We start from the raw sequence: 115343 nt of genomic DNA, 5'->3' as shown, positions 1-115343 counted from the left end.
GAAGCAGCGATGGAAATGATTGAAAAATGGACGTCTCCTAAAGAAGCTGAGCGTGAAATGCTGGGCAAACTGGAACGTAAAGAGAAGATCATGGGCTTTGGCCATGCAATTTACAAAGACAATGATCCGCGTAATGGCATCATCAAAATCTGGGCGGAGTGCTTAGCCAAAGATGTGGGTGATACCGTTCTTTATCCAGTTTCGGTACGCTGTGAAGAAGTAATGTGGCGTGAGAAAAAACTCTTTTGTAACGCTGACTTCTTCCATGCATCGGCATACCACTTCATGGACATCGCGACCAAATTATTCACGCCAATTTTTGTGATGTCGCGTGTGACAGGTTGGGCAGCGCATGTGATGGAACAACGCGCAGACAACCGTATTATTCGCCCAAGTGCGGACTATACCGGGCCTGAACTGCGTAAAGTTGTTCCGATTGAAGTTCGTAGCGCTGCTTAATGAAATAATAAAGTTTGACATGAAAGGTCAGTGATGCTTTTTAGTTATAGACGGCTTTGTTGCATAAATATTTATACAGCAAAGCCGAGTAACCCTAAATTATTAATTTTCATATTTTTATATTAGTTAAATTTTATTTAAATACCTAAAACCACAGGGTATGGTTTAAAGCCTTCTAACACAGCATTAGCTACTTGAATCCTTCGCTGATTATAAAATAATTCAATGTACTTCGTCTGAGAATCTAAGAATTAAAAAAGGTTTTTATTACGTCTTACAACTTATTAATACAGTATTTCAAATTAATTAAATAAAGTTCTATTTTGTTATTTCGCCTATTGATCTAAAGCTAAATGATTTTTCTCGTATGGGATGTGATAGATAACGAGTTGCATTTATTGGTTCCAATATAAGGTCTTTTGAGGATATAAGAGCCCTGTTTCATAGTTAATATTTTGTAAGTGTAAATAATATCAATTATCATTTACATCTTATGTTAAGGAGTATATCTTACACATCACACTATTTTTACTTAATAGATAGAGTGATAAAGATGAAATCAATTACAGATAAAATTGCTTTACAACATTTAATTAATTCATATCTACAAGAAACGGGCAATGGTCGTTTTATCCCTATAGCAGAACAATCACAACAGTTGCAAAATCAGAGTCAGGGAAATACGTTATTGTGTATTCCTTTGCATACACTTTTTGGATATTTATATGCTCCACTTGAATATGTGAGCAAGGTTGGAAGACATCGTTTTGCGGATTTACCGTGGGTTGAACAAGAAGGGCAGATTCTAAAAATTAGTCCAGTTAACTTAGCCGCAAATTTATTAGAAAACTTAACAGCGCAAGCAGATGAAAAACAACTAGATACGTCATCATTATTGGAGTGTTGGATTCAAAGCCGTCGGGTATTACAACAATTTTTGACGTACCGAGAAGAGCAAATAGATGAAGTTGTTGCAGTTGGGCAAAATTTTATTCAAAGCGAACAAGCACTTGTACTTGGTCACAGCATGCACCCTTCACCAAAAAGTCGTCAGGGGTTTGTGCAAAATGATTGGCAAGTCTATTCTCCAGAAACAAAAACAGCTTTTAAAATGCATTTTTTATATGTGCATCCAGATCAGGTCGTACATGACAATGCGCATAATCTTCATATCCCTAGCCAATTTAAAGAGGATTTAGAACCATTCTTTAATGCCTATCATCATGCAAAAATAGCTGAATACCCTCATTATGCTTTATTACCTTTACATCCATGGCAGGCCAGATATTTAAAAGATAAAGATTGGTATCAACGGCTTTTACATGAAGGGAAATTAATTGATTTTGGTGCATTGGGGTGGGAAATGAAAGCCACAACATCGGTGCGAACTTTATATAGTGAACAAGCACCTTGGATGTTTAAAGCATCAATGACCGTAGCAGTTACCAATTCAATTCGGGTGAACCTTTATAAAGAATGTCATCGTGGTTTACTCAGTTATAAATTATGGAATGATGACTGCCTTGCAGATTTTAGACAGCGTAATCCGCGTCTACAAACCATCAGCGACCCCGCTTGGATTGCTCTAAAAGTCAATGAACAGGTTTTAGATGAAACCATTTGTATTTTGCGTGAAAACCCATTTAAACAAAGCGATGATGTGACCTGTATTGCATCATTGTGCCAAGATCATCCATTCGAAGCTAAAAATCGTTTTAGCGAAATTTTTGCCAATATTTCACAGCAAACAGGCCAAAGTCAGTCGGATGTTGCTTTACAGTGGTTTGAGCATTTCTTAGAGATTACGATTTTACCGTTGATGGAGTTATACCATGAGTTTGGTATGGCATTTGAAGCACATCAACAAAATACTTTAATTGAACTAGAAGGTGGAATGCCGAAAAATGTTTGGTTTAGAGATAACCAAGGTTTTTACTATATTGAGGAATTAGCCAGCGAAATTTTACAACGTTTTCCTACACTGGCAACAGATGGTCAAGCCGTGTGCCCATTGGCTCTAGTGGATGAACGTTTCCGTTATTACTTTATTGGTAATACTCTATTTGGCTTAATTAATGCTATTGGTATTACAGGTGCGGTCAAAGAACAACAACTGATTGAAATTTTACAATCTTACTTACTTCAAGCCTATCAAAAATATCCAGAAAGCAATTTATTAAAAACTGTTTTACATCAGGATACTTTCCCATATAAAGGCAATTTAATGACGCGTTTATATGAGCTAGATGAATTACAGGCGGATATTGCTCAGCAATCTATTTATATCAACCTAAAAAATCCACTGTATGTTGCACAAACTGTAGTGGAGACTGAATATGCTTGATTTTATTGGTATTGGTTTAGGGCCATTTAATTTAAGTCTAGCGGCATTGCTTAATCAAAATGCTTCACTCAAATATCAGTTTTTTGATAAACGTCAAGATTTTGATTGGCATGCTGGAATACAACTGCCCAATGCCATGATGCAAGTGCCATTTATGGCAGATTTGGTCAGTTTGGTTGAGCCTACAAGTCCTTATAGTTTTTTAAATTATTTAAAAGCACATCAGCGTTTATATAAGTTTTATTTTCGGGAAAATTTATATATCCCACGTAAAGAATACAATCATTATTGTCAGTGGGTAGTCAAACAATTACGTCATTTGCAGTTTGGAAGCCGAGTAGCCGATATAGCGCCTATTCTAGGTGGTTTTCAAGTCATTACGGAGCAAAAAGGTCGTTTGTCTGTCCATCAAACACGAAAATTGGTTTTAGGAACAGGAACTACACCAAAGTTACCACAGCCATTACAAATGGTTGCCGAGCAAAATAAACAGTGTTTGCATTCTTCAAATTATATCCATCAATGTGATGATCATTTATCTGGCAATGTCGTTCTGATTGGCTCGGGCCAATCAGCGGCTGAAATATTTATCGATTTATTTGATAAACAAATAAACCCAGAAACAGGGAAAGAAAAATTTCATTTATATTGGTTAACTCGTTCAGCAGGCTTTTTCCCAATGGAAAATACGCCGTTAGGTTTGGAAAGTTTTAGTCCAGATTATATGTCCTATTTTTATCATTTACCCAAAAATTTAAAAGATACATTACCCACCATACAAGCGAATTTATATAAAGGCATTAGCGCTAAAACCATTCGTGATATTTATGAGAGGCTCTATCATCGAAGTATTGGAGCCATTGATACGCATGTCACCATTGCGGGTCACTATCAACTTGAAAATGCAGATGTGATCAATGGAAAAAATATTCAGCTCAAATTTTTACAAACACAGAAACAGCAGAATTTAAATATACAGGCAAGTACGGTTATTGCTGCGACAGGTTATCAATATCCATCTCTAGATTTTTTAAATAAGTTAAGTCGCAACATTCCTTTAGATGCACAGAATAATTGGCATATCAATGAAAACCACAAGCTGAACTATGAAGGCAATGGTGAAATTTATATCCAGAATACTGACTTGCATCATCATGGGGTTGGTACACCTGACTTGGGTTTGGGGGCTTTTCGTTCTGCAAAAATAGCCAACCAAATTTTAGGTGAAAGCTATTTTGAAGTTGAAGGACGACAGAGTTTTCAAGATTTTCAATCTAAAGATATCGAACGTCCATTTTCTATGAGTGCTATAGCCAAAAATACCTTTCGTTCAGATGGAATGTCATCTCAGATTTCAAGAAAAACGGCTGATTTATATCCTGAATATTTGGCAAAGTAGGATAGAAAATATACATGACTGAAATATCTAAGTCAGACTCTTTCACAGCTTCTGATCCTTTAATGTCACAACGTTGGGTAATGATCTCGGTAATGTTTGGGACAGGTACGGTAAGTATCAATAATAGTAGTTTTAATCCTGCTATTCCCCAGCTTATGCAAGATTTTCATGTCGCTGAAGCTGCCGTAAGTTGGGTCATTGTAATTTTTCTTTTAACTATGAGCCTGAGTTTACTGGTGACTGGTTTTTTAAGTCAGCGGTGGGGTAAACGCCGTGTGTATTTGTCGGCACTAAGCATTTTCATGTTGAGTTCAATCGGTGGAGCATTCGCTTCTCAGTTTGAGAGTGTTTTGGCAATACGTGCATTACAAGGTTTTTCAAGTGGACTGATGATTCCTTTGTCATTAGGCATTATCTTTTCAGTCATACCGAAAGAACAGCGTGGTGCTGCAACAGGATTATGGGGTGCAATGATCATGTTGACATTGGCATGTGGTCCCATGTTAGGTGCGCTCATTTTGGTTTGGTTTAATTGGCAAATTTTATTTTTGCTGAATGTACCATTGGCTTTATTTGCTTTGACGATTGGTTGGTTATATTTGCCCAAACAGTCAGTAGCTACAAGTTTAAAATTTGATTGGCTCGGTTTTGTATTACTGGCGGTTTCAATTGTTTCATTATTGGTGAGCTTAAGCACGATTAAACAATTACAGGATTTACAGCAGCATTCATTCTGGTGGTTGTTCGGTTTAAGTTGTTTAACTGGGATTGGTTTTTTTTGGTCGAGTCGAAAAAGAACCGATGCCATTATTGCTTGGCAATTATTTCAAAGTCGTGAGTTTAATTACAGTCTGATGATATCGGTTGTGCATACTGTCGGCTTATTTATCAGTTTGTTACTCATTCCTTTGCTCATTCAAAATACCTTGCAGTTAAGTCCAATTTGGACAGGGGTATTATTGATGAGTAGTGCATTAACCACCAGTTTATGCAGTAAACATGCTGGTAAATATTTAGATCAGCACGGCGCAAAACAGCTTATTAGTTTCGGTATGGTACTTACGGCCATTTCCTTTATTGGGCTGGGATTGGCCGCCAATATATCCATCATTTTATTAATGTTTTGTATGGTCATTCATGGTCTGGGTTTTGGCTTATCGTATATGCCTGCAACAACGGCAGGATTAAATCATTTACAGAATCCAGAACTGGTCACGCAAGGTGCAGCAGTAAATAACTTATTTCGGCGTCTCTGTTCGGCTGTTGCCGTAGTGATTGCTGCACTTTATCTACAAATTCGCACACAGAATTTTTTATCTAACCATGAATTACCAATTGCACAACTATATGTAATTCGGGAGCTGTTTTTCTTCTGTGCTGGCATGACGATATTGGCATTGCCATATGCATGGAAATTTCCAAACCAAAAACAGCCAAAGCTTCATGTTTAAAATTAATGATTAAGGAAAAAATAATGGGTCATTTACATCCAACATTATCACAAAAAAATAACTTTTCTTCTGCACCGACGTTGGCTTGGCAGCAACCCGATCAAGCTGTCATCAAGAAAGTGGAGCAACGTGTAATTAAACAATTGTTACAAGCACTGATTTATGAAGAGGTTATTGCGACGAAAATAGAAAATGGCATGTTTGTTATAAATGCTAAAGATCAAAATCAGCAAGAAGTTCAGTACTTTGCTACAGGTAAACATTATTTGAGCTTTGGTTTAGTGCGCATGAGCGAGCAAGATGTCATTCGCCAAGACCATACAGGGCAAAGATCTATCGCACAATTAAATAGCGTTGTTGATGAAATTGTCCGTGTTATTCCCAATGCTGCGAAATTAGAAGATTTCATTTATGAGTTAAAACGTACTTTTATCCATGATGTGCAATCCCAACATTGTCAAAATGAATTTCAGCTTCCTGCTGCCCAACATAACTATGATGTTTTAGAAACCTATTTAATGGCTGGACATCCTTATCACCCATGTTACAAGTCGCGCGTGGGCTTTAGCTTACAAGATAATCTGAAATATGGCGTGGAGTATGCACAGCCGATTCATCTAGTCTGGCTAGCAATACATCAGTCATTACTCTCAGAAAATGCATCTGTCTCAATTGATGCAGATCAGTTTTTACAGCAACAACTGACTGAAAAAGATGTAGAAACATTTAATCACATGGTTACAGAGAATCATTTAAATGCAGCTGAATATACTTGGTTGCCTGTTCATCCTTGGCAATGGGAAAGCAGCTTAGTTCATACTTTTTTTGAAGAAATAGCGGCGCAAAAAGTCGTATATTTAGGTCGGGGAAGCGATTCATATATTGCTCAACAGTCTTTAAGAACTTTGACCAATTTACAACATCCTGAAAAGCCATATATCAAGCTTTCAATGAGTTTAACTAATACGTCTAGCTCACGTATTTTGGCTTCCCATGCAGCAATGAATGGGCCTTTAATTACTGACTGGTTGCAACGTCTGATCGAAAATAGCGAGATTGCCCAGTCTTTAGATTTCGCTATATTACGTGAAGTTCACGCGACTGCTGTCGATTTTACCAAACTACCAATATCACATGCGAAACAAGCCTATGGAACAATTGGCAGTTTATGGCGTGAAAGTATTCATAGCTATTTAAAGCCTGAAGAAGATGCTATTCCACTCAATGGAATCAGTCATGTACAGGGTGATGGACAATTGCTCATTCAGCCGTGGTTAGAAGAACATGGAACTGAAGCATGGATAGAACAATTTCTATCGGTGGTGATTCAGCCTATTTTGTTCTTATTGCATGCTGAAGGGATTGGCTCAGAATCACATGGTCAAAACATTATTTTAGTGCATAAAAATGGCTGGCCAACCCGTATTATTTTAAAAGATTTCCATGATGGTGTTCGTTTTAGTCCAGAACATTTAACCCATCCAAATGAATATCCTGACTTGCATGCTTTACCCGCAGAGCATGCCAAAGCAAATCGAATGTCATTTATTTTGACTGATGATTTAAATGCTGTTCGAGATTTTAGTTGTGCATGTTTGTTTTTCGTGGCTCTAAGCGATATTGCAATGACTTTACAGCAAAAAATTAATTTTTCAGAACAGCAATTTTGGCAAAAAGCAGCGAATATTATTCATCTTTTTCAACAGCAACACCCAGAACATCAAAGCAGATACGAACAATTTGATGTATTTGCACCACAATTTTGCATTGAATCTTTAACCAAAAGACGTTTGTTTGGAGACGGTGAAGTACAACTTCGTTTTGTGAATAATCCACTTCATCTATTTCGCCAACAAGCAGTTTAAGAGGTTATAAACGATGAATACCATGTTGTTTTCACCGACTGTTACCGCTCAAGTGGTATTGGTTGATTTAGTGAATAGTTTTTTGGTAGAAGGCTATATTTCTGAGCAATTCATTTTTACTCAGCAGCAGGCTAGAACTCGATTAAAAGTGCGTTTCAAACAGAGTTTTGATTCATTGTTTGAGGCTTATTCAGATCAAGATTATTTTGCGGTTTTATTTAATTCGACTTTATCTGAATTTGTTTTTATACCCGTGCGACAAGCGATTAAACAAGATTGGCAAATTCAAACGACATTGCCCGCTTTTCAAGTATTGGTTCAAACGGATCAAAACTTTCAATCTCATACGTTAAATGTATTAGAGCTTTTTGATGCAATGCAGTATTTAGGGCATTTTACAGATTGTGAAGAAGCGAAGTTAAATGCGTTTAGAGCTGATTTACAACTCAGTTTGCAACAAAACCAACTCAGTACTCATCACCAGATTCAAACAGAGTCATGGCATTTAGATCAATCTGCTCAATTGTTTGTTCAACTTGAGCAATATGCTGGACTTCGGGATCGTCCATATCATCCCTTAGCCAAACTCAAAGATGGTTTTTCTAAAGATGAATATCAGCAATTTAGTCCTGAGTTTTCACAGCCCATAACATTAAATTGGGTTGCGATTAAAAAAGAAAAACTGGTGTATGGACAGGATGTAACACAACCTAAAATCCATCAACCTGCCAAAATTTTCCTTAATAGCAATCAGTATTTACAGTTACAACAAGAGCTAAAGCACAAAGGAGTTAATGACGAATATTTAACTTTACCTGTGCATACTTGGCAATTTGAGCATGTATTCTCAGAAAAATTTGCTCAAGAACTAGCAGATCAAGTTATTGTTCCTTTACAGTTTCAGTCCACTGAAATGTATGCCAGTTCTTCATTAAGAAGTTTATTATCATCGTCTCAACCACAAGACAGTTTGAAACTTCCATTAGCAGTGAAATCTTTAGGGTCACTACGTTTTTTGCCGATTGTCAAAATGATTAATGGGCAGAAAAACCAGAAACTTTTGCAAGTCGCCAAACAAACAGATGATGTTTTGAAAAAGCGCTTATGGCTGTGTGATGAAAACCAGTGGTGGGCGTATTTACCTCATCAACCTGAAAATTTAACTCCAGATAATCTGACTTTATTTGATGAGCGACCAATGCATTTGGCGGCACAACGGCGTCGTATTCCTGCTGAATTGTTGCAGCAACCTTATCAAATTATCCCAATGGCAAGTTTGGGACATTGTATAGACGGAGAAATCTATCCATTTGAATTGATTTTAAAGGCGCAACATCTGGAAGCGAGCAAAGAAAATGTTCTTCAGATATTTGCAGCCTTATGTCGGGATTTTTTTGATGTGAATTTACGTTTATTCCGTTTAGGTTTAATGGGTGAAATTCATGGTCAAAATATGTGTATTGTCTTAAAACACGGGCAGTTTGCAGGATTTATGCTACGTGATCATGATTCTGTACGTATTTATTTACCTTGGCTGCAACAGCATGGTTTAGAAGATCCGCAATACTTAAGCCCACATGATTTTAAAATCACGCTTTATCACGATTCCATTGAAGACTTGGTTTTGTATCTACAAACACTGGGTATACAAGTGAATTTGGCCAGTATTTTAGAATCAATTGCTGAATATTATCAAATTGATGAATTTGAGCTGTGGCAAGTTTTAGCTCAACAGTTACAACTGACCTTAAATGAGGTGCCATTGAATGATGATGCACGCGCTGAGTTACAACATCTTTTATTTGAAAAAGACCAGTGGCCGTATAAACAGTTAATTCACCCATTATTGCAGCAAAATAATCGGGTAGGAAGCATGCCAAGCAGTGTAGGCAAGACCTGTAATATTTTAAAAAAGTATCGCACTTTTTATAACGATTGATAAAACAGGTCACTAAAACGTGCGTTTCCATATCCCTATCGTGAATGTTGAGCCAGAACTGGAATTAGAAAATCTAGAATTGTTCCAAGCAAAACAGATTTTGGCAGATCAGCTCAATATTCAAATTCATTTACATGCTAAAAATGCACTGAGCTTTGCCGATTTATTAGAGCCAAAGCAATGTGCAGCTGTATTGAGTGAATTTCAGACTCGAATTCAGGCAGTTAATTTGACCTGTTCAGGTTCTATGTTTATGAAATATTGGGCAGTTCCACTGTTATTCCCCTATTTATATGCATTACTCATTGAACGGATTCGTTTACCTTGGGAATTATCTGCACTTTCGGTGGAAATGGAAATGACATGGTATTGGGATCGGCATTTAAACTTTAAATCTGCATTTTTGCCTTCAACGTCTGTGAGTACTCAGAATTACGCTTATGAGGATTTTATTTTAAGAGTTTTTCATGATTTAAATCAGCTTTTTGAAGTAATGAGTAAGGTTGGAAAAGTACAGAGATTCTTGCTTTGGGAAAATACCGCACTTCGTATTTTGCAGTTTTACGACATGATGCAACGAAAAAATTCAACACAAATGCGGAAAATTCAAAATCAGCGTCAATTTTTATCTGATTTACCTGCTGAATATTTTGGCTTAAAACAAAATCCATTTTTACTATTGGAACAAAGTCGAAAATCAAACGTTGAAACCTATCAACGTAAAAAATGTTGTTTTTATTTTCAACTACCTGAAGCTCAAAATGAATATTGTAGCAGTTGTCCTTTGGTGAAAAAGGATCAAGAAAGAGATCAAAGCTCATGTCAGATCAATTAAGTATTTTATTAAAACAATATGCCAATGTTGCTAGTTCAACCATTGGTCATGTCTTAGATACAGGCTATTTACCAGAAATTCATGCTGTTAATTCAATTCAGCATGTAGTAGGTATTGTGCGTACTGTGACCTTAAACTCTATCAATGCGATGCAGATCCGTAATGCACTTTTAGAAAGCAAAGCCGGTGATGTATTGGTGATAGATGCGAGGAAGCTGGGATATCGTGCATGTTGGGGAGAACAACGTCATCGAGCAGCTATTTATCATCAGTTGGCTGCAATTGTTGTTATAGGTGCGGTAACAGATATAGACGCTTTACGGACAATGAAAGTGCCTGTATTTGCTCAGACGGTAAGTTGTTTAACCACAAGGTCTGAAGGAGAAAGCTTGGTAGATTTTGATCAGGATATTCAATATTTTGATTCTACTATTTCTACAGGCGATTTAATGATTGCAGATGCAGATGGTGTATTTATTTTAAAACCAGATATTGCTGCACAATATTTGGAAAAATTTCAAAATATGGAATTATTAGAAAAACAAAAACGTGACCAGTTCTTTAAGCAGCATTCACTTGAACAGTATTACCACGCTATTTAATCACTGATATAAGGTATAAAAAGAGTAATAAATTAGATGCAAACATTATCCTCCAAACTTCCAAACGAATTTACTTATCAAGAAAATGGCATTTTATATGCTCTTCGCGCATTAACACTGCCACAAGATTTTCCATTACTCTACAAATGGATGCATGAACCCCATGTGATTCCCCAATGGCAACTGAATAAACCTGAACTAGAATTAGCCGTATATTTTGAGAAAATGCTGATTGATGATCATCAACGGCTTTATATCATCCAAATTGAAGGACAGGATGCTGGATATTTGGAAATATATGAAGCCAAGCGAGATCGGTTGTCATTATATTATCCCGCTTTAGAAAATGATTTAGGTTGGCATATATTATTGGGTGAAAAAAATGTGGTGGGGAAAGGACATTTTAAAGCTGTGATGCGTATGATGAGTTATTTCATTTTTGAACATTCACCTGCTGGAAAAATTGTGGGGGAGCCAGATGAAAATGTGAAATCTTATGAATATGTGGCAGAAGAGATTGCATTTGAAGCACAAAAGACCATTCAAATGTTAGAAAAAACAGCCATTTTATATCATTGTTTTAGAGAAAAATTTTATGAAAAATGTGGAAAACTCACTCCACATTAAAATAACTGATCTTCACTTATATATTTCAAGATCCTGCTGTGTTAGGACATTTTTTAAATTCGCATTATATAAATCGATTTTATTTGTATTAACAGTTTAGTAAATCACTGTTAAAAATCATCAAAATTTAAACAAAAGTTTTACATTAATAACAATAATGATTATTATTTGCACCAACATTAATACTTACGATTCAAGGAATAATAATGCGTCTGTCTCACTTTAGTCTTTGCCTGCTGACCACAGCCATTTGTACACATCTCTATGCGGATGAAGCTACTGCAGCAGAAACAAAAGCAACAGATGTGAAGCTTCCTACAATTATAATGACTGCAACACGTACACCTAAAAGTATTGCAGAAGTTGCGGGAACCGTTCAAACCATTGGTGGTGAGGAAATTGCTCAACAGGCTGGGGCAGGTCGTAAAGTCGCAGATATTTTGGCACAGCTTGTACCCTCTTTAGCACCAAGTAGTGGAACAACCAGTAATTACGGTCAGACCATGCGAGGGCGTAATGTGCTGGTCATGATTGATGGTGTATCGCAAACTGGTTCTCGTGATGTGGCACGTCAGCTCAATAGTATTAGTCCGAATATGATTGATCATATTGAAGTTGTTTCTGGTGCAACCAGTATTTATGGTTCAGGGGCAACAGGTGGGATTATTAATATTATTACTAAACGTGCGGATAAATCAGAACCTGTTGCTTTTCAAACCAAGCTAGGTATGACATCGGCTGATAATTTCCGTGGTGATAGCTTGGCGTATCAGGTTGGACAAACTGCTTCTTTTGCCAATGACAAAGTGGATGGTTTCTTAGGTTTAGACTATACCAGCCGAGGTTCTCAGTTTGATGGCAATGGTAATCGTATTTCATTAAGTCCGTGGCAAGGCAGCACTATGGATACCGATACTATTGATGTAAATAGTCGTCTAAACTTTAATTTAACTGACCATCAAAGCTTAAGTTTTGGCGCTCAATATTATAAAGATGAACAAGATACAGAATATGGGCCTGACTATTCTTATTTAAAAACAAAAACCGAGCCTTCTTATAAAGCGATTAAAGGCTGGAGTTTAGATAATCAGCCATTTACAGAGCGCTATGCGTTTAATACTCAGTATCAAAACCAAAATTTCCTTGGGCAAATTTTGAATGTCGAAGCGTATTACCGCAATGAAAAATCCCGCTTTGTTCCTTATGGTTATTCGGCTGATGGTGTTGATGTAAAACAAAGCCAATCCAATGTGGACTATGCGGGTATTCGTTCTACGGTTCAATCTGATCTTAAAGTTGCAGAACGTGATTTAAAACTGACTTATGGTCTAGATTACGATTGGGAAAAAGACCATCAATGGGCCGAATTCTATAAACCGACTAATAATGGTTTGGTCTATACCGCAACGGGTGAAACACAAGGTTCAGGGCCAGACACACAAATTCAAAATATTGGGACATTTTTACAAGGCGACTATGCTTTAACAGATCGCTTAAATATTCAAACTGGTGTACGTTACCAATATGTTCAGGCAGACACAGACAGTTATTTAACTGCACGTAAACCTTATACTTTAATGGCTGCCGATTCGACAGATTCTGATAAATTCTTATTTAATTTAGGTGCAGTCTATAAACTGACCGATGCTCAACAAATTTATGCGAATTTCTCACAAGGTTATAGCTATCCCGATGTACAGCGTGTGCTACGGGATGTTGCTGCTTATACATTAACAACTTCAGGCATTGCACCGATTACGGTCAATAGCTATGAATTGGGTTGGCGCTTAAATCAAGATGAGGGTTTAAATTTAGGTTTAACAGGTTTCTATAATACATCTGATAAAGTAGTTCAGTTCAACTCAGACCGATCAGTGAATATTGTCGATACCGATCAACGTGTTTATGGTGCCGAAGCAAATGTCAGTTATCCATTTATGGAAAACTATAAAGTGGGTGGTACTTTAGGGTATACGCGCGGGCAATATAAAGATGCAGCAAATAATTGGCATGAATTAAATGCCTTTGCTGTTTCTCCGATGAAAGGCACACTGTTTGCTGAATGGAATAATAATGATGGCTATGGTGTCCGTGCACAAATGCAAGCCATTAAAGGAACAGATAAAGCTTATCAAGATGACCAAGCATTAAAAGCAGCAGGCTTAACAGATAGTAATAGTGCCGCAGAGATTAAAGGTTATACCACAATGGATGTATTGGCACATTTCCCTGTGGCTAAAGGTCGTGTGGATTTTGGTGTCTACAATGTTTGGGGCAATCAATATAAAACGGTATTTGCCCAACAAGCAGCAGTCACCAATGCGAATGCATTGTTAGCTATACCTGCGGAAGGCCGTACTTTTGCATTAAGCTATACAATTAATTATTAATCTTTGCGATCAAAGTATCCGTAAATTCTGCGGATACTTTTTAAATTCCCAAAACCACTTGATAAGGTTTAAATCCTTCCATAACTGCATCAGTAACCAGTTTGAAAAAAGCTTCAGTCTTCCCATAAGCCATCCATTGATCAAGAGCTTCATAGTTAAGCTAAGCGATTTTCAACAGTAATCACACAAGGTGGATAGCCCGCTTTCATTAGTTCTAAATTCATGAGTAGACGAGAGGTGCGACCATTACCATCAATGAAAGGATGAATGCCAACAAAATCAGCATGTACTTTAGCCGCTCGTTCAATAGTGTGAAGCTGATGTGCTTCACTGTTATACCAATCTACTAATTGAGCCATCTTATAATTTAACAAGGTATAGTCAGGTGGGGTAGATGTAGCACCCGCAATTAATACGTTTTGTTGACGATAACGTCCAGCATTATCATCATCAATGTTTTTTAAGATGAGTTGATGAATATTGCGGATTTGCTACTCAGAAAAAGGTTCTTCTTTTCTAATGATGTCTTCAACGTAGTAGATTGCATTACGGTGATTAATTGCCTCGAAGTGTTCTCTTAATGCCTTCCCACCAACAGTAATACCCTCCAGTACTACTTTTGTTTCTAGTAGAGTAAGTGTATTACCTTCAATTGCATTTGAATGATAAGTCCAGCGAAGAATAAGGTCTTCTTATAAATTTTTTACAATTGAATGAGAGAGGGGGCGATGTTGATCTAATTTTTTCTTTAAATCATCGATAGTTTCAAACATTACCTTATCCCTGAATTTGTCTTAGTTGATAATACATGAAAAAGAAATATCAAAAAATATAACGATATATCATTACATTTTGTATTGATTGTAAAAGTGGTAATATTGGTTCACCATTTCAAATCCTGTCTTAGGATTTGAACAAGATTGTTTAGTGATTCAATGCACTAAATCTAATTTGGGTCAAAATTGGGTCAATGAATTTTTTTATTCAATGAAACGGCTTAAGAATTAATGGTTTGGGTTTTGAGTTCAATTGACGCCACCTCCACCAAATACCTTCCAAAACATGGCAAAATATGCCAAGTCTTGGAACTGAAAGGCTTAATCCTAAAGGGGTTAAGCCTTTTTTTATGCCTGAACATAACCAAACATAACTAGCTATAGTGTACACGTGGAAATTAAAATTTTAAAAAAATTATTAAAGGGTTTAGGGGAAAGTGGTTTTAGTAGGAAATATAAACTAATTAGGGCCCTCAACCATGGCGGGAATTCTCATTCCTATAAAGCGTACAGCTATGCTTTAAAAAAAGAAGTTTTTATTAAATTTTTTTTGTTGCCCAGACATGAAATAGAATTTTTAAAATTCAGAAATGAAATCGCTATTCATAAACTTATCGCTAGGCAAGGTTATGTTTATGATGAAAATGCTGTCATCGATTTTATTGAATCTAAACTATTTAAAAATAATCTAGGTGGATATGTAGTTATTGAGTGGTTGGAAGGAAGATCTTTAGATGATGTCATTAATGATTACCAACATAAAGGCTTTGAAGAAAAGGTTCAATTATTTCATAGAGTAGCTAATGCATTGATTCCACTTAGTGGTTGGATTACACATAGAGATTTACACCCTTCCAATATTATGGTGATTGATGAGGATTTTGAATATGCTCGTTTAAAAGATCAAGCATTTAACCCTCAAATTAAAGTGGTTGATTTTGGTGAAAGTTACTCAGAGTATGTTGAAGCTATAAGTGATTTAAATGGTAATGATTTAAAAAAAATTCGTGAAAGTAGTACTAGAAGATTAACAACATCCTTATATTCCACTCCACCTGAATACCTTAGAAACTATAAGTGTAAAGATAATCACATATTTGATAAATCATGGAATTATGATTCATGGGCATTAGGTTTAATTGGATTTAAAATTTTTTTTAATGAAGATTTATTTGATTTTAAGAACATTAAGGATTATGTCACTAGTTTAAGAAGTAATCATTTTCAATTAGATATTTCCTCTAAAATTCACAGTAAGTTTTTTAATATAGATTATAAGCACTCTCAGTTATTAGAAAATATTTTTCAATACTTATTAAGAGTAGATCCTGATCAGCGGACTAGTGATGGGAATGTAGGCTTGTCTTTATATTTAACTTTCTTAAAAGGTTATGAACTCCCTGAAAATTCTGATGATTCAGAGTATCTAAAGTTTATAAGAGGTGGTTGGCATTATTTAGATGCCAAAGGTATGACACGTTTAGGAGATACATTGTCTTATGATTAATTATTCAAATATTAAGTTCTATCGAGCTTTTGCAAGACCTATTCCAAATGGAGCACATCAAAATCCATTTATTGATGGAACTCGTACACCAACTCATATGCCTCTAGATGCCCATATTATCATTGATAATTGGTTCATGGATAAATTTGGTATAAAAGCAAGATCAAGTACTATTTTTGTAGGAACTCAACAACAGAGTGTTATTTCATATGCTCAATCAGAAGATGCTGTCATTAAGATAATTTCCTTTCCAGTAGGTTCAAAATATATTTATAGTTCAAAAAATCACGATTTATATGACGATTATAAATTATTAATCCTGTCGGATGGTTATGCTGATATTCGTAATTTGACTCTTCTATTAGAAGAGTCAAATTATCAATTAATAGATAATCCAGAATTAATATCTCCTGATTTTTTAGGTGAAATTATGGTGTATTGCGATAGTTTTCTTCTGGAGGATTTATGAAAAGAGCAGATATCAAACGCCGTCCTTTGTCAGATACCGTACTTGCTAACCTTGAACCTGAATTAAAAGAATATCGGGAGTTAGACGGCGAGGGTCTATATTTTCGTGTAAAGCCTGATGGCAAGAAGGCATGGCTATTCAGGTATAAAAAGGCAGATGGCAAGTGGTCATGGCTTGGCATTGGTACTTACCCCGAATTATCGGGTAAAGGCGCAAGAAAGAAAGCATCCGAAATAATCTTAGATATATCCCACGGCGATAATCCAATCATTACGAAGCAAGAACGTAAACGCCAAGAACTTGATCATCACAATGCAACCTTTGATGTATTGGCTAGAGAATGGCTAGAAACCAAAGTGAATACTTGGGTGCATGATACTATGACCAGAAATAAGGGGGCATTAGAAAAGCATGTATTTCCTGTTTTTGGCAAACGCTTGTACACCAGCATAAAACCTATTGAATGGATGAATCATTTAAAAGGTATTCAGCAGAAGCAGGGCATATATGAACAGGTAAGCCGTGTTCGGGCCATGTGCCGTGATATTTATGATTATGCAAAGGTCACAGGGCGAATTGATTACAACCCACTAGAGGGCATTCAGAAGCATCTACAGCAGGGCAAAAAAGAGAATATGGCCCATGTGAGTGAGGCAGAATTGCCGACTTTAATCCGAGCTATTAATAATTATCCAACTATGGACGTCCGTATGGGGCTACAGCTTTTGGCTATGCTGTTTTGTCGCCCTACTGAGCTAAGAGGGGCTAAATGGGATGAGTTTGACCTAGAACAGGGTTTATGGAATATCCCAGAGGAACGCATGAAGAAACGCCGTGAGCATGTTGTGCCTTTACCTAAGCAAGCTTTAGCTCACGTTAAGGACGGCGTGGCAGGCGTATATAACAAGGCTCAGTACCTACAGGGCAGGGCAAGCATGATGCAATGGTATGCCGACCATTTAGAAGAGTTAGCGAATATGAAAGTTATTTAATTCAAAAAATTGGGAAATTAATAATGTTTTTGAATTATGAGGAGACTATTAAATACCTCAAAAATGTTACTCGTCAAAATAGCAATCGATTCACACTGATGCATTTGTTATCGAATGGATATTTGAATGCAGACTTAAACTATGACGGTGAACTATGCTCTAAAATATATGATGCAGTTTCGAATGATATTAGTGATTTTATGATCTATTCAACTGAGTTATATACAGGATATTTAATTTTGGATAGCAAGGATATCTCAAAGTTCTAAATCAAGTTCTGATAGATGATAAGACAGCTCATATTGTTAATTTTTATAAACCTTTAGATTGTAAAACTTATTCTCCGTTGGTAGATGGTACTCATGTTAATTATGAGTAAGTCAATATGGAGAATTTAAAAGCTTATATTGCCATGTTGGAAGCTTGTAGTGAAACAGTGCAAAAAATATTACAGGGATGAAGGATAAAGAACTTAACCTTAAAAAATAATTCGTAACTTACGAGCTAATAAAAATGATTACCCTTTAATGTAAAAAACTAAGAGTATTATTATTCTAAAAGTGGATATTTCTACTTGATTTTTAATATCCATACTTCGCATAATGTGTGTTGTGTATAATTGAAAATACTAATGAAATTTTAATCTACTTAAAGTCAATTTTTTTATACATATGTGACATACGTTCCTGTTTTGTTTGTAAATAGTCTTTATTAAAGATATTTAAACCTACTGTTATAGAGACACGGTCAACTACATTAATACCTAAATTTTTCAATGAATTAACTTTAAGAGGGTTATTAGTAATTAGTCTTACTTCTTTAACTTTTAAATAATCAAGCATAATAGTACACATATCATAGTGACGAGCATCTGCTGGTAAATTTAAAAGCAAATTTGCATCAACAGTATCATGTCCTTGATCTTGGAGTGCATATGCACGAATCTTATTAGTCAAACCTATACCACGACCTTCTTGACGTAAGTATAAAATCACTCCTTGACCTTCATCACTGATCATTTTCATTGTGGAATGTAATTGTGGACCACAATCACATTTTAATGAACTAAAGGCATCGCCAGTTAAGCATTCAGAATGTATTCTGACTAATATTGGTTTCATTGGAATAGTATCTAGCCCTTTAGAAAGGGCAACATGTTCTTCGCCAGTACTTAAATCTTGAAATGCTATAATTTCAAAATCGCCAAAAGCAGTCGGTAATTTAGATTTAGCCACGAATTCTATAGTCACTGATACATCCATTTATATTTTAGAAAACATTAAAATTAAATACTTATCATTAATCGTTAAAAATATATAACAATTACAGATATTATTTTTAAATTAATACATCTTTAAATAAATACTTACTCCATTAAATGGAGTAAGTATTGCCGTAATTAATTCAGCTAAGATTGATTGAATAATCTATTTGATATATCAAATTTCATTTATGATAATAGTTATTTGGTAGTGAATTTTTTGTGAAACTACTATGAGTAAAACAGAATAAGTTTTTAATTTATTACAACCAAAGAGTCGTTCCAGTGAGCTTATGCCGTGCGTTGAAATTACTGAAATGAATTTATGCCATTGAATACACTATTTTTATATACAAATAACAGAGTTAAATCCATCTATAAATGACTGCTTTGGTAATCATCAATCATGCAGAAGAAATATGTATGAGCCATATATGGCGCAAGGAATATGGTGGCTGGGGGCGTAGGTTGTGTGGTGACTCCCTAATGGTTTTCAGCCACCTTTTTTCAAGTCAATTTTTTATCCGAGATTCAGATTATCTAAGAAGTTGTTTTGGTATCACACTGTAACCAATTAACAATATTCATAATCTCACTGTTAGCACTATTTTTTCTGACTACCGCGTAAAAATTATAGTCACAATATATGAAGCCAAAAGGAGCCATTATCCTTCCACTCAATATTTCTTTTTCTACTAAAATTTGAGGTGCTATTGCAATACCTAAGCCGGAAACAGCTGCTTCTATCATTAAATTTAGATTATCAAAATAACGTTCACTAGATTTATGTGGAGAATGAAGTCTTGATTTATCAAACCATATATCCCATGCATTTTTATTTGAATGGGTATGGAGTAGTGGATAGTTCAAAATATCATTTATTGTATTTAAGTTATATGTTTTACGATTACAAATAGGTCCCATGTTATCAGGAAATAAAGCGTATTTTTCCAGAGACTCTGAAAGCATGTAATCCATGCCCGAGCTATTGATAAATATATCAATTTTTTCTTTTTCTAATAATTTTAAATCATTGCATATCATTAATTTAATGTGAATATTTGGATAGATTATTTCAATTTTTTCTAATCGTGGAATGAGCCAATTCGCCATAAAACTATGAGATGCTCCAATAACAATTTCAACTTCAGAAGCTTTATTTGTTAATTCAAAAACACATTTTTCTAGATCGTTAAAAAAGTGACTACAAAGGCGAAATAATTCTTCTGCATCTGTTGTTAAAGAGATAGTTGATGAATGTCGAATAAACAATTTTTTATCAAACCATTCTTCCAACTGTTTTATTTGATGGCTAACAGCACTATGGGTTACGCATAGTTCTTCTGCAGCTAAGCTGAAACTTCTATTTCTAGCCACCGCTTCAAATGCTTTCAAAGCATTTAATGGGGGTAATTTTCTACCTTTCATAGTGTGAATTTTTCTAACATCATGATCTAAAAATATATCAATTATAAAAAAAATGGAAATCTTCTAAGATTAAGAAAATTTTGATTCTTCAAGTGATATGCAATGACAACACTGTATACAGGTAATGGTCCTGATAAAGCAGGATTTTTTGGAAGATTTGGCGGGTGCTATATGCCAGAAAGTCTTATGCCTGCTCTTCAAGACCTAGAGCGAGAATTTAATATTATTCGGCATAAAACCGAATTTTGGACTGAATATCGACAAATTTTAACGGATTTCGTTGGTCGCCCCAGCCCTTTGTTTTATGCAAAAAATCTAACAATGTATGCTGGAGGAGCCAAAATATATCTTAAAAGAGAAGATTTGAACCATACAGGTGCCCATAAAATTAATAATTGTGTTGGACAAATTTTGTTGGCTAAATTAATGGGTAAAACAAGAATTATTGCAGAAACAGGTGCTGGGCAACATGGTGTTGCAACAGCAACAGTATGTGCTCTTTTCAAGCTTAAATGCACCATTTACATGGGTGAAACGGATGTTCATCGTCAGCAAATGAATGTTGATCGAATGAAATTACTAGGAGCTGAAGTTAAAAGCGTTAAGAAAGGTCGTGGAACCCTAAAAGATGCTATGAATGAGGCATTACGTGACTGGATCAGTCATGTAGATACGACCTATTATCTATTAGGAACGGGTGCAGGTCCTCATCCTTATCCGACCATAGTGAGAGAGTTCCAGAAAATTATTGGCATAGAAGCTAAAAATCAAATACTGCTGAAAGAAAATAAACTACCTGATGCTTTAGTTGCCTGTGTGGGTGGCGGATCCAACGCATTGGGTCTAATGCACCCATTTCTACAAGATACGAGTATCAAAATGTTTGGGGTTGAAGCTGGTGGAAAAGGAACAAACAGCGGTGAGCACGCTGCATCTATTTCAAAAGGTAGCGTTGGCGTCCTACATGGTAATTTGACTTACTTATTACAAGATTCAGATGGACAGATTCTAGACGGACATTCTATATCGGCAGGATTAGATTATCCTGGGGTTGGTCCTGAGCATGGCATCCTGTTTGAAACAGGGCGCGTTACTTATGTAGCTGTAAATGATGAGGATGCAGTCAATGCATTTCAGATTTTAAGTCAACAGGAGGGAATTATACCTGCACTGGAAAGTGCTCATGCTATCGCATATGCAATTAAATTGGCCAAAGAAATGCGACCTGAACAGACCATTATTGTCAATTTAAGTGGGAGAGGTGACAAAGATTTAAATACAGTCAAAAAATATCTCGCAGGAGTAACAGAATGAACCGTTTAGACCAAAAATTAAAGGAATTAAAACAGGAAAAGCGAAGCGGTCTCGTGTGTTATTTGACTGCTGGAGATCCTGACTTTTCAGAAAGCTGTAATTTATTTAGTCAATTAGGCCAAGCTGGAGCAGATATTATTGAAATTGGCATTCCATTTTCTGATCCTGTTGCTGATGGCGAAATCATTCAGGCCGCTCATATCCGAGCTTTAAGTGCTGGCCAAACTGTGAGTAAAACTATCGAATTGGTCAAAAAAATAAGGTTAAATGATAATAAAACACCTATTGTATTCATGACCTATTTAAATCCGATTATGCAATACGATTTCGAAAAACTTGTATTTGAAACAGAAAGCCTTATTGATGGCATCCTTATTTTAGATGCGCCACATGAATATCAAGATAATTTTAAATTGATATTAAATGCAAAAAATATGCACTTAATTTCTATGACAGCTCCAACTACTCCACTTGATAGATTAGAAAAAATATCAGAGAGTGCTACAGGTTTTTTATATCATGTTGCAGAAAATGGTTTAACTGGAGGAACTTTAAACCTACAAAATCTTGAGAAGAAGATAGCTCAAATAAAACCAATATTTCATATTCCTATAGCAATTGGCTTTGGTATCAAAAATGAAAGTCATGTTAAAGCTTTAGCGAATAAAGTAGATTTAATCGTTATAGGTTCGGCATTCGTTGAAACTTTTTTTAAGGAAGGTTTGAATGCGACAATAGAAAAGGTCAAAAAATTTGCAAAAGTACTTAGAGATAACGAATAGTTTTTGTACTTATTCAAGATATTTTTTTATTAGTATGACTCATATATAAAAACCGCTCATTAGGCGGTTTTTTTCTTAGATTTACTGGTAAACAATAAGGTTAAATTGTGAAGGTTACATAAGCTCTTTGCATATGGGAAACAACCATCATTCCCGAAATTAAAAACGCCAATATTATTATTACAGAGCTATACAATCGCATTCATTTGTTGTCAAACTTACTAAGTCAGCAGATTAACCTTATTTTGTTACAATTACAATGAAAATAGAAACCATTGAAATAACTAAATTTTTTAATAAATCTGACTTTTTATAAGAAAAGTAAATATATATATAAGAAAACTTGATTAATTTTATTTTTAGTGTATAGTTAACTTAACTAGAAAAAAGTCTTGTTTCGGTAAATCTTCTTTAAGTATCGCAGTTTTAGTCATAATCCTTCGTTTTTTCAGATTTTAAGTCTCATTCTTTATTATTTTCAAAGTTATAATCAGTCAATAAGTTGACTAAAAATTATTAAAAAATCAGTAGGATATATTATGTCAAACTCAAATGTTGTTAAAGGTACTGTAAAGTGGTTCAACGAAACTAAAGGTTTCGGTTTTATTCAACAAGAATCAGGTCCAGATGTTTTTGCTCACTTCAGCGAAATCGCTAGTTCAGGTTTCAAAACCTTACTTGAAGGCCAAATGGTTGAATTCAGTGTAGCTCAAGGTCAAAAAGGACCAAATGCTGTAAATATTGTTGCTATCTAAGTAATAATAGGCAGTAATAAAAAAGCACTAATCAGTGCTTTTTTTATAATCCAAAATTTAATTTAAAGTTGTTTTCCAAATCGGAAGAGTCTCCCAGAATAGGATATAAGTTGTTAAAAATAAATGATTTAATTGCAAAATCTAAAAATGGTACTGAAATTATAGTATCGTTAATTCCCCTAAATAAAATGCAAAATACACGTCAAGGTTTAAGAAAAATTGAAGTAGGCAAAAGAGTTCTTCTTCAGTCTGGGATTGTGGTTGATTTAAATTTAGATGGTCGTACATTTTATACTTCTTTACACCAGCTATTTAAGTTAAAGCATAAAATTATTTAGATAATAATTATATATATCAATAATTTAAATCTATATATTTTCTCTACTACAATATTATTAAAGGTATATTAATGCTTAAACAAAGTCTCAGTGTGAAAGATCAATTTGGTATTAAACACGCTATTCAAGCAACAGTTGATAAGCATTTTGCTAATACGCAATCTTCTTCTAATGTAAAACATATCACCGTTGATGGTGAAGATATTCGGCCAAGTTTCGAAATGTTTTTTCAAAGTACCTTAAGCGGAAAAATTTTCAAAATTGTATAGATAAACCAAATTCTGTTTAATTCAATATATCTTCATATAGATTATTCGAACTAAATTTTATAAAAAAATCCCCGACATTCTGTTGGGGATTTTTATTGCTTATTTTTTAGTTATATGCGGATTTTTATACATGCTCAGTAAAGAGCATAAAATATTCTTTTAAAGAAAATTAATAGGCCGAGTAAGACAGCGATGATGCAAGGCAAATCCGTACGATTAAAAATACATATATAGACACGGGTACTACAGGGCAAACGCGGCAATCGATAGGGAAATTGACCTTGAGTGATTCAAAAATTCGGAGTATTTAAGCCAAACGACCATTGCTTTGATTATGTACGTTCCACACGGGGGCTTCATTGCACTAGGTTAATTTTACATAGAACAAAAAAGATTTAAAATTTACGGAGTTTAAAAATTGGCATTTATAAAAAAAATCTAAGATGATAAACATTGATATGAAGATCTCTCAATACTAATTATGCCAAAATGATTGAAGGTTGATTAAAATGACTCGATGTTAGCGATTTATCATTCTTGTGGAAAAACTAATTCAAAGCACACACCCTCTGAGGTATTGTAAGCTTGGTATGTACCGCTATGAAGAGTCATTATGGAAGCAACAATTGATAAGCCTAAGCCTCCTGTTTGGTGATGATTTTGTCTGCTTGGATTACATTGATAAAACCTTTCAAATATAGAATCTAAATGTTCGGTTGGAATTTCAATATCACTGGTGATTACAAATAATCTAATCATATTTATATTATTGAGAACCTTTTTGATGCTGCCAATATAAATTGTACGATTGTTTCCGCCATGCATAAGTGAGTTTGAAATCAGATTATAAAGGGCACGTTGTAATAATTCTGGATCAGCTAATAATTCGGATTCTTTTAGTCTAAAAACAAAATTACATGCTTGGTCTTCAGCTTGGTATTCGAAAATACTGCAAATGTTTTCTATCAGCGTTTTAATTTGAATGATCTGTTTGTTTAATAAAACCTTATGACGATCAGCACGTGCTAAAAACAGCATACTGTTAATCATCCTTTTTAAACGTTGGTAATCCTCTAGGTTTGAGATCAATAATTCCTGATATTGTGCAGAGCTGCGTTCACCCATGAGTAAAATTTCGGTTTGACCTATTAAATTATTTAACGGTGTCCTAAATTCATGAGCAATATCTTCGGAGAAGCGATTGAGTTGGCCATAGCCCACTTCAATACGGTCAAGCATTTTGTTAATATCTGATGAAAGTTGTTCAATTTCTTGTGGAGAGTTTGCAAGGTTTAAGCGTTGTTGAAGTTGGTGAATATTAATTGCATGCGTTTGCTCTCGGAGTTTTCGTAATGAGCTTAATCCTAAGCGACTAGCAATAGCGCAGAGTATAAAAATCCCTAAGATGCCTGTTAATACATAAGTGAGAAGGTTGCTTCGAAAAGGTGAGAGTATCGCTATTCGTTCAGACCATTGCTTTCCTGCGATTAATAAATAAGGTTGATTGTTGATTTGGATGGTTTTCCAAGCAATACGTGTTGGATATTCATCAGCAGGTAAATCGCGAAATTGAATATTTGTCTGACGTGTTAATTCAGGAAGAGGAATATCAAGTGGATTGATATTAATTAAGATACTGTCTTTATGAATTAATAGAAATAAATTATCTAGGTTACCTAGCATGTTCTGATAAAGTTTAGGGCGCGCTATGATCTGTTCTATATTTTCACTGTCTTGAAGTAAAATTTCGAGCCGTTCAATTCTTTCTGCTAAAGCTCGATCCTGTTGGATAATTAAAATCTGGTTAATTCCCAAATATGTCATAAACGCTACAGCGCACAAAACAAGCGCGCTGCAAAATGTTACCAATAGCGTTAAACGTAGTTCTAGAGAGCGAAAAGATTTTAAAATCATAAATTAACCGAAATTTTGTAACCCAATCCCCGAACGGTATGAATTAATTTTAAATCATGTCCTTCATCAATTTTACTGCGTAAGCGCCGAACAGCGACATCTATAAAATTAGTATCAGTATCAAAATTAATATTCCATACTTCTGAACCAATTTGTCTCCGTGTAATAATTTCGTTTTGATGAAGCAACATAAAGCGCAATAAGCTAAATTCTTTTTTACTTAGTTCTATCAATAGGTTATTTCGCCAAACTTTATGTTGAATTAAATCCATTTTTAAATTTCCAATGAATAATTCATTTTCCTGAAAATACTGCTGGCGTCTTAATAAGCTTTTAATTCGTGCCAATAATTCAACATAAGAAAATGGTTTAGCAAGATAGTCATCAGCCCCAAGTTCTAAACCTTTAACTCGATCTAAAATTTGGTCTTTCGCTGTTAGGAAAATCACAGGTATCTTAGAAAACTGACGCAATATCTTTAATATGCTCCAACCATCTATATCTGGCAGCATCACATCTAAAATAAGCAAAGAATATTGATTCATCTTTAATTTTTCCAAGCCTTCTAGCCCTAAATGAACACATTCAGCATCGTAACCAGATTCCTTTAATCCCTTAACGAGGTATGAGGCGATCTTCATTTCATCTTCGATAATCAGAATACACATTTTGCTTAGACTCATTTGTAAGATGACAACTTTGTAATGTGATTGTCATGCTTTAGATCATTCCGTTTGTATAAGATTTTAAAAATGAAGTCAGGACAATCATGATGAACAAACTTAAATGGCTTGTTTTAACAGCAATGTTATTCAGTAATAGTACTTTTGCACAATCTATTCAATTGAATCAAGTTTACTCACTAGATTCTAAGACTGCGCAAATGCTAGTGCAAGAAGCTGAGAGTACATGTAAAAAATTGAATCACAATATAGCAGTTGTAGTAGTCGATCAGGGTGGGAATCCCCTTATAGCTCACAGACATGAATCGGTTGGTCCGCACAACTTAGCTGCTGCAGAGAAGAAAGCTTATACCGCTTTATCGACAAAAACATCAACCATGTTATTAAGCCAAACTGCAAATGAAAATAGTGATGCAAAAAATTTAACAACTTTATCTAATTTACTTTTGTTAGGTGGGGGCTTACCTATTCGTTATGAAAATCAAGTTGTAGGAGCGATTGGTGTCGCTGGAGCTGGTGGTGCAAAAAATGATAATCATTGTGCGGCATCTGCAATTCAGGCTACTTTAAATTACTAAGGATTAAATTATGTTGAAGAAATTATTACCAGTCTTTACTGTATTATTGACATCAATGACATTTGCACAAGATAACCCATTGAGTGTTCATGTTTTAAATTTAGAAAATGGCTTACCATCTGCTAATGTTGAAGTCGTCTTAGAAAAGAATACAGGTCACCAGTGGGTGAAGCTCAATCAGCAATTTACTGGGCCAAATGGTCGTATTAGCGCACTTTATCCTGAAAATAAAAAGTTAGAACAAGGCACATATAAGGTTACTTTTAAAACTGAAGATTGGTTCAGAAAGAACAATCAAAAAACATTCTTTCCTGAAGTACCTGTAATTTTTAAAGTTGATGGAAGTGTAAGTCATTACCACATTCCATTGCTGTTAAGTCCCTATGGATATTCGACATATAGAGGCAATTAATAAATAAAAAAGCGGTCAAAATCCTGAGTAAATTTAATATATTACTTTAAAATGCAACGCAAGGATCTGAAACGTGTGGTATTCGTGCCAGACTCATGAATCGAATACCTACTAAAATTTATTATTAATTTTAGCTTTACGAAGTAGCTATGTTGATCAAGAAGTGACTTATGAAAGAAGCCTCATTAATATTTCAGGCATTAATGTGATTTTCATCTGTTGTATGAAATGATTGGTTTTTTGAATAAGCCTTGGTTTTTAAAAATCTCATTTTTTCCTTCTTTATTCACAGTTTATTCACACTCCTTTGGTGTATTTTGGCAATATGAAATGCATAGAAGGTTATTAAATGAAAACTTTAATCAAAGCTCTTTTTGCTACAGGTTTAATGACCTGCGTCAGTCTAGGTTTTTCTGTGGTAGCTCAAGCAGGAACCATGAAACCGAAGGCTGTCGAAAAAATTGATGTGAATCAGTACGCAGGAAAATGGTATGAAATTGCGCACATTCCCATGTACTTTCAACGGAATTGTGTCAGCGATACGACTGCTCAATATACAGTTAATTTAGATCAGACTATTGCTGTATTAAATAGCTGTCGTACGGAAAGTGGAAAAATAATTGCTTCACAAGGGGTGGCTTATCCTCAAAATGAAGGAATGAGCAAACTCAAAGTGAGTTTTTTACCTGCTGGTTTAAGATGGTTACCTTTTACCAAAGGGGATTACTGGGTGTTAAAAGTAGATACTGAATATCAGGTAGCGCTCATCGGTGGACCATCGCATAAGTACTTATGGATCTTATCTAAAAAGCCTCATTTAGATGAAGCTACATATCAATCTTATTTAGACACTGCACGCCAATATGGCTATGATTTATCAAAGTTGGTTAAAACACCGCAACAGTAATCAGTACTTCCCGCTGAGACCACAGATATACCAACACAAATTAATCAATCCAGCCGAGATAAGTCAGATCGTACAATACAATCAAAAAGTTAACATTAACTTTAATTCAGATGATCAGTTTTATGCGTATTACCGTGATATTGCTCGGCATGTAAAAATAAACAAATTGATATTCTACTTCTGGTGAATATGTTCCTGACAGGGTTTGATTCAAGTATTTTTTCAAACCAATCGTATTTTGAATGGTAATTATGCTTTTTTAGGTTAACAACTTGACCATCTAAATCACCACCGATACAAATATTCAATTTAGTTATTCAGTCATAATCAACTGACCTACTGTAGCACCAAATGCAAAACTTCTGATTAATTGCCAAGTTTTTACTATCAGAATCTAGTTATCTAAAATATAGGTATAAAAAAACCCTAATAAGCATGAAGCAAATCAGGGTATAAACTTTAAATTTTTCTCGTTGGTAGCGGGAGCTGGATTTGAACCAACGACCTTCGGGTTATGAGCCCGACGAGCTACCAGACTGCTCCATCCCGCATCAACGAAGTGACGTTATACATGTTATTAAGACTTAATACAATCTTTATTTTAAATAAACATTTAAGTCTCCAAAAATCCACTAAATAGCGGGACAATTCAACTAAATTTATCGAATTTCTGACTCAGTTATAAATAGAGGGTGAGAGGACTTATATAAAACCAACTTATTTTTTTCATTTTCCAAATAGGATTTAGGCTCTTCCATCCAAGTGACTTTATCACTACCAAAATCTGAATTTTTCAAAGCCCAATCAGAAACTAAACCATACATAAAAGTATTATCAGCAAAAATTAATTTTGACTTATTGCTAGTATTGCTTATAAACACCTTATGCGTTGGTAAAGATCCAAATATACTGATGTGCGTATATAGATATTTATAAGTATCGTTCATATTAGAAGTATCCGAGTAACGGATCACTATACCAACAATAGCTCATGCTAATTCAATTAAAAATTAATAAAATAAGTCCAGTTAGATGACTAAATTTTCTAAGCCCCTATCAAAATAAAAAACCTGTTTACCTCTCCCGGGGTAAACAGGTTTAATTTGCACTTTGATTTTTTCAGTTATTCTTTATTTTCGCTAAATATAGCGTTAATTTATTTCAACATTATGAAAGAAATTAAAAAAGCTCATCAAGTGATGAGCTCTCAAATTTTAAGTCAATTTCTTATCCACGATTCAAGTTATTGAGAGATAAAAAATCACAAATTCTTCATCTTGCGTCTTTTAAAATTGAAAGCTAAACAATATTTTTTAAAGATTAGAAAAGATAGCTTATACGATATAGACCGTTGGTTATTTTTTCATCTTCATGATTTTGATATTTATATTTTCAACAAAATAAGGGCGATGCTGTGGATAATATTATCGAATATATGGGTGCAGATCTATCACGGATTATTGAAATGGCATGGGAGGATAGAACACCTTTTGAAGCCATAGAGCGTGAGTTTGGACTGAATGAATCTGCTGTGATTCGGTTAATGCGGCAAAATTTAAAGTTGGGTAGTTTTAAGTTGTGGCGTGAACGTGTGGCAGGGCGTAAAACCAAGCATTTGCAGTTACGTTCTTCAGAAGTAAGCCGTGGTTATTGTACACGCCAGTATAAGCATCATTAACTATAAAATGTGGCAGGATGGTTGAGTCTCTTATTCCACCATCCTACTTGAACTTGTTGAATTATTAGGGATTTATGTTTTTAAAATGAGTCCTTTTATCTACAAGGAATATTTAATTTAAAGTTGATCAAAACCTGCCATGAAATATGAATTATTCGACTGAAATACAGATGTTTTATTTCCATTTTATTGGGCCGATTTTCTGAGTGGCGACTGGCGTTTGCATCTTTCAGAGCAGTATTTGACCTCATCCCAGCAGCGTTGCCATTTCTTTCGCCATGTAAAGGGACGCAGACAGTAAGCACAGATTTTTTCTGGTAGATGCTGTTTTTTCATCAACTTATAATTCATCTAGTTAGCTGAGTAAGCCTCCATCTGCATGCATCACCATACCTAAGGTATTCGGCAATTCGACCCATTCATAGGCATCGGTATACATCTTCTGAACGGTCTAAATATTTTAGTGTTGCCAGCTGATGATGAAGTTGATCACCTAAAATTAAACCAAAATGCATAAGAGGCTGAACATGAGGTGGATATAAAGTGCAGTTTAAAATTACTTATAGCAATTTTTTGTGAAAATAGATGCCGAGAATACCAATGTATCTATAACATTGTGCTTATTCATATAGATATTTTTAAAAATGATTATTATGAGTGCATCAATTAATAAAAAAGGGATACGAAGAAATCCAATACTGGACGACGTATAGATTTCATCGTCGTATCACCTTTTAAGTTAGCGCATTAATGTTGTACTTTCAATTGCATTCGAATAACAAACTCATAGGACAAAATATCTTCGTGTTACTCTTTAACATATGAGCATCAAGAAGTAGTAATGATTCAAACTCTAAGTTAGATGTAAAAATGAAATGTAGTGTGATTAAAATAAATACAAATTACACAGTATGATGGGTATCTAAACTTTTAGTAATGAAGATTGTGTTGATTGCATCTCAATTGCAATGAATGTGTTAAGTGACTATTTTTGTGTGGTCGAGATATTAAATTATGAGCATATTCAGTTAAATATCATTTAAATTTTTAACGATACAGCCTTACTCGCTTTGTAAGCTATTTTGTTGTAATGATCTTATTTGTTGTGGAATCTGTACATTGTGGTACATCATGTTGACGTAACAATTAAATATGATTAAAAATTAATCTACACAAGAATGGTTATGCTTGATTTTAGTTTTAAGTAGATGACAAAGGTGTTGTTTAACTTTAATTAGATCTCACAAACGTGATTTGTTCTTCGAACAATCGGTGTAAATGCTACAGCACGCGTCCTTATAGTATTTAGTTTAGCCATTTTTGTTGCTGGGTTTAGGCATTCCTGTACCTATTTTCCTGTTTAGCGACAACAGTTCTAGGTGAGTATATAGCCATTGCAGTACATGATTGGGAACGTCAGATCTGATTTTTTCGTAAAGGACATGTGCTTCACACGGGTATTGCATGACAGTGATGCTACGCTGACCTCTAGTATATGCCAGCTTTTTATCGTTCTGTGCTGACAACCATAGAGCAAAAGCGTGTTGCTCGCTCGATTGGTGAGTCTAATCCAGCCGTCTTCTAGGTGTTTTCACTCATGATGCAAGGAGAACGTGCTATGAATTTCCCTAAAGTGTTGATGATGGCTGGATGGATTGCACTGTCTACATCCACAGCTTTCGCCGCCGATCAAATGAGGGGCAAAGGTGGGGCTGACAAGCAAGCCATCGCTAGTGCAATAAGTGCAGCACCGAAAAAAGTGGGCACAGCGGCCACCATTGTGGCCATGGGTGCTGATGGACAGATGCGCACCTTGCGAAAAGGCAACAACGCCTTTACCTGTATGCCCGATAATCCGGCGACTCCTGGCCCCGATCCGATGTGTATGGACAAGGTCGCTCTGGAATGGGCAGAAGCTTGGATTGGCCACAAAACACCGACGGTGGGTAAGGTTGGCTTTATGTACATGCTGGCAGGTGGCACAGATGCCAGTAATATGGATCCTTATGCCAAGAAACCCACTGCGGGCAACCATTGGATCAAGACAGGCCCGCATGTCATGATCGTTGGGGCGGAATCCCGCTTCTACGACATGTACCCCAAGAGTGCTCAGCCAGACACTGCTGCCCCTTACGTGATGTGGCCAGGAACGCCTTACCAACACTTAATGATTCCAGTCAAGTGACACAGATGTGGGTGATCTTCACCTAATTCAACGGTGAGTACACCCAAAGTCTATTTATGGCTGATCGAGTCGCAGTCATGATTTGGTGTGGTTTGATATTTAGCTGCGCCTAAATGACATCATCCTTTATTTCAGCGGATCGCTTTCGGCGACTGCTGAAATTCAAATTCGGCTAGGGATAGAACAAAATTTCGTCTGTAAAATTTTTTAAATCATTGAGTTAAAGTCAGGAAATTAATTTCTAAGTATTAATTTTACCCATTGAACATAATAGGTGTTATACGAAATGAAAAAATAGTATCGAATTTCAAAAAAGTTATACTGTGAAAAAGGGCGAAAAACCTAGAATCTGGCTTGGAAAAAATTCGGCTTTTTTTTATCCAGATTTTATATTTTTTACTAATAAATCATCAGTATAAAACTCTGTTGTACATTGTTAATTCATCCATTGCCCAAACTATCCTCAATTCATGCGGATAAATCTTGGGGGGAAATTAAGCATTTGTGTACGCCTAAGCGCACACAAATTCAGGTCTTTTGCGGCTATGCGACTTCAACTCAATTTACTATCATGAGGACATAGAGAGCAGGATGCTCCAGATAACAATAAAAAAATAAGCGACAAGGAATGTAGGTAAGACAGGAGTCATACCAAAGCACCCAATACGAAAAACCCCGACAGGATGTCGGGGTTTTTTTATTGCTTGTTTTTGGTGATGTTAAATTTTGATGCAAATTAAGTAAAAAATATATGTAGTTCCCATTTATTTAATTTCATATTTTTTATTGTAAATTTTACTCTTCCAAGCAATTTAAAATTTGAGATGCTAATACTTTAGGTTATTCAATCGGAATTATATGACTTATATTTTCTATTGTTTCTAAACGAGCATTTAGAATTTGATTATACAGCTCGTTTGCTCCTTGGTTGAGTGAACCTGATCCTGAGGAGCAGTATAATCAAGCTTGAGTACTTAACTTTACCCATGTCGTCCTTGGGGTTAGAGGAAAATTTGGAAAATTCATGATGGTAAATAAATACTTTTATTGATTTATATAGCCACCAGTTAATAGGAAAGAGACCTTCAATTATGTTTTCAATGAAAAAATCATTATAGGAAAGACACTCTTTTTTTGTATTTAACAGAGTAATGAATCATGTATTTTGGGTTTAGTAAATAAAATCATTGTATAAGGTATGAATAATTAAAAGTTTGTTATAGTGTGCTTAATTTGGCTTTTTATATAAACTAATGTTAAATAATACTTATATTTTTTTTGGGGTGATTTTAGGTTTAACGATTGCAAATGTAGCGGGGGCTGCAACTACAAGCATGAATAACGATCGGTTGAGCTATTTAATACAGCGGGTAGATTATCAGCGTACAAATGACTCTCTTGAGAAATCTGAAAATCAATTATTAGGGCGTGCAAGCTGGAATATTCAATGCTGGGTAAAAAGCAGTGAAGGCACTAAAATTTGCACAATGCGTAAAAATCATATTACGGTAATGCGTATGAATGATAATTACAGCTTAAGTGTTGGTATAAAGCATGAAAAAAACTCTATTACACTGCTTAAAGTTGATAATAATAGTATTTGGCAGACGCGCGAGGGGCTATACCGCGATGCTCAAACAATTATAGATCAGTTCAAGCGTGGCTTCGAAGTGAAAACAGAGTTTAATGCATTTAATACTGCTAAACCTGTTGTAAATGAAGTTTCATTAATTGGTTTTTCTGACGCATTTAATGATATGCAACAGCAGTATAATAAGCTGGATCATTTGGATCCGCAGCGCAGATTTTAACAGAATTGCTATAGCCTGCTGTCTTTGAATAAAAGGCGTGGGCTAAAGTATGATGATTTATTCAATATGACGCTTGGACTACGACCACTCGCTTAGACAAATTTAGTCCATTCATGGTGTTGTATTTTTTGATCATTAGCTTTTCAGTCTTAAGAATTATTTTATCGAGATAAAATTTATTAAATCAGTAAATATGGATTTACATATATGTGATTATTCGTATATAAGTATATGTAAATGTTTTGTTGAGTTTGAGCAAATGACTGCTACTTCTAAGGTTAAGATGTATCACAATCCTGATTGTGGTACATCACGTAATACACTTGCTTTAATCCGCAATGCCAATATTGAACCTGAAGTGATTGAATATTTAGTTAACCCTCCATCTAAAGCTGAATTGACTCAACTGATTGCTGATGCAGGTTTAATGGTAAGAGAGGCGATTCGTAAGAATGTTGCGCCATATTCGGAACTTGAACTTGATCAAGAACGTTGGTCAGATGAACAACTTCTAGATTTTATGCAGTTGTATCCCATTTTAATTAATCGTCCATTCGTTGTCACTGAACTAGGCACTCGATTAAGTCGTCCATCAGAAGTGGTTTTAGATATTTTACCATTAGCTCAAAAGGATGCTTTTACCAAAGAAGATGGTGAGCAAGTGATTGATGCAAATGGGCAGCGATTGAAATAAAAATTTAATGGATATATGTGAATATCAATATATCCATATGTTTGAGTGAGTGAAAATATGGATCAAATCAATTTTTTTAAATGTTTGGCTGATGAAACTCGATTCAACATTGTCATGTTGGTTGTTGGAAATAATGAGCAGTGTGTCTGCGACTTAACTGAAAAATTACAGCTCAGTCAGCCCAAAATTTCTCGTCATTTAGCATTATTACGTACTTTGGGCTTATTGCAAGACCGACGTCAGGGACAATGGGTTTATTACAGCATTAATCCAAATTTACCTGCTTGGTGCTTAGAAGTACTCAACACCCTTAAGAATGCCGAACTACAACCAAATGTTGAAATACCTTTTCAGCAAATCAATAGTTATTGCGAGTAGAACAATATGAAATTTCTTTTTTTATGTACTGGAAATAGCTGTCGCAGTATTTTATCAGAAGTGCTTTTTAACAGCCGTGCTCCAGAAGGTTGGAAAGCTTATAGTGCAGGCAGTAAACCATCTGGACAAGTGCATCCACTAACCATTGAAACGCTAGAAAACCTAGGTCTTTCAACTGAAGGTTTGTGGAGTAAAACGATTGATGACTGCGAACAATACCAACCTGACGTTGTGATTACCGTCTGTGATTCGGCAGCACAAGAAGCATGTCCACTGTATTTAGGTGGAGCGATCAAGGCACATTGGGGGTTAGCTGATCCTTCACATTTAGATTTACCGAAAGAAGAAAAACTAAAAGCATTTCAAGTCACAGTCAACCATATCAACCGTCGTTTAGCTGCTTTATTTAAACTAAATATAGATGAATTAGCTCGCTCAGAATTGATTGCAGCAATTAATCAAATTTCGAATATTGAGTAAGTGAAATGTCTGAAAAACGCTTGTCTTTTTTAGATCGTAATCTGACACTATGGATTTTTATTGCCATGGCGTTAGGTATTGCAATAGGAAATTTTTTCCCTCAAGCCTCTGATGCACTCAATAAATTAAGTATTGATTCGGTGAATATTCCAATCGCGATTGGTCTTATTCTCATGATGTATCCGCCACTCGCAAAAGTGGACTATGCGACTTTGCCGCAAGTATTTAAGGACAAGAAAACACTGACTCTATCCTTAGTACAAAACTGGTTGATCGCTCCCGTACTTATGTTTGCTCTGGCAATTATATTTTTGCATAGTTATTCAGAATACATGACGGGCGTAATCCTGATTGGTTTAGCGCGATGCATTGCTATGGTTCTTGTTTGGAATGGGTTGGCATGTGGTGATAATCAATACGTCGCAGCGCTGGTCGCTTTTAATAGTATTTTTCAAATTGTGTTCTTTAGTACTTATGCTTGGCTATTCTTGACCTTCTTACCGCCTTATTTTGGGATTGCAGGGCAGGTGATCAATGTTGATTTCTGGACCATTACCCATGCTGTTTTGGTTTATCTCGGTATTCCGTTTTTATTCGGTTTCTTAACGCGCTTAATTTTGGTGAAACAAAAAGGCGTGGAGTGGTATCAAACCAAGTTTATTCCGAAAATCAGTCCTCTAAGTTTGATTGCTTTGCTGTTCACGATTTTGGCTATGTTTAGCCTAAAAGGTGGTGATGTCGTAAGCCTGCCAATGGATGTTTTACGAATTGCGATTCCTTTAACAATTTACTTTGTCTTGATGTTCTTTATTAGCTTCTTTATGAGCAAATGGATGGGCAATGATTATCCGAAGACAGCAGCAATCTCGTTTACTGCGGCTGGAAACAACTTTGAATTAGCACTTGCTGTTGCAATTGCCACATTTGGTTTAGCTTCACCAGTTGCTTTTACCACTGTCATTGGTCCATTGGTTGAAGTTCCTGTGTTGATTGCCTTGGTGAGTGTTTCACTCTGGCTTAGAAAAAAATACTTTAAAGAGGCCTAACGCTATGAATCTTCCAAATGTAGATCTAGATCTTCTTGAGCCACCGACCTTTGAAAAAGTTCAAGCAAAAGAACTTGCTCATCCACCGCGTATTTTGCTGCTATATGGTTCTAACCGTGAGCGTTCATATAGCCGTTTAGCCCTGTTGGAAGCGGGCCGTATCTTGGAGTGTTTTGGTGCTGAAGTAAAAATCTTTCATCCTAAAGGGCTGCCTTTACCTGAAGATGCAGATACTGAACATCCTAAAGTGAAAGAATTGCATGCGTTATTGGCATGGTCAGAGGGCATGGTCTGGTGCTCACCTGAACGTCATGGCTCCATGAGTTCTATTTTCAAATCTCAAATCGATTGGATTCCACTGGCAGGCGGTGCAATCCGTGCAACTCAGGGGAAAACATTGGCTCTGATGCAAGTCAGTGGTGGATCACAGTCTTTTAACAGCCTGAATCAAATGCGTATTTTAGGTCGCTGGATGCGGATGATCACCATTCCAAATCAATCCTCAATTCCCAAAGCTTTTTTAGAGTTTGAAGAAGATGGCAGGATGAAGCCTTCAGCTTTCTATGATCGAATTGTCGATGTGATGGAGGAGCTGTATAAGTTCACTTTATTGACCCGTGGGCAAAGTCAGTACCTCACAGATCGTTATTCAGAGCGAAAAGAGTCTGCCGAAGAACTTTCAAAACGTGTGAATCAACGTCATTTATAAATTTTAGGTGATAATAAATGTAAAAGATATTCTGAATGAATTCCTTTAGATTCAGAATTTTATGGTTATAGCGCTGCGGTTTATGCTGCACGCGCTAACTTAAAGCTTACACTGATTGTGGGTTTACAGCTGGGGGAGTCAATTAATAATGCTCACTGAAGTTGATCACTGATCAGGCGATCCTGAAAGTTTAACAGGTCCAGCACTCATGGAACGTATGCAAGCCCATGCGGAATGCTTTGGTACAGAGATTGTGTACAATTACATCAATGAAGTTGATTTAAACATTCGTTCAGCCGTGCTAAATAAATTTACAGAATTAGGTAGACCACACACCTAAGTTATATCTTAAATTTAGACACCCCAGAGGTTCGCTTAACTTTTAAAGCTTTGTGTAACAAAGCCTATTCATAATAAAAAGATTGTTGTTAGCGTACTGGTTGAATAATATATTTAAGTATGAATAATTATAATATAGCAAGTGATAGTAATTATCATTATTTTTATTTAACAGTGTGTATTAATAATAAATTAAAATTATTTTATTGTTGGGTTTTTAATATATAAATATTTGAAAAATAATAAATTTTTATAATTTTTGTTTTGTGTGTGGTTTTATTATTAAGGAAATTTTAAGTTTGAAATTCTATCTTTTTCTTATTATATTTTTCTGTGAGATGATAATGACTATATTCATCTTTAAACCTGCTTCATCCAATAAGATTAATTATTTAGACTTTAATTTAGATAACTCCAAATATAAAAGAGAACGATTTACTAAAACTGATTTAGACAAAAACTGTGTGGCAATATTGCCTAAAGTGTCGTCCAAAAATACATTCATCAGTTTGGATGTTCAAACTTTAGACCACAGCCGTACATTAGAGCGAGTGAGCGTTGAAAGCTTTATCAGTGATAAATATAAAGAAATCCATAATGCATCACTCTCTGAGTTTTTTTCAACACTGTTTGCCGGTTATACCGAAAATAAGATGCAAGTGGCGATTGGGATAGAAAATTTAAACGGGAAAGATGCCTTTCTTGAACAATATCTGGAAACACCAGTAGAGCTGAGCTTAGAGAAAATCATTCAGAATAAGGTTTCAAGGGACAAGCTGGTTGAAATTGGTAATTTGGCTTCTCTGAATATGGAAAATGCAAAACTGATGGTGGCTTTTCTGGTGTTCCATTTAAGCCGGCAAAAAATTGAGTGGGCGGTGTGTACTGGCACAGTTGCTGTTCGCTATGTCCTACAGCAAATGGGGCTGCATTTTCATGTTATCGATAAAGCCAATCCAAATGCACTAGGTGCTGCCCAGAAGCAATGGGGAAATTACTATCAGCAAAAGCCTCTCGTGTTGGCAATAAATGTGGCCGATGCGCTGGCTGTAACTCAAGAAATATATGATTCCAATTTCTAAATACTCATGAAACTGGTGGAAAGACCAGTTTCAAACTTGGATTTCTGAAGATGATGAAAAAAATATTTGATTCAATTGCTTATTATGCAAAACATAGCCCAGAGCGGGAAGCGCTAGTGACTATACATCAAACAGTTGGCTATGCTGATTTGCAGATGCAAGTTGAGACGTTGGCAGCTGAACTGATGCAGATGAAAAGCCAAAATCTTGCGATTTTTGGGAGTAACAGCATCGAATGGGTTGTGATGGATCTAGCTGCAAAAAAGGCCAATATCACAGTTGTTCCTATTCCGCTATTTTTCAGTAAAGATCAAATAAAACATCTGTTAAATGATAGCTGTACAGATACGATTTTCATGACTGATGCATGCAGTGATGCCAATAAACAGCCTGCCGTACCTGAATGGCTGGAAGAGCTTAAAGCAAATAAGATCGTAAAGCATATTTCAGTTGTAGATGCTGTAAAAGGTCAATTTATTCATTTAGTTAATACAAAAAATAAAATTGAATATAGCCGTGAAAGTTCAGGTTTTGTAAAGCCGTCAAAAATAACTTATACCTCTGGCAGTACTGGTACTCCTAAAGGCGTTTGTCTGGGAGAAGATACGCTTAACTCTATTACAGATTCGCTGAGTAATGCGCTGGAACCACTTCGGCTGGGGCGCCATTTGTGCCTTATTCCTTTTGCGACGCTCTTGGAAAATATAGCGGGAATATACGTGGCGCTGAGCATGGGCAGGTCACTGGTTATAGGAGAGGTCAGCCAATTTGGATTAATCTCAAATCATGAATTTAAAGTCCAAAATTTTGTCAATGCAGTAAAAGAATATCAAATTGAAAGCGTTATTTTGCTGCCGCAAATGCTCAAAGCCATTGTGGAATATATTGCAACGCATAATCCTGAAGGTTTCAGCAGCTTAAAATTCATTGCCGTAGGTGGTGGAAAAGTTTCCCCCGATTTGCTGATGCAGTGTGAAAAGCTTGGGCTTCCTGTTTATGAAGGCTATGGCCTGTCGGAATGCGCTTCTGTGGTGAGTTTAAATTTACCCAATGCAATTAAAATAGGCAGCGTGGGCCAACCACTGCCACATGTGGAAGTCAAAATAAATCCAAATGGGGAGGTGGTGGTAAAGGGCAATGCTATGCAAAGCTATTTAAATGAAATTCCTGTGAGCCAGTATATCCATACTGGTGATGCGGGTTTTTTCGATGAAGAGGGCTACTTATTTATTACTGGACGCATTAAGCAAATTATTGTCAGCAGTTTCGGTCGTAATATCTCTCCAGAATGGGTGGAATCCAATAGCGCAACTGAGCCTGAAATTAATCAGATTGCTGTTTTTGGTGAAGCGCAGCCGCATTTATCTGCGGTGATTTATGCCAAAAATTCGGTATCAAGCAGTATGGTTGATCAAGCAATACAAAAAGCCAATTCCCGTATGCCAGATTATGCGCACATTCAGCATTGGTGCCGTACTGAAGAGCCGTTTTCTTTAAAAAATGAGATGCTGACAGACAATGGAAAATTGCGCAGAAATACCATTCAGCAGCGGTTTAAGGTTGATTTATTACTGGATTAATGCGGTGAAAAAATTCTCGGAAAATCAAAATCATTTCTGCTTCAAGCGAAAGCTGGGCGATAAGCAGTAACAGTGAGATGGAAATATGAATATGAAACAAGTGGTGATGAATGCAGGTGAAAATGAGCCTTTTTTAAAGTCGGCAAGAAAAGAGATTAAAACGGCTTTAATTGAAAATGGCTGGGTTCTGCTGCGGAATGAAAACTATGATGTCAGCAGTTTTAGCCAGTTAATGACATCATTATGCCAAAAGTTAACTTACGATCCAGCACGTGAAAATATCACTCAGCAATCGCAAAAAGTGGATGCGGGCACTCACGCTGTAGGGCTGCATATTGAAAATGGAACCACGCCTTTGCCACCAGATATTATTGCCTTTTTCAGTGCATTAAGTGCTTCACAGGGTTCTCAGACTACGGTATGCGATGGTCATTTGGTCTGGCTAAATTTGCCAGATAAATTAAAGGAAAAATTTTCAGCACCAATGACCATCAGCCGACATTTGCCCAAAAATATTTGGCAAAAATATGTTGCAGCTGCCTTGAATATCAATACACCTGAAGAGGTGACTTGGGATGACTTACAGCGCTTTACAGACATGATTCCTGGTCAAAGCATCAGCCCAGCAGAGAATGACGGAATTGAATACCACTTAAAGATGAAGATGATTCGGCATGATAATTTAAAGGGCATTCCGGCATTTGCCAATACATTATTAGGGCCATCTTATAATTATCAAAAACCGCGTTACCATTTTTCAGATGGTGCGGAAATTAGCTCGGATTTAATTTTAGAACTGGCCGACCTCTGTGAAAAATATACTGCTGAAATTCATTGGCAGGATGGTGATCTGGCGATTATTGACAATAAGCGCTTTATGCACGGCAGGCGTGAAATTCTAGTTCCGCTAGAAAATAGAAAACTCTATATCAGCATGGGGCTGGGAATGAATCATAATTTTTAACTTGGTACGCATGCTGCATAAATATTTTTATATTCAGTGAGAAAAACGATGTCTAATTTAACGGCTGTAATTATTGGGGCAACAGGGGGCATTGGCCAAGCCATTGCAAATACTTTAGCTAAAAAAGGTATTAACCTTGTTTTAGCTGGCAGGAATGAAGGGATGCTCAAAGAGATGCAAGCCAATCTTGCAAAGAGTTATCCCAGCATCAAATTAAACTATTTATGCTGTGACTTATCCAAGCGGGAAAGCCGTCAGCATTTCATAGATGCGCTTGCTATGCTGAATACACCGATCAATTATTATATTAATAATGCTGGAATAAATGATTTTGCTTTATTTTCAGATCAGCATGATGAAATGATTGAAAAAATGATGATGATAAACGTAGCGTACCCGCTGGAACTGATTCAGCAAGTCATTCCATTGATGTCAGTAGTAAATCCCAGCCAAATTATTAATATCGGCTCTACTTTTGGCAGCATTGGCTATCCTGGTTATGTGAGCTACTGCGCGAGTAAATTTGCACTAAGAGGAGCAACTGAAGCTCTTGCGCGGGAATATTGTAAAACAGCGATCAAGTTTAGATATTTTTCTCCCCGTGCCACCAACACGGCAATGAATAGCCCTGCGGTGATTCAGATGAATCAGCAATTGGGAGTGCAAATGGATAGCCCAGAGTCGGTTGCAGAAGAGTTGTATAATTTTCTTCAGAGTGATCAGCAAGCTTATCAGGTCGGTTACCCCGAAAAGATATTTGTAAAAGTGAATCAACTTTTACCTAATGTAGTTTCCAGTTCTATTGAGAAAAATATATATACAATTCAGCATTATGCAAAATCTTGTAATGAGATATGAGGCGGTTGAATTTAAAAATCTCTGTACTGACACCATTGTAAGTACAGCTTATATTTTAGATTGAGTAGAGCTAGCAGATATTTTAGCTTGTATTACAAAAGATAAAGAAAATGTGAAATATATTAAAACTTTGATAATTCTAACCAAATAAAGATACAAGCTAACTTAGCCTATTCTCATCATTCTACTTTAGCTTGTTATATCGAGAGTTGCTGAATGCATAGTATTAATAAATAGCCATTCCACATCAGCATTTTTTTCTGAAGAGTCAGTACTAGATTTTTGTGTGTGATTACATTTTTAGATATTTATCAGGGTATCGTTTATTGTTTATAAATACCCCCATTAATTGGCTATTTTAGCTAACAAAAAGATATCAATAAAATCAGTACTTATTTCCATAAGATAAAAATATAGCCAGAAAATAGAGAATTATTTATTTTAATTTTAACGTCTAATTAAGGTTGATTGTGTTTGATATAAGTATTTAAAACTTAGGAGGAAATTATGAAAAATACTTATCCAAAACCCATGATAATAATCCATTGGCTTACATTTTTTTTAGTTGCAACTGTATATTTGACTGGTGGAAATCCAACAACAACCGGTTTACTTGGACAGATTCATGTCATAGGTGGGATATCAATTTTTATTCTATTTTTCATTAGATTAAGTTTTATTTTTATCTATAACAAAAGTATTCCTAAAAATGAGACAATTAATCAATATCAAAAAAAAATATTTAAAATGGTTAGATTTACGCTTTACTTAAGTTTATGTATTGTTCCAATAGTTGGTTGGCTTGCACTATCAATTTTGACTGATAACTTCAAAGTATTATTTTTAAACTTGCCCCTTTTAAGCAGTGTTAGAGATATTCAATATATTGGTGAATTGCATGAATTTTTAGCTAATACTTTTATTACAATTGTAGGATTACATGCCAGTGCTGCATTAATACACCATTTTATTTTCAAAGATAATGTATTGAAAAGTATGCTCTTTAAAAGAAATAAGTGATTTAGATTTATAACCCGAAAAACAGATATATTTTTTAGCTGAGAACAACATTCTTTATTGAGATAAAGAATGTTAAATATGTATATAGACTGAGTATTTATATGAGTCATTATTTAATATTGTGATGATATAGAAGGTATCTTAGGTCACCACAATATTAATAATGATCCGATCCAAGCACTGAATAACATAGCAATAATTCCCCAGATCATGATACGAGCTGAACCTTCTCCAAATGCTCACACCACCAGCATAGCTTCCAATGCCCCCATAATTCTGAGGCTTAAAACCCCAATCAGTATGACACCTTGATTTAAATATTGTTCAGGCAGAAGCATAATTGAAATTAAAGGAAATAATAAACCTACAGAAAATGCAAGAGCTGAAGAAGATGCAGCGAGGAAAGGTTTGGCAGAAGTATGATCTGAAATACCAATTTCATCACGAGCATGTGCATCTAAAGCATTATGCTGGGTGAGTTATTTAGCAACATCTTCAGCTAAAGTTGGTTCTAAACCACGTTGTATGTAAATATTTTTCAGTTCTTTTCGTTCATTTTTAGGATGGAGTTTTAATTCACGTGCTGCCATTTTTAGATCATTATTTATATATATTTTTTTTATTTAACGGAAATATATTCACCAGTAGCCATTGAAGCAGCCCCATAAATTAATCCCGCAACACATGTTACTAATAATGTTTGAGAAGAAGCGCCACTGGCTACTATTCCGACCACTAGGCTTGTTACAGAAATAATCCCATCATTACCCCTAGCACAGCAGCACGTAGCCAACCTGCACGTGTGGCATAAGAGGGTCTCTTTTAATTGTTGTAAATAATTTGACTCAAATTTTCTGATTAGTGCTGTACTTGATGTTTAAATCAAGAAATCAATATTAGGTTATCAATAAAAAGATACAATTTATAGATGGTTAATGGGGGCTGGATTATTGATTGACGGACATTTTTTAACGAGCAGAAAAGCAGTTCTGTAATTGACCAAAATTGGGGTAAATGTACAGGAGATCCCATCAGGAAATTGTGATGATTGGCAAAAAAATGGGAAAAATGATTTGATGAATGGGCTGATTTAATTATAAAGAGTTAGAAACTTAAATTGATAAATAAAGGAGTAATTATTCAATCAATCATTATTCTACAGTTAGAACAATACTTAGCCCATTAAGCCTTTTTCACGAGGGTAATCAGTATTTATATAAATTTTATGAATAGAGCTTTAATCTATCACAGTAATCCGCTCATTTTTGCATCATCACTTTTCTTTTCTCTAAATGCTTAGTTCTGTTGTAAGCATGACCACACATGTCTTTTACTTGATGAGCCAGTTGTTGCTCAATCAGTTCAATTGGAAAGTCAAAAACTGCCTCTAAAATTGTACGTGCGGAAGTACGGAAACCATAAGAGCGTGAGTAATCAAATTTTCAGCTTTTATCACCAGTCTTAGAGATGATTAAAACGAATACCAGCAGAAAACTTTTGAACTTTTTTCAGGGTCGGCCTTTATCGGTTTATTTAGAATGTGTTAGTTTTTAATTTATTGATTTTAATATTATTTGTTTTTATTGTGGATCTGGAAAGTTAAATGTAAACCATAAAATGGTGCGCCCTGCGGGAGTCGAACCCGCGTCGGTCACTTAGGAGGCAACTGCTCTATCCAGTTAAGCTAAGGGCACAATGCGCAGCTAATTTAGCGCAAATAGACATAAAAAAAAAGTTATTGTCGAAACAATAACTTTTTAAAAGACAGATCTTTATCATTTTTGCTTAAGATTTATTCAGCTTCATTACTTTAAATAAGCCTAACATCACCACAATCCAGATCGGAATCATCAGGACTGACTCTTTAAAGCCTTGCATCCACATAATATAAAGTACGGTTGCAATAAAAATTAGTACTAAATAATTGCTGATAGGTGCCCAAAGTGCAGGGAATTTGGTTTGAATAGATGCTTGTTTAATTACTTGTCTAAATTTCAAGTGAGTCAAGGTAATCATGGCCCAGTTCAGTACTAATGCACCAACCACAACATACATCAAGTGACTTAAGGCATCTTCTGGAACAAAGTAATTTAACAGTACGCAGCCAAAAATTAACAAAGCCGAGAATAAAACAGCAGGAATCGGTACACCTTGTTTATTCACATGACTGAATACTTTCGGTGCATTGCCTTGTTGTGCTAAGCCATAAAGCATACGACTATTGGCATACATCCCACTGTTATAAACAGAAAGTGCAGCAGTTAAAATAATGAAATTCAATAAATGCGCTGCCCAGCCAATACCGAGTTGACTGAAAATCATCACAAATGGACTTTTATCCAGACCACCTAAGTCAAGCTGATCCCATGGCACCAATGCTAAAAGGATCGTTAGTGAACCAATGTAGAACAGTAGAATACGGAAAACCACTTGGTTAATGGCTTTTGGAATGGTTTTTTCAGGGTCTTTGGCTTCCGCAGCCGCCATACCAATCAGCTCAATACCCCCAAAGGCGAACATGAGGAAGGCGAGCATATAGAATAAACCTTCAAAACCATTCGGGAAAAATCCACCATGTGTCCAAAGATTAGAAAATGAAGAGGTTGAACCAGCATCAGCGGTGAGCAGTAAATACAAACCGAAAATGATCATCGATACAATTGCAGTGACCTTAATGATGGAAAGCCAAAACTCTGATTCACCATAAAATTTTACATTGCCGAGATTGACCAAGGTAATGATGATGAAAAAGAACAGTACGGAAGCCCATGCAGGAATAAAAGGCCACCAGTAATTAATATATTTTGCAACAGCCGTCAGCTCGGTCATGGCGACTAAAATATATAAAATCCAGTAATTCCAACCCGCTAGAAAGCCGGGGAATTTCCCCCAATATTTAAAGGCAAAATGGCTAAATGATCCTGCTACAGGCTCATGTACGATCATTTCACCCAGTTGACGCATGATTAAAAACGCAATCAAACCACCAATGGCATAACCCAAAATGATGGAAGGACCTGCAGATTGAATCACCTGTGCGGAACCTAAGAATAAGCCTGTACCAATAGCTCCGCCCATGGCGATGAGTTGGATGTGACGGTTCTTTAAGCCACGCTGAAGTTGAGACGACTCTTTATTCAAGTTATTTCAGCCCGACAATGGATAAGTGTTTCCGATTGTAATAGATCGGGAAGAAATCGCATAGTAGCTCAAAATTCATGAAAAAAAGTTATTATTTGTATAAAAAATAATGTTTGGAAAATAACAAATAAAAAACATATGAATCAATATATTAATTTTATTTAAATTATCGAATTGCAGGCTCTATTTGAAAACTGGACGTTCACAAATGGTGTTTTTTTAGACTTAAGTCCTGTATTTCACGTATAGATATAGAAAAAAGGTATGATGAGCCTTAGTTAAATCAGACTGTTTGACTTAACACAATGATAAATATGAAGGATTCAATAAAAATGAGTTTTGCTCCTCAAATAAAAATTCCAGCAACTTATATGCGTGGTGGTACCAGTAAAGGTGTTTTCTTTAAAGTCGATGACTTACCAGAAGCTGCGCAGCAAGCGGGAAACATCCGTGATCAATTATTGTTACGTGTGATTGGTAGTCCAGATCCATATGGCAAGCAAATTGATGGTATGGGGGGGGCAAGTTCAAGTACCAGTAAAACCGTGATCTTGGCGAAAAGTTCACAACCCAATCATGATGTGGATTATTTGTTTGGTCAGGTGGCTATTGATCAACCTTTTGTGGACTGGAGTGGCAATTGTGGCAATTTAACGGCTGCGGTCGGTTCATTTGCCATTTCCAATGGCTTGGTCAGTGCAGCGCGTATTCCTGAAAATGGCATCTGTACGGTACGCATTTGGCAAGCTAATATTGAAAAAACCATTATTGCGCATGTACCGATTACCCATGGGCAAGTCCAAGAAACTGGTGATTTTGAACTCGATGGTGTGACTTTCCCCGCAGCCGAAGTGCAGATTGAATTTTTAGATCCTGCCGATGATGGTGAAGATGGCAGCGCCATGTTCCCAACAGGAAATGTAGTCGATACTTTTGAAGTACCCAATATCGGGACTTTCCAAGCCACTTTTATTAATGCGGGTATTCCAACCATTTTCTTAAATGCAGAAGATATTGGTTATGAAGGAACCGAATTACAAGAGGCGATCAATGCAGATGCTCAAGCATTGGCACGTTTCGAAACCATTCGTGCTTATGGCGCAAAAAAAATGGGTTTAATTCAAGACATTTCTGAAGCTGAAAAACGTCAACATACGCCTAAAATTGCGTTTGTCTCTCAATCAAAATCTTATACCTCATCGAGTGGTAAAGACATTCAAACGGATGATGTCGATTTACTGGTACGTGCCTTGTCGATGGGTAAATTACACCATGCCATGATGGGAACTGCTGCGGTTGCCATTGGTACGGCTGCGGCCATTCCCGGTACTTTGGTGAATTTAGCTGCCGGTGGTGGAGCACGTGAAGCGGTACGATTTGGTCATCCTTCGGGCACATTGCGTGTTGGCGCACAAGCCGTTCAGGAAAATGGACAATGGCTGGTGAAAAAGGCGGTGATGAGCCGTAGTGCACGAGTTTTGATGGAAGGTTGGGTTCGTATTCCAGAAGATAGTTTGAAGTAGTAAACAAGATAGAGAATCTTGCGATAAAGCAGTATGATGACGCTTTGTGATTGTGAAATTGAGCTGCCAAAGTAGGTGCTTAATACAATGACAAGTTAGCTCTCTTGTGTATGATCAATCGCAAGTTCTCTGTTCGTGATGACAAGAGCGCTGTATATTAGATTAAGCTAGATCTAGCAGATTTCTGTGGGTTTAGATTTACTCACCAAAGCAAAGTATTCGAGGCGAATGTGTCATCTTTAACTGACGTACATGCACATGTACTAACCCAAGCACAGCAACGTATTCAACAAGATTTATTGACGGCATTAGACGCATTTTCTATTCCAGAGCCGCTCAAAGGCGCGGTGCATCATACTGTGATGCTTGGTGGTAAACGCATACGCCCAGCGCTTTGTTATGCAACGGCTGCCATCAAGCCAAATGCTCATTTTGCTGCGGTGCGTCGTGCGGCAGTTGCCATTGAAATGATCCATTGCTATTCACTGGCACACGATGATTTACCCTGCATGGATAATGATTTACTGCGTCGTGGTCAACCGACCTGTCATGTGGCTTTTGGTGAAGATACCGCCTTACTTGCAGGTGATATTTTGCAGTCGATGGCATTTGAAATATTAGGCAGTCGCTTGTTTGATCAAGGTGCTGCGCTGGATGCATCAATTGTGTTAAAACAAATGCAGATTTTGGCAACAGCAAGCTCAAAAATGGTCTGTGGTCAGGTGCTTGATTTACAAGCTGAAGGGCAGTATGTCAATCAACAAGCGTTGGAAAATATTCATCGTAATAAAACTGGCGCACTGATTTCTGCTGCGGTGATGATGGCTGCGGTCACTGTGTTTGAGGGAACAGATCAAGCCATTCCAAAATTGCGCGAATATGCTCAAGCGATTGGACTGGCCTTCCAAGTGCAAGATGATATTTTGGATATTATTTCCGATACAGAAGTTCTTGGAAAAACCGCAGGCAAAGATCAACAAGTTGAAAAATCGACTTATCCTGCATTAATGGGTTTAAACAATGCGCAAACCTATGCCAAAGAATTGCATGATCAAGCATTGAGTGCTTTGGCTATTTTTGGTGATAATGCGGCAGAACTGAATCAAATTTCACAATTTTTATTGTCACGTAAAAGCTAAAAAGCATGTAAGTAGCAAACTAAAGAACAAAAAAGAGGACATCAAGTCCTCTTTTTTATGGACTTATTTTGAGATCAAACTATTGAGCATCTTTGTATAGTCGATCACCTTCGTCGAAACGCGTCGTGATTTCTTCAGATGGTGCTTTACCCAATAAGCTCACCACGACAATCGTAATAACTGAGCAAATAAAGCCCGGAATAATTTCATAAAGACCAGTGTCACTGAACATATTCTTCCATACAATGACCACAACAGCACCGACTAACATGCCTGTCAGTGCACCATTTAACGTCATACGACGCCAGAACAAAGAAAGAATAATCAGTGGACCAAATGCAGCACCAAAACCAGCCCAAGCATAAGAAACCAAGCCCAAAACTTTAGATTCAGGGTTTCCTGCCATCCAAATTGCCAGTAGTGCAATCAGTAACACCATTAAACGACCAATCCAGACCAGTTCTTTTTGAGTTGCATTTTTACGTAAAAATGATTTGTAAAAATCTTCGGTTAAAGTACTTGAGCAGACCAGTAACTGGCAACTAAGGGTACTCATCACCGCGGCTAAAATAGCCGCCAATACAATACCTGCAATCCATGGATTAAACAGAATTTTGGTCAGTTCCATAAATACGGTTTCTGGATTTGCTGTTACTGCTCCTGCAAGTTCAGGGTGTTGTTGGAAGTAAGCGATCCCAAAGAATCCCGCAGCAACCGCGCCACCTAGACACAGGATCATCCACGTCATACCAATACGGCGTGCATTCGGAATCGATTTGACCGAATCTGCCGCCATAAAACGCACCAGAATATGCGGTTGACCGAAGTAGCCCAAACCCCAAGCCAATAATGAAATAATCGCCACAAAGCTTAAATCACCCATGACATTCATGGCTTGTGGGCGAGCCGCTTCAAGTGCCAAAGTCATTTGATTGATATCGGCAAAGCTTAACACCACAACGACAGGGGTGAGTAACAAAGCAAAAATCATGAGACCTGCTTGAATGGTATCCGTCCAACTGACCGCTAAGAAACCGCCAATAAATACATAACTGATGGTGGCAATGGCACTAATCCACAGCGCCGTACTGTAAGAAAGATCAAACATGCTTTCAAATAAACGTGCGCCTGCAACCATGCCTGAAGCACAGTAAATTGCAAAGAAAATTAAAATAATGAAAGCAGAAGCAATACGTAAAATTTTCTTTTGATCGTTAAAACGATTGGAAAAATAATCGGGCAAGGTCAAGGCATTGTGTTGCACTTCGGTATGAACACGCAAACGTCCAGCAACCAGTAGCCAGTTTAGCCATGCACCAATAATCAAGCCAATGGCAATCCATATTTCAGATAAACCTGAAAGATAAATTGCACCCGGCAGTCCCATGAGTAACCAACCACTCATATCTGAAGCACCTGCAGAGAGCGCTGTGACGAAACTACCTAAACGTCGCCCCCCCAAAATGTAATCAGAGAAGTTGCTTGTCGCGCGATAAGCCATGAGGCCAATCACGATCATGGCGACAATATAAAAAAGAAAGGTAATTAAGGTCGGATTTAGGGAGCTCATACGGTATCCATTTACACGGTGGACAGCAGATTGAAATACAGGCTTTTAAATAAAAAGCACAAATAATTTCAAAAAATAACGCGAAATTTAATCATAATTCCACAAGGATTGCAGAGTTTTTCGCAACTGAAATAAAAATAGACAGCAGATGCTGTCTATTGGTTAGAAAAATTGGGAAGTATTATGGATTACGCCCCATCACACCACGAATGGTATTCATGATATCGGCAGGCAATACCACAGTTTTAGCATTGTTGGATTTGGCCATTTCTTGCATGGCTTTTACATATTGTTCACCGAGCAAGTAAGCAACGGGAACTTCTTTATCGCCAACCGCTGAAGTGATCATTTCAATAGCACGTTGCGATGATTCCGCCAAGACCACTTGTGCTTCAGCATCACGACGAGAAGCCTCTAAACGACCATCGGCTTCTAAAATTGCCGCTTGTTTTTCACCATCTGCTTTGGTTACCGTGGCACGGCGCTGACGTTCAGCCGCAGCTTGTGCTTCCATCGCAGATTGCATGGTGCTTGATGGTTGAATATCTTGAATTTCAACGGTTTTGAGTGTAATGCCCCAATCTGAAATATCATCAGAAATAGCCGCTTTTAATTTTGCTTTAATATGATCACGGGATGACAAAGCATCATCTAAATCCATTTCACCGACAATAGAACGCAGTGAAGTTTGTACTAGATTTTGAATGGCCCACGTATAGTTTTCAATGCCGTAAACCGCTTTTTCTGGTGTGGTAATATTGATATACGCCATGGCATTCATCAGTAAAACGGCGTTATCACGGGTGATCACTTCTTGAGAGGGAATATCCATCACAATGTCTTTGGTGGTGACTTTATAAGCCACTTCATCCACATAAGGAATGACAAAATTGAGACCCGGTGTCAAGGTGGTATGGTATTTACCTAGACGTTGTACAATCCATTTATAACCTTGCGGAACAATGCGCACACCTTTAAAAATGGTGACACCTGCAAAAACCAAGATGGCTAAAACAATAATAGATCCACCAGACATGTTATTTCCTCACTTTATATATTTTCATTGTGTGAATTGTGGGGTTTAACCACGAGATCATTGCCGAGAATATCGACCACGCGTACACGATCACCTACCTGAACGGGTGCTAAAGCACGGCAGTTCCATTCGTCAGAGCCTAAAACCGGCATGGGGAAACGTACCGTAATTAAATCGTGTTCCATATGGGTTTGAATGACCATGCCGACTTGACCAATGGTCGCTTCACGCGATAAACCAGCTTTAGTTTTATCGGTTGAAAGGGGCTTAATAAATTTAAACCAAAGTAAAGTACATAGGATGGATAAGATAATCCAAGTGACGAGTTGGGTGGTGAAGCCCATCATCGGGAACATCCAGAATAAAACACCCACCATGATGGCTGCAATGCCAAACCATAGTGCAGCAAAAGCGGGCAGTACTAATTCAGAGAGCATCAGTGCAACACCCAATACAAACCAATGCCAAGGTTCGAAAGCAAATTCCATACATCTACTCGTGTATTGTAAAAATTGATATAGATAACTGAAGTGTCTATATCAATTTAGCAGATGAATAAGTCTTTGAATATTAAAAAAGCATCTTTTTTATATTTTAGCTTTTGGCGCAGGTTTGAATGCGGCGGGAGATTTTTTAAAGTCAGTAATTGCCTTTTCAATGGCACGAATTTTCAGTTGCGCTGCTTTTTCACCTTCAAGGATGGACTGATTGCTGGCTTTTAAGTCCAAAGTACCTAAATGTCCCACTTTCGGTTGAATGACAATATTGGCCTGACTCAGCTCTTCGTTAATGCTTTGTTGACCCATAATATTAATGGTTTGATCCAGTAAGCCCCACATATTCAGTGGCTTATCCCCAACAGGACGTGCAGAAATATCGACTGCAATGACAATATCAGCGCCCATTGCTTTCGCCGTTTTTACTGGAATTGGGCTGACCAAACCGCCATCGACATATTTGGTTCCACCAATCGTGGCAGGGACGAATACATTTGGAATACTGCATGATGCACGAACGGCTTGACCTGCATTGCCTTTAATAAACTCAGCTTTACGCCCATTGTCTAAACGGGTCGCCACCGCTGCAAAGCGAATGGGGAATTGTTCAATGGGTTTGTTGGCAATATGCTTGTTGACATAGTTTTGCAACTTTTGACCTTGTACAATGCCTTGACTGTTTAAGGTTAAATCGCGAATGTCGGATTCTTTTAAGTTCAGGGCAATTTGTTGTAATTGAAACGGTGTTTTACCACTGGCATAAATACTGCCGACAAAACTACCCGCACTGGTGCCCGTGACAATTTTAGGTTTAATGCCATGTGATTCTAAAACTTTCAGTACTCCAATATGGGCAAAACCCTTGGCACCACCGCCACCCAGCGCAATAGCAATCACAGGTTCACGTGCTTTTAAGGTGGTCGTTTGTGGTTGGGTTTTTACAGCTTTATCGCAGCCCATTAGGCTGAGTCCAAGTAGACCAATTAAAGCATAGGACACAAATTTCATAGTTGGGATTGGATATCAAATAGACAAAAAGTTGCGCGTATAAGATCAGATAATGATCATTTTAACTAGCTATTTTTTTATACGATTTTGTAACGGTCTGGCTAACCAATTCGGGTTTTTGGGAGAAAATTTACCAATGTACAGATTTAAGATTTGCTCTAAATCCAGTTCATAGTCTCCTGTAGGCTGAAACACACCTAAGCAATGAATGGTCTTGTGCGCATAATCAAAAGAAAACATCACAATGGGAATATGTGCGCCTACAGCAATACGATAAAAACCACTTTTAATGGTCTCTGCTCGTTTACGTGTTCCTTCAGGTGCCATGCCAACCCAAATTTGCGCTTGAGTATTGATGAAGTCGATAATTTGCTGGGTTAAGCCTTGCTGTGCATTGCGTTGCACTGGAATAACGCCAATCCAGTTTAGTAATGGCTTTAAAGGTGTTTTAAATAAAGTATGCTTGCCAAAAATGGTAATTTTAATGCCCAGCCCAAGCAATGCCGTAAACCCATACCACGCATCAATATTTGAGGTATGCGGAGAAATAATGGCGACTGCTTTAGGCAGGTTTGGAAATTCACCTTTAAAATGCCAGCCTTGGGCAAGAAATAGGTTTTTAAAAATATTTCGGCTTAAGCAGTTACCGCGAGCAGGAACCCGATCGGGTAAGGTTGGAAAATATTTGTCCATAGTCTTTTTCTTCTTCTTGACAAAACTGTATCGCATTTTAAATATGTTAAGCTTTTGTAAAATAAGATTCATTGTCAAAATGTAAACCATATTTCTGCTGGCTTGATAACAATCATCAATCTCGGTTTGATCATAAGGGCAGACTATGCCAACTACACGTCACATTTATTTGTTGTTGTTCTCTTTATATTGGGCACAAGGCTTACCTGTCGGTTTTATGACCCATGCTTTACCTGTGATTTTGCGTGCGCAAGGTGTGTCATTGACACATATTGGTGGCTTTGGTTTATTGATGCTGCCGTGGTCAATTAAAATTTTGTGGGCACCCTTGGTCGATCATTTTGGCTATTCAGCCTTTGGACATTATCGCAGCTGGATTATTCCGACTCAGTTACTGAGTGTGATTGTGCTCATCGGTTTATCCTTTTTACCCATACAGGCTTTAAATCAACCCGCGTATTTGTTGGCTTTTTTTGTGGCTTTGCTCAGTATGAATGTGGTGGGAGCAACACAAGATATAGCCACCGATGGCTTAGCGGTGAATCTGCTTAAAAATGAACAGCAACATTGGGGCAATACCTTTCAGGTGGTGGGTTCACGCTTAGGTTTCATTGTCGGTGGTGGTGCTATTTTATGGGCACTGGATGGGTTGGACTGGCAAAATACTTTTTTAGTTTTGGCAGGACTGGTGCTGTTAAATACTTTGCCCATTTTATGTTTTAAAGAACCGACGCGCTTTAAAATTTCTCAGCCCGTGACCGATCAAGCGCTATTTAGCTGGAGCAAAGTCAAAGATTATGTGTCTTATTTTCATCAAACCCGCCATTTGTTTTTATGGCTGATGGTACTGATGACCTTTAAAATTGCCGATGGTTTGTCTGGCCCTTTACTGAAACCGTTAATGATTGATTTGGGGCTGACATTTTCGCAAATTGGCATTTATGTCACCATGCTTGGTGCGTTGGCTGCATTAATGGGGGCAGGCATTGCAGGAATCAGCCTGAAATATATGTCTCGTGCAAATGCGCTATTGAGTTTTTCTGTACTGAAAATTTTAAGTTTGGCTGCCTACACATGGTTAGCCTTTCAGTATGAAGCAAAACGTCAAATCGAGACGTGGATTATTTATTTGATTAATGCCTTCGAAGATATGATTTCAGCCATGCTCTTGGTCATTATGCTGACTTTAGTGATGCAATATAGCCGTAAGCATGTGGCAGGCACAGATTTTACTTTTCAGGTGGCACTGCTGGCAACGGTCAGTGGGGGACTATATAGCCTGAGTGGTATATTCGGTGATCTATGGGGTTATGCTTATTATTTAACGGGTATCACCTTGTTGGCGCTGATGTGTTTATTGCCTATCCTTCAATGGAAAAAGAGCATTTCATAAGTTGAAGGATTAAATTTTAGTGATGTTATGTCGCTTATTATCTGATTTTTGAAAGATTGAGAAATTGTTAAAATATTTTATTTTTCAATTACTTAAAAATAATTTATTTAAATGGTAAATGGGGTAAAAGTTTTTTAATTCAATTTAATATGCATTAAAAATCTAAGGATTAAATAAGATAAGTTAATAAAATTTAAATCATTTTTTAAAATATTTCTAAACAGTAACATCTGTTACAAAATAGTTTAGGGGTATTGATACATGAAAACCAAAATTGCAGCAGCAATCGCTTTAACGTTATTGGCCGGATCTACATTCGCAGCACCCACTTTGTATGGTGAAATCGATGCAAGTTTAGATTATTTACCTGAAGATAACGCGACCAAGTCAGACCGTGATGTTTGGGAATTAAGCTCAAATAGTTCTTTTATTGGGATTAAAGGGGAAGAAAAGCTCACTGAACGCTTAAATGCAGTTTATGCGATTGAATGGGCGTTTAATGCCGATGGTGAAGGGGCTGACTGGGCCAAGCGTAACCGTTTTGTCGGTTTAAAAGACAGTAAATTGGGGACTTTAAAAGTTGGTGCACATGACACGCCATTAAAACAATTTTCAAGCGTGGTTGATACCTTCAATAACTATGTGGCAAATAAAGCAGATGTCAGTGGTATTTTCACTGGTGAAAACCGTGTCGCAAATGCTGTGGTTTATGAGTCGCCTGCAATTGCCTTGCCTACGGGTGCAATTAAAGTCAATGCATTATTGGCGACGGGTGAAGCCAGTGCAATTAAATCGGACAATGGTGTGGTGAAAACAGCAGGTCGCGGTTTAGGTGATGCATGGTCGGCTTCCGTGGCATATGAAAGTCCTGCTGTAATTGCAGGTATTGCTTATGATAAAGCAATTCCAAGTAACTTCCTTGGTCGTGGTTTTGTCAATGCTTCAGAGCCAGAAGTCACAGGTGGTTCATTATTTGCTGCCGCGAATACCATTCGTGCCATTGGTCGAGTGAATTTACAGGGTGGTTTGGCGCTTAAAGCCTTGTATCAAACGTCAGAAGTAGAACAAGTCGAAGGCAATGCAGTGGGGACAGAATTTATTGATGATGCTCAAGGTTGGTTAGTGGGTGCAGAATATAATCTTCCAACGGCTAAAGCGTGGACAGTAAAAGCCCAATATAGTCAAAATAGCACCAGTTTCAAAAATGCGAGCGCTGATTTAGATGTCGAGCAAATTTTTGCAGGCGTAGATTATGCATTTAATAAACAAGTGAAAGCTTATGGTTATGCAGGTTATTTAACCCTTGAACGTGCTAATGCTGAAACCAAGCAGCCTGTGGTCGGAACAGGCCTAGAATTTAAATTTTAAGTCGTGTTTATTTTATAATATTGATTTTTAAATTAAAAAAGGCAATGTTTACATCGCCTTTTTTTTATTTAAGTGAGTTTTAAGTTTCGCGTTTTAGATTAAAGTATCAGTAAAAAAGATTAGCGATAAAATGATGCTCAATATGTTTGCCCAAATAAGAAATAAAATGAAGCCCATTTCTTTAAGCCATTTTAATTTATGGCTCGCAATTTGGCTGGGCATGGTGCTGAATTTGGCCTTTTTTCAAAAAATTCAGAGTTTGACGCCTTATCAAGGTCCGAAAGCCTATTTGTTTTTAGGGGCGACGGTACTGGTTATTGTGGCGCTGTATTATTTTATTTTTCAGCTCTTGAATTGGAAATGGACAGCGAAGCCGATTACGCTTGCGCTATTGTTTATTGGCGGTTTTGCTTCTTATGCCGTGACTTCTTTGGGCGTGCTGATTACCCCAGATCAAATTCAAAATTTGATGCAAACGGATGCCTCTGAAGCACGGGATACGTGGTCGTGGCATTTGGTATTGTGGACTTTAGGGATGATTGTATTGCCAATGATTGTGGCTTTAATGGTCAAAATTAAGCCAGAACCTATCGTTCGTCAACTCTGGAAAAAAATGCTGGCTTCTGTACTGTCTTTGGTCATGATTGGTGGGCTATTATTTGTTTTTTATGTTGATTACGCTGCAATTTTTCGTGAACATCGTGATTTAAAGGGCATGATTTCACCACAAAATATGATTTCATCATTCGCCTCATACTATAAAAAGAAAACCCCGAAGGAAAATTTACCTTTAGTGACTTATGGTGAAGATGCACATTTGCTTGAGCAAGTGGGCGCACAGCAGAAACCGAAATTAATGGTTTTGGTGGTGGGTGAAACGGCGCGAGCAGAAAGTTTTTCTTTAAATGGTTATGCCAAAAATACCAATCCTGAATTATCTAAATTGGATATTATTAATTTCAACAATGTCAGTTCATGTGGTACAGCAACAGCTGTTTCAGTGCCATGTATGTTTTCAGGCATGCCACGTAAAGACTATGATGAACAGCTTGCCAGTCACCGTGAAGGGCTACTCGATATTGCACAACGTGCAGGCTATAAAGTCACTTGGGTTGATAACAATTCAGGCTGTAAAGGGGCTTGTGATCGTGTTGAACAGTATCAAATTCCACAGCAGATTAAAGACCAATGGTGTAGCAAAGAGGGTGAATGTCATGATGAAATTTTGCTTGATAGTTTAAAAGCTTACCTTGCCAGTATTCCTAAAACCGACAAGACACCGCGCCTGATTGTATTACACCAAATGGGCAGTCATGGCCCTGCTTATTACCAGCGTTCAACAGCCGCTTTTCAGCCCTTTAAACCCACTTGTGACAGCAATGCTATTCAAGGCTGTAGCACTACAGAATTATTAAATAGTTATGATAATTCAATTGTCTATACCGACCATGTTTTAAGTTCACTGATTCAGCAACTCAAAGCCAATACCACGTTTCAAACGGGTTTTTGGTATTTATCCGATCATGGTGAATCGACGGGTGAAAGTGGGATGTATTTACATGGTGCGCCTTATGCGATTGCACCGACACAGCAGACGCATATTCCAATGCTAATGTGGTTTTCAGCAGAGTGGAGCAAACAAAATTCTGCGCAAATGACTTGCTTAGCCCAACAAAAAAGCAAAGAATTGAGTCAAGATAATTTGTTTCCAAGTTTGCTCAGCTTATTGGATGTAAAAACACAAGTCATTGATGAAAAACATAATATGTTGCAGCAATGTCAATTGAAAACAAAGGCGTGAGTTTAAAAGCATGACTAAAATATTAATGATTGAAGATGATTTTATGATTGCTGAATCAAGCATGACGTTATTGAAATATCAGCAATATGATGTGGAGTGGGTGAATAATGGCATTGATGGTTTAAAAAGGCTAAGCCAAGAGAAGTTTAATATTGTTTTACTTGACCTAGGCTTACCCATGATGGATGGTATGCAAGTGTTGAAACAAATTCGACAACAATGGCCTGCGTTACCTGTGTTGATTATTTCTGCCCGTGACCAATTGCAAAACCGCGTCGACGGTTTGAATCAAGGTGCCGATGATTATTTAATTAAACCGTATGAGTTTGATGAATTGTTGGCCCGTATTCATGCTTTGTTACGCCGTAGTGGGGCAGAGTCTGCGCTACACGACAGCCCACAAATTTTACGTTATGCCGATTTGGTTTTGGATGTCGAACAGCATATTGCCAAATATAAGGGGCAATATATTGATCTGTCTAATCGTGAATGGGCGATTCTGATTCCTTTGGTCAGTCATCCGAATAAGATATTTTCCAAAGCGAATTTAGAAGATAAATTATATGACCTAGATAGTGAAATTAGCAGCAATACCATTGAGGTGTATGTTCATCATTTACGTGCCAAACTCGGTAAAGATTTTATTCGAACCATTCGTGGATTAGGCTATCGACTTGGACAACTATAAGGTCAGCAACTGGTGCAATTGCAGTATTCATTAAAAAAACGTCTGATCATTTATATTTCTATTTTTAGTATTGCCTTAGGGTGTCTACTGGTATTTTTTGCGTATCGGATTTCACTCGAAGAAATTAATGAAATTTTAGATGCACAGATGCAAAATTTAGCTGAACGCATCGCCATGCATGATCCTGAACCGACTAAAAGTCACTTTGATCAAGCCAAGCATTATCATGAAGAAGACTTATTTGTCGATGTTTGGTCTTATGCCAACCAAGAGCATAAAAATCATACCTTAAATTTATTGGTACATCCTGTACAAAAAGCAGGATTTTATACCCATCAAACGGCACAAGGTACTTGGCGGACTTATATTTTACCTTTAAAGCATTATCAGATTCAGGTTAGTCAGCAACAATCGACACGGCAGCATTTGGCTTTAGAACTTGCAGGCAGTATGTTTATTCCTTATTTGCTGTTTATGCCTTTTGTGATTTGGGGTTTAAGCTGGATTATTAGTCGTAGTTTACAGCCTTTAGATGATTTTAAAGAGGAAGTCGCACATCGAGATTCAAATGAATTAAGTGCAATCCAATTTAATCATTATCCTATTGAAATTGTGCCAACCATTATTGAAATGAATTATTTGTTTGAGCGTATTTCACAGTCACAACAAGAACAGCGACAATTTATTGCCGATGCAGCGCATGAGCTACGTACGCCCATCACTGCCTTAAATTTACAAATGCAAATTCTACTCAAACAACTTCCCGACAATTCAGATTTACAGAATTTAAGTAAAGGCTTAATCCGCATTCAGCATTTGATCAGTCAGTTACTTAATTTGGCAAAACAAGATGCTTCAATTTTAGAGATCGAGACGAAACAGCAGTTTTTACTGAATCATGTTGCGGCAAATTGTGTCGAGCAATTGATTCATTTGGCGATGCAAAAAGAAATTGATTTAGGTATGGAGCGCCAAGACCATATTGTGCTGCACAGCCAAGAATCAGCCGTGCATTCGATTATCTTTAATTTGATTGATAACGCGATTAAATATACCCCCAATCAAGGGATGATTAACGTATCTGTATTTGAACAAGCAGGTTCTGCCATGATTCAAATTGAAGATAGTGGACCGGGCATTGCACCTGAATTACATGAGAAAATTCTTAAACGTTTTTATCGGGTTCATCATCATTTAGAAATCGGCAGCGGTTTGGGTTTATCCATTGTCGATAAAGCCACCGAACGATTGGGCGGCAGCATTTCTTTTACTCAAAGTGCGAGTTTGGGCGGCTTACAGGTCAATGTACAATTACCACTATAGCGCCATTGCTTCACAAGATGAATGCTTAGGGTTGCTCTTGGATAATGTTAAATTTTTGATTATAAAAGAGATAAAAGATGACATTTATTAACCAAATAATCCATGCTGTCCACAAATTATGGCTGAGAAAATGTGCGCCTCGCATCATCTGTGCCCAACCCATAGCAAAACCAAGAATCAAGCCTGAGAATAGAAAAAAATAAGCACGTTTTTGATTGGATTGGCGAAAGACAAAATATCCGGCCATGAGTGCAAAGCCAGTGGAGGCATGTCCACCGGGGAAGCAATGTCCTTTGGTGGTCGAAAAGTCCCAGAAGAAACCTTGTGGTGTAGGAATGGTGGTATTCCACGGGCAGGCATGGGCAGATTGGGATTTTAACAGCCCAATGATTGAGGTCGAAAGAATGACCATGGCAAAGAAATAGCCGTAGTTCCAACGTAGCGATTTTATGGTTTCAAATTTAAAAGAGCCTAGCCAAAGCACCAAAAAACTGGCATAGACCAAAATCAATAGATCTTTGACATAACGATGATTGAGCTCCGCTAAATACCAGTTATCTCGCAATAAAAATTGTCCTGATTTATTGACCCACGGGTCAATCAAGGCAAGATCGAGTGAACCACCGATAGGAAAGCATACCCAAAGTATGCAGAAGCTCATGACCAAAAAGCAGCCTTGATAAAGAGTGAAGCGTTGCTTGTCGTGCATAGAAAAGATCAATGGATTTTATTTGTGTTATTACAACAACAAAAACTTAATTGAGACTTAAGTGCTGACTGGATGGCTTGGCTAAAGCATGAGGCAAGTACTGCTAAATTTGATTTAGGTTGTATCGAATTGTCATAAGCATATTTAGGAAACAGCATAATCCAAGATATTTTTGGTGCTACATTAGCCCATAAAATTTGCGTAGATTTTTAAAATGACGATTCGTGCAGTTTTGTTTGATCTTGATAATACTTTAACCCATCGCGATCAAAGTATTGCCGCTTATAGTCAGCATTTGGCGGATCACTATCAACACCAATTACAGCAGGATGAGAGTAATCAAATTCAGTCGATTATTCGCCGTATTGATCATGGTGGCTACCCTAAAAAAGAGGACTTAACCCATCCGAGTATTGCTGCTTCTGTGGCGTATGCATTGCAGCAGGAGTTAAGCTGGAACAACTTGCCAGATTTGGATGAATTATCGCAATTTTGGTTTCAGCAATTTGGACTTTCAGCCGTGGCGATGCCGGGTGCGAAAAGTTTATTAACCGAATTAAAGCAGTGTGGTTACAAACTGGCCGTGATTTCGAATGGGGGGCATGCAACACGGTTAAGCATTTTGCAAGGCTTAGGTTTTAGTCATTATTTTGATGCAATTGTCAGTTCTGGTTTACTTGGGATAAGTAAACCGAATCCTGAAATTTTTCTACATACCAGCCGTCAATTAGATATTCCTACGCAGCACTGTCTTTATGTTGGTGATCATCCGATAAATGATATACAAGGTGCAACCCATGCTGGAATGACTGCGATTTGGTTGGAAGGTTTTCATGATGTTGGTGAACATGGCCCGATAAACAGGATTCAAAATTTAGCGCAGATTAAGCAGTTTTTATAGGCTTTATTTTCTGATTTTTATGTGCTTGTTTTGATGTTTGTGGCAATAGGTTGAGAGCTTTGATATAGGCAAAAAAAAGCGACTCTTTCGAGTCGCGCTGAAAATCAAAATAGGGTTTAAAACATGGCATCTTCTGAATTGGCTGAAATTTTATGGATGGATAAGTCCGCACCACGAAATTCATCTTCTTGTGATAAACGAATACCCATGGTGACTTTAAGTGTACCATAAACCAAAAAGCTGCCAACAAGTGCAATGCCGATTGCAAGCAGAGTACCAATGATTTGAGAAATCATGGAAACACCACCCAGTCCACCGAGCCATTTTTGACCAAAAAGTCCAACAGCTAAGCCACCCAATGTACCACATATACCATGTAGTGGCCAAACACCGAGTACATCGTCAACTTTAAGTTTATTTTGAGTGTAGGTAAAGAGTTTCACGAAGATCATGCCTGCAACTGCTCCAATTATAAGCGCCCCAACAGGATGCACCACATCAGAACCTGCACAAATTGCCACTAAACCCGCCAATGGACCATTATGTAAAAAGCCTGGGTCATTTTTACCCATAAAGTTTGCCGCAATGGTGCCACCGACCATCGCCATCAATGAATTGATCGCGACTAAACCTGAAATTGCATCGAGACGCTGTGCGCTCATCACGTTAAAACCGAACCAACCGACAATTAAAATCCATGAACCCAGTGCTAAAAAAGGAATGGAAGACGGTGGGTGCGCACTGACACGACCATCTTTTTTATAGCGACCATGACGCGCACCGAGTAAAATCACAGCGACTAAGGCAATCCATCCCCCCATCGCATGAACCACGATAGAACCTGCAAAATCATGGAAACTGGCACCAAAAGTGGTTTCTAACCATTTTTGTAGCCCAAAATTTCCATTCCAAACAATCCCTTCAAAGAAAGGGTAAATCAATGCCACGAGCAATAAAGTTGCAATCGCTTGCGAGCGCATTTTGGCACGCTCAGCAATACCACCTGAAATAATGGCCGGAATAGCCGCGGCAAAAGTCAGTAGAAAGAAACAGCGCATCAGGTTATAGCCATGATCTGCGGCTAAGGTTGCGCCCATATGGAAAAAATGTTGTCCATAGGCAATATAATAACCCACAAAAAAGTAAGCGATGGCAGACAGGGAAAAATCCGTCAAAATTTTACTGAGCGCATTGACTTGGTTTTTATGGCGCACAGTGCCAAGTTCCAAGAATGCAAAACCTGCATGCATGGCTAAAACTAAAACTGCACCAAGAAGGAGAAAGAGTAAATCTGTATTTTGCATTTTATAGCCCCATTCTAGTGCGTTAATTCACAAAAAGAAGTTTAGTATAACGATGTGATGGTTTTCGTGAAGATGTTCGAGAAAGGGAAATTTTGATTAAGCTGTGCTAAAAAATAACAAGACTCGATATAAAGCAAGGTTGTGCACCATATTGGTGTTTATGCATTTTTTTGGCGCATTTTTAATAGAAGAGTTTTTTTATAAGATATTGAATATTAATAATAAAATTTTAAAACCTAGTTTGGCTCAATCTAATTTATTTTAAAATCTGAATGCTGTCAGTTGAAAGAAATTATTCAAAAGATAAAAATAATTAAAAAATAAGATCTAAAAACGCATTTTGATGAGGCTGTTTTAGCAGTTTTGATCATCCATTATGGTGCATTTTGAAAATTATTTTGATTTCTCAATTTAAATAAAAAAGAGGGAAGCGGTAAAAATCCAGTAATGCACTGTTTGCTCTCGAATAATGAAATCACAATAAAAAAGCAGATCCTTTGATCTAATGCTGATTAGTTAAGAATAATTCAATGATTACTCATTTAAAAATCTCCCCTCTTGCGAAGCAATGCTTCTCATCTTTGAAAAGAGGGCAACTATCAAGAATTTAAAATCATTTTAAATTCTTGAAACTCCCTCCTTTGAAAAAGGAGGGTTGGGGAGGATTTCAAAATGCTTAAGTGAACAGCAGACCCTTTGATCTGCTTTTTTGAATACCTTTTGCTTTAATGCAAAATTTTATTGAGGAATTGCTGCGCACGTTCGCCACGTTGGCTGTTAAAGAACTCATTCTTGGTACAATCTTCGACAATTTTCCCTTGGTCCATAAAGATCACCCGATTGGCAACCTGACGCGCAAAGCCCATTTCATGGGTTACACACATCATGGTCATACCTTCTTTGGCCAGACCCACCATCACATCTAGCACTTCATTGATCATTTCAGGATCAAGTGCAGACGTCGGTTCATCAAACAGCATGGCAATGGGATCCATACTTAAAGCACGGGCAATGGCAACACGCTGCTGTTGTCCGCCTGAAAGTTGGGCAGGGAATTTATCGGCTTGAGCACTCAGCCCAACACGGTCTAAATAGGCTAAGCCTTTTTTCTTGGCTTCTGCTTCAGAACGTCCCAAGACTTTAATTTGGGCAATGGTTAAATTTTCAGTAATGGTTAAATGTGGAAACAGTTCAAAATGTTGAAACACCATACCCACACGGCTGCGTAATTGGTTTAAATTGGTTTTGGGGTCTTTGATGGAAATGCCATCCACCACAATATTGCCTTGCTGAAAGGCTTCTAGACCATTCACTGTTTTAATTAGGGTCGATTTTCCTGAACCAGAAGGACCACAGACCACCACCACTTCACCTTGATGGATTTGCGTATTGCACGCTGTGAGTACCTGAAATTTGTCGTACCATTTACTCACGTTCTGAATGTCGATCATCACTTTGTTATCATTCATACGCGTAACCTTCTTTGTAATTTCTTAACGGCATAGGTTGCCAAAATACTAATGGTGAAATACACCAATCCTGCAAATAAAATGTATTGCGTCAGTAGCGACATAAGATCACCACGGACATAGTTGGTTCTGAAGAAGTCTAATAAGCCGATGGCATACACCATGGTTGAATCTTGGAATAAAATAATGGTTTGTTGTAGCAGTAACGGCGTCATTTTACGAAAAGCTTGAGGTAAGATGATTAAGCGCATGGACTGCCCATAACTCATGCCTAAAGCTGAAGCCGCAGCAGATTGCCCACGTGGAATAGATTGAATGCCAGCACGAACAATTTCAGAAAAGTAAGCTGCTTCAAACAGCATAAATGCCACAATACTCGAAACCAATGCCGTATCTATGGTGAGGTACGTTCCTGTGATTGCAGTATAAATAAAAGGGACTGCAAAATAGAACCACATCAAGACCAAGAGCAAAGGAATGGAACGAAACAGGTTTACATAGCCTTGCGCGATAAAGTTCAGCACTTTATTGGAGGATAAACGCATTAAAGCCAGTAGCGTCCCAATGAAAATACCACCAATGGTCGCAATGACCACAACTTTTAAGGTAATGCTGAAACCATGCCATAGCGCAGGTGCAGAGCTTTGAAAATCATTAAAAAATGCAGTTAGCCATTCCATTATTTAGCTCCTGCAATTAAACCAGGGACATGCAAACGTTTTTCTAGCAAAGTCATTAAGGTAATTAAACAGACATTAATCACAATGAAAATGAGGGTGACGTAAGTATAAATTTCGATGGTATTTTGGGTGTATTCACTGATGGTTTTCATCTGTGAAATAATTTCAGCCACACCAACCAGTGATGCAACCGAGGTATTTTTGACACAGTTGGTTAACTCTGAACTTAGGGGTGGCAAAATGGTGCGAAACGACTGGGGTAAAACAACATAACGATAAAGCTGCGTTGTATTGAATCCCATCGCATAACCTGCATTAATTTGTCCTTGCGGTAAGGCTTCAATCCCTGTGCGTACCTGTTCACAAACTCGTGCAGCGGTAAACAACCCAAGACCGACACTGGCAGAAATTAGTGCTGTAGTATTGGCACTTAAGTCGTTAATCCACCAATCACGAATGCCGCTAGGTAAAAAGTTGGGAACCACATAAAACCAGATAAATAATTGAATCAATAAGGGAACATTACGGAAAATGGTGACATAGGCTGTACCAATGGTACGGGCAGTTTTATTGGGTAAGGTACGCATGATGCCGAGAATGCTTCCAAGCACCATCGCAATGCTCCATGCCACAATAGCAATGAGCAATAACCAACCGAGACCAATTAAAACCCAGCTTAAGTAGGTGCTATCACCGATCCCTGTGGATTGCCACAAAACGCCCCAATTCCAACTATAATTCATAGCAACTCCCGATAAGCATCGAGCAAAGAATCCATTCTGCCCGATGCTACATATTATTTTTTAAGGATTATTGATCGCGATCATGCGGTGTGCTGATCAGTGCTTTCAATTGTTCTGACATTGGGAAGTTTAGGTTAATATTTTTTGGTGGAATCGGTTGCTGGAACCATTTTTCATACATTTTGTTAATTTCACCAGAGCTGTAGGTGGCTTTGATGGCACTATCAACCACCTGTTTAAAGCCAGTATCACCTTTACGTAACATACAGCCATAAATTTCGTGGATAGGCGCAGTCCCAACAATTTCCCATTTGTTTGGCTCAGCGGCTTTCGATTTTTCACCTGCAAGTAAAATATCATCCATCATAAATGCTGCGGCACGACCGTTTTGCAACATCAAGAAAGATTCAGCATGGTCTTTGGCAGAAATAATTTCGCCAATACCTAACTCTTTTTCATGCTGGCGGATATAACGCTCAGATGTTGTTCCTGCTGTGGTAACTAATTTTTTGCCTTTTAAATCTGCAAAATCTTTCACTCCAGAATCTTTAGCCGTGAGTAGACGCGAACCGACTTCAAAATAACCCACAGAGAAATCAACTTGTTGTTGGCGTTCTTTGTTGTTGGTGGTTGAACCACATTCAAGGTCAACCGTTCCGTTTGAAACCAATGGAATTCGATTTTGACTGGTGACGAGGTTATAGCGCACTTTTAAATCTGGCATATTCAGATCTTTTTTCAGTGCTTCAACCACTTTCATTTGTAAGTCATGTGCATAGCCAACTGGTTGGGTTGGGTTGTCGGCAATATAAGAGAAAGGAATAGATGAGTCTCGGTAACCCAGTACAATGGTGCCCGATTTTTTAATTTTATCGAGTGTGCCAGAAGTACTGGCATCTCCAGCAGGTTTTTCGCCCGATGCTGGTGCTTTATTGTCGCTACAAGCACTGAGTCCAAGCATGAGCGCGCTTGCACAAAGTAGAGAGGTCATGGTGCGTTTCTGTGTCATGTATAAAACTCCATTTTGTGTTTTTCATTATCATTTGCTGTCATTGTTACTGATGAACCGTCAATCAGCGCCTGAATCCCTCAGGCTTTTTGTCTGTGTCAAAAAACACATCGAATTTCATCTTAAGCGAGATTTGAGGGATTGCTCAAGTAAATTTTTTTGCGGATTTGTTAACGGTAACTCTTTAGGATTTAAACAGTTTTTATGAACAGCAAATTAAGATAAAAGTACAGCACAATATATGCCAGCTATGTCGGTTTTTAAGTTCAGCTTAGACAAAAGATAAAGGAAGTATGCCCAATAGGGTTAATTTTTAAAAAAAATAGAGTGGTAAGATGAATGGGTAAATCGCTGAAATATATTTTTTATTGGATATTGAAAATTGTTTGGCTAATGCCAATTTTTTCAAATGAAATGACATCTGAATATTCATAATGATTTGCACAAAAAACTGCAAGGATGAATGAATTTGGGATATTTTTTAGACTGTACTTGGCATGCTTAAAGAGTGAAAAATTAAAGATGCAGCTAGAAATGTTTTACCTTCTTGAAGCCACAAATGTTGATCCAGCGTATAGAAAATAAAAAGACTGTTAAATTAATCTTTTTTAATGTCAGATGAATTGCCAAAACGTTTTTTGACACGGTTGACATATCTTTTAAATGGCCAAGTAAATTGCTTCACAAAGCTGTTTGGAATTTTATAACCAACGGTGCCATACACACTGGCAAGGTGATTGGGCATATAAACACTTTTAAAAATGACATCGTAAAGTGGAATAAATGCGGCATAATTTTTATCAATCGCTGGCTTTTCTGAAGAATGATGCCAATGGTGAAATTCGGGTGTGGCAATAATGCAGCGCAGATAAGGAAAACGAAAACGCACATTAGAATGGATAAAAATAGCGTGAAAAGAAATAAAGATTAAATAAGCAAACACCGCTGAAGTATGAAAGCCTAAAAGAAAAATCGGCAAAGTGGCGATAAATCGCGTCATTAGCACTTCCACAATATGTAGGCGCGAAGAGGCTAGCCAGTCCATATGTTCCGTAGAGTGATGAATGGCGTGAAAGCGCCATAGGAAATTGACTTCATGCATGGCGCGGTGCAGCCAATAAGTGGTGAAATCCACCACAATCAGCAACTCAATAAACTGTAGCCAAATGGGCTGCGCTTGTACCAGTGGCACAATTGGATTATTTGGAATATGGGTAATCCAATACTGAATAGGCATGACGGTTAAAAAACTAAACAGCTGAATACCGACATGGCTAAACATGAAGTATTTCATATCCGTCACCCAACCGACACGTAGAATTTTCTGTTCGGGATTTTTGGCAAAAAAACCTTCTAATGGAATAAAGACCAAAGCCAGAATAAACAGTGTCAGCACAAAATAATCGAAGCCTGCATAGAAAGGCAGACTGGGCAGTACAGGAGCTTTAATCACACCACAGCCTAGAACAGCAGCAATTAATGCAAGGCAGAGACCATAAAAACCATAGCGGTTTTGACGGGCAATTGCACTGAATGCACCAAAGCCTGAACTGATCACAATGCCCGCCATCAGACTAAAATAAAACGCATCATAATGCTGTGTATACAGTGGTCGAAGTTCTGGTGTGGTCAGCACGCTGGGAAATAAAAAGCACAATGCGCCAAATAAGCAGAGAAAAGCTGTGGACACAGAAATAAAGGCGCTGATTTTACCGAGTCCAGCATTTAGTTCTAGGTTTTCGAATTTGGCTCTGAGTTGATCAGTCATTGTGAATATCAAAATTTATTATTGTCTATGCTGTGAATGTTAACAAAAAATGATCAAGGATGTAAAAAATCTCATAAAGGTGGTCGTTGATTAAGCTGGATAGTGGTCAGCAGCATATAGCAGATGCTCTATATAAAAAGACATAATGCTTGGCTGTAAATCAAAATGATTTTTAGCTGCTAGTACTATTATTCGGTTGAGGTTGAGGAATAGTTGGTTTCTATTTTTTCAATGATTTTTGAGGTGAACTGGTCAATTTTTTGTGCATGTTGAATTAAATTCTGTTGATGCTCAATCCATTTTTGTTCTGAAGGCAGACGTAAATGTTGCGATAAAATTTCTTCGGAGTGAAAAAGTTCAAAGGCCAGTTGGTTGAGTTGTTCATCATAAATATTACTGTGCACAAAAATGTGCAGCTCTTTGGCAAAGACAGGAATTAAGTTTAAATATTCAGACTCTAAGGTTTTAATCGCATCTATTTCACTTTTTTGTTGGTGCTGAAACTCTTGAAGAAAGGCAAACGTGCTATTCCTAAGTTGGTAAAGTGTAGGCAGTAAGGTAATAAAAAACTTTTGTTTTTGGTTTTCCAGAGTTTGCTGTTCATATAAGCGTTGTTTACGGTCAAAATGCAGGGGAACTGCAACGGCAACAAAGATGGCAATGACTGAACCAAGGGCCTGTACCCATGCAGCAAGTTCCTGATTAAAAATAAGATTGGCTTGTGTAAGTGCCATATTTTCCTCATGGTTGTTTTTGTTGTACAAAGCCTAGTCTATGTTGGATGAGTACTTTAATGAAGGATAATTTTCTTATTGCTAACAAAGCTTTGCCGATGCGTTATAAAAGCATCATTAGCTTTGCGCTGATGGAATGTTATTATTGATATCATTTTTCTTTTGCTTATTTTTTCTATGTCTTTTGATTTAAAACTCAGTGCGCAGCAACAAGATTCGCAAAATTTATCACCACAACAAAAAAAGTTAAATAGGCTAATTGAGCAAATTGAACAGCAAAAAATACAACTGGCAGCGTGGCAAAAAGCCCAAGCTGAAATTCAGCAACAGGCACGTAAAACCCTTGTTCCCATCTATACTGAACTGCATGACATACTGTTTCAGCAGCTTGAACAGTTATGGAACAGCTTACAGAGCTATGAGTTTTCGAAAGCAGATATTGCACAGCTGGATGATAAAATTAAGAATCTTGCGACAATCTTAAAAAGTTCCCAAGTGCTTTCAGAACAGCAAAAGCTGAAAGTTATTCAAATTGATCACTTTTACCAACAACATACAGAACATAATCAAGCGAAAAAGAGTAAGAAAAAGCCAACGATTGAAAGTCATGATCCGACAGAAACCTATGATCAGCACTTAAATCATGAACAAGCCGATGTAGATTTAGATGGTTATGAGTATGATGAACAGCAACATGAAGTAGAACGTGAACAGCACAGGTTAAATAGACAAAAACAAAAACGTGAGCAAGTGCAAAAAATGGCGCAGCAATCGCTGAAAACGGTATATTTAAAAATTACTTCGATTATTCACCCTGACCGTGAGCAAGATGAACAGATCAAAGTTGAAAAAACGGAGATGCTGCAACACGCCAATCAAGCTTATGAGCAGAAAGATTTATTTTATTTACTGAAACTGCAAATTCAGGTTGAGCAAAATAGGGGCGTAACTCAAAAAGGTTTGAGTAATGAGCAAGTGAAGTTTTATAAACTGGCTTTAGATGCACAGAAACAGCAGTTAGAGGGTCAGATTGATGACATTATTGAGTCATTGAATTGGATGAAACAAGCGAAATTAAAAGTTCAAAAGTCCTCAGGCACAATTCAAATTGCGGATATGTATAAGAAATTAGAAGCGGATTGTACTGAATTAAAACAGCAAGTGAAGTGGGAAAAAGAACGATTGAAATATATGAGTAAGTTGAACGGGTTGGAGATGTTGTTGGGGAATGGGGTTTTGTGATTTTTAAAATTACCTCTCCCTTTCGCAGCAGTGCTGCTCATCTCCTGAAAGGAGAGGGAACTTCATTGCGTATCAAGTAATTATTAAAATTAACAAAGGATTCTCCCTCTCCCTCAGGGAGAGGGTTGGGGTGAGGGTGTTCGAATAATAAAAAGAGGATAAAAAATGAAATTAGACCCACAATTATTAGTATTCGCCAAATCTATGCGTACCAACGCCACCGATGCCGAAAGCCTCATGTGGCAACTTTTACGTGCCAAACGTTTTATGAATCTAAAATTTCGCCGTCAGCATGTTATTGCACCCTATATTGTGGATTTTTATTGCCATGAATTAGGTTTGGTCATTGAGCTAGATGGCAGTCAGCATAATACGGAAGATGGTCAGGCTTATGATATTGAACGAACCAAATTTTTAGAGGCTTTGGAGTTAAAAGTTGTGCGTTATTGGAATCATGATGTGTCGGGGAGGATGGATGAGATGTTGGAGGATTTGTGGCGGAGATGTTCTGAATTAAAAAAACCTCTCCCTAGCCCTCTCCTAAGAGGAGAGGGAACCTCATTGCGTATCAAGTAATTATTGAAATTCACAAAGGATTCTCCCTCTCCCTCAGGGAGAGGGTTGGGGTGAGGGATATTTAAGATAAAAATAGAGTGAATTAATTATTTTAAAATGATATAAAACATATAATTAAGAATATTATCTTGAGGACATTGTGAATTCTAAAGTTGAATTAAAAAGTAAGGATGATCATGGACATTGGTATGATAATAATATTGATCCCTATAAAGGATTAGCAGAAATTATAGCCATCACCATAAAAAATTCTTTAATTTCTCATAAAATTAGTTTTGTTGATGTACCTTATAGACATAAAACAAAAAAAAGCTTTATGAAAAAAATTGAGGATAAAATTTCTGAGAAAGCTTATACACCAGAAAGTATGACTGATTTAGCAGGAATTAGGGTCATAACATTAATTGAGTCTGATGTTCAAAAGGTCTGCGACCTAATAAAAACTATGTTTAATGTACATGACCAAGATAGTGTGAATAAGTCTGAAAAATTAGGTGAAGAAAAGGTTGGATATCGTTCTGTTCATTTTGTCTGTGATGTAGGTGATATACGAGAACAGCTTCCAGAATTTTCTGCTTATAAAGAATTTTGTTTTGAAATTCAAGTGCGAACAGCATTAGAACATGCGTGGGCAGAAATTGAACATGATCGTGGTTATAAATTAGGTGGGAAGTTACCTTCGCACCTAAACCGCCGTTTTAAACTTCTTTCAGGGTTATTGGAATCAGCAGATCTAGAATTTAATCGTTTAACGGTTGAAATAGAGGAATACTCGAAACAGCTTAATGACAGTATCCAGCAAGACGAATTAGATTATGAGTTAACAACCATTGGATTAAAACAATTATTTCAGAATAAATATAAGAGTTTACGATTAACTGGTCTAGAATTGACAGATGAAATTGGCAAGACTTTAATTGATGAATTAAATAGATTTGAGATCGATACGCTTTCTACATTAGATACTAAAATTAAACAGGCTATTAGCCAGTATACATTTCAAGAAAATAATACAATTTTAGGGTTCTGTCGAGATTTAATGATGATAATAGACATTCATAAATATTTTGAAAATTCTTTTTTAGGATCTAAATCATGGGGAGTAACTAATCCTGAAACTTATGCATTTTTAACTAAAAAATATCAAGAAGAAGAAATTAATGCTATTTTTAAAAAATATGAAATTATTATAGTCGAAGATGATGAATAAAAAATCCCCTCATTTGAGGGGATTTTTAAATTAAATAAAAATATTAAAGCGCTGCAATCTGATCCATATTCGCTTTAATTTTCACTAACTGGTCAGCAAACTCAGCAAGCTTAACCTTTTCACCTTCAACTACAGCAGCAGGTGCTTTCGCCACAAAACCTTCATTTGAAAGTTTTCCTGCAATTTGGTCATGCTGTTTTTGAACTTTGTCGAAGTCTTTCTGTAAACGTCCCAATTCCGCTTTCGGGTCAATTAAACCCTTCATTGGAACAAATACAGACACATGACCCACAACGCTTGATGAAGACAATGGCGGTTGCTCAGCTTCAGTCAAGAAAGTAATGCTTTCAACTTTTGCCAATGCTTTCACCAATGGTTCAATACGTGCAATCTGTGCTTTTTCAGCATCGGTGGTGTTTTGTAGCAATACAGGCAGTAAACGTGCATTGCCTAAGCCCATTTCACCACGAATATTACGCACCGCACCAATCAAACCTTGTAGCCATTGCATATCTGCTTCAGCTTGGTCATTGATTTTTGCAGGGTCAGCAACAGGGTAAGCCGCAGTCATAATCGTTTCGCCACCCAAACCAATCATTGGCGCAAGGGTTTGCCAAATTTCTTCGGTCAAGTACGGCATAATTGGGTGTGCAAGACGTAACGATGCTTCCATTACCGCAAGTAATACACGACGAACTTCAGCTTTACGCTCTTCAGCCACATTTTCATCATTTAGAACAGGCTTAGTCAGCTCGACATACCAGTCACAGTATTCATTCCAAATGAACTCATAAATCGCTTGCGCAGCCAAGTCTAAACGATAAGTCGCAAAGGCTTGTTGAACCGCAGCTTCCGCTTTTTGTAAACGGCTCACGATCCATTGTTCAGGGAGTTCCCAAAGATCAGGGCGTGCAGTTTGACCAACCGTTTGACCTTCAACATTCATCAGAACAAAACGCGTACCATTCCAAATTTTGTTGGCAAAGTTACGATAACCTTCAACACGTTTCATGTCGAATTTAATGTCACGACCAGTGTTTGCAAGCGCGCAGAACGTGAAACGAACTGCATCTGTACCGTAAGCTTGAATGCCTTCTGGGAATTCTTTACGGGTTGATTTTTCAATCTTCGCGGCTTGTTTCGGATTCATCAGACCTGTAGTACGTTTTTGTACCAGAGTTTCTAAATCTACACCGTCAATCAAATCTAAAGGATCAAGCACGTTGCCTTTAGATTTAGACATTTTCTGACCTTCGCCATCACGTACTAAACCATGTACATACACAGTTTTAAACGGAACTTGTGGCGTGCCGTCTTCATTTTTCATGAAGTGCATGGTCATCATGATCATGCGGGCAACCCAGAAGAAGATGATGTCAAAACCAGTTACCAATACATCAGTCGGGTGGAAAGTATTGAGGAAATAGTTTTCCGCATCTTTTTTCGCGTCGCCAGTCCAACCTAAAGTTGAGAATGTCCATAAACCTGATGAGAACCACGTATCTAACACATCTTCATCTTGTGTGAGTTGAACATCAGCAGCAATGCCATTTTCTTCGCGTACTTCAGCTTCATTACGACCGACATAAACATTGCCATCTACATCGTACCAAGCAGGAATACGGTGACCCCACCACAATTGACGTGAAATACACCAGTCTTGAATGTTGTTCATCCAAGACATATACATATTGCTGTATTGTTCAGGCACAAATTTAATGTCGCCATCTTTCACAGCTTGAATTGCAGGTTCAGCCAATGGTGCAATTTTTACATACCATTGGTCGGTCAATAACGGCTCAACAATCACGCCTGAACGGTCACCGCGTGGCGCTTTCAAGTCATACGGTTGAATTTGTTCTAACCAACCTTCAGCTTCAGCTTGTTCAACCAATTTTTTACGTGCCGCAAAACGCTCTAAACCAATATAGTCGGCAGGGGCAGCAATGGTTTTAGAAATTTGTTCGCCCGCTTTGGCAATAAATTCAAACTCAGCCAACACTTCTGCATTTTTGTTGAAAATATTGATAATAGGCAATTCACAGCGTTTACCCACTTCATAGTCATTGAAGTCATGTGCAGGAGTGATTTTTACACAGCCTGTGCCGAAATCTTTTTCAACATATTCGTCAGCAACAACAGGGACGAGGCGACCTGTAATTGGAAGCACAATGTTTTTACCCACAAGGTGCGCATAGCGTTCATCTTCAGGATGCACCGCAACAGCCGAGTCACCAAGTAAGGTTTCAGGACGCGTGGTTGCAACGACTAAATAGTCTTTGCCATCTTGTGTTTTGAGTGACTTATCTTCAAAGAAATATTTGAAATGCCAAAGTGAACCTTTTTCTTCTACTGATTCAACTTCTAGGTCAGACAGGGCCGTTTGTAATTTTGGATCCCAGTTCACTAGGCGTTTACCACGGTAAATTAAACCGTCTTTATGTAAACGAACGAAGACTTCTTTGACTGCATTGGATAAGCCATCATCCATCGTGAAGCGTTCACGTGACCAGTCGACAGATGAACCTAAGCGACGAATCTGGTTGGTAATGTTATTACCCGATTGTTCTTTCCATTCCCAGATTTTGTCGATGAACTTTTCACGACCTAAGTCATGGCGGCTAATATCCTGTGCAGCCAATTGGCGTTCAACCACCATTTGCGTTGCGATACCCGCATGGTCTGTCCCCGGTTGCCATAAGGTATTTTTACCCGACATACGGTTATAACGCGTCAGGGCATCCATAATGGCATTGTTAAAACCATGACCCATATGCAAGCTACCAGTGACGTTTGGCGGCGGAATCATGATACAGAATGAATCACCTTTTTGAGACGGCTTAAAGTAGCCATTGTCTTCCCAAGTCTTGTACCATTTTTTTTCGATCTCGGTTGGATCGTAGGTCGTAGCAATATTTTGAGCAGAATCAGTCATAGTAAAAACAGATCAAAAGTGAATAAAAAATTGGTTCTATTGTAGCAAAAAAAAACACAGATTAGGCATGTTAAGCAAATGCAAAAAATAAGCGTTTGGCACAGACTGAATAAGTATCTTATGATAAGCATTCAATAAGAACAGCACGCATGGTCGCAGAATAATTCTAACAAGGAGGTCATTATTATGAATTATGTAATTTCTTTAAAATTAACGCCCGAAACCCACCAACGCTTTCAGCAGATTCATCAGCAATTGAATGCAGGTGAAACTGAAAGTTTGGCCAAACCCTTAGGTGAAGTGCTGGCAGATATTTCTTGTGAAATTGTCGATCAAGTGTTTGGTGAAATTGCACGGTTATCTCAATCTAAAGACCATGAATCAGAAAAAGTCGTTCAGCAAATTTTAGAGATGGTACGTAAATATATGCCTTGGTCGGTTTCATTTTTTGCCAATGAACGTCTCACACCGATGGTGAATTATTTAGAAAATATGGCACATGAAAAAGACGGTCAAAATTATATTTCTTATTCTGTCGATCACTTGTTGGTTGTGGAACTTTTTGAGTGTATAGAGCAAATGAAACAGGGAAATATTCACTATGTTTCACCTGCTTTAAAAGCATTTACTCAAATGGTGGATCAGGGTGTGACAAGTTTGGTACGTGAGCCTAAAAAAATGTTGAAATTCAACTTGGTGGTTGATAAAACATTAAATGGGGTGATTAGTTTGACCACGCAAATGGGTTATAAGCGTTTAGAAAAACTGGGTACACAGTATGATGCTGAAACGACCCCACGTTATTTTGATCATTTCCTCATGTTTTTGAGTCATGTACCAAAACAATAACCCATGCACAAATGTGTAAGATTGAGTAAAAACAGGAAAGTACTATGGCAAAGCAGGGCAGTTTAGACAATAAAGTGGTATGGATTACAGGTGCATCTTCTGGTTTAGGTAAAGCCCTTGCACAAGAGTGCGCTTTACAGGGCGCACAGGTTATCTTAACTGCACGTCATATAGATGAATTGGAAGTTGTTCGCCAAAGTTTAGTCCATCCAGCTCGACATATTTGTTTAACTGCGGATATTACCGATGAGGCGCAAGTGCGTCATGCTTATGAGCAAGTGCTTGAACAGAAAGGTCGTATTGATTGGCTGATTAATAATGCAGGTTTGAGTCAGCGTGCTTTAATTGCCGATACCAGCATGCAAACTGAACGCGCCATTATGGAAGTGGATTACTTTTCACAAGTTTTTCTGACTAAAACCGTTTTGCCGACATTTTTAAAGCAAAAATCCGGTCGAATTGCTTTTGTTTCCAGTGTGGCGGGTTTGTTAGGCACGCAATATCGTGCGTCCTATTCAGCAGCCAAAGCCGCGATTCATATGTGGGCGAATAGTCTACGTGCCGAAGTGGCGGACGAAGGTGTGGGGGTTTCTGTTATTTTTCCCGGGTTTGTGAAAACCAATGTGTCGTTCAATGCTTTAAATGGTGAAGGCAAAGCCCAAGGGCATCAGGACGAAGCCATTGAAAATGGTTTAGAGCCAGAAGCCTTTGCAAAAATAGTGGTGACTGCTTTATTGAAAGATGAAGAATATATTGTGGTTGGCGGGAAAAAAGAACAACTGGGTGTGTGGGTATCTCGCTTATCTCCACGCTTATTGTATAAAATGATTCGTAAAGCCAAAGTGAAATAAGTGTGAATATTCGTAAAAAAGCTGTATTTAACTGGAGTGGTGGTAAAGATTCAGCTTTAGCACTGTATAAAGTTTTACAGCAAAATCAATTTGATGTTGTTGCCTTATTAACAACAGTGAATGAAGAAACAGAACTGTCTTCAATGCATGCCATTCCTCATGCATTGTTGCTGAAGCAAGCCGAAAGTATCGGCATTCCGTTTTATCCAGTTTTCTTGCCTAAAAATCTTCCAATCTATGAACAAAGAATGAAGGATGCCGCCAATCACTTTAAAGCACAGGGGGTAGAGCACTTTATTTTTGGTGATATTTATTTAAGCGATGTGCGTAAATATCGTGAAGATCGTTTGCATCCATTAGGAATAGAAGTGGTTGAGCCTTTATGGAATCAAAATTCGAATGAAGTGATGCAAGATTTCTTAGCGTCAGGCATCAAAACCAAAATTATTGTGACCGATGCCAGCAAGTTGGGTGAAGCTTTTATCGGACAAGATATTAGCTCGGCATTGATTGACTTAATGCCAGCCGAAGTCGATGTGTGTGGTGAAAATGGCGAATATCACACCTTTGCTTATGCAGGTGGTTTGTTCAAAACTCCTGTTGATTTTAATATTGTTGAAACGCGTAACATGTCTTATGAGTTTAAGTTAGACAATGGCGAAGAAAAAATCTATCACTACTGGCAAGCGATATTTGCCGAGTAGGGATTTTGCACAGTAGGAATGATGTCCTGTCATAAGGCTGATCAGGACATTGTTTTGCTTTTCTAATCTAATGATGGTTGATGATGGCCGTGCCATAAGCAAAGACTTCAACCATACCACCTTGCATGCCAAGTTCAGTAGTATTGAGACGAACGCCCATAATATGATTTGCACCCATCGCATGTGCTTCTTGCTTGAGTCGAATCATGGCTTCACGCCGTGCACGTTCAACCACACTTTCATAACTGGTTAAACGACCACCGAAAAAATTCTGAATATTGGCAAGCACGTATTTGAAATAATCATGTGAGATAACCACATTACTACTGACCAGTTGTCCTGTTGCGGAGGTCTCCACAAAGCGGTTGGTATCAATCCGAATATGCGCAAATTGCTTTTCTTTTTCATCCAGTTCACGCAGGTGTTTTTGTTCGATATGACGACCAAAACCCCAACCTACTGCAAATAGAATGAGAAAAACAACAATTTGAAAAATTAATCCATCCATAAAATCGCCTATGCGCCAAATGGATCAGGAAGTTTAGCTGTGACAGGCTGAACAACAACAGCCGTACCATAAACAAAAAGTTCAGATGCGCCTTGAGCAATATTTGAAGTAGAGAAGCGAATACCGACAATGGCATTGGCACCCATGGATTGTGCTTTATCAATCATGCGGCTCATGGCTTCTTGGCGTGATTCTTCTAAGAGTTCGGTATAGGCGGTCAGTTCACCCCCGACAATATTTTTGAGCCCTGCCAGCAAATCACGTCCAACGTGTTTACTACGCACAGTGCTGCCATAAACCACATCAATTTGACGGCTAATGGTGTGACCGGGAACGGATTCTAAATTACTTAAAAGCATTTTTTGATATTCAAAGGAATAGGTTGTCATCAAGATAGGAAATCAGGCTTTAAAAAGCAATAAAAAAGCCTGCATGGTGCAGGCTTTTTTAACATTGGTTTAGAATTATTGAGCGTTGTTTGTTGCTTTACGCTCAGCCGTAGACGGCTGCTGTTGAGTTGCATCACCCGTATTGGCTTTAACACCACCACCGAGTGTTTTATACACTTCAACTTGATTGTTCATGTTGGCTTGTTCGAGCAACAATAAACCTTGTTCCGCTGCATAAGAGGTGCGTTGAGCATCTAATACAGTCAAATAACTATCAATACCGGCACGGAAGCGAGCATTTGAAAGTTTATAGGTGGTATTGGTGGCATCAACTAAACGACGTTGCGCAGCTAAACGATCACCAATGTTTTGACGCACAGCCAAAGCATCATTCACTTCGCGGAAAGCGGACTGAATTGATTTCTCATAGTCAGATAACGCAATTTGTTGATCTGTTTCTGAAATCTTGATGTTGGCTTTACGCGTACCCCAATCGAAAATTGGAATATCCAGACTTGGGCCTAGAGACCAAATAAATGCACCTGATTTGAATAGGTCACTGAGGTCAGTCGACGCATAGCCAGCAGAACCCGTCAAACTAATGGTTGGGAACATACGTGCTTTAGCCGCGCCAATATTGGCACCCGCAGCAGACAGTTTATATTCAGCAGCACGGATATCCGGACGATTATTTAGCAAGTCACTTGGTAAACCAGCGCCCACCACATTGCTTTTGCTAATACGTGTTACACGTTGATTCGGTAACAAGTTTTCAGGCACTTGCTGACCGACAAGGAGGTTCAACAAGTTCTTGGCTTGAGCAATTTGAGTTTTATAATTTGCAACATCATTACGGGCAGTTTCTACAGAAATCTGTGCCTGACGAACAGGTACTTCACTGTCGATTCCCACATCGAAACGTTTTTTGTTGAGATTATAAGATTCAAGTTGAGCTTTTAGCGTTTGGTCAGCAAGTTTTAAATTTGCATTGGCAAACGAGTAATTCAACCATGCTTGAGCTACTTGACCAATCAACGCAATTTGAGTGGCATCACGCGCACTTGACGTTGCTAAATACGAGTCTAAAGCATTGTCTTTTAAACTACGAACACGACCCCAAAAATCCAACTCATACGCCGTCACACCTAAACCAACATTGTAGCTGGTGATCGGCTTTTGGCTGCTTAAAGTGTCTTGACGAAGTACGCCACCACTTGCACCAATGGTTGGAAGTTGGTTGTTTTCAGTAATTTGGTACTGTTGCTGCGCACGTTGAATATTCAAAGTCGAAGTACGCAAATCACGGTTATTGGCTAATGCTAAATCAAGCACCTGTAACAGGCGTTGATCGGCAAAAAAGTCTTTATAACCTTGCTCAGCAATTGAAGGACCAGAAACATCGGTTAAATAACCTTGTTCTGGAATATTTGCTTGAGCTACGGGCTCTGGGCCACGCATGCTTTGACAGGCTGTCAAAGCAAGCGCAAGTGCAGATACCGCAATGCTACGACCTGAAATAGACCATACTTTTTGCATCACGATGCTTGCTCCTGATTATTTTGGTTTTTAGGTTTGTATTTAAAGATACTTCGAATCCAGACATAGAAGACTGGAATAAAGAAGATACCCAATAAAGTAGAACTGATGACGCCACCCAGTACACCATAACCAACAGAGTGTTGACTACCTGCACCTGCACCTGAAGAAAGCGCAAGCGGAAGTACACCAAAACCGAAGGCTAAAGTGGTCATAATAATTGGACGTAAACGCATTTTTGCTGCATGCAGGGTTGCTTCAAGTAAAGGCTCACCTTTATCTTCTTGCAGTTCCTTGGCAAATTCTACAATCAAGATCGCATTTTTTGCAGCCAAACCAATGACAGCAATAATGGCAACTTGGAAGTAAATGTTATTGGTTAAGTTTGGATCTTTAAGCAAAACCATACCTAAGAAAGTTAAACCAATCGCACCGACAATACCTAAAGGAATGACCAGCAGTACAGAGAATGGAATAGACCAGCTTTCATAAAGGGCAGCAAGACATAAGAACACGATTAACATCGATAACGCATAAAGTCCGGCAGTTTGCGAACCTGCTTCACGTTCTTCTAAAGATAAACCAGTCCATTCATAATCAAAACCAGTCATACCCATCGAAGGAAGTTTGGCCATGATTTCTTCCATTGCCAACATTGCATCACCCGAGCTGACACCCGGTGCAGGTGTACCTTGAATATTAACCGATGAAATACCGTTATAACGTTCAAGACGTGGTGAACCATAGGTCCATTCACCTGTAGCAAAGGCAGAGAAGGGAACCATTTGCCCAGCAGTATTACGTACATACCACTTGTTCAGATCTTCAGGCATCATACGTGCATCAGGAACAGCCTGTACATACACTTTCTTCACACGACCACGGTCGATGAAGTCATTGATGTACGCACCACCCCAAGCAATACTCATGGTGCTGTTAATTTCTGAAATACTAACGCCCATAGCGCTGGCTTTTTCATTATCAACATAAATTTTATACTGTGGCGTATCTTCTTGACCGTTTGGACGGACACCTGCAAGACGTTTGTCTTGAGCTGCCATACCTAAGATCATGTTACGAGCAGTCACCAGTTTTTCATGACCATTACCCGCAGAATCTTTCAGCATAAAGTTAAAGCCAGCAGAAACACCCAATTCTGGCATTGCAGGAAGCTGCAATGGCATGATGTAAGATGCATCTTTAGCAATCACATTGAGCGCCATACCACGTTGGATAATGGCACCAATTTCAGATTCAGGCGTGGTACGTTCGCTCCAGTCTTTCAACTGAATAAATGCAAGACCCGCATTTTGACCTACACCGGTGAACGAGAAGCCCGCAACACTAAAGAGAGATTCAACATAGGGTTTTTGCTGTTCACCTTCTAAGAAGAAGCCCGTCATTTGATCAATGACTTTTTCAGTACGGTCAAGGGTCGCATTCGGCGGAAGTTGAACCAGTGTCATCACGACACCCTGATCTTCATCCGGTAAGAATGAACTTGGTAGGTTTTTAAAGAGGAACAACAAACCAACAAGCACCACAGCGTAAATTGCGCCCGCAATGAACTTGTGAATCAGAAGCTTGCCGACCCATTTTTGGTAGCCTTCAGCCATGCGTTCAAAGCGATGGTTAAACCAACGGAAGAAGCGCGCAAAAATACCATTACTTTGCTCTTTGTCTTTATCGTGTTGTTTCAGCAACGTTGCACAAAGCGCAGGGGTAAAGGTCAAGGCTACAAGCAATGAGATAATCATTGCGGTCACGAGAGTAATAGAGAACTGACGGTAAATAACACCCGTTGTGCCACTAAAGAATGCCATCGGTACAAATACTGCGGTTAATACAGTAGTAATACCAATTAAGGCACCCGAAATCTGCTTCATCGACTTTTCAGTTGCTGCAACAGGGTCGAGGTGTTCTTCAACCATCACCCGTTCCACGTTCTCGACCACAACAATGGCATCATCCACTAGCAAACCGATGGCAAGAACCATGGCAAACATGGTCAGTGTATTAATGGAGAAACCAAATACATTGATGACAGCAAACGTACCCAACACCACGACAGGAACAGCCATGGTTGGAATAATCGTTGCACGCCAGTTCTGTAAGAACAGGAACATCACAATGAATACAAGAATAATCGCTTCAATTAAAGTATGAACCACACTTTCAATTGAAAGTTTGATAAATGGAGTCGTATCGTACGCCAGTTTATCTTGTAAGCCACTTGGGTAGTTTTTACGTAATTGTACTAAACGTTCTTCAACTGCTGCTGCTGTGTCTAAAGCATTGGCACCTGTTGCAAGTTTAATGGCTACACCACCAGCAGGCTTACCATTGAATTTAGAAGTAAACTGATAATTGTCCGAGCCTAATTCAACTTTAGCCACATCACCTAAAGTAACTTTTGCACCAGAACCCATACTTTTCAAGAAAATATTTTGGAACTGTTCAGCCGTTTGTAAAAGACTTTGTGCATTAACCGTAGCATTCAGGACTTGACCTGCAACTGCGGGTGCACCGCCTAATTGACCTACTGCCACTTGTGCATTTTGGGCACGTAAGGCAGCAACCACATCACTTGGTGTGAGTTGGAAACTCGTCAGTTTTGCAGGATCTAACCAAATACGCATGGCATAAGAACCACCAAATACTTGTATTTCACCTACACCCGCTACACGACTGAGTGGTTCAGAAATATTTGAATTCACATAGTCTTTAATGTCGGCATCTGTGAGTGAATCATTCGGGGAATAGAATGCCAATACTTGTAAGAAGCTTGCGCCAGATTTCGTTACTTTTACACCCTGACGTTGTACATCTTCAGGAAGCAGTGCAGTCGCGGATTGTAATTTATTTTGTACTTGAACCTGAGCAATATCGGGGTCGATACCTTGTTCAAAGTTCAAAGAAATTGAAGCTTGACCGTTACCCGCACTATTTGAAGAAATATAGCGCAAGCCATCAAGACCGTTCATTTGCTGCTCAATGATCTGTGTCACTGTATTTTCTACAGTTTCAGCAGATGCACCCGGATAAGTTGCAGCAATGGTGACCGTTGGTGGAGCAATGGTCGGATATTGTGCAATTGGCATGCCGCTGAGGGTTAAAATACCCGCCAGCATAATTACCAATGCAATCACCCATGCAAAGATTGGGCGATGAATAAAAAATTGAGCCATTCAGTCTACCCCTTATGTATTTGAAGTAGCTTTTTGTTCAGCTTTAGGCTGTGCTGGTTTGTCTGCTTTATTTGCTTCTGCCGCAGGTTGTGCAGCACTACCTTGAGGGGCAGCTGCTTGAGGCTGATAAGGTTTAGCAACCACGGTTGCACCTTCTTTGACCTTCGCTACACCATCAACAATTACTTTCTCACCAGCGGTTAAGCCACTCGTTACGATCCAATCTTTACCTTGTACACCGACAGTTTCAACAGGGCGTGTCTCAACCACACCTTTGGCATTCACCACCATGGCCATTGCTTGACCAGTTGGGGTACGGGTAATGGCCGCTTGAGGAATCAAGATGGCATTTGGAATCACACCTTGTACAATTTGAGCCGTAGCATACATACCCGGAAGCAATAAATGATTTGGATTCGGGAATACCGCACGTATGGTAATGGTTCCAGTATCTGGGTTCACACTGGCATCAGAGAATGCAAGACGACCTTCAACAGGGTAGTAGCTACCATCTTCTAGCTTTAATTTTACTTTGGTATTGTTGCTGCTGTCTAAACGACCTTGGCTCAGTTGTTGACGTAAACGTAACAATTCAGAGCTAGATTGGTTGATGTCGACATAAATCGGGTCTAAGCGCTGAACAGTCACTAAAGGATCTGCTTGGCTTGCCGTGACTAATGCACCAACTGTTACTGTTGAACGGTTGGTTTGACCTGAAATAGGCGAACGAACTGTAGAAAAACCGAGATTAATTTCAGCATTTTTTAGTTCAGCTTGACTGGATGCTACATCTGCTTCAGCTAACTTAACTTGGGCAACCATATCATCATAGTCTTGTTTTGAAATGGCATTGCTGCCGACAAGTTGACGATAACGGCTTTCTTTAACACGTAACGCATTTAAGTTGGCTTGTTGGCGATTTAGTGCAGCACGTGCACTATCAACGCTAGCACGGTTGGTACGTGAGTCAATTTCATACAAGGCTTGACCTTCACGAACATAACTACCTTCAGTGAATAGACGTTTGAGAATCACACCACTGGTTTGAGGACGGACTTCAGAAATTTCAAATGCCGTGGTACGACCTGAAAGTTCTACCGATTGCTCTACGCTTTGTGGTTGAGCAACAATGACACCGACTTCAGTCGGAGGCATTTTTTGGGCAGCAGCAGCTTGCTGTGCATCCTTGGGATCTTTGCTACAACCAACAAGTGCAATACTTGTTGCTAATGCGCAAGCGGTTAAGGCGGGCGCCCATAGCTTTGCAGACATCATTGTTCCACCTCGATTAGATTATTATCTAAAAATTAAATCTAAAAATTAATTTGTTTTGTGTGACTAAATTTGGCATACAACAGATAAAGTAGTGTGATCCAAATAAAACCTATGCTCCAACCTGCTAAGACATCAGAGGGGAAATGCACACCAAGGTAAACCCTTGAAATTCCCATGATCAACAACCATGTAACAGCACAGACACAAATCAGCTGGTGCTTTGAATGTTTTTGACTTAAATAAATTACAAGACAGCTCAACGTCGCGGCATAAACACTATGAGCACTGGGAAATGAAGCACCATAGCTTTGGACCAGATGATACATTTCAGGTGGTCGCGGTCTTGAAAATATATATTTGAGTAGCCAAACTGTGGCAGTACTTCCTATAAGGCCTAAACCAATAAAAACAACATTTGTATACTTTTTGTACCAGCCTTGATGGAAACACCATAGGGTGGTTAAAAATAGAACAAATGGTATACTCCCCATAGCGGAAAGTGTCATGGAGATCGTATTTAAATGTACTGTGCGATGTTGGCTTATCCATTCGACAATCACGAGATCAAAGTGACTGAGTGAAGGGGTAAAAAGCACTAATACATTGAAAAAAAATAAGAAAAATCCTACACCAAGCAACCAATAAGGCATTTGATTGACCTTTGTTATATTGGCCGATTGAAGCATGGCCAATTAATGCTTAAAGTGTACTAATCAGTACACTTTATTTCAAGTGCGTGTAAATTATGCTCATTTCTTTTTTACTCATTTTTAAATGAGAAGTAAAACAAAAAATTACTTATGCGTAGATTTTTGTGATGAAGGGGATTCATCCACTTCTAATGGGGTCTTGGGTGGCCAAAAAAAGTCACTTGGTCTGGTTAAGAAATGAGTGAGTACCAGTTTAGCCAAAGGCTTCCACTGTTCAAATCGAACCCGTCGTGCACGAAGTGCCACAATAATGGTCAGGGTAAAGCTGACAAATAAGTTCGTCAAACCAATCAATAACACGCCTAAAAATGACACAAAAATTAAGCCAATTTCAGGACTACCATTAATATTGATTAAGCCTTGAATAAAGTTGGCAGAAGCAAACGCAATATGTCGAATATCGAGGGGAAGACCTAAGATGAAACCAATGGTGCCCATGCTTCCGAGCATAATTCCGAATAAAAAATTCCCAGCCAGAGCACCTAAATTACGTTCAATATAAGCTGCAAATGTATTAAGACGCTCTTGTCCTAATATCAGTTTGAGATGCGCGTGAGCTTGTAAACGTGGACCGACTTTGCGGTACACGGCCATGTTGTCAAAGTAACCTGCAATTAGCCCCGAAAAAAACAAACAGACACCTGCAATGGCAGCATGTGGAATAGCCAATGACGTAAAAGGATTGAGTGAGTGCAAAGTTCTGGTGGCTTTGGCATGATTCAAGAGCGGTTCATCCATCCCGTATTGCCAGAGCAGGGTAATGACTGCCGCAGTTGGAATGGCAATTGAAATGTTGCCTAAAATTGCAATAAATTGAGTACGGATAATATTAATAATCAGTGCCGCAAGTTCAGCAATCTGTGCCGTTTTAGAGCCTTTACGATGCTGTACTGTGGCAGCCAGTGCAGCGGCTGTCATCGCAGGTTGCTTGGTTGCAACCGTAAAATGCAAAACGTGAATCAGCATAAAACCAAATGAATAGTTCATGCTGAAAATAAAAGCCTGCATCATGGGTGCCATGACCATACGTGCTGACAATATTTTAAGTGTTGCCATGGTGGCAATAATCACCCCTGCACCAGCAGCGGACTTGTACATCGACCAAAAGCCTTGCTTGTCGGTACTCACATAATGCTCACCCGTTTTACTGGCATTTTCTGTGACTTGTAAGGCAATCAGTTCACTGTTGGTGGCCAAAAGGGATCGAACGCTACGCTCACTATAAATTGCGGTAGTGATATCCACCATCAGCAAGCCTAAAGATTCATAGCGAATTTTATCTTCATCCACAATCAAATTGAGTAACAGTTCAATTCGGTCTAGACATTGCTCAAGTAAAGAAAGCAAATAGGTCAGACTAAGGCTAACGCCAATTCTTTTGGTGGCACGGCGAATTTTGAATACCACATCACGACATTGTTCAATCATCACCAAGGCTTGTGCGGCATCGGGTGGAACAGTCACGGCTATGTCGTCTGTATTGTGATGTAGCTTTTTATAGTATTGAATAAACTCTACAATTTCCCGATTTTGTACCAGAAAAGGTGATTCATATTCGGTTAAGTCGGGTTGTGCATTGATGAACTCTGGATACAGCCCAATCCCACTAATCCGATAAGATAAAACAGTAATCGCTTTAATCAGCTCACTTTTAATTTTAAGCTTTTCTGATTGATTGCCGTGACCTTGATTGAGTAATGCAAATAACTTTTGCCAATCATCACTCGAAATGCTGTCCAGCCAATATTTATCACTGCGTTGATAAAAGACACGACGGACTAAATCTTGCAGTTGGCTTTCATCATTAATCAGGGGCAGAAAATGAGCACCTAGGCGTTGGGCGAGCTGATTCCAAAATCCATCGAGTGATAAAATACCGGTGTCGGCATATAAACTGGTTTGTTTGTATTGGCTAATCAATTTTAAGATAAATGTTTGTAACGTGGATGCAGCATGGGGTGTAATCAGCAGCACTTGTAATAAAGCTTGAAATTTTCTGTTGATTTCTTCTGTATCGGTGGAGTCTATTGGTCGAATACGATTGACCAATTCAATGAGCAGCGAATCATCAAGAACAGCTTGATGAGACTCAAGCTGTTCCTGCATGGTTAAAAATAGATCATTAAAATTTATATGCATAGGCGAATGTAAAATCTATTCTCATGAAATTCATTATTGAATTCGATTTAAAGCAAGTTGAGTCAAGTTAACCAGCGCTTGGCGGTATTCACTCTCAGGTAGTTGGTCTAAAGCATGTAGCGCAAATTGAGTTTCTTCAGTGGCACGTTGGCGGCAATAATCGAGTGCACCACAGTTTTGCACAATTTCAATCACGCGGTCGAGTTGAGCGATACCACCACTTGCAATACTTGAACGCACAATTTCATGTTCTTGATCTGTGGTCTTCTGTAATGCCGAGATTAATGGCAAAGTCGGTTTCCCTTCCATTAAATCATCACCAATATTTTTACCTAATGTTTCCGCATCAGAGGTGTAATCTAAGATGTCATCAATAATTTGGAAGGCATTACCAAAATGACCTGCAAAGATGCGCAGTGGTTCACGGTACTCTGGTGTACCAGTTAAAATGGCTGCGCCTTCTGTGGCCAATTCAAATAAGCGTGACGTTTTACCGTGAATAATATCGAGATAAGTTTGTTCTGTGGTTTCAGGTTGATGTTGTGCTTGAAGTTGTAGCACTTCACCTTCGGCAATTTCACAGGTTCCTGTGGAAAAATCTTTCAGTAAGGTCATGTCGTTTAAATCGACCAACAAATCGAACGCACGAGAAATCAGAAAATCGCCAACCAAAACCGCAGTTTGATTATTCCATGTGGCATTGGCAGTCGGACGACCACGACGTAAACCTGACTCATCGACCACATCATCATGCACCAGTGTTGCAGTGTGTAGCATTTCGATAATGGCCGCTAATTTACGTTGACGTTCTAAATCGGTCGCACCGCATGCTTTTGCTGCCAATAAACACATAATAGGACGCATGCGTTTTCCGCCTGCCTCAACCACATGTTTACTTACAGCCATGACTAAGGCGACTTTTGACGTAATCCCTTCATTAATAAATGTGTCCATCGCAGCAAAGTCGGAAGCAACAGGAGCGAGAATATCTTGCTTAAAGTCGATGGCCATATGAAGAGAAACCTCTATAAAATTGAATTGCTTATTATATAGTGTAGCAATTATATCTAGTGATATAGCGAAGATCTTAATATAGATGTTTAAATCATGGCTAAGCAAATGGTTTTATCTTAGGCCTAATTCTAACAACCAATATAATATGTGACTTAGCTGGCATTTTGTAGTCTATGCCATATAGTAGCGAATTGATTTTAAAAATCTATTTCATTTTATAAAATCTCAGCTTTAGATGTCACAATCATTTCTTTTTAGCGATTTGATTGTTTATAAAATAAACATGGGTTAGGCGCAAAAAAAGACTAAAATGGCTTGTCGTTTGATTTATTATCACTTAATATGTTTGCCCTTAGATATCCCCCAGTGGCGCGCGTATTAAGATTGATATATTCCTTTATCAACACGACGACACGGGCATGTTTGGAGTACATTATGTACGCAGTAATCCAAAGCGGTGGTAAACAGCACCGTGTTATTGAGGGTGAAACCCTTAAAGTAGAATTATTGAAAGTTGAAACCGGTACAACTATTACGTTTGATGACGTATTAATGCTTGTAAACGGCGAAAGCATTCAAATTGGTGCTCCAGTTGTTGCTGGTGCTACAGTAACTGCTGAAGTAGTTAGCCACGGTCGTCACGACAAAATCCGTATTGTTAAAATGCGTCGTCGTAAACATTACCGTAAACAACAAGGTCACCGTCAATGGTTTACCGAGTTGAAAATTACTGCTATTTCAGGCTAATTACGAGGATTATGAAACATGGCTACTAAAAAAGCTGGTGGATCGACACGTAACGGTCGTGACTCGAACCCTAAAATGTTAGGTGTTAAAATGTTCGGTGGTCAATCTGTGACTGCTGGTAACATTATCGTTCGTCAACGTGGTACAGAATTCCACGCTGGTGCAAACGTAGGTATGGGCCGTGACCATACTTTATTTGCTACCGCTGATGGCGTGATCAAATTCGAAGTGAAGGGTCAATTTGGCCGTCGCTACGTAAAAGTTGAAACTGTATAAGTTTTAATTTTTAAAAAGAGCCCGCATTTTTGCGGGTTTTTTTATGTCTGCATGATTTTTTTTAATTAGCTACAGTCAAGAAATATGGGGATTTGCTGTACTTTATCTTAAAACAATAAAAATCAAATACTTATTTTTTGTTTTGCATATTTTGCGTTATTTCTTATTACAAATAAGTCGCAATGCTGTGACATATTGAGACTTAAGTCTCATTTTTTAGATGTAAAATATTAAGAGCAAAATTAGAAAAAAGGCTAACAGACATGAGAAGAATATTCAGAAAGGTCTTGAATAAATTACTTTACCATCATGTTGATGCATCAAAAGATGATTGTAAAATTGAACAAGGCCAAATGCCACGAATAGCAATACAGCAAATTCATCATCTGGGTTTATTTGCACAAATAAAAACCGTTAAAACTCCGAAATTATTGTTGTTAAGTATCATGTTGGCGATGGGTAGCAGTGCTTTAGCAAATGCAGGAAATAGCCACCAATCTCATGGTAATGGATATGGTCATCATCCTAAGCCACATCACTCTTCTGGAACTAAAGGGCCAAAAGGCGATACTGGCTTTAGCGCCTATGAACTGGCTGTAAACGATGGTTATACTGGCACGGTACGCGAGTGGTTAGCCAGCTTAATTGGAGATAATCCTTATGTTGAAATTGAGTCACATCAATTCAATACTGGACCTAAACCGACTGCGACGGGTCGAGGTGCAATTGCAATAGGAACAGCCACGAATGTATCGGGTAGGCAATCGATAGGACTGGGTGTAAATAACAATATTACAGGTCGAAACTCGGGAGCAATTGGTAATAACAATAATGTTAGTGGCAATAATACTTATGTGCTTGGCAATAATGTCACCACAGCAGCAAACAATAGTGTGGTCTTAGGTCAGGGTTCTACATCGAATCGAGATAATACCGTTTCGGTGGGTGCAGCAGGTGCGGAAAGACAAATTACGAATGTTGCAGCAGGTACACAAGATACGGATGCTGTCAATGTGGTGCAAATGCGTCAAGCAAATGCATCTATTAATAGCCGTGTTGATGCTTTAAATCGTAATATGAGTGAATTTGAAGATGAAACCCATGCTGCTGTTGCATCAAGCTTAGCAATCGCATCCTTACCGCAACCCACCGAAGCGGGTTATAGTATGCTGAGTGTAGGGGCTGGTACGTGGGAAAATAAACAAGGCTTTGCTGTTGGTGTAAGTGGCATAACGGAAAATAATAAGTTTATCTATAAAGCTGCTGCAACAACCAATACTGAAGGTGATTTTGGAGGAGGCGCTGCGGTGGGTTGGCAATGGAAATAATGCAATATATTGAGCTGAGTCAGCATAAAAACCCACAGCAAAATGTGGGTTTTTTATTTCGAAAAATGCGTTAAAACTGTTCTAGTTCTTCATCATGATGTAGAAATTTGTACATTGAACATTAATAACCATACAAAACTTCTTATTTTCTCAATTATTACAAATAAAAATTAGTTTAAGATGAGACATTGAATAAATAGCGATACAGCAAATAAAAAGGTAATGATATGAAAATGCTTCGTAAAACCCTATGTGCTATGACATTAGGTGCAGCAACGCTTGCACCGCTAATGAGTACTACTGTTTTTGCTGCGCCTGTTGCAGCATCGGAGCAACAAGCAACCGCAAATTTGGTCAAACAGTTGGGTGGTATTCATAGTTTGTCGGCAAATTTTGAGCAAACCACCAAAGCCACATCTGGAAGTAAAGCACCACAGAAAAAAGGCTTGACTGGTCAGCACATGAATCAAACCTTTAAAGGGGTTATGAAGGTTGCTCGTCCAGGGAAGTTTTTTTGGGAAACCACCAGCCCATCAAAACAAACAATTGTGACTTCAGGTAAAACGGTTTGGATTTATGACCCTGATTTACAACAGGCGGTTCGTCAAAGCCTAGATGATCAAGTGGCGAATACCCCTGCGTTGTTGTTGTCGGGTAATACCAATCAAATTATGCAGTCATATCGTGTGACGCAACCAGATAAAACCAAGACCTATTACACTTTGCTGCCTAAGGATCGTGATGGGGCATTTCAAAGTTTGACCATCAGTTTTGGTGCAAATAAAGCACCAAGTTTGATGATTTTGGAAGACTCGTTGGGGCAAACGACTTATGTTCGTTTCAATAATGTGAAATTAAATCCTTCAATTGCAGCATCAACATTTAATTTTGCACCACCTAAGGGCACCGATATTATTGATCAATAATATTCAACCTTTATAAAAAACCACCTGCGGGTGGTTTTTTATTGCAATTGTCCTCATGAAAAATGTATTGGTACTCTTTAAGGTCGGAAAAAGCAGGCTGATCACTTTGAATGCAAAGTTATGCTGATAAAAATGAATTTGCTTCAAATGTGTGCGTAAAAATAGCAGTTCTCGGAAACTGAACAGTATTCTGAAGGGGGGATATGCATTGCTACATTTTGTAATTTTATCTGGCGGGTTACGTTTGTATAGTGCGATGATTCATTTTAAGAAAAGTATAGGGTTGCAGCATGAAACAAACACAATTAAAGCCATGGTTCTTGGTTTGTACGCTGGTTATTGGGGGTGGAGTACTTGCGGGATGTCAACCTAAAGCTGATGTGAAAGCTGAAGCAGCAAAGCAGCAACAATCACAAAATAAAGAGAATACTATTAGCGCCATTCAAGCCAAAGTAGTGCCAGTTAAACTGAGCAAACCTGAAGCCTGTGATGCTGAAGGATGTATTCAATATGATATTCAAACGGTTAATACCAATCTTAAATGGATTGATGCTTATTTTATTGCTCGAATCAAAAAAACTGATCCAATCGCGTTTTCTACCGAACCAAATCAAAAAATAAATACCTCAGACGGAGCTGCACCGAACCTAAGTCAAAGTTCGACCTATGTGCGTTTCGTCAGTCAATATTATGATCAGGCGACATTTGCCATTCAAAGTTATAGTTATTCGGCGGGTGCAGCACATGGGATGTATCATCAAGAATTTGTAAATTTTGATTTAAATACCAAAAAGCGTTTGGCGCTAGAAGATATTTTAGTCAAAGGTGCAGAACAGCAAGTCTTAGATGCTTTATATGATGCGAATACAATGTGGCTGGATCAACATAGCATTGAAAGAGACAAACTTAAATTAAGTGATAATTTTTACTATGGGGCTAACGGTCTTGTTTTTGTTTATCCCTTATATGAGTTGGCTTCTTATGCCGAAGGCATGACTGAACTGACCTTGCCTTATGTAACATTGACCAAACTGGTTAAAGCACAATATCTGCCAAGTTTGCCAAAGTATCCAAGTCCATAATTTCAGCTTAATTCGGTTAAATTTGCTGTAATAAGGCGCAGCCACAAGCTCGGTCACTGTCTTTTTTAACATTTAGCGCTTACACTATAGCCAGTTTTTTTCTTTGCAAAAGATTGGCTATGATCGACCCGAAATTAATCCGAAATAATATTGAGGCTGTAAATTTAGCCTTAGCAAAACGTGGTGTACAGCTGAATGTGGAAGAGTGGGCTTCGCTTGAAGCGCACCGTAAAGAGCTTCAATCCAAAACTGAAGCTTTGCAGGCAGAGCGTAATTCGGGTGCTAAACAAGTTGGCCAAATTAAAAAATCTGGTGGCGATGCATCTGAAATTATGGCGCGTATGGCTGCCATTGGTGATGACATTAAAGCTGCTGAAGTTGCGCTTGCTGAATTACAAACCGAGATTGAAAATAAAGCGTTAAGCATTCCAAATATGCCGCATGAATCTGTACCTGAAGGTAAAGATGAAGACGATAATATTGAAATTCTAAAATGGGGTACACCGCGTCAGTTTGATTTTGAAATTAAAGATCATACTGACTTGGGTGAATGGATGGGTGGTTTAGAGTTTGAAACTGCCACCAAATTGACAGGTACGCGTTTCAGTGTTTTAAAAGGGCCATTGGCACGTTTACAACGTGCATTGACTCAGTTTATGTTGGATACGCACACTTTGAAAAATGGCTATACCGAAGCGTATGTGCCATATTTAGTCAATGCTGATTCTTTACGTGGCACAGGTCAACTACCTAAATTTGAAGAAGATTTGTTCAAATTACAAGGTGAAAAAGAACTTTATTTAATTCCAACTGCTGAAGTGCCAGTGACCAATTTCGTGCGTGATGAAATTGTTGATCCAGATCGCCTGCCGTTAAAATATGCAGCGCATACACCATGTTTCCGTAGTGAAGCAGGGTCGTATGGCCGTGATACCCGTGGTTTAATCCGTCAACACCAATTCGACAAAGTTGAGATGGTGCAGATTGTTAAACCTGAAACGTCAATGGATGCACTTGAAGAATTGACGGGTCATGCAGAAGGTATTTTGCAAGCCTTGGGTCTTCCATATCGTAAAATCATTTTATGTGGTGGTGATATGGGCTTTGGCGCAATAAAAACCTATGATTTAGAAGTTTGGGTGCCGAGCCAAAATACCTATCGTGAAATTTCAAGCTGTTCATGTATGGGTGACTTCCAAGCGCGTCGTATGAAAGCACGTTACCGTGTAGACCAAAAGAAAACTGAATTCGTTCATACTTTGAATGGTTCTGGCTTGGCCGTTGGTCGTACATTGCTGGCAGTGATGGAAAATTACCAACGTGAAGATGGTTCGATTGAGATTCCAGTAGCACTTCGTCCGTATATGGGTGGTACAGAATTTATTGATTAATCAGTAGTTTGATTATTAAATAGATGAATGGCACAGTTTTGTGCATGAAAATTGCTTAAGACAATCAGATCTAAAATATTGAGGTAGTCCGTGGATATCTTTCCAATCTCTTTAAAGTTGCAACAGCAACCTTGTCTGATTGTCGGTGGCGGGCATATTGCCTATCGTAAGGCCGTCCTTTTGGCAAAAGCGGGTGCAGTTATTCATGTGATTGCACCTGAAATTGAAAGTAATTTACTTGAGCTTGTTGAATCAAGCCAAGGGCAATATGTTCAAGCACCTTTTAGCTTAGATATTCAACTGCGCAATTATCGTTTGGTGATTGCAGCAACCAATGATAAAGCGGTCAATATTCAAGTTTTTGAAGCCTGTGAAGCAGAAAAAATATTGGTCAATAGTGTGGATGATCCTCCACATTGTCGTTTTATGGTTCCTGCAATTATTGACCGTTCACCTTTGGTGGTTTCAATTGCGACCAATGGTACATCTCCGGTATTATCGCGCCAAATTCGAACCCAGCTTGAAGCAACGATTCCACATGGAATGGGGAAACTGGCTGATTTTTCTGGACAATGGCGTGCTAGCGTTAAAGCGAAAATTATCAATCCAGATGAGCGTCGTATTTTTTGGGAGGACTTGTATGCCAGCCCACTCAAAGAACAGGTGTTTAATGACAATATTGCGGAAGCAAATCGATTAATTGAGCAGGCATTGCTCGAGTGGAAAACACCTAAAGGTGAGGTCTATTTAGTGGGTGCAGGGCCGGGCGATCCTGAATTATTGACCTTAAAAGCCTTACGCCTAATGCAGCAAGCGGATGTGATTATTTATGATCGTTTGGTCTCTCCTGCGATTTTAGAATTATGCCGTCGTGATGCAGATAAAATTTATGTCGGAAAAGCACGTTCCAATCATAGCGTTCCTCAAGAAGGGATTAACGCTTTATTGGTCGAATATGCCGCAAAAGGTAAGCGGGTTTGTCGTCTAAAAGGCGGAGATCCATTTATTTTTGGTCGTGGTGGTGAGGAAATTCAAGAGCTGTTTGCTGCGGGTGTGGCTTTTCAAGTCGTCCCCGGGATTACCGCAGCATCGGGCTGTTCAGCTTATGCTGGTATTCCTTTAACACACCGTGATTATGCTCAAAGTGTTCGATTTTTAACAGGGCATTTAAAAGAAGGTTCACCCGAGTTACCGTGGAAGGAACTGGTTTATGAAAACCAAACCTTGGTGTTGTATATGGGCTTGGTGGGTTTAGAAAAAATATGTGCGCAATTAATTGCACATGGTCAGCGTCCGAATATGCCCGTTGCCCTTATTTCTAAAGGTACGACACCAGAGCAAAAAGTTGTGGTGGGAACTTTGGCTGATATTGCATCGAAAGTATCAGAATATCAAATTCAAGCACCAACCCTCACCATTATTGGTGAGGTCGTCAGTTTACGTGAACAATTACAGTGGCAGGGCTAAACAAGCCCTGTTGCATTGAAAGAGTAGAGAAATCTTGTGATTCATGTTGTTTTATATGAGCCTGAAATTCCTGCAAATACAGGAAATATCATTCGTTTATGTGCCAATACAGGTGCACAATTGCACTTGGTGAAGCCATTAGGTTTTGAACTGGATGATAAAAAGCTCAGACGTGCAGGCTTGGATTATCATGAATGGGCGCATATGAAAGTATGGGAAAACTTTGCTGAATGTGTCGCGTATTTAAAAGAACATGGTATTGAAAATGATGCGATTTATCCTTTAACCACCAAAGGTTCTGAAACGCCACATACTTCAAATTTAAACCGTCCAGTAGCATTGTTAATGGGGCCTGAAACGCGTGGTCTTCCTGAAAGTGTACGCATGATGTTCCCAGAAAAACATTGGATTTGTTTGCCTATGGCAGCAAATTCGCGCAGTTTGAATTTATCGAATGCGACTGCGATTATTCTTTATGAGGCATGGCGTCAACAAGGTTTTGAAGCTTTGGTTTAAAAAAAGATGGTTAAAAAGTTGCTTGCGAGTTAATGTCAGTCAGTTAAGAAATTGACTGGCTTTTTTATTTTAAATTCATGATGTTATTCGATACGCGGAAACGTCATCCGCAACTTGAGCAATAAATAAAGCACGGCTTTATTTTGCAGCGCAAGGTATGACTATATGGGTAACATATTGTTTTTGCAATTTTTTTGTTAATTTCGGTAGTTGGCGAGTTTTGTGGTGCGAATAGTTTTAAATAAATTATTTAAAACTATTCGCAAGATGCTTTTCTTACGAAGCGCTGCTTCTCATTTTGGCGTAACAAAAGAACTCCAAATATTTGACTTAAAATGATAAGACTCCGTCGTGAATAACTAAAAGCTAAGGAGTTAATTGTAAAACTCCCTAACTGATCAGTATTAGCTTACGGGCAGTTTTTTTATGTTTAAATTTTCGGAAATGTGAATAATCATTGGCTATATAAAATATTAAGTATATAAAAAAGACGCATAAAGCGTCTTTTTTATTGAATGAATCAGCAGGTTAGTGTGAATCATCAAATTCGTTATGCTGTGGTGCAGGTTGTTTAAACCCTTTGGTTTTATAACCTAAGTATAAAATACCGAACATTGCCCACCATAAACCATATTTTAATGAGGTTTCTTCAATTTCTAGCCAAAGTGCAAATACACTGATAAAGCCAAGCAATGGAACAACCACAAAATTTAAAATGTCTTTCGTATTTTTGGTACGCCCATCACGTAATGCATAACGTGAAATGACCGACAAATTGACAAAGGTAAATGCAGTTAAAGCACCAAAACTGATTAAAGAAATCACAGTATCCAGATTCATAAAACCAGCGGTTAAAGCAACAACGCCTACAATTAAAATATTGTATGACGGGGTGAGGCTTTTAGGGCTGATATGACCAAAGATTTTCTTATTAATCACGCCATCACGGCCCATGGCAAACATCAGGCGTGATACACCAGCATGCGCTGAAATACCCGATGCCATAACTGTCACGATTGCAAAAGCCAGCACATAAGATTGGAATAGTGAACCACCAACCAGCATTAAAATATCAGGCTGTGTCGCGGCAACGTCTTCAAAGTATGTTTTTGGATCGTTCGGGAAGTAAATTTGCATGAAGTAGGTGCTGACAATGAAAATCACACCTGCAATTAAAGCAGTTAAGAAAATCGCTTTAGGCAAGGTCTTTTCAGTGTCTTTAGTTTCTTCGGCAAGTGAACTGAGAGAGTCAAAACCAGTGAAAGAGAAACACAGTAAGGTTGCACCAGTAACCAATGCACCGACTGACGTTAACTCATTCCAAAATGGCTCAAGGCTCCAAAGCTGATAACGTTGCTCAGCAGAAATAGGACCATCTGCATTAAAACCTGCTTGTAGTTTGGTATAAACCAAATAGGTAAAGACAGCGATCACAACCAGCTGAATCACTACGATTAAACTGTTAAAGTTGGCAACGAAGCGCGCACCTTTTAGGTTTACACCTGTCATAAATGCAGTCAGTACAATGACCCATACCCAGTGGTTTACATCTGGGAACAATGCTTCAAGATAAATCACAGCAAGAATGATGTTGACCATTGGTGAGAGTAAATAATCTAACCAAGATGACCAACCGACCATGAAACCAACATTGGGGTGAATCGACTTTTGGGCATAGGTATAGGCCGAACCCGAAGACGGGTAGCGACGAATCATATGACCATAACTTAGCGATGTTAATAAAATTGCAACGAGTGCAAATATGTAGGATGTCGGTACGTGAAAATGACTTTCTTCCGCGACTAAACCGAAAGTGTCAAATAACGTCATGGGCTGTATATAAGCTAAACCAATAATAATGATGTGCCAGAGTCCCAGCGTTTTTTGTAGTTTAGCTACCGATGGAGTCCCAGAGATATTTGTCAACGGCGTTATCCTCTTAATCGTTGATCAAGGATCAGTCATGTTTATAAGGATCGTTTGAGACGAACGATCCCCCCTATACGAATAAAACAAAAGTGCGCCAATCTACTCCAATTGGATACCTTTTGCCAATCACTTTATAAACTTTTTATAGCATGAAATGTGCCATTTAATAAAAAATGGTCGTTGATTTTCACAAAGGAAAAGCCTGATGCTTAAAAAACATCAGGCTGATTTTTCCACTATATGCGCTTATTTTTCAATATTTACCAAGCTTTTTCTAACAGTGCTTTTAAGTCACTGAAGGTCGCTTCTTTAGGGTTGTAGATAATAGATCCATCATTTAAAGCCTTTTCTGCGACTTCATCTAATTGTGCTTCAGAGACTTTACCCGTTTCACGTAAAGTACGTGGTAATTTGGTGAGGGTATATAAACGATCGCGCATGGTTAAAATGGTTGCAATCGCTTTATCGGCACGTAAATGTGCAGGTGTTTGTGCAAAAATATCTGCCCCAGCTAAAGGAAGTAGTAGATCTGCAATTTTGTCACCATTTACTTCTTTGTTATATTCAAGTACATACGGTAGGAATAAATTCATGCATAAGCCGTGGGGCAGGTGTGCTACAGCACCTAAAGCATGTCCTAATGAATGTACTAAACCAACCATCGAATTAGAGAATGCAATACCTGCCATGGTTGAAGCTTGCGCCAATTCAAGGCGACCAAACTCATCTGTTGGATGGTCCAGTACCTTAAATAAATTGTTGCTTACTTTTTTGATTGCAGCGGTGGCATAAGCATCACTGATTGGATTTGCAGCCATGCAAGTATAGGCTTCAACCGCATGCGTTAGTGCATCCATAGCGGTCATAGCGGTTAAATGGGGTGGCAAAGTTTGCGTCATACGCGGGTCAAGAATCGCTGCATGTGGCATCAAATAATAAGATGCAAATGCCATTTTGACATTTTTTTCCAGATCGGAAACCACAGCAACCATGGTCACTTCAGAACCAGTGCCTGATGTGGTTGGAATCACAAAAAATGGTTTCAGTGCTTTTGGAAGATTGTGCGCACCTGAAAATTTCAGTAAGTCGTCGCCGCCTTCAGTCACCAAAATATTGGTCGCTTTTGAGGTGTCAATCACTGAACCGCCACCGACGGCAATAATCGCATCACAATTATTTTCACGATAGGCTTTTGCTGCACTACGCACGGTTTCTACGCTTGAATCGGGTGGAACATCATCAAAAATATAACCAATCACTGCATCTGTAGATTCAAAAGCGGCTTCAATTGGAGCAAGTAGATGATTACTACGTACGCCTTTGTCGGTAATAATCAGTGGGCGTTTTGCACCTAAGGTCGCAAGTTCAAAAGGAATATGTTCTAACGCGGCATGACCTGCGATGACTTTTACTGGACAGAAAAATTCGTAATAAGGCTTAGCCATGTTATACACTCCGTTTAAAATAGGATTGAGCCACTTTCAAATAAATATTTGCAGCTCCTGTTAATTTTTCTTTTAGGCTTAATTCACTTGGATATTGTTTTACAGCAAGCTCGGCTAAGAGTTTAGGTAAAATAAGTGATTCCATTTTATTTAAACAACGCACCAGACGAATGGCATATGCTAAATCGCCATCTGCAATCATGCGGTCATGGGCAAAGGCTTGAGCAGTACTTTCTTGGAAAGAAAATACTAGAAAAGCATGACTTAAATGCTTAAATGTAATGGTTAAATCAGGCTTGGTTGCTACGGATTGTAGTAATTTTAATTGATGGTCTTCCGTGACTTTTGCAATAAAAGCGGGGCCATTGGGAAATACTTTCATCGAAAGAACAAAACCAACAGGGAATTTGGCAACTTCCTGTTTTACTTCTTCATCGACTTGGCTCGCCATGACTAAACCTCTGCCAATGACATCCATCATGAGTTTGACATAGGTTAGTTGTAAAGCGGGCTTTACGGATTTAGTTGAAATCACTCGCGCATCCCTTATCTAAAAAATATTTTATTAGTTTAGAGTAAATACTCTAATTTATTTTTATCGCAAAAGCAAAGTTATTGTTGCATGACTTGGACTTTATTAAAGTAACCGCTGTGATCTAAAGTTTCAATCACATCCGCACATAAATCATTAAAATGAGGATGGTTTTCAACCAAGTCCATGACGCGAACCATTTCTAATCCTGCATAGCCACACGGATTAATGGTGTGAAATCCAAACAGATCACAATCAATATTGAGTGCAAGACCATGATAGCTACGTCCTTTGCGAATTTTAAAACCCAATGAGCCAATTTTACGTTCATTGACATAGACACCCGGTGCATCTGGTTTGGCATAGGCTTCAATGTGGTATTTTTTCAGCAAGTCGATCATTAAATTTTCAGCATAGGAAACCAACGTGCGAACATTCCATCCTAAGCGATTCAAATCAAACATGAAGTAGGCAACCAACTGACCCGGCCCATGCCAAGTGACTTGCCCACCACGATCCGTTTGTACCACAGGAATGGTACTCGACATCAGAATATGTTCAGGCTTTCCAGCTTGTCCTTGGGTGAGAACATCATGATGCTGCAAAATCCACAGTTCATCTGGGGTATTTTCATCACGGGTTTCAGTTAACTTTTTCATGTCCTGAAAACGGTCGAGATAAGGGGTAAGTTGATTAAATTGACGGATAATTAAATTAGGTTTTAGAACAGCATCAGTCACGTGAAGTGCGTCCATAAAAGTTTAAATATTAGAAATGATTATAATGAAATTGGGGGGAGATAGGAGGTGATAGCCAGATGATTTGCTATTTTTATTGGTATGGATGCAATATTTTTCTGCATACATAAAAAAACACGCTTCGAGGCGTGTTTTTTATATTGATTAAAGTGCTGTTTTAATCAATGTGCAGGCAGCTAAATCAGCATATAGTGCATGAACTTGTTCAAGTTCTATGAACACAAGTTGTGCCGTTAAAGAGTGATACTTACCTGTACGCGATGGTTGTACTTTAATGGTTGTACTATCAAAATCAGGAAAATGTTTTACTAAAATTTCAACAACAGCACAATGTAAATCTTCGTGCGCTTCACCAATCAATTTGATTGGATAATCCATAGGGAAAACCCATAGATCTTCTTGCAGTTCACGTGAAGGTGTACGGTCTAACATTGTCATGAGAGCCAGTCCTCATTATATCAAACGCCTGCGTGAATGCAGGCGTTGTATTTCTCTTAGATACTAAATGGAGACTGATATTTAGATTTCAAGTCTCCATCGCTATCATCAAAAATTAGTCATTTTCTAAGAATGAACGTAAGTGTTCAGAACGAGAAGGGTGACGTAATTTACGTAAAGCTTTGGCTTCAATCTGACGAATACGTTCACGTGTTACATCAAATTGTTTACCCACTTCTTCCAAAGTATGGTCGGTTGGCATATCAATACCAAAACGCATTTTTAAGACTTTCGCTTCACGTTCGGTCAAGTTTTCCAGCACTTCACGTGTTGCTTCTTTTAAGCCTTCTGAAGTGGCGGCATCAATTGGAGAGGTAATATTACCATCTTCAATGAAGTCACCAAGATGCGAATCTTCGTCATCACCAATCGGTGTTTCCATCGAAATTGGTTCTTTGGCAATTTTAAGCACTTTACGTACTTTAACTTCGTCCATTTCCAGACGTTCGCCTAATTCTTCAGGTGTTGGCTCACGACCCATTTCTTGAAGAAGTTGACGAGATACACGGTTGATCTTGTTAATGGTTTCAATCATGTGTACTGGAATACGGATGGTACGTGCTTGGTCAGCAATAGAACGTGTGATCGCCTGACGAATCCACCAAGTTGCATAGGTCGAGAATTTATAACCACGACGGTATTCAAACTTGTCTACGGCTTTCATCAAACCGATGTTACCTTCTTGAATCAAGTCAAGGAATTGCAAACCACGGTTGGTATATTTTTTCGCAATCGAAATCACCAAACGTAAGTTTGCTTCAACCATTTCTTTTTTCGCGCGACGTGCTTTCGCTTCACCAACAGCCATACGTTTAGAAATGTCTTTAATGTCTTTAACATCTAAGCCCAATTCTTTTTCGATGTCGGCAATTTTTTGCTGGAATGCAACAACATCTGGACGTACTTTTTCTAAATAACCTTTTTGATCAGCAGGTGCTTTAGCAATTTGTTCATCTAACCAAGCTGGATTTGATTCTTGACCTGGGAATGATGTACGGAATTGAGTACGATCCATACGACCACGACGAACTGCATAACGCATTACTTCACGTTCAGCTGTACGAATGTGTTCATGCGTACCACGAATCATTTCTGAAATGATTTCAAATAAACGTGGGGTAAATTTGAACATCATAAACACAGTCGCAAGTGCTTCAAGCGCTTCATCTGCTTGTTTGCTGTTACGACCATGCTTTTCAATCGCGGCTTTGGTTGCTTTCCACGCATTTTCAAGTTCAGTGAAACGAACACGTGCAATTTCTGGATCTGGACCAGACTCACCTTCAGAATCATCATCACTTTCAGATTCTTCTTCTTCGTCATCGTCCAATTTTACGTCTTTAGTGGTTTTAGTCGTCGCTTCATCATCTTCAACAATTTCAGCTTCTTCTTCTAAAACTTCTGGAATTTCTTCGTCAGATTCTGGGTCTAAATAACCAGATAAAATATCAGCAAGACGACGTTCACCTTCAGCAACATCGCTATATTCTTTTAATACAACTTCAACTGCATTTGGCCAATACGCAATCGAATGAAGAACGTCACGAATACCTTCTTCAATGCGTTTCGCAATGCTAATTTCGCCTTCACGCGTTAATAGTTCAACCGTTCCCATTTCACGCATGTACATACGTACTGGATCGGTGGTACGACCAGGTTCGCTTTCAACTGAAGCAAGAACAGCTGCCGCTTCTTCTTCAGCGACTTCATCGGTTGCTTCGGCATTGTTACCGTCGAACATGGTGTCATCAGATTCAGGCGCACGTTCATGCACTGGAATGCCGACATCTTGAAGCATTTGAATAATGTCTTCAATTTGTTCGCTTTCCGTGATCGAGTCTGGGAGATGATCGTTAACCTCAGCGTAAGTTAAGTAACCTTGCTCTTTGCCTCGGCTAATCAGAGCCGCTACTTGCGAAGTAGGGGAAGTCATATCGCTCATCTTTGCTTACTCTTCGTTGAATCTGTGGCAGTGAAAAACCGTGCATGATAGCACAATTCGCTTAAAATTGTTTTGAATTGCTTGCTCAAATGCTATTGGGAAATAGCATTTTGATTTAACAATTATTTTCAATATTGGGTTGGAAATTTTTTTTTCAAGTCTCTTGCATGGAATGCATTCAAAAATATCTTAATTTTTATCGGCATTCTAATTAAAATTTTACATAGCCATAAATACACAATTTCAGGGTCAAAAAACAAGTGTAAATTGAGTTTGTTATAACAAAAAAGTAAAAAAAACTTGACAAGATTTGCTAACAAAGATAAATAGCGCCTAGACCCATTTACTTTTTTCACCATGAGGTGGTTTTAGTGTCTTCTACAGATTTCGAATTAGATGATAGCTACAATGATGATGATGTTAGTTTTGATGAGGCATCAAGCAAAATTAGTGCTAAAGAGTCGTTAGAAAAACGTCGTCTAATTGATGACCTTCTCGCACAACGTCGTTTAGAACGTGAACTGAAAGATTTTGATTATGATCTTGATGATGATGACGGCTTTGATGACGATGAAGACTAAATTGTGATTCAGCATAGCGCACTAAAATGCTATGCTATCTATAGTTATTTTACTGAACTTGGATTTTAAATGAGTGCTTTAGATTTAGACTTATTGAGCGAATATCTAGATGGTGACCAAAATGAACATGGTCTAGATTTTGCGGCAACTCATGGTTTTTTATGTGCAACTGCGGTTGGACCAACTTTTGATCAATGGCTCGATGAACTTTTCGATAACAATCAAAAGAAAGTGCCAGCTGAAATTATTGTACAAATAAAAGCATGGTTAGAAGCAATTCGTCAAAACTTAGCCAATGAGGAAGGAATTGAGTTTCCTTTTGAAATTGAAGAAGCTGATGTTGAGTCAAGTTTAGGCGATTGGAGTGTTGGCTTCGTCGATGCAATGTTCTTAAATGAAGATGCTTGGTTTACACCTGAACATGAAGAACAGTTGGTGGATTTAACTTTACCAATGATGGTATTTAGTGGTGTAGACGATGAAGATCCGCAAATGGAATCTTTCCGTCGCAATGGTCAGCTTATGGACGAAATTGCAGAAGAAATTCCAGAGAACTTAAATGAAATTTATTTAATGTACCACACGCCAGCGTGATGTTACATCTTGCGCCGCTACAATCGCGGCTCATGTATCACACACCAACTTAATTCATTGAAATCAAAAAAACACCTCAAGAGAGGTGTTTTTTTTAGCATTAGATTTGTGGTTGTTTTCTTTATGGTTTTAGTTTTCGTGCACAGATCTTGGCATACCAACCAAAACTGACAAAAAAGATTGCAGCATGAATTAAAATGAGCAGCAGCATGACAATTGCGATCAGAATTAAACCTGTATTTTCAACGGTTTTTAATATATTTCCCGTAGTAGGGTTGACCAAGCTATATAAGAACACCAGTATGCTGGAAATGAACAGTGAAACGATGGTGCAACCCCAAACCAATTGAATTTTCTCATCAGAATTGGGTGTGCGTTGTTCCCGTTTAACAAAATGTCCCGCTGTAATAAATCCAGCTGCAATCAGTGTAGGCACACTGGTTGAACCCGTTAAATTGAGTAAGCTGAACATGATGCCTAAGAGTAATAATGCGATGCTGTAAACAGCAGCAAAGTAAATCAAATAATGTTTCATCAATTAAATTTTCCCCCAATTAAATTGAACTAAAAACAGACCCTACTTTATTTTATATTTATGTCGATGGTATAGAACCCCGACAATGATGAGCACCACAATGCTGATAATGATATAGCCAACTTGGCTAAAGATATTGTGCATCAATGCTTGGTTTTCACCAAAATAAAATCCGACACAGGCTAAGAATGTCGTCCAGATGATTGTACCAAGCGCACTATAGAACATGAATTTCCAAAAGGGCATATGGCTCATGCCCGCAGGAATACTAATCAGTGAGCGCACAGCAGGAATCATGCGTCCAAAAAAGACAATACGGTGCCCATACTGTTCAAACCATGTTAATGCTTTCTGTACATCACTGGATTTGATAAATAAGTATTTTCCATAGCGATCGACCCATCGAAAAATTTTGTCATGATTAAATTTATACCCAATCCAATATAAAATTGCAGCCGCAGTCAATGAGCCAATACAACCTGCGATAATCACGCCAACAAGGAGAAGTTGCCCTTGAGATGCGGAATAGCCTGCGGAAGGCATGATCACTTCAGAGGGGATAGGGGGGAAAATGTTATCAAGGAACATCAGTAGGGCAATACCGAAGTAGCCCAATTGTTCCATAATAGAAATAATCCATTCAGTCAGATTCATGAGTGTATAAAATAACAATGATATCTGAACTATCCTAAAGACTATTCGTTGCAGGGTAAAGTACGGTCAAGTCATCAAGTCAGATTATTCTTGGCTATGGATCAATGTGTGTATGTAGACTTTTCTTAAACTATGTGCCAGCGCAAATGGAACCACACTGATTAATGTATATTTTGAGTTTATTGTTTATTTTTTTGTAAATATCAAATCCTCAGCAGACGCTAAGGGTTTGATATGGGTGATCTTAAAATTCAGAATTACAGGCGTTTACGTTTTGCTGCTGCAATTTGTGACTGACGCATACGGAAACCTTCTTTTTGCTTTTCTGTGGTTTTTTCGATGCAATATTTGCATGATACACCGTGTTCATAATTTGGAAGTTCAACTTCTGTTGGAAGTAAAGGCCAACCACAGGCATGACATTTAATATTTTGACCTTCTTCTACACCATGAGTTACGGCAGTACGACCATCAAATACAAAGCATTCGCCTTCCCACATACTTTCCTCAGCAGGGGTTTCTTCTAGGTATTTTAAAATGCCACCTTTCAGGTGATAAACCTCATTAAAACCTTCTTGAAGAAGAAGGGAAGTTGATTTTTCACAGCGGATACCGCCCGTACAGAACATGGCAATTTTTTTGTCTTTATGTTGTTCAAGATTTTGTTTTACGTATTCAGGAAATTCACGGAATGTTTCTGTTTTAGGGTCAACAGCACCTTTGAATGTACCCGCTTTATATTCATAATCATTGCGTGTATCAATAAGGATCACATCATCACGTGCAATAAGTTCATTCCATTCTTTCGGGTCTAAATAATGACCAACCAAGTCGCGCGGTTTAACCTCGACACCTAAAGTGACAATTTCACTTTTGAGTTTGATTTTCATTTTACGGAAAGGTTTTTCATCGCTATGAGATTCTTTGTATTCCATAGCCTTAAACCCTTCATGAAGAAGAAAGGCTTGAATTTGATTAATCGATTCACGATCTCCAGCGACAGTACCGTTAATCCCTTCGCCCGCCACAATTAGAGTTCCACACAAGTTAATGCTGTTGACTAAGTCTAAAAGACGTTGTTGAAGATCGGCAGGATCTTGAACTTCTTTAAATTGATATAGTGCGGCAACAACCCAACTTGTGGTCGCTTGCTGTTCTACAGGTGCAAGCTGTTCTACAGTAGCGTTCATGGAAGACTCCAAATGTATTATGATAGGACAAAATTCAAGGCGCGTATTTTAACGTGAATTGTGTGAATAAGCGAGAAAACCATAACTAAAATATGGTTTTTAACTGAAAGAAGTTGCTCGTAAGTTGGTGTTGATTAAAATTATCATTTTAAATGATTCTAGATGATTGATTTTATTTAAGTATTAAAGATGTAGGAGTGTGCTTTGAGTACTGATCGTCGAATTGCTTCTTTGACCCCATGTGCAGGGCGTTGTTCTACGGTGTTTGGTGATTCGGTATGTCGTGGATGTCGTCGTTTTAATCATGAAGTTATTCAATGGAATACTTATAGCCCTGAACAGCACACAGCTGTGTGGAAACGATTGGATGCTCAGTTGGATCAAATTTTAGTGCCGATGTTACCGCATGCTGATTTGCACCATGTAGAAGGCTTTGTGTTATCGAAACGCGTGCGTTTACGTGATGATGCATCAAACGGACGTAAGCTTTATCATGCCCTTAAAATTTGTGAGAAGAATAAAAATTTAGCCGAAGAAAGTGGTTTAGGAATTCAGGATAAACAGGTGAAACCACTTTGGCAGGAATTTGAACGCCGCGTCTTGGCTTTGGCTACAGCAAGTTATGATTTTGCTTTTTTACGTGCAGATGGTATTCGTACTAGTTTATTGCATATGTTGGAACAAGACTGAATGTATTGTTCTTTATGGGAATGTTTTTGAATGCAATAATTGGATGCAGTTACTTGATTATATTGATTATAAATAGTTCTTAAATCAAATTTAAAATGAAAAAGCCTCAGTATTGAACTGAGGCTTTTTCTATAATCAGTATATTACGTTTTAGAGCTGATGCGCTAAACGATACTGCACAAGTTCTTCAATGGTAATTACGGTTAAATGGTGGGTTTGAGCATAAGCCAAAACTTGAATGCCTGACGCCATTGTGCCATCTGGATTGGTCAATTCACATAATACACCTGCTGGTTTTAAGCCTGCTAAACGTGCTAAATCAATTGTACCTTCAGTATGGCCACGACGAGCTAAAACACCACCCTCACGTGCACGTAAAGGGAAAACGTGTCCGGGACGGTTAAGATCGCTTGCAACAGCGCCATCTTTAATGGCGGTTTTTATCGTGGTGGTTCGATCTTTGGCTGAAACACCCGTGGTCACACCCTCGGCTGCCTCAATTGTCACGGTAAATGCTGTTTTAAACTGACTTGAGTTGTCAGCCACCATCGGTGGGAGTTGTAAATGATTGGCTAGCTCATCTGTTAGGCATAAGCAGACAATGCCAGAACCATCACGAATCATACGTGCCATGGTTTCAACGTTCAGTGTTTCTGCCGCAACAATTAAGTCGGCTTCATTTTCACGCTCAAAGTCATCCATCACCAAAACTGGTTTGCCTTGGCGGATATCTTCTAAAGCTTTTTGAATACGTTGTTCAGCAGGAGGAAGGGCTGAAAAGAAAACTTCGGGTTGAATTAAACTAGACATTGAAACGCTCTCGTAAAATAAAAATACGGTTGAACATTTCAGGACTGATGTAGAAATGGGGTCGCAGCGATATATCAAATATAAATATCCGTTACGTCGTCTTCTTTCATCCGGACTATACCGTCGGCTTTGGTTTCTCACCAAATCTGCGAGTCAATCTTTTAATAAAAATTGACAGGCTCGTGGGCTGATTAAATCTTATCATTTTTGTTAAGTTTAACTTACCACCGGTGGGGAATTTCGCCCCGCCCTGAAGCGATGTGGAATGATTATAGACCTGTTTTGCATGAATAATCATATTTTTATTTAGAATGATCAGTACTCTAGGTTCACATGAATGGGACAGCAAAGCATTTTATAGGTGAACGAATAGGCATAAAAAAGCCCGCATGTGCGGGCTTTTGGTATTTTGTATCTTGAAGAAAGGTATTAAGCCACTTGAACTGGAATGCAGTTCGCAGTGTGATTTACCGTATTATTCGGGTTTGCATATACCAGACGTGGTTTATGTGCATTGGCTTCAGCTACAGTGAAATCACCAAAGGTTGCAATAATCACTAAATCACCGACGTCAGCTTGATGTGCAGCGCCACCATTGACAGAGATAATACCTGAATGATCTTCACCACGAATCGCATAAGTGGCGAAGCGTTTACCATTCGTGACGTTCCATACGTGGATTTCTTCATATTCACGAATACCTGCTAAATCCATGAGTACGCCATCAATTGCACATGAACCTTCATAGTGAAGCTCTGCATGAGTAACTTGAGCACGGTGAATTTTGCATTTTAATAAACGAGATAGCATGGCTGGCGTCTCCTTAGTCGAGCTAAGATTTTATCTTATGGTTAAATCAATCACTTTTTACTGGGTAAGTAATCCGCAGAAAACGCATTTTGCTCTGAAACAAGCATCATGGCAAGAAGGATTGTTCAACAATGTGTGGATTGATCAGTTCGGTTTGTAAGCATTGATTTGATTCATGGCTTGCTGTGTGTCACCGTTTACAAGCAATTGAATGCGAGATAAAGCGTGAGCAATGGCATCATCCATTAAATTTTGTTCGCTGCTTGGTGCTTTGCTGAGTACATGACCAGAGACACGTTCTTTAGAACCAGGATGTCCTATGCCAATACGTAAGCGATGAAAATTTGAACCAATATGCGGTACGATATCTTTTAAACCGTTATGTCCACCGTGACCACCACCTGTTTTTAGGCGAATGACACCGGGGTTCATATCAAGTTCATCGTGCGCAATGAGTATTGCTTCGGGAGCAATTTGATAGAATTTGGCGAAGGGTACAACACTTTGACCCGAAAGGTTCATAAAGGTTGTGGGTAATAACAGACGAACGTCTTGACCTTCAATATTACCACGACCGCTTATCCCTTTATATTTGGGATCAGCTTTGAGTTGAATACCATATTGTTCTGCAAGACGTTGGACAAACCAGAAGCCTGCATTATGGCGGGTTTGGGCATATTCCGTTCCCGGATTACCCAAACCTACAATCAGTGAAAGTTTTGACACTAATTTACACCATCAACACTTATGCGCGTTTAAAGTCAGCATGCATAGGCGTGTTTTTAGCTGGGTGACGTTGTAAAGCTTGGATTTTAACGCTTTCAACTTTATCGCCCATATTGATTTCAATAACTTCTTCGAAGAAAGCATTGTTTTCAAGTGCTTTAACAAGTTGACGAAGTTCTAAAGTAACAGTTACAGGAGCAGCTTCGCCACCGTAGATGATTGCTGGAACTTTAGCTTGAAGACGAAGGCGGCGGCTCGAACCTTTCCCTTGTACTGATTCGTCACGAGCTACTGCATTTAATACGAAGTTTGCCATGATGACATTTCCTCATTGAGTTTAAATTGACTGAACCTTCGACCAGTCCAGTGATAGAAAGCCCTGCTTTTTAAGGGCAGAGCTTCAAAAAATTTGCGCTATTATAAATAACTATCGAACATCGCGCTAATAGATTCTTCGTTGTTAATACGACGAATTGTCTCAGCAACCATGCCGGCTACTGAAACTTGGCGAATCTTACCAAGTTCTAATGCTTCTTGAGAAAGAGGAATCGTATCTGTCACCACGAGTTCGTCGAGTACAGAATTTTTCAAATTCTCAAGGGCTTTACCAGAAAGTACAGGGTGAGTTGCATAAGCAACAACACGGCGAGCACCAAATTGTTTCAGTGCATCAGCAGCTTTACACAATGTACCAGCAGTATCAACCATGTCATCCACGATTACGCAGTCACGATCTTTTACATCACCAATCAAATGCATCACTTGTGATTCATTTGCTTTTTGGCGACGTTTATCAATGATTGCAAGATCGATATCACCCATTTGTTTAGCTACAGCACGTGCACGTACTACACCACCAACGTCAGGAGAAACAACCATAAGATTATGGTGTTGCTGTTGACGAAGATCAGCAAGTAAAGCAGGAGTACCGTAGATATTGTCTACAGGAATATCGAAGAAACCTTGGATTTGGTCAGCATGAAGGTCGATCATTACAACACGGTCAATCCCTACAGTTGTCAGCATGTCTGCCACAACTTTTGCAGTGATTGGAACACGGCTTGAACGAGGACGACGATCTTGACGAGCATAGCCAAAGTAAGGGATGACAGCAGTTATACGACCTGCACTTGCACGACGTAAAGCATCAGCCATAACGAGGACTTCCATAAGGTTGTCATTCGTTGGTGCACAAGTAGGCTGTACAAGGAATACGTCTTTACCACGAACATTCTCGGTAATTTCGACAGTGATTTCACCATCAGAAAATTTACCGACAGCAGCAGCTCCTAACGGAATGTGCAAATGGCTTACGACTTTTTGGGCGAATTGTGGATGTGCAGTTCCACTAAAAACGACAAGATTGGGCATGAAGCACCCTTGGCGGTTGGAATGTTTGAAAATAGATGGCAGGGGCGGCTGGATTCGAACCAACGGATGCCGAGATCAAAACCCGGTGCCTTACCACTTGGCGACGCCCCTAATGCGGCAGAACTTTAATGTTTTTACTGTTTAATGTCAAGATAAATTAACAAATGAACCAGTAAATTTTATTCTGTCTTTTTTGAAAATAGATGGCAGGGGCGGCTGGATTCGAACCAACGGATGCCGAGATCAAAACCCGGTGCCTTACCACTTGGCGACGCCCCTAAATTTGACCACTGTAAATTGATTTAAACAATAAGTTTAAATGGCAGGGGCGGCTGGATTCGAACCAACGGATGCCGAGATCAAAACCCGGTGCCTTACCACTTGGCGACGCCCCTAATACAGTAATCTACAGATGAAAATGATGGCAGGGGCGGCTGGATTCGAACCAACGGATGCCGAGATCAAAACCCGGTGCCTTACCACTTGGCGACGCCCCTATCATATAACTTTGAAATGACGTACTGGTGATTCATTTAAACCATTAACCAAGTAAGCTTTACAAGGCGAATGTGCTAAAATCTCATCAATATTCATGTCGCTAGTTACTTCAGTAAAAACACAAGCACCTGTACCTGTAAGTTTTGCAATACCGAACTGGTCTAAATACTGCATCGCTTCATTTACTTCTGGGTATAGGCTTCTCGCTAAAGGCTCAAAGTTATTTCCAAAATTAAATGGTGTTAACTGATAGGCGCAAAATGTAGAGGTCTTCGTGTTTCTTGTCAATGTTTTTTGCGAAAAAAGCAATTGAGTGCTGATAAAACAATCAGGTTTTAACACGATGTATTTTTTTTGTTCCAAGTCTATGAATGTTAAGTGTTCACCAATGCCTTCAGCCCATGCATTGCGTCCATAAACAAAAATAGGGACATCCGCACCGAGTTTGACACCCAACTCAGCCAATTGTTCAATACTTAAACCGCATTTCCACAGTTGATTGACCACAATAAGCGTTGTTGCTGCATTTGAAGATCCCCCTCCGAGTCCTGCGCCCATAGGAATGTTTTTTTCTACGCGAATAGACAGCCCTGTTGTTTTTTGAGCATAGGGCTTTAAGATTTGTGTGGCTTGGTAGATTAAGTTTTGTTCTAGGTCGACGCTATTTAAGCCATCAATTGAAATTTTCAAGTCATCTTTTTGAGTGAATTCTAGCCAGTCATTTAAGTCTATTAGTTGAAAAATAGTTTGCAACTCATGATAACCATCATCACGACGACCTGTGATATGCAAAAAAAGATTGAGCTTGGCAGGAGAGGGGACACGAATCATAGCGTTTTGAACTTTTAAGACTTAGCGATTTTGAATAATCATTGTAATACGGTTTTCTTGACCCGACTCAAGTGCTTGCTTCAAAATTAGTTTATTTGGCAATTGGGCTTGGTCGTTATAACTTAAATCAACTGTCCAGCCGTCTTCCAGAAATTGGGTTGGACGATTCAGGTCATCTTTGTTAATTTTAACTTGTGTTGTTGCAGGTTTAGCTTGAACCCAATCGACTAAATGGGTGATTGGTGCTTGCCAACCCGTGGCGCGTTCAAGCAGTTCTTCTGCTGTTTCGGCTTCAATGAGCCCTGTTTTGGCGCTATTTAAGCTAACTTCGCCGGGTTTGCCCGATATTTGCGTTTTGCCGACACCTAAAATTCCGCTTAATTCGATATCAAACTCATCTTGTTGCTGTACCCAAGTGAAAAATGCACTGCCAGATTGCCCTGGTGTTTTCACCCCGATTTTACCCTGAAGGTTGAAGTTGTTTGCAGCTTCTGGCGTTTGAGATACGTTTGGCCCTTGAGGTTGGGTATATTGTTGACAACCCGTCAGAATGAGTGTGCTTGTTGCAATTAAGGTTAAGCTGAATTTTGAAAAAATATGCATAAAGTGTATTAACTCTTTTTCATGTGTGGCGCTAACAATAGCGACTTCAATTGCTCTAATTGAGGATCATTGGGATGTTTTTTTTGTAATTGTTGTAACACATGATTAAATTTTGTTAGATCGCCTTGCATGTATAACGATTTTGCATAGCGCACACCAATGTTGATATTTTGGCTAATTTCATAGGCTTTTTCCAAAACCAGAGCGGATGTTTTAAAGTCATTTTGTAAAAATGTAATATAGCCAAGTGTATCTAAAATTGAAGCTTGGTCTGGTGCAAATTCCAATGCATGTTCAACATACTGCCGTGCTTCATCTAAACGTCTGTTTTGTAAAGCCAGTGTATAGGCGTAAGCATTCAGATAGGTTGGACTATTGGGTTCGATTTCTAATAGTTTTTTCAATAATTTATCAAGTTTATCTTTGTCTTGATAAGGGTCAAGTAATAGAACTTCCGAATAGATCAGTTCGGGATCATCAGGCACGTTTTTTATCGCTTCATCTAATAAACGCATGGCTGCTTTTTTGTTGCCCATTCTTTTTAAAATGTCGGCTTGCGCTTGATAAAGAAAACTGGCTTGTTGTGGGTAATTGACCCGTTCTTGGGTCAAAAAACGTAAAGCATCGCTGAGTTTATCTTGCTCGGAAAAAATGTTAATCATATTGCGGCGTGAAACGGTATATAAGCTGCCATCCACCAAACGATAATAGGCCTTTGCTGTTTCAAAATGCTGCTTTCTTTCAGCATTGACTGCCAAATAGTAATAGGCTTCATTTTGATATTGTGCGGAATAGCGTAGCTCAACCAAGAACTTTTCAGCTTTCTCATACTCTTCTAAATCAATACTGGTTAAGCCTGCAATAAACAATGCTTCGTCTTCATGCGGCCATTTTTGTAAAATATTTTCGAGTTTATCCAGTGCTTGTTTAGATTGATTGATTTTAATCAGATATTTAACTTCAGCTAAGCGAACTTCTAAATTAGATTTATGTTTTTGGCTGGCTTTGTTATACCATTTCAGCGTTTCTTCGTCATTGCCTAAAGCACTGAGTAAGTTGGCTTTCATTAAAATAAAACCCGTCACTTTAGGGCGTTTTTTGAGTGCGCGATTTACCGTAACGAGTGCTTGTTCTAGCTGTCCATGTTGAGCTTCTAAACCTGCAATCAGCACCAAGACTGAAGGGTTGTCTCTCTCTTTGCTTTTGCGTAAAGCATCAAGTAAAAACTCTCGATCTTCGGGTTCTTCAGGCGCAATACCGACCAAAATCTTTTCTAAGTCTGCATCGGGGTCAATATTTAAAATTTTATCCAGTGTTTCAGATGCCAGTTCATACTCATGTGCTTTGAGGGCAATATGTGAAAGATAAAATAAAGCGGGGACATCTGTGGGTTCTTGAACCACCCAATGGGTGGCAATATCCAGTGCAGCTCTGAGGTCATTTTGTTCTAATGCGACATTTAAAGCCCGCTGTTTCACCGTGGTAGAATTGCTTTTAATTGCAAGCACAGTATAGTTGTGTAATGCTGTTGGTATGTCATGGTAGGTCAGTGCAAATTCGGCAATCATGCTTTGTTTTATGGCATTATAATTTGAATTGGCATGATAAATTTCTCCAGATGCTCTAATATGAGCACTAGAAGCCATGCTACCCACAAGTAAGAATGTGGTAGAATATTGCTTAATTGTCGCGCCGTTTATTCGGCTATTTGTTTGACGCAATTTTTCTTGATCCAAGTAATGCTTTTTATGACACCAATATTGCACAATAGCATAAATTTAGCGAAATGATGATCTGATATGTCTTTCTTTGCATTGGGTGTCAACCATCAAACCGCTTCTGTAGAGCTGCGTGAGCAAGTTGCATTTAA

Annotated in this window: 106 protein-coding genes, 6 tRNA genes, 5 pseudogenes and 1 riboswitch (2 of these 118 cut by a window edge); of the genes and pseudogenes, 62 read left to right on the top strand and 55 right to left on the bottom strand. The window is 38.4% G+C overall.

Annotated features, from left to right (window positions below):
- The 10 genes from prpC to B9T24_RS02970 all read left to right on the top strand — a co-directional run.
- On the top strand, nucleotides 1-459 hold the final stretch of the coding sequence (gene prpC, locus B9T24_RS03015; RefSeq protein ID WP_086164418.1) for a 2-methylcitrate synthase. It extends 678 nt beyond the left edge of the window; 459 of the gene's 1137 nt are visible here — the last part of the coding sequence; its start codon lies beyond the left edge, outside the window; its stop codon occupies nucleotides 457-459.
- A gap of 553 nt (nucleotides 460-1012) precedes the next feature.
- Nucleotides 1013-2803, top strand: a complete 1791-nt coding sequence (locus B9T24_RS03010) for an IucA/IucC family protein (protein WP_086164417.1) — start codon at nucleotides 1013-1015, stop codon at nucleotides 2801-2803.
- Nucleotides 2796-4202 carry a lysine N(6)-hydroxylase/L-ornithine N(5)-oxygenase family protein gene (locus B9T24_RS03005; RefSeq protein ID WP_086164416.1) on the top strand — a complete coding sequence of 469 codons (1407 nt, stop codon included), beginning with the start codon at nucleotides 2796-2798 and terminating at the stop codon, nucleotides 4200-4202. The genes B9T24_RS03010 and B9T24_RS03005 overlap by 8 nt, the downstream gene beginning before the upstream one ends.
- Nucleotides 4203-4216: 14 nt before the next feature.
- Nucleotides 4217-5653 carry an MFS transporter gene (locus B9T24_RS03000; RefSeq protein WP_086164415.1) on the top strand — a complete coding sequence of 479 codons (1437 nt, stop codon included), beginning with the start codon at nucleotides 4217-4219 and terminating at the stop codon, nucleotides 5651-5653.
- Between the two features lie 23 nt (nucleotides 5654-5676).
- Complete coding sequence (locus B9T24_RS02995; RefSeq protein ID WP_086164585.1) at nucleotides 5677-7518, top strand: IucA/IucC family protein; 1842 nt, start codon at nucleotides 5677-5679, stop codon at nucleotides 7516-7518.
- Between the two features lie 13 nt (nucleotides 7519-7531).
- Nucleotides 7532-9457: an IucA/IucC family protein gene (locus B9T24_RS02990; protein WP_086164414.1), complete on the top strand. Its 1926-nt coding sequence runs from the start codon at nucleotides 7532-7534 to the stop codon at nucleotides 9455-9457.
- 19 nt (nucleotides 9458-9476) lie between these two features.
- Nucleotides 9477-10292, top strand: a complete 816-nt coding sequence (locus B9T24_RS02985; RefSeq protein WP_228145680.1) for a (2Fe-2S)-binding protein — start codon at nucleotides 9477-9479, stop codon at nucleotides 10290-10292.
- Entirely contained in the window at nucleotides 10277-10894 is a 618-nt protein-coding gene (locus B9T24_RS02980; RefSeq protein ID WP_086164413.1) for an RraA family protein, read from the top strand. Before B9T24_RS02985 ends, B9T24_RS02980 begins: the two co-directional genes overlap by 16 nt.
- Before the next feature lie 36 nt (nucleotides 10895-10930).
- The gene (locus B9T24_RS02975) at nucleotides 10931-11521 is read left to right on the top strand and encodes a GNAT family N-acetyltransferase (RefSeq protein WP_086164412.1); all 591 of its coding nucleotides are present in this window, start codon (nucleotides 10931-10933) and stop codon (nucleotides 11519-11521) included.
- 206 nt (nucleotides 11522-11727) lie between these two features.
- Complete coding sequence (locus B9T24_RS02970) at nucleotides 11728-13911, top strand: TonB-dependent receptor (RefSeq protein ID WP_086164411.1); 2184 nt, start codon at nucleotides 11728-11730, stop codon at nucleotides 13909-13911.
- A 40-nt stretch (nucleotides 13912-13951) separates the two neighbouring features.
- Here B9T24_RS02970 and B9T24_RS02965 read toward each other — a convergent pair.
- Nucleotides 13952-14684: pseudogene (locus tag B9T24_RS02965) on the bottom strand (Fic family protein).
- Nucleotides 14685-15078: 394 nt separating this feature from the next.
- Between B9T24_RS02965 and B9T24_RS02960 the strand changes: the two are divergent.
- The 3 genes from B9T24_RS02960 to B9T24_RS02950 are packed head-to-tail and all read left to right on the top strand — an operon-like array spanning nucleotide 15079 to nucleotide 17655.
- Nucleotides 15079-16194 carry a protein kinase domain-containing protein gene (locus tag B9T24_RS02960; RefSeq protein WP_171264825.1) on the top strand — a complete coding sequence of 372 codons (1116 nt, stop codon included), beginning with the start codon at nucleotides 15079-15081 and terminating at the stop codon, nucleotides 16192-16194.
- Nucleotides 16187-16663, top strand: a complete 477-nt coding sequence (locus B9T24_RS02955) for a hypothetical protein (RefSeq protein WP_086164409.1) — start codon at nucleotides 16187-16189, stop codon at nucleotides 16661-16663. Before B9T24_RS02960 ends, B9T24_RS02955 begins: the two co-directional genes overlap by 8 nt.
- Nucleotides 16660-17655: a tyrosine-type recombinase/integrase gene (locus B9T24_RS02950; RefSeq protein ID WP_086164408.1), complete on the top strand. Its 996-nt coding sequence runs from the start codon at nucleotides 16660-16662 to the stop codon at nucleotides 17653-17655. The genes B9T24_RS02955 and B9T24_RS02950 overlap by 4 nt, the downstream gene beginning before the upstream one ends.
- 644 nt (nucleotides 17656-18299) lie before the next feature.
- On the opposite strand, the gene ribA is transcribed toward B9T24_RS02950, so the two are convergent.
- The gene (gene ribA / locus B9T24_RS02940) at nucleotides 18300-18905 is read right to left on the bottom strand and encodes a GTP cyclohydrolase II (protein ID WP_086164583.1); all 606 of its coding nucleotides are present in this window, start codon (nucleotides 18903-18905) and stop codon (nucleotides 18300-18302) included.
- A gap of 551 nt (nucleotides 18906-19456) precedes the next feature.
- A complete protein-coding gene (locus B9T24_RS02935; protein ID WP_086164406.1) occupies nucleotides 19457-20344 on the bottom strand; it encodes a LysR family transcriptional regulator in 888 nt (295 codons plus the stop codon).
- Nucleotides 20345-20446: 102 nt separating this feature from the next.
- Here B9T24_RS02935 and trpB point away from each other — a divergent pair, with 102 nt between their 5' ends.
- From trpB to B9T24_RS02910, 5 genes are all read left to right on the top strand, one after another.
- Complete coding sequence (gene trpB / locus B9T24_RS02930) at nucleotides 20447-21658, top strand: tryptophan synthase subunit beta (RefSeq protein ID WP_086164405.1); 1212 nt, start codon at nucleotides 20447-20449, stop codon at nucleotides 21656-21658.
- Nucleotides 21655-22440, top strand: a complete 786-nt coding sequence (gene trpA / locus B9T24_RS02925; RefSeq protein WP_086164404.1) for a tryptophan synthase subunit alpha — start codon at nucleotides 21655-21657, stop codon at nucleotides 22438-22440. Before trpB ends, trpA begins: the two co-directional genes overlap by 4 nt.
- A gap of 539 nt (nucleotides 22441-22979) precedes the next feature.
- Nucleotides 22980-23195, top strand: coding sequence for a cold-shock protein (locus B9T24_RS02920; protein ID WP_004649268.1), 216 nt, complete (start codon nucleotides 22980-22982; stop codon nucleotides 23193-23195).
- A 110-nt stretch (nucleotides 23196-23305) separates the two neighbouring features.
- Entirely contained in the window at nucleotides 23306-23533 is a 228-nt protein-coding gene (locus B9T24_RS02915) for a hypothetical protein (protein WP_086164403.1), read from the top strand.
- A 71-nt stretch (nucleotides 23534-23604) separates the two neighbouring features.
- Complete coding sequence (locus B9T24_RS02910; protein WP_086164402.1) at nucleotides 23605-23802, top strand: hypothetical protein; 198 nt, start codon at nucleotides 23605-23607, stop codon at nucleotides 23800-23802.
- 531 nt (nucleotides 23803-24333) lie between these two features.
- Here B9T24_RS02910 and B9T24_RS02905 read toward each other — a convergent pair.
- Both B9T24_RS02905 and B9T24_RS02900 read right to left on the bottom strand, forming a co-directional pair.
- A complete protein-coding gene (locus tag B9T24_RS02905) occupies nucleotides 24334-25716 on the bottom strand; it encodes a heavy metal sensor histidine kinase (RefSeq protein WP_086164401.1) in 1383 nt (460 codons plus the stop codon).
- Nucleotides 25713-26384: a heavy metal response regulator transcription factor gene (locus B9T24_RS02900; protein WP_086164400.1), complete on the bottom strand. Its 672-nt coding sequence runs from the start codon at nucleotides 26382-26384 to the stop codon at nucleotides 25713-25715. The genes B9T24_RS02905 and B9T24_RS02900 overlap by 4 nt, the downstream gene beginning before the upstream one ends.
- 104 nt (nucleotides 26385-26488) lie before the next feature.
- On the opposite strand from B9T24_RS02900, the gene B9T24_RS02895 reads away from it, so the two are divergent.
- The 4 genes and pseudogenes from B9T24_RS02895 to B9T24_RS17360 all read left to right on the top strand — a co-directional run.
- Nucleotides 26489-26977 carry a GlcG/HbpS family heme-binding protein gene (locus tag B9T24_RS02895; RefSeq protein ID WP_171264840.1) on the top strand — a complete coding sequence of 163 codons (489 nt, stop codon included), beginning with the start codon at nucleotides 26489-26491 and terminating at the stop codon, nucleotides 26975-26977.
- 10 nt (nucleotides 26978-26987) lie between these two features.
- Nucleotides 26988-27389, top strand: coding sequence for a hydroxyisourate hydrolase (gene uraH, locus B9T24_RS02890; RefSeq protein WP_086164398.1), 402 nt, complete (start codon nucleotides 26988-26990; stop codon nucleotides 27387-27389).
- 349 nt (nucleotides 27390-27738) lie between these two features.
- Nucleotides 27739-28296, top strand: coding sequence for a lipocalin family protein (locus tag B9T24_RS02885; RefSeq protein ID WP_143223727.1), 558 nt, complete (start codon nucleotides 27739-27741; stop codon nucleotides 28294-28296).
- A gap of 15 nt (nucleotides 28297-28311) precedes the next feature.
- Nucleotides 28312-28545: pseudogene (locus tag B9T24_RS17360) on the top strand (type I restriction enzyme subunit R domain-containing protein); the annotation flags it as partial.
- 225 nt (nucleotides 28546-28770) lie between these two features.
- On the opposite strand, the gene B9T24_RS02875 reads toward B9T24_RS17360, so the two are convergent.
- Nucleotides 28771-28847, bottom strand: a tRNA-Met gene (locus tag B9T24_RS02875).
- A 108-nt stretch (nucleotides 28848-28955) separates the two neighbouring features.
- On the bottom strand, nucleotides 28956-29243 hold the full coding sequence (locus B9T24_RS02870; protein ID WP_086164397.1) for a hypothetical protein: 288 nt from the start codon (nucleotides 29241-29243) through the stop codon (nucleotides 28956-28958).
- Nucleotides 29244-29731: 488 nt separating this feature from the next.
- On the opposite strand from B9T24_RS02870, the gene B9T24_RS02865 reads away from it, so the two are divergent.
- Nucleotides 29732-29974 carry a TIGR03643 family protein gene (locus tag B9T24_RS02865; RefSeq protein ID WP_143223731.1) on the top strand — a complete coding sequence of 81 codons (243 nt, stop codon included), beginning with the start codon at nucleotides 29732-29734 and terminating at the stop codon, nucleotides 29972-29974.
- A gap of 186 nt (nucleotides 29975-30160) precedes the next feature.
- Here B9T24_RS02865 and B9T24_RS02860 read toward each other — a convergent pair whose 3' ends face one another.
- Complete coding sequence (locus tag B9T24_RS02860; RefSeq protein ID WP_074947943.1) at nucleotides 30161-30310, bottom strand: DUF2256 domain-containing protein; 150 nt, start codon at nucleotides 30308-30310, stop codon at nucleotides 30161-30163.
- Between the two features lie 1282 nt (nucleotides 30311-31592).
- Here B9T24_RS02860 and B9T24_RS02855 point away from each other — a divergent pair.
- The 13 genes and pseudogenes from B9T24_RS02855 (at nucleotide 31593) to B9T24_RS02795 (ending at nucleotide 43120) form a co-directional block, all read left to right on the top strand.
- Nucleotides 31593-32159, top strand: coding sequence for a hypothetical protein (locus tag B9T24_RS02855; RefSeq protein WP_086164581.1), 567 nt, complete (start codon nucleotides 31593-31595; stop codon nucleotides 32157-32159).
- 1253 nt (nucleotides 32160-33412) lie between these two features.
- Nucleotides 33413-33970: a hypothetical protein gene (locus B9T24_RS02850; RefSeq protein ID WP_086164395.1), complete on the top strand. Its 558-nt coding sequence runs from the start codon at nucleotides 33413-33415 to the stop codon at nucleotides 33968-33970.
- A 259-nt stretch (nucleotides 33971-34229) separates the two neighbouring features.
- Entirely contained in the window at nucleotides 34230-34664 is a 435-nt protein-coding gene (gene arsC, locus B9T24_RS02845) for an arsenate reductase (glutaredoxin) (protein ID WP_086164394.1), read from the top strand.
- Nucleotides 34665-34721: 57 nt separating this feature from the next.
- On the top strand, nucleotides 34722-35042 hold the full coding sequence (locus tag B9T24_RS02840; RefSeq protein ID WP_086164393.1) for a metalloregulator ArsR/SmtB family transcription factor: 321 nt from the start codon (nucleotides 34722-34724) through the stop codon (nucleotides 35040-35042).
- A 6-nt stretch (nucleotides 35043-35048) separates the two neighbouring features.
- A complete protein-coding gene (locus tag B9T24_RS02835) occupies nucleotides 35049-35522 on the top strand; it encodes an arsenate reductase ArsC (RefSeq protein WP_086164392.1) in 474 nt (157 codons plus the stop codon).
- 5 nt (nucleotides 35523-35527) lie between these two features.
- Nucleotides 35528-36568 (top strand): ACR3 family arsenite efflux transporter, encoded by a 1041-nt coding sequence (gene arsB / locus B9T24_RS02830; protein WP_086164391.1) that lies wholly within the window; start codon nucleotides 35528-35530, stop codon nucleotides 36566-36568.
- A 4-nt stretch (nucleotides 36569-36572) separates the two neighbouring features.
- The gene (gene arsH / locus B9T24_RS02825; protein WP_086164390.1) at nucleotides 36573-37277 is read left to right on the top strand and encodes an arsenical resistance protein ArsH; all 705 of its coding nucleotides are present in this window, start codon (nucleotides 36573-36575) and stop codon (nucleotides 37275-37277) included.
- A gap of 39 nt (nucleotides 37278-37316) precedes the next feature.
- A pseudogene (locus tag B9T24_RS02820) lies at nucleotides 37317-37581 on the top strand (thioredoxin-disulfide reductase); the annotation flags it as partial.
- 379 nt (nucleotides 37582-37960) lie between these two features.
- On the top strand, nucleotides 37961-38698 hold the full coding sequence (locus tag B9T24_RS02815) for a thermostable hemolysin (RefSeq protein WP_171264824.1): 738 nt from the start codon (nucleotides 37961-37963) through the stop codon (nucleotides 38696-38698).
- Nucleotides 38699-38748: 50 nt separating this feature from the next.
- Complete coding sequence (locus tag B9T24_RS02810) at nucleotides 38749-40278, top strand: AMP-binding protein (RefSeq protein ID WP_086164389.1); 1530 nt, start codon at nucleotides 38749-38751, stop codon at nucleotides 40276-40278.
- Between the two features lie 91 nt (nucleotides 40279-40369).
- The gene (locus B9T24_RS02805) at nucleotides 40370-41242 is read left to right on the top strand and encodes a TauD/TfdA family dioxygenase (protein WP_228145685.1); all 873 of its coding nucleotides are present in this window, start codon (nucleotides 40370-40372) and stop codon (nucleotides 41240-41242) included.
- A gap of 48 nt (nucleotides 41243-41290) precedes the next feature.
- On the top strand, nucleotides 41291-42100 hold the full coding sequence (locus tag B9T24_RS02800) for an SDR family oxidoreductase (protein ID WP_086164387.1): 810 nt from the start codon (nucleotides 41291-41293) through the stop codon (nucleotides 42098-42100).
- Between the two features lie 507 nt (nucleotides 42101-42607).
- Nucleotides 42608-43120, top strand: coding sequence for a cytochrome b (locus B9T24_RS02795; RefSeq protein ID WP_086164386.1), 513 nt, complete (start codon nucleotides 42608-42610; stop codon nucleotides 43118-43120).
- 146 nt (nucleotides 43121-43266) lie between these two features.
- Here B9T24_RS02795 and B9T24_RS02790 read toward each other — a convergent pair.
- The 4 genes and pseudogenes from B9T24_RS02790 to B9T24_RS02775 form a co-directional block, all read right to left on the bottom strand.
- Nucleotides 43267-43930, bottom strand: a pseudogene (locus tag B9T24_RS02790) (VIT family protein); the annotation flags it as partial.
- A 449-nt stretch (nucleotides 43931-44379) separates the two neighbouring features.
- Nucleotides 44380-44541 (bottom strand): annotated as a pseudogene (locus tag B9T24_RS17075) (integrase); the annotation flags it as partial.
- A 197-nt stretch (nucleotides 44542-44738) separates the two neighbouring features.
- Nucleotides 44739-44814, bottom strand: a tRNA-Arg gene (locus tag B9T24_RS02780).
- A 91-nt stretch (nucleotides 44815-44905) separates the two neighbouring features.
- A complete protein-coding gene (locus B9T24_RS02775) occupies nucleotides 44906-46261 on the bottom strand; it encodes an amino acid permease (protein WP_086164385.1) in 1356 nt (451 codons plus the stop codon).
- A 332-nt stretch (nucleotides 46262-46593) separates the two neighbouring features.
- Between B9T24_RS02775 and prpF the strand changes: the two genes are divergently transcribed.
- Both prpF and B9T24_RS02765 read left to right on the top strand, forming a co-directional pair.
- Complete coding sequence (gene prpF, locus B9T24_RS02770; protein ID WP_086164384.1) at nucleotides 46594-47784, top strand: 2-methylaconitate cis-trans isomerase PrpF; 1191 nt, start codon at nucleotides 46594-46596, stop codon at nucleotides 47782-47784.
- Between the two features lie 230 nt (nucleotides 47785-48014).
- Entirely contained in the window at nucleotides 48015-48923 is a 909-nt protein-coding gene (locus tag B9T24_RS02765; protein WP_086164383.1) for a polyprenyl synthetase family protein, read from the top strand.
- Between the two features lie 79 nt (nucleotides 48924-49002).
- Here B9T24_RS02765 and putP read toward each other — a convergent pair whose 3' ends face one another.
- The 5 genes from putP to B9T24_RS02740 form a co-directional block, all read right to left on the bottom strand.
- A complete protein-coding gene (gene putP / locus B9T24_RS02760; RefSeq protein WP_086164382.1) occupies nucleotides 49003-50493 on the bottom strand; it encodes a sodium/proline symporter PutP in 1491 nt (496 codons plus the stop codon).
- 181 nt (nucleotides 50494-50674) lie between these two features.
- Nucleotides 50675-51529, bottom strand: coding sequence for an SPFH domain-containing protein (locus B9T24_RS02755; RefSeq protein WP_067723944.1), 855 nt, complete (start codon nucleotides 51527-51529; stop codon nucleotides 50675-50677).
- Between the two features lie 14 nt (nucleotides 51530-51543).
- The gene (locus tag B9T24_RS02750) at nucleotides 51544-52017 is read right to left on the bottom strand and encodes an NfeD family protein (protein WP_086164381.1); all 474 of its coding nucleotides are present in this window, start codon (nucleotides 52015-52017) and stop codon (nucleotides 51544-51546) included.
- A gap of 99 nt (nucleotides 52018-52116) precedes the next feature.
- A complete protein-coding gene (locus B9T24_RS02745; protein WP_086164380.1) occupies nucleotides 52117-53034 on the bottom strand; it encodes a patatin-like phospholipase family protein in 918 nt (305 codons plus the stop codon).
- 69 nt (nucleotides 53035-53103) lie between these two features.
- Nucleotides 53104-53727, bottom strand: coding sequence for a lysophospholipid acyltransferase family protein (locus tag B9T24_RS02740; protein WP_086164379.1), 624 nt, complete (start codon nucleotides 53725-53727; stop codon nucleotides 53104-53106).
- Between the two features lie 145 nt (nucleotides 53728-53872).
- Between B9T24_RS02740 and B9T24_RS02735 the strand changes: the two genes are divergently transcribed.
- The 5 genes from B9T24_RS02735 to B9T24_RS02715 all read left to right on the top strand — a co-directional run bounded on the left by B9T24_RS02735 (nucleotide 53873) and on the right by B9T24_RS02715 (nucleotide 60300).
- Nucleotides 53873-55120 (top strand): MFS transporter, encoded by a 1248-nt coding sequence (locus tag B9T24_RS02735; protein WP_086164378.1) that lies wholly within the window; start codon nucleotides 53873-53875, stop codon nucleotides 55118-55120.
- A gap of 261 nt (nucleotides 55121-55381) precedes the next feature.
- Complete coding sequence (locus tag B9T24_RS02730) at nucleotides 55382-56488, top strand: porin (RefSeq protein ID WP_086164377.1); 1107 nt, start codon at nucleotides 55382-55384, stop codon at nucleotides 56486-56488.
- A gap of 142 nt (nucleotides 56489-56630) precedes the next feature.
- Nucleotides 56631-58289: a phosphoethanolamine transferase gene (locus tag B9T24_RS02725; protein WP_086164376.1), complete on the top strand. Its 1659-nt coding sequence runs from the start codon at nucleotides 56631-56633 to the stop codon at nucleotides 58287-58289.
- 10 nt (nucleotides 58290-58299) lie between these two features.
- Entirely contained in the window at nucleotides 58300-58977 is a 678-nt protein-coding gene (locus B9T24_RS02720) for a response regulator transcription factor (protein ID WP_086164375.1), read from the top strand.
- Between the two features lie 18 nt (nucleotides 58978-58995).
- Nucleotides 58996-60300, top strand: coding sequence for a sensor histidine kinase (locus tag B9T24_RS02715; protein ID WP_416224345.1), 1305 nt, complete (start codon nucleotides 58996-58998; stop codon nucleotides 60298-60300).
- Between the two features lie 25 nt (nucleotides 60301-60325).
- Here the strand turns inward: B9T24_RS02715 and B9T24_RS02710 are convergent, their stop codons facing one another.
- Complete coding sequence (locus B9T24_RS02710) at nucleotides 60326-61009, bottom strand: phosphatase PAP2 family protein (RefSeq protein ID WP_086164373.1); 684 nt, start codon at nucleotides 61007-61009, stop codon at nucleotides 60326-60328.
- Nucleotides 61010-61223: 214 nt separating this feature from the next.
- On the opposite strand from B9T24_RS02710, the gene B9T24_RS02705 reads away from it, so the two are divergent.
- A complete protein-coding gene (locus B9T24_RS02705) occupies nucleotides 61224-61910 on the top strand; it encodes an HAD family hydrolase (RefSeq protein ID WP_086164372.1) in 687 nt (228 codons plus the stop codon).
- Nucleotides 61911-62026: 116 nt separating this feature from the next.
- Here the strand turns inward: B9T24_RS02705 and B9T24_RS02700 are convergent, their stop codons facing one another.
- The 7 genes from B9T24_RS02700 to B9T24_RS02670 all read right to left on the bottom strand — a co-directional run bounded on the left by B9T24_RS02700 (nucleotide 62027) and on the right by B9T24_RS02670 (nucleotide 69617).
- Nucleotides 62027-63214: an ammonium transporter gene (locus tag B9T24_RS02700; protein WP_086164371.1), complete on the bottom strand. Its 1188-nt coding sequence runs from the start codon at nucleotides 63212-63214 to the stop codon at nucleotides 62027-62029.
- A gap of 725 nt (nucleotides 63215-63939) precedes the next feature.
- Nucleotides 63940-64665: an amino acid ABC transporter ATP-binding protein gene (locus tag B9T24_RS02695; protein ID WP_171264838.1), complete on the bottom strand. Its 726-nt coding sequence runs from the start codon at nucleotides 64663-64665 to the stop codon at nucleotides 63940-63942.
- Nucleotides 64666-64679: 14 nt separating this feature from the next.
- Nucleotides 64680-65363 (bottom strand): ABC transporter permease subunit, encoded by a 684-nt coding sequence (locus B9T24_RS02690; protein ID WP_086164369.1) that lies wholly within the window; start codon nucleotides 65361-65363, stop codon nucleotides 64680-64682.
- Nucleotides 65363-66106 (bottom strand): amino acid ABC transporter permease, encoded by a 744-nt coding sequence (locus B9T24_RS02685; RefSeq protein ID WP_086164368.1) that lies wholly within the window; start codon nucleotides 66104-66106, stop codon nucleotides 65363-65365. Before B9T24_RS02685 ends, B9T24_RS02690 begins: the two co-directional genes overlap by 1 nt.
- A gap of 67 nt (nucleotides 66107-66173) precedes the next feature.
- Nucleotides 66174-67115: a transporter substrate-binding domain-containing protein gene (locus B9T24_RS02680; protein ID WP_086164367.1), complete on the bottom strand. Its 942-nt coding sequence runs from the start codon at nucleotides 67113-67115 to the stop codon at nucleotides 66174-66176.
- A gap of 598 nt (nucleotides 67116-67713) precedes the next feature.
- Nucleotides 67714-68883: a sterol desaturase family protein gene (locus tag B9T24_RS02675; protein ID WP_086164366.1), complete on the bottom strand. Its 1170-nt coding sequence runs from the start codon at nucleotides 68881-68883 to the stop codon at nucleotides 67714-67716.
- Nucleotides 68884-69071: 188 nt separating this feature from the next.
- On the bottom strand, nucleotides 69072-69617 hold the full coding sequence (locus tag B9T24_RS02670) for a hypothetical protein (protein ID WP_086164365.1): 546 nt from the start codon (nucleotides 69615-69617) through the stop codon (nucleotides 69072-69074).
- A gap of 177 nt (nucleotides 69618-69794) precedes the next feature.
- On the opposite strand from B9T24_RS02670, the gene B9T24_RS02665 reads away from it, so the two are divergent.
- The 3 genes from B9T24_RS02665 (at nucleotide 69795) to B9T24_RS02655 (ending at nucleotide 72645) form a co-directional block, all read left to right on the top strand.
- Complete coding sequence (locus B9T24_RS02665) at nucleotides 69795-70859, top strand: molecular chaperone DnaJ (RefSeq protein WP_086164364.1); 1065 nt, start codon at nucleotides 69795-69797, stop codon at nucleotides 70857-70859.
- A 165-nt stretch (nucleotides 70860-71024) separates the two neighbouring features.
- Nucleotides 71025-71435, top strand: a complete 411-nt coding sequence (locus tag B9T24_RS02660; protein WP_086164363.1) for an endonuclease domain-containing protein — start codon at nucleotides 71025-71027, stop codon at nucleotides 71433-71435.
- A gap of 139 nt (nucleotides 71436-71574) precedes the next feature.
- Complete coding sequence (locus B9T24_RS02655) at nucleotides 71575-72645, top strand: GTP pyrophosphokinase (protein WP_086164362.1); 1071 nt, start codon at nucleotides 71575-71577, stop codon at nucleotides 72643-72645.
- 43 nt (nucleotides 72646-72688) lie between these two features.
- On the opposite strand, the gene B9T24_RS02650 is transcribed toward B9T24_RS02655, so the two are convergent.
- Nucleotides 72689-75580, bottom strand: a complete 2892-nt coding sequence (locus B9T24_RS02650) for a valine--tRNA ligase (RefSeq protein ID WP_086164361.1) — start codon at nucleotides 75578-75580, stop codon at nucleotides 72689-72691.
- Between the two features lie 186 nt (nucleotides 75581-75766).
- Between B9T24_RS02650 and B9T24_RS02645 the strand changes: the two genes are divergently transcribed.
- From B9T24_RS02645 to B9T24_RS02635, 3 genes are read left to right on the top strand one after another with little or no spacing between them, the layout of a single operon-like run.
- On the top strand, nucleotides 75767-76429 hold the full coding sequence (locus B9T24_RS02645) for a hypothetical protein (protein WP_086164360.1): 663 nt from the start codon (nucleotides 75767-75769) through the stop codon (nucleotides 76427-76429).
- A gap of 44 nt (nucleotides 76430-76473) precedes the next feature.
- On the top strand, nucleotides 76474-77280 hold the full coding sequence (locus B9T24_RS02640) for an SDR family oxidoreductase (RefSeq protein WP_086164359.1): 807 nt from the start codon (nucleotides 76474-76476) through the stop codon (nucleotides 77278-77280).
- Nucleotides 77277-77984, top strand: coding sequence for an ATP-binding protein (locus B9T24_RS02635; RefSeq protein WP_086164358.1), 708 nt, complete (start codon nucleotides 77277-77279; stop codon nucleotides 77982-77984). The genes B9T24_RS02640 and B9T24_RS02635 overlap by 4 nt, the downstream gene beginning before the upstream one ends.
- Nucleotides 77985-78051: 67 nt before the next feature.
- On the opposite strand, the gene B9T24_RS02630 is transcribed toward B9T24_RS02635, so the two are convergent.
- The 8 genes from B9T24_RS02630 to sdsA all read right to left on the bottom strand — a co-directional run bounded on the left by B9T24_RS02630 (nucleotide 78052) and on the right by sdsA (nucleotide 88740).
- A complete protein-coding gene (locus tag B9T24_RS02630; RefSeq protein WP_086164357.1) occupies nucleotides 78052-78492 on the bottom strand; it encodes a YbjQ family protein in 441 nt (146 codons plus the stop codon).
- Nucleotides 78493-78500: 8 nt separating this feature from the next.
- On the bottom strand, nucleotides 78501-78851 hold the full coding sequence (locus B9T24_RS02625; protein WP_034697358.1) for a YbjQ family protein: 351 nt from the start codon (nucleotides 78849-78851) through the stop codon (nucleotides 78501-78503).
- 105 nt (nucleotides 78852-78956) lie between these two features.
- Nucleotides 78957-80417 (bottom strand): multidrug efflux RND transporter AdeIJK outer membrane channel subunit AdeK, encoded by a 1461-nt coding sequence (gene adeK, locus B9T24_RS02620; protein ID WP_086164356.1) that lies wholly within the window; start codon nucleotides 80415-80417, stop codon nucleotides 78957-78959.
- On the bottom strand, nucleotides 80417-83605 hold the full coding sequence (locus tag B9T24_RS02615) for an efflux RND transporter permease subunit (RefSeq protein ID WP_086164355.1): 3189 nt from the start codon (nucleotides 83603-83605) through the stop codon (nucleotides 80417-80419). The genes adeK and B9T24_RS02615 overlap by 1 nt, the downstream gene beginning before the upstream one ends.
- A gap of 12 nt (nucleotides 83606-83617) precedes the next feature.
- Nucleotides 83618-84880: an efflux RND transporter periplasmic adaptor subunit gene (locus tag B9T24_RS02610; RefSeq protein WP_086164354.1), complete on the bottom strand. Its 1263-nt coding sequence runs from the start codon at nucleotides 84878-84880 to the stop codon at nucleotides 83618-83620.
- 38 nt (nucleotides 84881-84918) lie between these two features.
- Nucleotides 84919-85530: a phosphatase PAP2 family protein gene (locus B9T24_RS02605; protein WP_086164579.1), complete on the bottom strand. Its 612-nt coding sequence runs from the start codon at nucleotides 85528-85530 to the stop codon at nucleotides 84919-84921.
- 144 nt (nucleotides 85531-85674) lie between these two features.
- Nucleotides 85675-87729, bottom strand: a complete 2055-nt coding sequence (locus B9T24_RS02600; protein WP_086164353.1) for a site-specific recombinase — start codon at nucleotides 87727-87729, stop codon at nucleotides 85675-85677.
- A 33-nt stretch (nucleotides 87730-87762) separates the two neighbouring features.
- The gene (gene sdsA / locus B9T24_RS02595; protein ID WP_086164352.1) at nucleotides 87763-88740 is read right to left on the bottom strand and encodes an All-trans-nonaprenyl-diphosphate synthase; all 978 of its coding nucleotides are present in this window, start codon (nucleotides 88738-88740) and stop codon (nucleotides 87763-87765) included.
- 438 nt (nucleotides 88741-89178) lie between these two features.
- On the opposite strand from sdsA, the gene rplU reads away from it, so the two are divergent.
- From rplU to B9T24_RS02555, 8 genes are all read left to right on the top strand, one after another.
- Nucleotides 89179-89490 carry a 50S ribosomal protein L21 gene (gene rplU, locus B9T24_RS02590; RefSeq protein ID WP_086164351.1) on the top strand — a complete coding sequence of 104 codons (312 nt, stop codon included), beginning with the start codon at nucleotides 89179-89181 and terminating at the stop codon, nucleotides 89488-89490.
- Nucleotides 89491-89508: 18 nt separating this feature from the next.
- On the top strand, nucleotides 89509-89766 hold the full coding sequence (rpmA, locus tag B9T24_RS02585; RefSeq protein WP_004651212.1) for a 50S ribosomal protein L27: 258 nt from the start codon (nucleotides 89509-89511) through the stop codon (nucleotides 89764-89766).
- Between the two features lie 263 nt (nucleotides 89767-90029).
- A complete protein-coding gene (locus tag B9T24_RS02580) occupies nucleotides 90030-91094 on the top strand; it encodes a YadA family autotransporter adhesin (RefSeq protein ID WP_228145679.1) in 1065 nt (354 codons plus the stop codon).
- Nucleotides 91095-91321: 227 nt separating this feature from the next.
- Nucleotides 91322-92020, top strand: a complete 699-nt coding sequence (gene lolA / locus B9T24_RS02575) for an outer membrane lipoprotein chaperone LolA (protein ID WP_086164350.1) — start codon at nucleotides 91322-91324, stop codon at nucleotides 92018-92020.
- 290 nt (nucleotides 92021-92310) lie between these two features.
- Nucleotides 92311-93102, top strand: a complete 792-nt coding sequence (locus tag B9T24_RS02570; RefSeq protein ID WP_086164349.1) for an RsiV family protein — start codon at nucleotides 92311-92313, stop codon at nucleotides 93100-93102.
- A 119-nt stretch (nucleotides 93103-93221) separates the two neighbouring features.
- The gene (gene serS, locus B9T24_RS02565; RefSeq protein ID WP_086164348.1) at nucleotides 93222-94493 is read left to right on the top strand and encodes a serine--tRNA ligase; all 1272 of its coding nucleotides are present in this window, start codon (nucleotides 93222-93224) and stop codon (nucleotides 94491-94493) included.
- A 90-nt stretch (nucleotides 94494-94583) separates the two neighbouring features.
- Complete coding sequence (cysG, locus tag B9T24_RS02560; protein ID WP_086164347.1) at nucleotides 94584-95960, top strand: siroheme synthase CysG; 1377 nt, start codon at nucleotides 94584-94586, stop codon at nucleotides 95958-95960.
- A 36-nt stretch (nucleotides 95961-95996) separates the two neighbouring features.
- Nucleotides 95997-96476, top strand: a complete 480-nt coding sequence (locus B9T24_RS02555) for a tRNA (cytidine(34)-2'-O)-methyltransferase (RefSeq protein WP_086164346.1) — start codon at nucleotides 95997-95999, stop codon at nucleotides 96474-96476.
- 528 nt (nucleotides 96477-97004) lie between these two features.
- Here the strand turns inward: B9T24_RS02555 and B9T24_RS02550 are convergent.
- The 6 genes from B9T24_RS02550 to rpoD form a co-directional block, all read right to left on the bottom strand.
- The gene (locus B9T24_RS02550) at nucleotides 97005-98402 is read right to left on the bottom strand and encodes an APC family permease (RefSeq protein WP_086164345.1); all 1398 of its coding nucleotides are present in this window, start codon (nucleotides 98400-98402) and stop codon (nucleotides 97005-97007) included.
- A 263-nt stretch (nucleotides 98403-98665) separates the two neighbouring features.
- Complete coding sequence (locus B9T24_RS02545) at nucleotides 98666-99850, bottom strand: iron-containing alcohol dehydrogenase (RefSeq protein WP_086164344.1); 1185 nt, start codon at nucleotides 99848-99850, stop codon at nucleotides 98666-98668.
- Nucleotide 99851: 1 nt separating this feature from the next.
- Complete coding sequence (locus tag B9T24_RS02540; RefSeq protein WP_086164343.1) at nucleotides 99852-100385, bottom strand: hypothetical protein; 534 nt, start codon at nucleotides 100383-100385, stop codon at nucleotides 99852-99854.
- A 77-nt stretch (nucleotides 100386-100462) separates the two neighbouring features.
- Nucleotides 100463-101137: a lipoyl(octanoyl) transferase LipB gene (lipB, locus tag B9T24_RS02535; protein ID WP_416224343.1), complete on the bottom strand. Its 675-nt coding sequence runs from the start codon at nucleotides 101135-101137 to the stop codon at nucleotides 100463-100465.
- Between the two features lie 147 nt (nucleotides 101138-101284).
- Nucleotides 101285-101572 carry a YbeD family protein gene (locus B9T24_RS02530; protein ID WP_086164341.1) on the bottom strand — a complete coding sequence of 96 codons (288 nt, stop codon included), beginning with the start codon at nucleotides 101570-101572 and terminating at the stop codon, nucleotides 101285-101287.
- A gap of 121 nt (nucleotides 101573-101693) precedes the next feature.
- On the bottom strand, nucleotides 101694-103580 hold the full coding sequence (gene rpoD, locus B9T24_RS02525) for an RNA polymerase sigma factor RpoD (RefSeq protein ID WP_086164340.1): 1887 nt from the start codon (nucleotides 103578-103580) through the stop codon (nucleotides 101694-101696).
- 371 nt (nucleotides 103581-103951) lie between these two features.
- On the opposite strand from rpoD, the gene B9T24_RS02520 reads away from it, so the two are divergent.
- Both B9T24_RS02520 and B9T24_RS02515 read left to right on the top strand, forming a co-directional pair.
- Nucleotides 103952-104161: a PA3496 family putative envelope integrity protein gene (locus B9T24_RS02520; RefSeq protein ID WP_004651227.1), complete on the top strand. Its 210-nt coding sequence runs from the start codon at nucleotides 103952-103954 to the stop codon at nucleotides 104159-104161.
- Nucleotides 104162-104230: 69 nt separating this feature from the next.
- Entirely contained in the window at nucleotides 104231-104755 is a 525-nt protein-coding gene (locus B9T24_RS02515; protein ID WP_086164339.1) for a YecA family protein, read from the top strand.
- 121 nt (nucleotides 104756-104876) lie between these two features.
- Here the strand turns inward: B9T24_RS02515 and B9T24_RS02510 are convergent, their stop codons facing one another.
- From B9T24_RS02510 to B9T24_RS02495, 3 genes are all read right to left on the bottom strand, one after another.
- On the bottom strand, nucleotides 104877-105290 hold the full coding sequence (locus B9T24_RS02510) for an ABZJ_00895 family protein (RefSeq protein WP_086164338.1): 414 nt from the start codon (nucleotides 105288-105290) through the stop codon (nucleotides 104877-104879).
- A gap of 42 nt (nucleotides 105291-105332) precedes the next feature.
- Complete coding sequence (locus B9T24_RS02505; RefSeq protein WP_086164337.1) at nucleotides 105333-105944, bottom strand: DedA family protein; 612 nt, start codon at nucleotides 105942-105944, stop codon at nucleotides 105333-105335.
- Nucleotides 105945-106201: 257 nt separating this feature from the next.
- Entirely contained in the window at nucleotides 106202-107134 is a 933-nt protein-coding gene (locus tag B9T24_RS02495; protein WP_086164336.1) for a rhodanese-related sulfurtransferase, read from the bottom strand.
- 204 nt (nucleotides 107135-107338) lie between these two features.
- On the opposite strand from B9T24_RS02495, the gene B9T24_RS02490 reads away from it, so the two are divergent.
- Nucleotides 107339-107824, top strand: coding sequence for a DUF1289 domain-containing protein (locus B9T24_RS02490; protein WP_086164335.1), 486 nt, complete (start codon nucleotides 107339-107341; stop codon nucleotides 107822-107824).
- A 150-nt stretch (nucleotides 107825-107974) separates the two neighbouring features.
- Here B9T24_RS02490 and ribB read toward each other — a convergent pair whose 3' ends face one another.
- The 12 genes from ribB to B9T24_RS02430 all read right to left on the bottom strand — a co-directional run bounded on the left by ribB (nucleotide 107975) and on the right by B9T24_RS02430 (nucleotide 115194).
- Nucleotides 107975-108634 (bottom strand): 3,4-dihydroxy-2-butanone-4-phosphate synthase, encoded by a 660-nt coding sequence (ribB, locus tag B9T24_RS02485; protein ID WP_086164334.1) that lies wholly within the window; start codon nucleotides 108632-108634, stop codon nucleotides 107975-107977.
- 94 nt (nucleotides 108635-108728) lie between these two features.
- A riboswitch (FMN riboswitch) is annotated at nucleotides 108729-108895 on the bottom strand.
- Between the two features lie 168 nt (nucleotides 108896-109063).
- Nucleotides 109064-109444, bottom strand: a complete 381-nt coding sequence (gene panD, locus B9T24_RS02480; RefSeq protein ID WP_086164333.1) for an aspartate 1-decarboxylase — start codon at nucleotides 109442-109444, stop codon at nucleotides 109064-109066.
- A gap of 144 nt (nucleotides 109445-109588) precedes the next feature.
- Nucleotides 109589-110170 carry an aminoacyl-tRNA hydrolase gene (pth, locus tag B9T24_RS02475; protein ID WP_086164332.1) on the bottom strand — a complete coding sequence of 194 codons (582 nt, stop codon included), beginning with the start codon at nucleotides 110168-110170 and terminating at the stop codon, nucleotides 109589-109591.
- A gap of 19 nt (nucleotides 110171-110189) precedes the next feature.
- Nucleotides 110190-110486, bottom strand: coding sequence for a 50S ribosomal protein L25 (gene rplY, locus B9T24_RS02470; protein WP_086164331.1), 297 nt, complete (start codon nucleotides 110484-110486; stop codon nucleotides 110190-110192).
- 101 nt (nucleotides 110487-110587) lie between these two features.
- Nucleotides 110588-111541, bottom strand: coding sequence for a ribose-phosphate pyrophosphokinase (locus B9T24_RS02465; protein ID WP_004651241.1), 954 nt, complete (start codon nucleotides 111539-111541; stop codon nucleotides 110588-110590).
- Nucleotides 111542-111577: 36 nt separating this feature from the next.
- Nucleotides 111578-111652 (bottom strand) — tRNA-Gln (locus tag B9T24_RS02460).
- A 93-nt stretch (nucleotides 111653-111745) separates the two neighbouring features.
- Nucleotides 111746-111820, bottom strand: a tRNA-Gln gene (locus tag B9T24_RS02455).
- A gap of 41 nt (nucleotides 111821-111861) precedes the next feature.
- Nucleotides 111862-111936 (bottom strand) — tRNA-Gln (locus tag B9T24_RS02450).
- 27 nt (nucleotides 111937-111963) lie between these two features.
- Nucleotides 111964-112038: transfer RNA gene (locus tag B9T24_RS02445), tRNA-Gln, on the bottom strand.
- A gap of 1 nt (nucleotide 112039) precedes the next feature.
- Nucleotides 112040-112870 (bottom strand): 4-(cytidine 5'-diphospho)-2-C-methyl-D-erythritol kinase, encoded by an 831-nt coding sequence (gene ispE, locus B9T24_RS02440; protein ID WP_086164330.1) that lies wholly within the window; start codon nucleotides 112868-112870, stop codon nucleotides 112040-112042.
- 21 nt (nucleotides 112871-112891) lie between these two features.
- Nucleotides 112892-113473, bottom strand: coding sequence for a lipoprotein insertase outer membrane protein LolB (gene lolB / locus B9T24_RS02435; RefSeq protein WP_086164329.1), 582 nt, complete (start codon nucleotides 113471-113473; stop codon nucleotides 112892-112894).
- 8 nt (nucleotides 113474-113481) lie between these two features.
- A complete protein-coding gene (locus tag B9T24_RS02430) occupies nucleotides 113482-115194 on the bottom strand; it encodes a hypothetical protein (protein WP_086164577.1) in 1713 nt (570 codons plus the stop codon).
- Nucleotides 115195-115272: 78 nt separating this feature from the next.
- Between B9T24_RS02430 and hemA the strand changes: the two genes are divergently transcribed.
- A protein-coding gene (gene hemA / locus B9T24_RS02425; protein ID WP_086164328.1) for a glutamyl-tRNA reductase crosses the window boundary here: on the top strand, nucleotides 115273-115343 show its 5' portion. 1213 nt of this gene lie beyond the right edge of the window; only the first 71 of its 1284 coding nucleotides appear in the window; the start codon lies at nucleotides 115273-115275; its stop codon lies beyond the right edge, outside the window.

It is taken from the genome of Acinetobacter sp. ANC 4654, assembly GCF_002135425.1.
GTDB classification, from domain to species: Bacteria; Pseudomonadota; Gammaproteobacteria; order Pseudomonadales; family Moraxellaceae; genus Acinetobacter; species Acinetobacter kyonggiensis.
The sequence above is the reverse complement of the archived record's forward strand: the minus strand, read 5'-3'. Positions and strand labels throughout refer to the sequence as shown.

Excerpts from the sequence above, each read along its gene's own strand:
- B9T24_RS02615 (WP_086164355.1), bottom strand. The coding sequence starts at position 83,605 with ATGGCTCAATTTTTTATTCATCGCCCAATCTTTGCATGGGTGATTGCA.
- B9T24_RS02580 (WP_228145679.1), top strand. The coding sequence starts at position 90,030 with ATGAGAAGAATATTCAGAAAGGTCTTGAATAAATTACTTTACCATCAT.
- B9T24_RS02800 (WP_086164387.1), top strand. The coding sequence starts at position 41,291 with ATGTCTAATTTAACGGCTGTAATTATTGGGGCAACAGGGGGCATTGGC.
- B9T24_RS02975 (WP_086164412.1), top strand. The coding sequence starts at position 10,931 with ATGCAAACATTATCCTCCAAACTTCCAAACGAATTTACTTATCAAGAA.
- B9T24_RS02625 (WP_034697358.1), bottom strand. The coding sequence starts at position 78,851 with ATGCTTTTAAGTAATTTAGAATCCGTTCCCGGTCACACCATTAGCCGT.
- B9T24_RS02995 (WP_086164585.1), top strand. The coding sequence starts at position 5,677 with ATGGGTCATTTACATCCAACATTATCACAAAAAAATAACTTTTCTTCT.
- rpoD (WP_086164340.1), bottom strand. The coding sequence starts at position 103,580 with ATGAGCGATATGACTTCCCCTACTTCGCAAGTAGCGGCTCTGATTAGC.
- B9T24_RS02505 (WP_086164337.1), bottom strand. The coding sequence starts at position 105,944 with ATGAATCTGACTGAATGGATTATTTCTATTATGGAACAATTGGGCTAC.
- B9T24_RS02660 (WP_086164363.1), top strand. The coding sequence starts at position 71,025 with ATGAAATTAGACCCACAATTATTAGTATTCGCCAAATCTATGCGTACC.
- arsB (WP_086164391.1), top strand. The coding sequence starts at position 35,528 with ATGTCTGAAAAACGCTTGTCTTTTTTAGATCGTAATCTGACACTATGG.
- B9T24_RS02645 (WP_086164360.1), top strand. The coding sequence starts at position 75,767 with ATGAATTATGTAATTTCTTTAAAATTAACGCCCGAAACCCACCAACGC.
- B9T24_RS02815 (WP_171264824.1), top strand. The coding sequence starts at position 37,961 with ATGACTATATTCATCTTTAAACCTGCTTCATCCAATAAGATTAATTAT.
- B9T24_RS02680 (WP_086164367.1), bottom strand. The coding sequence starts at position 67,115 with ATGACACAGAAACGCACCATGACCTCTCTACTTTGTGCAAGCGCGCTC.
- sdsA (WP_086164352.1), bottom strand. The coding sequence starts at position 88,740 with ATGGCCATCGACTTTAAGCAAGATATTCTCGCTCCTGTTGCTTCCGAC.
- B9T24_RS02955 (WP_086164409.1), top strand. The coding sequence starts at position 16,187 with ATGATTAATTATTCAAATATTAAGTTCTATCGAGCTTTTGCAAGACCT.
- B9T24_RS02895 (WP_171264840.1), top strand. The coding sequence starts at position 26,489 with ATGAACAAACTTAAATGGCTTGTTTTAACAGCAATGTTATTCAGTAAT.
- B9T24_RS02570 (WP_086164349.1), top strand. The coding sequence starts at position 92,311 with ATGAAACAAACACAATTAAAGCCATGGTTCTTGGTTTGTACGCTGGTT.
- B9T24_RS02610 (WP_086164354.1), bottom strand. The coding sequence starts at position 84,880 with ATGATGTCTGCAAAGCTATGGGCGCCCGCCTTAACCGCTTGCGCATTA.
- B9T24_RS02650 (WP_086164361.1), bottom strand. The coding sequence starts at position 75,580 with ATGACTGATTCTGCTCAAAATATTGCTACGACCTACGATCCAACCGAG.
- B9T24_RS02530 (WP_086164341.1), bottom strand. The coding sequence starts at position 101,572 with ATGTTAGACCGTACACCTTCACGTGAACTGCAAGAAGATCTATGGGTT.
- trpB (WP_086164405.1), top strand. The coding sequence starts at position 20,447 with ATGACAACACTGTATACAGGTAATGGTCCTGATAAAGCAGGATTTTTT.
- B9T24_RS02700 (WP_086164371.1), bottom strand. The coding sequence starts at position 63,214 with ATGCAAAATACAGATTTACTCTTTCTCCTTCTTGGTGCAGTTTTAGTT.
- B9T24_RS02720 (WP_086164375.1), top strand. The coding sequence starts at position 58,300 with ATGACTAAAATATTAATGATTGAAGATGATTTTATGATTGCTGAATCA.
- ribB (WP_086164334.1), bottom strand. The coding sequence starts at position 108,634 with ATGTCTAGTTTAATTCAACCCGAAGTTTTCTTTTCAGCCCTTCCTCCT.
- B9T24_RS02905 (WP_086164401.1), bottom strand. The coding sequence starts at position 25,716 with ATGATTTTAAAATCTTTTCGCTCTCTAGAACTACGTTTAACGCTATTG.
- uraH (WP_086164398.1), top strand. The coding sequence starts at position 26,988 with ATGTTGAAGAAATTATTACCAGTCTTTACTGTATTATTGACATCAATG.
- B9T24_RS02980 (WP_086164413.1), top strand. The coding sequence starts at position 10,277 with ATGTCAGATCAATTAAGTATTTTATTAAAACAATATGCCAATGTTGCT.
- B9T24_RS02810 (WP_086164389.1), top strand. The coding sequence starts at position 38,749 with ATGATGAAAAAAATATTTGATTCAATTGCTTATTATGCAAAACATAGC.
- B9T24_RS02515 (WP_086164339.1), top strand. The coding sequence starts at position 104,231 with ATGAGTGCTTTAGATTTAGACTTATTGAGCGAATATCTAGATGGTGAC.
- B9T24_RS02710 (WP_086164373.1), bottom strand. The coding sequence starts at position 61,009 with ATGCACGACAAGCAACGCTTCACTCTTTATCAAGGCTGCTTTTTGGTC.
- B9T24_RS02855 (WP_086164581.1), top strand. The coding sequence starts at position 31,593 with ATGAATTTCCCTAAAGTGTTGATGATGGCTGGATGGATTGCACTGTCT.
- B9T24_RS02725 (WP_086164376.1), top strand. The coding sequence starts at position 56,631 with ATGTTTGCCCAAATAAGAAATAAAATGAAGCCCATTTCTTTAAGCCAT.
- B9T24_RS02745 (WP_086164380.1), bottom strand. The coding sequence starts at position 53,034 with ATGAAATTTGTGTCCTATGCTTTAATTGGTCTACTTGGACTCAGCCTA.
- B9T24_RS02950 (WP_086164408.1), top strand. The coding sequence starts at position 16,660 with ATGAAAAGAGCAGATATCAAACGCCGTCCTTTGTCAGATACCGTACTT.
- B9T24_RS02860 (WP_074947943.1), bottom strand. The coding sequence starts at position 30,310 with ATGAAAAAACAGCATCTACCAGAAAAAATCTGTGCTTACTGTCTGCGT.
- B9T24_RS02850 (WP_086164395.1), top strand. The coding sequence starts at position 33,413 with ATGTTAAATAATACTTATATTTTTTTTGGGGTGATTTTAGGTTTAACG.
- B9T24_RS02545 (WP_086164344.1), bottom strand. The coding sequence starts at position 99,850 with ATGGCTAAGCCTTATTACGAATTTTTCTGTCCAGTAAAAGTCATCGCA.
- lolB (WP_086164329.1), bottom strand. The coding sequence starts at position 113,473 with ATGCATATTTTTTCAAAATTCAGCTTAACCTTAATTGCAACAAGCACA.
- B9T24_RS02465 (WP_004651241.1), bottom strand. The coding sequence starts at position 111,541 with ATGCCCAATCTTGTCGTTTTTAGTGGAACTGCACATCCACAATTCGCC.
- B9T24_RS02600 (WP_086164353.1), bottom strand. The coding sequence starts at position 87,729 with ATGCATATAAATTTTAATGATCTATTTTTAACCATGCAGGAACAGCTT.
- B9T24_RS02675 (WP_086164366.1), bottom strand. The coding sequence starts at position 68,883 with ATGACTGATCAACTCAGAGCCAAATTCGAAAACCTAGAACTAAATGCT.
- B9T24_RS02885 (WP_143223727.1), top strand. The coding sequence starts at position 27,739 with ATGAAAACTTTAATCAAAGCTCTTTTTGCTACAGGTTTAATGACCTGC.
- serS (WP_086164348.1), top strand. The coding sequence starts at position 93,222 with ATGATCGACCCGAAATTAATCCGAAATAATATTGAGGCTGTAAATTTA.
- B9T24_RS02665 (WP_086164364.1), top strand. The coding sequence starts at position 69,795 with ATGTCTTTTGATTTAAAACTCAGTGCGCAGCAACAAGATTCGCAAAAT.
- B9T24_RS02605 (WP_086164579.1), bottom strand. The coding sequence starts at position 85,530 with ATGCCTTATTGGTTGCTTGGTGTAGGATTTTTCTTATTTTTTTTCAAT.
- B9T24_RS02685 (WP_086164368.1), bottom strand. The coding sequence starts at position 66,106 with ATGAATTATAGTTGGAATTGGGGCGTTTTGTGGCAATCCACAGGGATC.
- rpmA (WP_004651212.1), top strand. The coding sequence starts at position 89,509 with ATGGCTACTAAAAAAGCTGGTGGATCGACACGTAACGGTCGTGACTCG.
- adeK (WP_086164356.1), bottom strand. The coding sequence starts at position 80,417 with ATGCAAAAAGTATGGTCTATTTCAGGTCGTAGCATTGCGGTATCTGCA.
- B9T24_RS02840 (WP_086164393.1), top strand. The coding sequence starts at position 34,722 with ATGGATCAAATCAATTTTTTTAAATGTTTGGCTGATGAAACTCGATTC.
- rplY (WP_086164331.1), bottom strand. The coding sequence starts at position 110,486 with ATGGCAAACTTCGTATTAAATGCAGTAGCTCGTGACGAATCAGTACAA.
- B9T24_RS03000 (WP_086164415.1), top strand. The coding sequence starts at position 4,217 with ATGACTGAAATATCTAAGTCAGACTCTTTCACAGCTTCTGATCCTTTA.
- B9T24_RS02510 (WP_086164338.1), bottom strand. The coding sequence starts at position 105,290 with ATGAAACATTATTTGATTTACTTTGCTGCTGTTTACAGCATCGCATTA.
- B9T24_RS02805 (WP_228145685.1), top strand. The coding sequence starts at position 40,370 with ATGAAACAAGTGGTGATGAATGCAGGTGAAAATGAGCCTTTTTTAAAG.
- B9T24_RS02910 (WP_086164402.1), top strand. The coding sequence starts at position 23,605 with ATGCTTAAACAAAGTCTCAGTGTGAAAGATCAATTTGGTATTAAACAC.
- arsH (WP_086164390.1), top strand. The coding sequence starts at position 36,573 with ATGAATCTTCCAAATGTAGATCTAGATCTTCTTGAGCCACCGACCTTT.
- B9T24_RS02640 (WP_086164359.1), top strand. The coding sequence starts at position 76,474 with ATGGCAAAGCAGGGCAGTTTAGACAATAAAGTGGTATGGATTACAGGT.
- B9T24_RS02935 (WP_086164406.1), bottom strand. The coding sequence starts at position 20,344 with ATGAAAGGTAGAAAATTACCCCCATTAAATGCTTTGAAAGCATTTGAA.
- B9T24_RS02900 (WP_086164400.1), bottom strand. The coding sequence starts at position 26,384 with ATGTGTATTCTGATTATCGAAGATGAAATGAAGATCGCCTCATACCTC.
- lipB (WP_416224343.1), bottom strand. The coding sequence starts at position 101,137 with ATGGACGCACTTCACGTGACTGATGCTGTTCTAAAACCTAATTTAATT.
- ispE (WP_086164330.1), bottom strand. The coding sequence starts at position 112,870 with ATGATTCGTGTCCCCTCTCCTGCCAAGCTCAATCTTTTTTTGCATATC.
- B9T24_RS03005 (WP_086164416.1), top strand. The coding sequence starts at position 2,796 with ATGCTTGATTTTATTGGTATTGGTTTAGGGCCATTTAATTTAAGTCTA.
- B9T24_RS02795 (WP_086164386.1), top strand. The coding sequence starts at position 42,608 with ATGAAAAATACTTATCCAAAACCCATGATAATAATCCATTGGCTTACA.
- trpA (WP_086164404.1), top strand. The coding sequence starts at position 21,655 with ATGAACCGTTTAGACCAAAAATTAAAGGAATTAAAACAGGAAAAGCGA.
- B9T24_RS02670 (WP_086164365.1), bottom strand. The coding sequence starts at position 69,617 with ATGGCACTTACACAAGCCAATCTTATTTTTAATCAGGAACTTGCTGCA.
- B9T24_RS02695 (WP_171264838.1), bottom strand. The coding sequence starts at position 64,665 with ATGATCGACATTCAGAACGTGAGTAAATGGTACGACAAATTTCAGGTA.
- B9T24_RS02920 (WP_004649268.1), top strand. The coding sequence starts at position 22,980 with ATGTCAAACTCAAATGTTGTTAAAGGTACTGTAAAGTGGTTCAACGAA.
- prpF (WP_086164384.1), top strand. The coding sequence starts at position 46,594 with ATGAGTTTTGCTCCTCAAATAAAAATTCCAGCAACTTATATGCGTGGT.
- putP (WP_086164382.1), bottom strand. The coding sequence starts at position 50,493 with ATGAGCTCCCTAAATCCGACCTTAATTACCTTTCTTTTTTATATTGTC.
- B9T24_RS03010 (WP_086164417.1), top strand. The coding sequence starts at position 1,013 with ATGAAATCAATTACAGATAAAATTGCTTTACAACATTTAATTAATTCA.
- B9T24_RS02835 (WP_086164392.1), top strand. The coding sequence starts at position 35,049 with ATGAAATTTCTTTTTTTATGTACTGGAAATAGCTGTCGCAGTATTTTA.
- lolA (WP_086164350.1), top strand. The coding sequence starts at position 91,322 with ATGAAAATGCTTCGTAAAACCCTATGTGCTATGACATTAGGTGCAGCA.
- B9T24_RS02865 (WP_143223731.1), top strand. The coding sequence starts at position 29,732 with ATGGGTGCAGATCTATCACGGATTATTGAAATGGCATGGGAGGATAGA.
- B9T24_RS02990 (WP_086164414.1), top strand. The coding sequence starts at position 7,532 with ATGAATACCATGTTGTTTTCACCGACTGTTACCGCTCAAGTGGTATTG.
- B9T24_RS02705 (WP_086164372.1), top strand. The coding sequence starts at position 61,224 with ATGACGATTCGTGCAGTTTTGTTTGATCTTGATAATACTTTAACCCAT.
- B9T24_RS02495 (WP_086164336.1), bottom strand. The coding sequence starts at position 107,134 with ATGAACGCTACTGTAGAACAGCTTGCACCTGTAGAACAGCAAGCGACC.
- B9T24_RS02630 (WP_086164357.1), bottom strand. The coding sequence starts at position 78,492 with ATGGATGGATTAATTTTTCAAATTGTTGTTTTTCTCATTCTATTTGCA.
- arsC (WP_086164394.1), top strand. The coding sequence starts at position 34,230 with ATGACTGCTACTTCTAAGGTTAAGATGTATCACAATCCTGATTGTGGT.
- panD (WP_086164333.1), bottom strand. The coding sequence starts at position 109,444 with ATGCTATCTCGTTTATTAAAATGCAAAATTCACCGTGCTCAAGTTACT.
- B9T24_RS02870 (WP_086164397.1), bottom strand. The coding sequence starts at position 29,243 with ATGAACGATACTTATAAATATCTATATACGCACATCAGTATATTTGGA.
- B9T24_RS02970 (WP_086164411.1), top strand. The coding sequence starts at position 11,728 with ATGCGTCTGTCTCACTTTAGTCTTTGCCTGCTGACCACAGCCATTTGT.
- B9T24_RS02755 (WP_067723944.1), bottom strand. The coding sequence starts at position 51,529 with ATGTCTGGTGGATCTATTATTGTTTTAGCCATCTTGGTTTTTGCAGGT.
- B9T24_RS02740 (WP_086164379.1), bottom strand. The coding sequence starts at position 53,727 with ATGGACAAATATTTTCCAACCTTACCCGATCGGGTTCCTGCTCGCGGT.
- B9T24_RS02750 (WP_086164381.1), bottom strand. The coding sequence starts at position 52,017 with ATGGAATTTGCTTTCGAACCTTGGCATTGGTTTGTATTGGGTGTTGCA.
- B9T24_RS02735 (WP_086164378.1), top strand. The coding sequence starts at position 53,873 with ATGCCAACTACACGTCACATTTATTTGTTGTTGTTCTCTTTATATTGG.
- B9T24_RS02690 (WP_086164369.1), bottom strand. The coding sequence starts at position 65,363 with ATGGAATGGCTAACTGCATTTTTTAATGATTTTCAAAGCTCTGCACCT.
- rplU (WP_086164351.1), top strand. The coding sequence starts at position 89,179 with ATGTACGCAGTAATCCAAAGCGGTGGTAAACAGCACCGTGTTATTGAG.
- B9T24_RS02730 (WP_086164377.1), top strand. The coding sequence starts at position 55,382 with ATGAAAACCAAAATTGCAGCAGCAATCGCTTTAACGTTATTGGCCGGA.